This is a genomic window from Colwellia sp. MB02u-14 (genome assembly GCF_014076915.1).
Classification (GTDB): domain Bacteria; phylum Pseudomonadota; class Gammaproteobacteria; order Enterobacterales; family Alteromonadaceae; genus Colwellia_A.
Map to the genome: position 1 here is coordinate 57,672 of NZ_JACGUX010000080.1, position 115,343 is coordinate 173,014.

A 115,343-nucleotide genomic window follows, 5' to 3' on the forward strand; every position below is an offset into this window, starting at 1 on the left:
AAGTAAATCGAAAAAAATGCTTAATTGTACAATAAAAGTCAGTAAAGTGGTTGATGGCTATATGGCCTACCTTACCGTTTCACTTTTAAGTGAAACGAGCAAGAATAAACTTAATTATCAGCAAACTAACTCGCCTCGTAAAATCACGTCGTTAACGTTGTCAACGGATACTCATAAAATATTAAATGGTATAGAAGAAGCCTTTTGGGAATGGAATATTGTCCAAGGAACTATACTTTATTCCGCCCAAGTAATGGCTATGCTGGGTTATGATAAAAAATCATTTTTAGGTCCGCTGTCTTTCTATGAAAAACACTTAAAACCAGAAGACTTAGCCAGCCTTAATCGACAAGCTAAAGCACACCTTATGGGTGAAACACCTTACATTAATCTAACACTGTCAATTACGACTGAGCTTGGAGTGACTAAATGGATCACTATTTTTGGTAAGATTATCGAATATAGTGACGATCGAGCATATAAAATGTTTGGTTCAGTTAAAGACATTTCAGATCAGCACCAATTAGTTGAAAAGCTAAAAGAGAGAAATAATTACTTATTACTTGTGGAACGTTTAAATAAATCAGGACATTGGCACCTAGATTTCCTTAATAAAACGTTATATTGGTCGACAGAACTCTATAAAATACATGGTGTAGATCCCACAAGTTATGTTCCAAATGTAGATACTGTGTTAGATTTTTATCTGGAAGATGAACAAAATAAGGTACGAAATCATTTAGATAAAGCGATGATTGACAAACAAGGGTTTCACTTTAAAAGCGCCATAAAACATAAAAGTGGCAGAAAAGTTAAAGTGGAATGTTTTGGCGAAGTAGAATTGAATATGATGGGGGAGGTGGTCGGTGTCTTTGGGGTGTTTAAAGATATTACTAAATCTGAAGATATTTTTGAAAAGTTAAAATTGTTAGCAATGGTGAACTACACAATAAAAGTGCCTGTTTTCTTTATTGACGACAAAGACAATGTTGTTTATCAAGATCTTACACCAAAAACTGCTCATAGTAGTTCAGTGCTTTTTAATTACATTAATTTCAGCATCACGGATTATATTACTTTTAAGCGTAAAGCGAAAAAGTGTGGTCAATTCAAAGAAACGAATATTAGCTTTGATCAGTACAATACTGTTTTTGACTTATCGGTAACTTATGAGGCTGATGAAGGAATTTTTATTTGGATTGTTGAAAATGTGACAGATCAATTTCGTAAGGACCAGCAACAACTTATTAGTAATCGACTTGCTTTATTGGGTAATACTTTTGGTAATGTTTCCCATGACATTAATAATGTGCTCAGCGTAGCCTTAGGCGCGACCGAAATGTTAGAAATTAAGTTTGCCCAGGGTGAACAAGATATTTCAACGTATATTGAGCGGGTAAAAAATGCAATTGACAAAGGTAAAAGCGTAACAGAGCGCTTATTAGCTTTTACCCGAAAACCAACCATTAAAGTGGTCAAGTTTGACCCCATGCAAGATATTATTGATAACCAGTATCTTTTTAAGCAATTATTACTGTCAACCATTGATTTCAGCATCAATACTCATGAAGTATGCTGTGAAATAAATTTTCCTCAGGGTGAATTTATTAATATCTTACTCAATCTCGTGTTGAACTCTCAAGATGCGATCCGCGAAAAAGGCCTCATTGGGGAAATTAAAATATCTGCGAACATTAATAAGGAGAAACATTTAGAAATTCACGTAGAAGACAGCGGTATAGGTATTGAGCAAAGTAATTTGACAAAGGTATTTGATCCCTTCTACAGCAGTAAATCAGTTAATAAAGGCAACGGTATTGGTTTAGCTAATGTCTACAGTACGATATATAAACATAATGGTCATATTCAAGTTGAAGGGCATGGCCACTTAGGTGGTGCGCACTTCACGTTAATATTTAAGTGCCAAGTATTATCAAACCCACCAATAAAAGCTCCGCTAGCGATTAAAAGCCCATTAGATATGAAGGAAAAAAAAGTTCTAATTTTAGATGATGAAGTTAGTATTGCTGAATTTGTAGCTTTGTACTTAGAAAATGAGGGCGTTAAAACTCAACATACCAGTAATAAAGTGGGTTTAATGAAAATATTATCCAGTGAGCACGTTTTTGATTTTTTTATTACAGATATGATTTTACCCGACATTTCGGGTCGAGAAGCGGTTGATCTTGTGAAAGCTAAGTTCCCCAATATTCGTGTTTTTTCAATCAGTGGTTATATTGCAGAGGAAGATAAACAGTGGCATTATCCGGTACTCAGAAAGCCTTTTAATTCTAAAGAGTTGGTAAGTTTTTTAATTGATAATAGTTAAATTTTATTCTAGCTTATTACTTCTACTCTGCTTTTATTGATGATGCTCACCCCATCGTTTTTAATTATACGCCATGGCGGGGTTTAAAAATGAGTTAATTAAAGCAATGTAAATTTTTTTTTATAATGATATTATTGATTTATTTCATAAATTTATGAGTGTTTAAAGTCGTTGTTAAATGACTATCACCACAATAATACGGTATGTTGAGCCATCGGCTCAAATATAAACGTTACAAAAGCTTTAAGCGCTAAAAGTTAACTAATGAACCTTCACTCTGAGGATAAACAATGAATTTGAAGAAAAAATATAACATTCTCGCTGTGGATGATGCTAAAGATACCCTCATGCTTTTAGAATTTGATTTAGCTGAAGTCGGTTATGAAGTGTTTACCGCAGAATCGGGTGAACTCGCCTTGGCTGTTTTAGAAGAACAAGCCATTGATCTTATTTTATTAGATATGTATATGCCTGGTCTTTCAGGATTAGCCGTGCTGAAGAAAGTAAAGGCTCACCCTTTATTTATGAAAACACCCGTGATCATGCTATCGGCTTCAGATGATGAAGATAAAATTGTTGATGCACTAGAATCTGGCGCTGACGACTACGTAACTAAACCTTATATTCCAAAAGTTTTGTTAGCTAGAATCAAAACGTCTATTCGGCTTTTAGAAAAGACCTTAGAACTAGAGTCTCTTGCTAAAACAGACTTCTTAACGGGGATTAATAATAGATGTGCTTTTGAAAATTTAGCCAGTAAAGCGATTAGCCAAGCAAAGCGTACCAACCTGCCGTATGTTATGGCGATGCTTGATATTGATTTTTTTAAGGCCGTTAATGACAATTATGGTCATGATGCTGGCGATAAAGTATTAATTCAATTTACCCATATTCTTTGTGAATGCTTTCGAGAATACGATATTATTGGCCGAGTTGGTGGTGAAGAATTTGCTGTGTTCATGCCAAATATTACTGTAAAAAATGCTTTTGCTGCCTGTGAACGCTTTAGACTCTCGATACAAAATAATAAAATATCTACTGATGATAACAATGATGAAAAAATATCAGTAACTGTAAGTATTGGTTTATCATTGAGAAAAAACGCTGAAATGAGCTTAGAAGAGTTGTTCAAACAGTCTGATCTTAGCTTATATCAAGCGAAGAAAAATGGGCGTAATCAAACTAAGATTAATGAAGAGATAAAGACTGTAATGCTTGACGATTCTTGTGAAATATTACAAAGTACATCAGAAGATAAATACCCAGGTATAGATTTTCAGGTGGGTGTTGGTAATGTATTGGGTGATGAAGAACTTTTTTCTGAAATATTAGTGATGTTTTATGAAGACCATTTCAATGATGGTGATAAAATTCAACAGGCGATCACCAGTGAAGATCAACCTGCCTGTAAACATTTAGTGCATACTTTAAAAGGGGTTTCATGCTCTTTAGGAGCTATGCGGTTGTTTGAGTTGACCAAAGCATTAGATGGTGCAATAAGTGTGGAAGACAAAGCAAGCTATCAGCAACTTTATCAACCTGTTGCTTTGGAACTAGTTAAAATAGTCGCGGGCATTAAGGTTAAATTAGCGGATAAACTTTAATCTTTGAAACGATAAAAGTACCTGAATTCTCAAATTAAATGTTTCTTGATGAAGGTACCATTGAACATTATTATTCGTCGCTCTTTCAATCACTCAACAATAAGTTTAATATCACTCTTGGGTACGCAGCAACAAGAGAGTACTTCACCTTCACCAATAAAAGCTAATGGCTCGCCCTGAGGGTATGAAATATCGCCTTCAACTAACGTAACTCGACAAGCACCACAAAACCCATCACGACAATGATAATGCACTTCTACATTGGCATTCTCTAAGCATTCAAGCAAACTTTTGTCATTTGCTTGAAATTTAATAGTTTTATTATCGACACTGATATTATAAAGTGTTGTATCTACCGGTTTTTTTTTGTGTGAAGCTAAACAATCATTAGCACTTTTCATTTTTAAAAGACTTAAGCACTCAATGTGCTAATGATGTTATAAGAAAGCATGATAGTAGGTTCTTTATTTAAAGGTTAAAGTCATTAAAGATCGAATCCGTCAAAATCATCACTTGAAACAGAAGAGTCAACCTGACCAACTAAGTAACTTGATATCTCAGTTTCTTGTGGGGCGACCTGAACATTGTCTGATACCAAATATGCATTCATCCATGGCAGTGGGTTGCTCTTAATGTCAAATGGTGCGTCAAAACCAATAGCGGTTAGACGTTGATTACTGATGTATTCAATATATTGATTTAAGATCGCTGCATTTAAGCCAATCATCGAACCATCTTTGAATAGATACTGTGCCCATTCTTTCTCTTGCTCAACCACATCAAGAAATATCTGTAACCCTTGCTCTTTCATTTCTTGTGCAATGACCTGCATTTCAGGGTCATCTCTACCAGATAGCCAGTTGTTTAAAATATGCTGGGTACCAGTTAAATGCAAAGCCTCATCACGGGCAATAAGCTTGATGATTTTAGCATTACCTTCTAATAATTCACGCTCGGCAAAAGCAAATGAACAGGCAAAGCTAACATAAAAGCGAATAGCTTCTAAGGCATTAACCGAACAAACAGCAAGATATAAGCGCTCTTTAAGCTTGCGCGTTGATACTTCAATTATTTCACCATCGACTTCATACGAACCTTCTCCTTGTGACTGAAGTAGCTGTGTGGTGATGATCACGGCATCAAAGTATTTAGAAATACTTGACGCACGCTTTAATATGGCAGGATTAACAACGATGTCATCAAATATTTCACTCGGGTCTGAAAACAGATTCCGTAAAATATGTGTATACGAGCGCGAATGAATCGTCTCACTGAACGCCCATGTTTCTACCCAAGTTTCTACTTCGGGTAAAGAAACAAGAGGTAAAAACATCGCATTCACCGAGCGTGCTGCCATAGAATCAAGTAATGTTTGATATTTTAGGTTTGAAATAAAGATATGTTTTTCTGAAGGCGTTAAACTCTGCCAATCAGAGCGGTCTTTTGAGACATCTATTTCTTCGGGACGCCAAAAAAATGATAACTGTTTTTCAATAAGCTTTTCAAAAGCAATAAAACGTTGCTGATCATATCGTGACACATTGACACTGTTCCCTAAAAACATTGGCTCGAGTAGCGCATTATTAGGAACTTGGTTAAACGTAGTGTAGGACATCTATTTCTCCTTGATAACACGCATGATGGTCGAGGCTTGTTATCGAAATTTACTTTTTAAAATGATTTTTATTACTGAACATGCCAGCAGCTTCATTGCTAAATAAGCAATGAAGCTTGCTTTTTGTGCACGTAACTATATTTTACACGCGCCGCCTTCACAGTCTTCTTCTAATCCAAGCATATCTTCAGAGGCACCATCGCGTGTATTATGGTAATACATGGTTTTAACGCCTAATTTATAAGCGGTCAGTATATCTTTAAGGATTTGCTTAACAGGCACTTTTCCACCTTCAAATCGGGCAGGGTCGTAATTAGTATTTGCAGAAATTGTTTGATCAATAAATTTCTGCATGATGCCTACTAATTGTAAATAGCCTTCATTGCTTGGAATATTCCAAAGTAATTCATAGTTATGCTTTAATCTTTGGTACTCAGGTACCACTTGTTTTAAAACACCATCTTTACTTGCTTTGATGCTGATCAAACCACGTGGTGGTTCAATACCGTTTGTTGCATTTGAAATTTGTGAAGAGGTTTCTGATGGCATTAACGCTGAAACAGTTGAGTTTCTCACGCCATGTTTTTTAATGCTCTCACGTAAACCTTCCCAGTCAAGGTGAAGAGGTTCGCCGGTAATATCGTCGATGGTCTTTTTATAAGTATCAATCGGTAAAATACCTTGCGATAAGCGTGTCTCATTAAACTTAGGACAAGCCCCTTTTTCTTTCGCTAATTCATTTGAAGCTTTCAACAAATTAAATTGTATCGCTTCAAAAGTACGGTGAGTCAAATTGTTTGCACTACCGTTTGAGTAAAAGACGCCATTTTTAGCTAAGTAGTAAGCATAGTTTATTACGCCTATACCTAATGTTCTGCGACCTATAGTGGCATTGTATGCAGCTGGCATTGGATAGTTTTGATAATCAAGTAAACTATCGAGTGCTCGAACCGCTAAATCTGATAATCCTTCTAATTCATCTAAACTTTCTATTGCACCTAAGTTAAAGGCTGACAAGGTACAAAGTGCTATTTCGCCGTTTGGATCATTGATGTCATTCATTGGCTGTGTTGGCAGCGCGATTTCTAAACACAAGTTACTTTGACGAATAGGCGCTTGTTTAGGGTCAAAGGGACTATGCGTATTACAGTGGTCAACATTTTGTAAATAAATTCGACCTGTGCTGGCGCGCTCTTGAGCAAACAAAGTAAATAACTCAATGGCTTTAATACATTTTTTACGAATTGAGTCATCAGCTTCATATTTTACATACAAGGCTTCAAATTTATCTTGGTCTTCAAAAAATGCATCGTAAAGACCAGGAACATCGCTCGGGCTAAAGAGAGTAATAGACTCACCTTTAATTAAACGAGTGTACATAAGCTTATTGAATTGCACACCATAATCTAAATGACGAACACGATTCTCTTCTACACCACGATTATTTTTAAGGACCAGTAAGCTTTCAACTTCTAAGTGCCAAAGTGGGTAGAATAATGTTGCTGCACCACCTCGAACTCCGCCTTGTGAACAACTTTTAACAGCCGTTTGAAAATGTTTGAAAAACGGTATACAACCGGTATGAAATGCTTCACCGTTACGTATTGAACTACCTAAAGCACGAATACGGCCCGCATTAATACCAATACCTGCTCGTTGTGAAACATATTTGACAATAGAGCTAGAAGCCGCGTTTATTGAGTCTAAACTGTCACCACATTCAATTAATACACACGATGAAAATTGACGCGTAGGCGTACGTACCCCAGCCATAATAGGTGTAGGTAGCGATATTTTGAAGGTTGAAATAGCGTTATAAAAACCTTTAACATATTTTAAACGCGTTTCAACAGGGTATTTAGCAAATAAACAAGCGGCCACTAAGATATATAAAAACTGAGCACTTTCGTAAATTTCACCCGTTACCCGGTTTTGAACAAGGTATTTACCTTCTAACTGTTTGACTGCGGCGTAACTAAAGTCTAAATCACGAGGATGAACAAGAAATCTCTCCATTTGTTCAAATTCTGCTTCGTTGTAATCAGTTAGAAGATGTTCATCATATTTACCCTTTTCTACCATATTGACAACATGGGTAAATAATTTAGGCGGTTCAAATTGGCCGTAGGCTTTCTTGCGTAAGTGAAAAATAGCTAAGCGTGCTGATAAATACTGATAATCAGGTGTTTCTTCTGAGATAAGGTCAGCGGCAGCTTTAATAATCGTTTCATGAATATCAGCAGTTTTAATGCCGTCATAGAATTGAATATGAGACTTTAATTCAACCTGTGACACTGACACGTTATCAAGGCCTTCAGCAGCCCAAGTGATAACTTTATGAATTTTTTCTAAATCGATGAGTTCTTTTTTGCCATTACGCTTACTTACAAAAAGATTATTAGTCATGAAAAACCTGTAATTTATTAATTATGCTGGTCGCTTTATTTACCTAACGTTGTTAATTAGAAGCACGTTAAGTGAACACTTATCAGTATTATATTTCCCCTAAAATATAGAACAGCACAAAAATTCGTCTGAACAACAAATACACTATATGTAGGGGTTTTCTAAAAACTGATCACAAGATAATGAGGTTTGGTTGTTTTTGCAAGTGATAAAAAGCAGAGTTTTTAATAACTTTCCTTAGAGTGAAATTTCAGTTAGTAACGACTAACTTAGTAGTGCTTTTTATTTTTGATATTACAAAAACGCAACGTTTATTTTAATTAATTTTTATTGATAAATTTTTTTTAAAATAAATTTCATCTCTGCTCACTACATTTGTAAGATAAAAGTTAATTGTCAACAAAAACAGTGAGTTGCTTTTTTTTGAACAAGAAGGACACTAAATGAACGATATCGCTGCTGTTATGGTTTTTCATCATATTCCCATAACAGGTTGTATAATCTTTACACGTTAATGAATACACCAATAAAAACGTTGAGGTAAAGTTGTTCACCTTTTAGCTACTTTATAATAAAGACAAGTAGGTAAGGTGATATTCTCATTTAGTCAGTGTATTTATTGTTTCTTGGTTTTGTTTTGGCTGGTGAAATATTCTTTTAAAAAATTAAGGAGTAGTCTGAGTTTTTTAGAGTTGGCTGTACCAGGTGGGAATACGCCATAAACATTGATATCGCTGAGCGCATAGTCATCCATTACCGTTTCTAAGGTACCTGCTTTTATTTTTGGCCATGCATCGTAAGTTGGGATACGGCCTAAACCATGTCCTGCCTCAACAAAGGCAGTACGTGCTGCTGCATTATTGGTACTTATACTACCTTTCATGGTAACACTGAACGAACGGCTGCCCTTCGTTAGGGTTAATACCCCAGATGTTAATTTGTAAATTACCCATTGATGGTCACTTAAATCTGCAGGTTTAGTGGGCCGGCCAAATTGAAGGAAGTATTCAGGAGCGCCACAAAGGCAAGTTTCTAATGTTGCAAGCTTACTGGCTTGCAAACCAGAATCAGGTAAGGGTGCACCCCGAATGGCCAAATCGATCCCTTCTTTCATAATATTAACAACTTCATCTGTTAGCATGACATCAAGTGCAATTTTAGGGTAAATTTTCTTAAACTCGTTGAGTGCAGGAACAACTGTTTGTAAACCAACGTTTACTGGGCACGTTATTTTAAGGAGTCCAATGGGTTCATTTTTGAAGTTTTCAATTTGTTGGTTGGCTGCGCTGGCTTGCTCGGCAATAACGCGGCAGCGTTCATAATATGCTTGGCCTGCTTCAGTAAGGTTAATAGAACGTGTAGAGCGATTAAGTAGCTTTACCTCGAGTTGTGCTTCAAGCTTTTTTAGATGATAACTCACTACTGCTCGAGATAACCCTAAATGTTTAGCTGCAGCACTTAGGCTACCTTGCTCTATGACTTGCGCAAAAACAACCATACTTTTAAGCTGTTCAAATGAAATATCCATAATATGACCTAGTAATTAAAAACACATGGCTAATTGCTTACTTAATCATCATTGTATCAATAATTGATACAATGATGTCAATTTTATCTGCATTGTTCATTTTTGTTCTTAGGCATATACTACGGGCATAGAAAATAGAAACACACTCAACTTATACTCACTTACTTATAAATGGATGAATGATAATGACTAAAAAAATATTGATGGTACTTACTTCACACGATGAACTTGGTAACACAGGCCAAAAAACAGGTTTTTGGGTTGAAGAATTTGCAGCCCCGTATTACGCTTTTATCGATGCGGGTGTTGAAGTAACACTGGCGACCCCTAAAGGTGGTCAAGCACCTATTGACCCAACAAGTACACTCGAAGATTTTCAAACCTCGGCTACAGACCGTTATGACGCAGACAATGAAGCGCAAGCTAAAATTGCTGCAACAGTAAAATTGTCTTCAATTAACGAAGCTGACTTTGATGCTGTTTTTTATCCAGGTGGTCATGGTCCATTATGGGATCTTACTGATAATACTGACTCAATCAATTTGATTGAGAGTTTTCTCAAAGCAGATAAAGCCGTTGCTACTGTTTGTCACGCCAGTGCAGCTTTATTGAATGTTAAAGAAGCCTCAGGTGATTTTGCCATAAAAGGTAAAGCAGTGACTGGTTTTACTAACAGCGAAGAAGAAGCTGTTCAATTAACAGAAGTTGTACCTTTCTTACTCGAAGATGAACTCATTAAGCGTGGCGGTGAGTACCAAAAGGCGCAAGACTGGCATGCCTTTGCTGTACAAGATGGCCTTATTATTACCGGTCAAAATCCAGCAAGCTCTGCATTAGCGGCTGAGAAATTACTGGCTCATCTTACTGCATAAATTCGTCGAACAGACAACTCGGTTAGCTAACCTGTTTAGCTAATCGACTTAATTCTTTACGCTTAAGGACATATAAATGTTAAATTTTAATTTTCAAAACCCAACTAAAATTAATTTTGGCCCAGAAGAAATTAAAACAATTTCAAAAGAAATACCATTAGACGCAAGAGTATTGATTGTTTACGGTGGTGGTTCAATCAAAGGCAATGGTGTTTATCAACAAGTCATTGATGCGCTTAAAGAACATACTTACTTTGAATTTTCAGGTATTGAACCTAACCCCACCTACGATACTTTAATGAAAGCGCAAACTATTATTAAAGCTGAAAAAATTGATTATTTACTTGCCGTTGGTGGTGGCTCTGTAGTTGATGGCGCTAAATTTATTGCTGCAGCTGCATTATTTGAGGGTGATGACCCTTGGGACATTCTCGCTAAACAGCAAACGTTCACTAAAGCACTACCTATTGGCGCGGTATTAACCTTACCTGCAACAGGCTCTGAGAGTAATGGCAATTCTGTAGTAACACGTAATGGCAACAAGCTGCCTTTCTCTAGTCCTTTAGTCCGCCCTTTGTTCGCTGTACTCGATCCCGGTGTGACATTGTCATTATCTGATCGTCAAATTGGTAATGGTGTTGTTGACGCTTTTGTTCATACCATTGAGCAATACTTAACTTATAATGTTAATGGCAAAGTGCAAGACCGTTTTAGTGAAGGTTTATTACAAACCTTGATTGAAGAGGGACCCAAAGCACTAGCTCCAGAAACTAAAGATGACCTAGATGTTAGAGCTAATATCATGTGGTCGGCTACTATGGCGTTAAATGGGCTGATCGGCGCGGGTGTTCCACAAGATTGGTCGACACATATGATAGGCCATGAATTAACGGGAGCCTTTGGTATTGACCACGCACGTACCTTGTCTATCGTGTTACCTGCCGTAATGAAAGTCCGTCGTGAGCAAAAACGTGAAAAATTACTTCAATATGCATCACGCGTTTGGCAGATAAATGAAGGCGATGATAATACGCGTATTGATCAAGCTATTCGTTTAACTGAACAGTTTTTTGAGAAAATGCAAGTACCAACGCGTTTATCCGACGTAAACCTTGGTAGCAGTGATCTTGATTTACTGGTTGAACGATTAGCACAACATGGTATGACAGCACTGGGTGAAAAAGGCGATATTACCTTAGACATAAGCCGCGAAATTTTAACTCAAGCACTGTAAGTATAACGGTGCGTTGTTTAATTAAAAATATCCACGCACCGCTTTATCTATCACACAGGCTAACTTCAGATTTAGCCTGTTTTAACCACACTTTCTTTATCGCTTCTTTGCCCCTTTATAATAGGAATTAATATGACTCAAACAACGGATATCAATCGCCAAATGACTTTGGCATCGCGTCCTTTTGGCGCACCTACAGCTGAAAATTTTAGCCTTGTGCGCAGCGAAAAACCTACACCTAACGCAGGTGAAGTATTGCTTCGTACTGTGTTTCTTTCACTTGACCCTTATATGCGCGGGCGAATGAGTGATGCTAAGTCTTATGCAGACCCTGTTGGATTAAATGACGTAATGGTTGGTGGTAGTGTTTGTCGAGTAGAGGAATCAAACCATAACGATTACAAAAAAGGTGATTGGGTTGTCGCTTTTGGTGGTTGGCAAGATTATAGCGTTATAAATGGCAGTGAATTACTTAAACTTGATAACAATATGGCTGAACCTTCACATGCCTTAGGTGTGCTAGGCATGCCAGGGTTAACTGCTTATATGGGCTTACTTGATATTGGTCAGCCAAAAGCAGGTGATACAGTCGTTGTTGCTGCGGCAACAGGTGCTGTTGGCAGTCTAGTGGGCCAAATTTCCAAATTAAAAGGCTGTAAAGTTATAGGCATTGCGGGTGGCGAGACTAAGTGTAAATATGCGGTTGAAACATTAGGCTTTGATGATTGTTTAGATCATAAAAGCGATAACCTAGCCGAGCAATTAGCAACCGCTTGCTCATCAGGCATTGATGTTTACTTTGAAAACGTTGGTGGAAAAGTCTTCGACGCAGTTATGCCACTATTAAATAGTTGTGCACGCGTGCCTGTGTGTGGTTTGATTTCTCAGTACAATGCAACTGAATTACCCAGTGGACCCGACAGACTTTCGTTATTAATGGGCACACTTCTTGTTAAGCGTATTAAGATGCAAGGTTTTATCGTTTTTGATGATTATGGCCATCGTTACAACGAGTTTAGTGAGCAAATGGTGAAATGGTTAATAGCTGGCGAGATAAAGCATAAAGAACACCGAGTTGAAGGCCTTGAAAACACGGTAAGTGCTTTTATTGGCTTATTGAAAGGCGAGAACTTTGGCAAGTTGGTGGTACGTGTTGGTCCAGATCATCTTGATTAACAAACGTTACGCTGCCAAGCTCATTACGTTATCAATACGTTAATGTAGCTGAACCGAATAAAAGCCACTTTAACAGTGGCTTTTTATTAATGTATCGGTAACTCACTTGATAATTTACTGGTTAAACGGTTAATTCCATCGATATGTTATTTAATAAACGATAATACGGCTAATGGCGTTTCAGCATGATAGTCTGCTTGCCAGTTTTTACAATCCTCACCCGCTAAGATATAACCCCACTTTGCGATAACCGTGGTTGTGTTTGCGCTATTTCCTGCTTCAATATCACGTAAAGCGTCACCTACATATAAACACTGTTCGCTGGGAACGCATATTTCTTCACAGGCTTTAAGGATTGGCTCTGGGTGTGGTTTTCTATTGACAAAAGTGTCGCCGCCAATAAGTGATAAGCATTTTTCGAACTCAGGGTAGTGGGGTAATAACTTTCGTGTTAAACCTTCTGGCTTGTTTGTTACAACCCCCCAAGGGATCTTCTGTTCGTTTAGCGTTGAAAGCAATTCAGTAACCCCAGGGTAAAGGCAAGTATGAACAGCAATGTTGTCTTCGTAAAAAGCTAAAAACTCTGCTCGCAACTGCTCGTAATCATAGGCATCTAAATCATCAGCAAAACCCAGTGTTAATAATCCCAAAGCACCATCAGAAGCGATTGGGCGATAAGCTTCACGAGCTACTTCCGCTAAGTTATACTTTCGAAGAACATAGTTAAGTGCTGCGCCTAAATCATTAGCGGTGTCTAGTAATGTTCCATCTAAATCAAATAATACGCCTGAAATTTTATTGTGCATCAACGAATACCTTTACTTAAATTTTTTGACAACAAAGAATGTAATTTACATCAAGAGATGAAATAAGCTTATGGTTTTCTGTAAGCGGGTTGTAATGAATACCCGCGGCATCAATACACTTAAGGTCAAATGATTCAGCCCATCCTATTAATGTAGCAGGGCGAATAAAACTGTTATGGTCGTGTGTACCCTTAGGCACTATCTTAAGTATTTTTTCTGCGGCAACGATAGCAAGCAAATAAGACTTTATTGACTTATTGAGTGTAGAAAAGAAGACATAACCACCTGGTTTTACCATTTGTGCACAAGCGCCAATGATTGAAGCAGGGTCAGGCACATGCTCAAGCATTTCCATACAGGTAACAATATCGTATGTTTGAGGTTGTTGATTCGCTTTTTCTTCAGCAGGAATTTTTTGATAATCAACGTTTAAACCACTTTCCAATGCGTGTAGTCTCGCTATATTTAATGGCTCTTCACCGAGGTCAATCCCAGTAACATCGCCACCAAGTTTGGCTAAACTCTCAACTAAAATACCCCCACCACAACCAACGTCAATGATTTTTTTGCCAAAAATGTCACCAACATGCTGACAAATAAATTGTCGGCGAAGCGGGTTTATTTGATGTAATGGCTTGAAGTCACCCTCAAGCTCCCACCACTGACTGGCGACCTTTTCAAATTTGGCGATTTCTTCTTCATTTACGTTAACAGTTTTATCGTTGATGGTTGTCGACATTACATTTTCATCATTTTAATCAATTATTACATGCAATTCTAAACTAAAGGCTAGGCTACGCCTAGTGCTGAAAGCCTAGTTTTTTGCCCTAGTTAAAAGCGCTTAAGTTATAGGCTTGTGCAGATAACTCAATGCTGAACAAAACAGGACGTACCAATGTTTTATCTATAGGTATTAGCTTAACCATTACGGACTTTTATCAGCTGCAACCACCCTCAATTTAACTGTTTTATACTGAAGCTAAGCTAAAAAAATTATTATCATATATTTTTGTTTTATAATTCATTAATGCTTTTTTTTTGTCTTTTATATTTAACATTTTAATAACCTGCTTGTAATTTATAAAAGCTTGATGTTATGGTCAGACCTGTTGTGATAATGACAATTTATTCTCATTTGAAATTCCCCCCAACAAAATAATAATTAAAATTAACCTAATAGGTAGGAATATAGATGTCGAATAAGATAACAAAGAAATCATTAATATTGACCACTGCTAGCATATTGTCGGTATCAATATCGACAGCACTTTATGCTGCTCAACCGCTTAGCATGCAAAACGCAGATAATGTATTATCTGAAGTAACCAGTTCACCTTTACCTAAACGCTTTATTATCAAATATAAGCAAGCAGCAAATAATCAAGCAGCCAGCAATCAAACAACTAGTTTCATCGGTAGCCAAAGCGCGTTTGTTCGTCTTGCTGGCGTTAAGGAAAAATTAAAGAAATTGCGGGTCAAGGTTAAAGCCGAATTTCCAGATGTTAATATGATCAGTGCTGAGCTATCTACATCACAAGCGATGAATTTAGCGATGGACGATAATGTCGAATACGTAGAAGAAGATTTACCACGTCGCTTTATGGCACAAACAGTGCCTTATGGTATTGGCATGGTTCAAGCTGATCAAGTTGACGATATGATTGCTTCTGCCAACGCTGGCGGTAAGAAAATATGTATTATTGATTCAGGTTTAGACCTACCTCATGAAGACATGGGTGCACAAGGAGGCACAATAACGGGCACAAACAATAGTGGTACAGGTAACTGGTATAATCAAGGTGGTCCACACGGTACTCACGTAGCAGGAACAATTGCCGCGCTTAACAATGGTATTGGCGTTCGCGGTGTTATTGGCACGGATCCTAATTTGCACATAATAAAAGTCTTTAATGCCGCGGGCTGGGGATACTCTTCAACACTTGTTAATGCTATTAACGATTGTGTCAGTAACGGTGCAGACGTTATTAATATGAGCTTAGGTGGTTCTGGTTCAAGTACCAGCGAGCAAAATGGTATTCAAGCAGCCTATGATGCAGGTGTTTTACTTATAGCTGCAGCCGGTAATGATGGTGTTGCTTCAGCAACTACTGATTTAGAAAGCTTTCCGGCTTCTTACGATGCAGTGATGTCAGTTGCTGCTGTTGACAGTGATAAAGCCTTAGCTGACTTTTCACAAAAAAATAGTCAAGTAGAGATATCTGGACCAGGCGTTGATGTTTATTCTATTTACCCTGAAGGTACAGGTTCAGTCGTTGAAGTATCTGTCGCTAATATGGGTTATACCGCTAATGCGATGGAAAACCAGGGTCAAGCAACGGGTTCTCTCTATGACTTTGCCATGGGTGAAACTATAGATACAGGTGCTGCAGGTAATGTTTGTTTAATTCAACGTGGCAATATTTCGTTTTACGATAAAGTTAAAGCTTGTCAAGATAGCGGAGGTGTAGGCGCAATTCTTTATAACAATGCCCCAGGAAGTTTTGGTGGTACATTAGGTGACGCAAACGCAACTTCTATCCCAAGTGTGACCGTATCTGATACGGACGGCGCAGCAATGAAAAATAATATTGGCTTAAGCGCCAGTATAAATATTGGCGCGGGTAATTATGGCAAAATGAGTGGCACTTCAATGGCATCTCCTCATGTTGCTGGTGTTGCTGCTTTGGTGTGGAGTCATCACCCAAGCTGTACTAACGTTGAGATTCGTAACGTATTAAATAGTAGTGCACAAGATTTAGGTGCTGCGGGTCGCGATGTTAAATTTGGTTATGGTTTAGCCCAAACTAAAGATGCGATCGATTACATTACCGCGAATGGATGTGATGGCTCTGGTGGTGACACTGGCGGTGGTGGTGGAACAACACCAGATACTGTCCTTGAAAATGGTCAGGTTAAAACTGAGCTAACGGCTGCAACGGGTAATGATTTAGTTTTCACCATGGAAGTACCTGCTGGCGCAACAGATATTAATTTTGCTATGACAGGTGGTAATGGTGATGCTGATTTATATGTGAAGTTTGGCGCTGAGCCAACCGACAGTGTTTACGATTGTCGCCCTTATAAATCAGGTAATGTTGAATCATGTGCAAGTACGCAAGCAGGTGGCACTTACTACGTAAGACTTAAAGCCTATAGTGATTTTACCGGTGTTAGTTTAACGGGTAGTTACACTGAACCTACGACGGGTGGTGGTAATACGATTAATCCGATTGATACCACAATTAATAATGTTACTGTTGCAAGAAGAACATGGAAACGTTACACCCTTGACTTAGCAGATGGTTATGCCGATCTAACGGTTACACTTTCAGGTGGTTCAGGTGATGCAGATTTATATGTAACACAAGGTAAACAGTCAACAACGTCTGTTTATGATTGTCGTCCTTATAAAAATGGTAACAATGAAGCTTGTAACTTTACCGACCCAGCTAAAGGTGTATGGTATGTCGATGTCTACGGCTATTCAGCAGCTTCAGGTATGACATTAAATCTACAAGCTACACCCAAATAATCTAAAGAAAGGGGCAACCCGTTCACTTTATGTTAATAAATAAAACCCTGCTTCGGCAGGGTTTTTTATTATGAGCAATTGAATCAATAGAACAATATGCGACTTAGCGTAAAATGCGTTGCAATTGTATCTTGATGTTGAGTAGCTATAGGGATAAATTATTGTTTAACAAATACGATGAGATAAATCCTAAGAGGTAATAATGAAATCAGTAATAGAACAACTGTCTAGCTATAAAAGCGTTCACTTAAACAGAAAAAATATTCATACGCACTTTATTGGCGTGCCAATGATCATTTGGTCAATTGCCTTATTACTTGCCAGTGTATCCTTTGAAGTTGAATCGTTATTTATCAATAACTACTTAGGCGTTGCACAAGTTAACTTTACTTTGGCCGCCATACTTTCAATTGCGGTGTTTATTTATTATTTAATATTGTCGTTACCTCTTGCGTTATTGGCGTTCATTTTGTTTGGCCCGTTAATGTGGAGTGTTCATGAAGTTGTAAAAGTAGAACATCACCTTATTATTGCAATAAGTATCTTTATTATTGGCTGGGTGATTCAATTTATTGGTCATCATTACGAAAAAGCAAAACCGGCATTTTTTGATGATCTTAACCAATTATTTATTGGACCATTATTTGTAATTGCGGAAATTTATTTTTTATTAGGACAAGGGAGAATATTAGATAAAACAATCACTGAAAAAGCCATTGAGAAACGCCGTATATTTGAACAAAAAAAAGCACAATAATATCTGTTGAGTTAAAATGGTGAACAATAAATAACCATTTGGAAATTAATGACTTTTCAGTGCTACCATGTTAAGTACTTTTAAGATAATAAAGCGGTATGGCATCTCATTAAAAATATGATAGTATGCTGTGTTAATTAATAATTATAATTTCGAAGAAAACTTTCAAAATTCTTGCTAAGTTAAGGGATACCATCGACTTATGACCGATTTGTCAAACAATGTTGTACCCGTCAATATTGAAGATGAGCTAAAAAATTCTTATCTAGATTACGCCATGAGCGTAATTGTAGGCCGTGCATTACCAGATGTACGAGACGGCTTAAAACCTGTTCATCGCCGCGTATTATTCGCAATGAATGTACTCGGTAATGACTTTAATAAACCTTACAAAAAATCAGCACGTGTTGTTGGTGATGTAATAGGTAAATACCACCCACATGGTGACACTGCTGTTTACGATACTATCGTACGTATGGCACAGCCATTTTCATTACGTTATATGCTCGTTGATGGTCAGGGTAACTTTGGTTCGGTTGACGGTGATTCTGCAGCAGCAATGCGTTATACCGAAATCAGAATGTCTAAAATTGCACACGCTATTTTAGCCGATCTCGATAAAGAAACGGTAGATTTTGTACCTAACTATGATGGTACAGAACATATACCGGTTGTTATGCCAACGCGTATTCCTAATTTATTAGTGAATGGTACTTCGGGTATCGCGGTAGGTATGGCAACAAATATTCCTCCTCACAATTTAACAGAAGTGATAAACGGTTGTTTAGCGCTAATTGAAAATAGTGATTTGACCTTTGAAGAAATCTTAGAATACATACCTGGTCCTGATTTTCCTACCGCAGGTATTATCAGTGGTCGTGCGGGTATTGAAGAAGCTTACCGCACTGGCCGTGGCAAAATTAAAATTCGCGCCCGTGCCGATATTGAAGTTCATGAAACTACCGGTAAAGAAACCATTGTTGTTCATGAATTACCTTATCAAGTGAACAAAGCTCGTTTAATTGAAAAAATGGCCGAGCTAGTAAAAGAGAAGCGCCTTGAAGGTATTTCAGCCCTTCGCGACGAGTCTGATAAAGACGGTATGCGTATGGTTATTGAAATCAAACGTGGTGAAGTGGGCGAAGTTGTTTTAAATAACTTGTACAAACTTACCCAAATGCAAGTTTCTTTTGGTTTGAATATGGTGGCGTTAACGAATGGCCAACCAAAACTGTTCAATATTAAAGAGATGCTTGAAGAGTTTATACTTCACCGTCGTGAAGTTGTTACTCGTCGTACTATCTTTGAATTACGTAAAGCACGAGAACGTGCACATTTACTTGAAGGTTTATCGATTGCTTTAGCCAACATTGACCCGATTATCGAGCTTATTAAAAACTCGCCTACACCTAGCGAAGCAAAAGAAAAATTGCTTGCTCGTGGTTGGGATTTGGGTAATGTTGCTGAGATGCTCAGTGCTGCCGGTGATGACGCTGCACGTCCTGAATGGGTTGAAGAAGGTTTTGGTATACAAGACGGTCAATACTTCTTAACCATGCAACAAGCGCAAGCAATATTAGATCTTCGTTTGCATAAGTTAACGGGCTTAGAACACGAAAAAATCTTATCAGAATACAAAGCATTACTCGATATTATTGCTGAGTTATTACATATTCTAGGTTCTCCTGAACGTTTAATGGAAATTATTCGTGAAGAATTAGAAGCTATTCGTGATGAGTTTGGTGATGCACGTCGCACTGAAATTACTAACGCTTCGCATGATTTATCGATGGAAGACTTGATCACAGAAGAAGATGTAGTCGTAACATTATCACATGAAGGTTACGTTAAATATCAAGTGCTAACTGACTATCAAGCACAACGCCGTGGTGGCAAGGGTAAAGCAGCAACTAAGATGAAAGAAGAAGATTTCATTGAACGTTTATTAATTGCTAATACCCACGATACTATTTTGTGTTTCTCAGATCGCGGTAAACTTTATTGGTTGAAGGTTTTTCAATTACCACTCGCAAGTCGAACTGCGCGTGGCCGACCTATTGTTAATATTTTACCACTTGATACGGGTGAACGTATTACGGCAATTTTACCAGTACGTGAATACGAAGAAGACAAGTTTATTATTATGGCAACGGCATCAGGTACTGTGAAGAAAACAGCACTAACGGCCTACAAAAATCAACGTGCTAACGGTATAATAGCCCTTAACTTACGTGATGACGATACCTTAATTGGTGTTGCTATTACCGACGGTTATAATGATATTATGTTGTTTTCAGATGCGGGTAAAGTTGTTCGTTTTAATGAAAAACTTCGTGATAGCGAAACGGGTGAAATCAAGTTAGATCCTGAAACAGGTGAAGAACGCTGGGCATTAAAACCTATCGGGCGAACTGGTACCGGTGTTCGTGGTATTAAGTTAGAAGGCGATCAAAAAGTTGTTTCGCTTATTGTGCCAGTAAACGATGGGCCAATATTAACGATTACTGAAAATGGCTTTGGTAAACGTACTGCGTTAACCGAATACCCAGCGAAAAGTCGCGCCACTAAAGGTGTTGTTTCTATTAAGGTCAGCGACCGAAATGGCCCTGTTGTTGGTGCTGTTCAAGTTGAAGACTTAGATGAAATTATGCTTATTACTGATAACGGTACATTAGTACGTACCCGTGTTAATGAAGTGAGTGTTATTGGTCGTAATACCCAGGGCGTTCGTATTATTCGAACCGTTGAAGATGAGCATGTCGTTGCATTGCAACGTATTGATGAAATTGAAGACGTTCCAGAAGATTTAGATGAAAATGCACAAGAGCTTATAGAGTCAACAGAAACGTTAAGTACTTCGACAGAAGCTGATGATGAAGAGCTCAATGAGGGCGATAACGAATAGTTACTGCTAAAGACTTAGTTTAAAGGGCGGTTAATTACCGCCCTTTTTATGTTCAGGACGAACGGTATTAAGCAAATGCAGGAGCATATTTGCTGTTATGTTCAGGATGAACGGTATTAAGCAAATGCAGGAGCATATTTCCATTTGATGAGCGTTCTTATTTTACCCAAGAGAATGCTGACCGAATTGATGTTACCAATGAAAATAATTAAAACAGTTTGACCAAGTGCATCGACAAGCGTTTTTAAAATTTTGATAGAAGGTGTTGTGTATATGTCCCAAATATTTAACTTTTGTGCTGGTCCTGCCATGTTACCTGTAGAGGTTATGAAAAAGGCACAAGCGGAATTTGTCAACTGGCAAGGTACGGGTAGTTCTGTCATGGAGCTCAGTCATCGTAGTAAAGAGTTTATGGCGGTGGCAATAAAAGCCGAAGCTGACTTACGCGATCTAATGGCAATACCGGAAAATTATAGTGTACTGTTTTGTCACGGTGGCGGTAGAGGTCAATTTTCTGCGGTCCCTTTTAATTTATTACCTGAAGGTAAGTCAGCTGATTATATTATTTCTGGTTCTTGGTCGAAGTCTGCGGCTACAGAAGCTGAACACTATGGTGACATAAAGCGTATTGATGTTGTGAGTCAAGTTAATGGCGAAACGCATGTTTTATCTAGTGATAAATGGGGTTTAAATCCCAACGCTGCCTTTGTACATTATTGTCCAAATGAAACCGTTGACGGTATCGAAATGTTTGATATACCTGAAACTCATGGGGTGCCACTGATTGCTGATATGTCATCAACCATTTTATCTCATGACGTTGATGTTAAAAAATTCGGTCTTATCTATGCAGGCGCGCAAAAAAACATTGGTCCATCAGGTCTAACTATCGTTATTGTTCGTAATGATTTATTAGGCAATGCTCGATTAACAACCCCGTCGATCATGAATTATCAGGTGTTAGCAAAGAACGATTCAATGTATAATACGCCGCCAACCTATGCATGGTATTTAGCCGGTTTAGTGTTTGAATGGTTAAAAGAGCGTGGCGGTGTTAAAGAAATTTCAAAGATAAACAAACAAAAAGCTGATCTTCTCTATAGTTACATCGATAATAGTGATTTTTATCAAAATCATATTGAAACAGAATTTCGCAGTTTGATGAATGTGCCGTTTTGGTTAACGGATGAAACGTTAAATAGTGAGTTTCTTAAGCAAGCTGAAGCACAAGGATTAATGGCATTAAAAGGCCATCGTATAGTAGGTGGTATGCGTGCGAGTATTTACAACGCTATGCCGCTAGCGGGTATAATAGCCTTGGTTGCTTTTATGAAAGATTTTTCTGCTAAAAATAGCAAGTAATAATAAGTAAGGTTATGTCCTTACCCATAAAACAAAATTAATTTAATGGAAAAAAAATGTTACAAGCAAAAAAAACATTAACTATCACCACAGGCCTTGCCGGAAAAGTATCTGGAGATATCATTGTACCGGGTGACAAGTCATGTTCGCATCGCTCTATTATGTTCGGCTCTTTAGCTGAAGGTATCACGCATGTTTCAGGTTTTTTACCTGGAGATGATTGTTTAGCGACGATGAATGCATTTAAAGCAATGGGCATAAAAATTGAAGGTCCTGACGAAAATCAAAATGTTGTCATTCATGGTAAAGGTTTACATGGTTTAACTGCGCCAAATGAAGCGTTAAATATTGGTAATTCAGGTACCACAATACGACTAATGTCTGGGTTGCTTGCCGGGCAAAGCTTTGCTTGGCAAATGTCGGGTGACAGCTCCTTAAATAAACGTCCAATGGGGCGTGTGGTCGATCCATTAAAATTAATGGGGGCTAATATTTCAGCGGCTGAAAATGGTACACCACCAGTTATTTCTCAAGGTATTGGTGAAGAACAAACCTTAGAGGCAATTCATTACGACTTACCCATGGCTAGTGCACAAGTCAAGTCATGCGTACTTCTTGCTGGTATTTATGCTGACGGTATCACATCTGTAACAGAGCCAGGTATTACGCGTGATCATACTGAACGTATGTTGAACGCCTTTTGTTATCCAGTGACGGTTGAAGATACGGCTATAGGTAAAAAAGTCTCTATTGAAGGCGGCCATAAATTAACGGCTTGTGATATTCAAGTGCCTGGTGACATCTCATCGGCAACCTTTTTTATGGTTGCGGGCTTAATCGCTAAAGAAGGGCAGTTAACTATTCGCAATGTCGGTATGAATCCAACTCGCATAGGTGCTATTAATATTTTGCAACAAATGAATGGTGATTTGAGTATCATCAATCAACGTATGGCTGGCGGAGAGCCTGTCGCCGATGTTGTGGTTAAATCATCACAATTAAAAGGCATTGATATTAATGAACGCGATGTTCCTCTTGCTATCGATGAGTTTCCTGCAATATTTATTGCTGCAGCCTGTGCCAAAGGTACTACACGTTTACGTGGCGCAGAAGAGTTAAGAGTAAAAGAAAGCGATCGTATCCAAGCAATGGCTGATGGTTTAAAAGAATTAGATATTGACTGTACCGTTTTTGATGATGGTATAGATATTGTTGGTGGGCAATTAACATCAGGGACTATTCATAGCCATGATGACCACCGTATTGCCATGTCTTTCGCTATTAGCTCATTACGAGCTACTGGCGAAATTAAAATTCTAGAGTGTGACAACGTAGCGACTTCGTTCCCTAATTTTGTCACCTTAGCAAACCAAGTGGGACTAACACTCAATCAAGCGTAAATTAAGTTACTCACTTAATTTTAACTTGCTTTAATGTAGATAAAAATATGATAGAACAAATACCGGTAATAACTATAGATGGACCTAGTGGTGCAGGTAAGGGAACAGTTGCACGATTGGTTGCAGAGCAACTTGGCTGGCACTTACTTGACAGCGGAGCTATTTATCGCGTGCTTGCAGTAGCAACTTTGCATCATCATTTAACGCTTGATGACGAAGAGTCATTGATCCCTATTGCTGCTCATTTAGATGTGCAATTTGAAATAACCAGTAAAGGTGATGGAAAAGTAATTTTAGAAGGCGAAAATGTCAGTAACAGCATACGCACAGAAGAAGTTGGCGCTATTGCTTCAAAAATAGCCGCTTTTCCACGCGTTCGTGAAGCGCTTTTACGTCGTCAACGTGCTTTTAAAGTCTCTCCTGGGCTTGTCGCTGACGGGCGAGACATGGGCACGGTTGTATTTAGCAATGCGCCAGTCAAAGTGTTTTTAACTGCTTCTGCAGAAGAACGCGCACAACGACGATTTAATCAGTTGAAAGACAAAGGCTTTGATGTTAAAATCGGGCGCCTTCTGGATGACATACGTCAGCGTGATGAGCGTGATGAGACCCGTACGGTCGCTCCACTTATCGCAGCAGAAGGTGCGTTAATTGTTGATTCTACTGACCTTTCTATTGATGAAGTGGTTACTAAAATTTTAACATTTGCCAATGGTAAGTTAACGTAAACGAAGCTTGTTAGCTTCAAAATTAACCTATAGCCTACTGTAAGGATGCACTGGGCAACTATTTAATAACCCCATGAAACAATGATGTTGACTGGATTAATAACTGAGTTTATATGCAAGTTATGACTGAAAATTTCGCACAACTATTTGAAGAAAGTTTAAAAGAAATCGAAACACGCCCTGGTTCAATCATCAAGGGTACTATCGTAGCCATAAACAAAGACAATGTAATTGTTGATGCTGGCCTTAAATCTGAAAGTGTTATTGACATTAACCAGTTTAAAAACAACGCTGGCGAAGTTGATGTTAACGTTGGCGATGAAGTTGACGTTTCTCTTAAAGCTACAGATGACGGTTTCGGTGAAACGATTCTTTCTCGTGATGACGCAAAACGTCACGAAGCATGGCAAGTGCTTGAAAAAGCATACGAAGAAAAAGAAACTGTTATCGGTGTTATCAACGGTAAAGTTAAAGGTGGTTTCACGGTTGAAGTTAGCGATATTCGTGCTTTCTTACCGGGTTCATTAGTAGATGTTCGCCCAATTCGCGATACAACTCACCTTGAAGGCAAAGAATTAGAATTTAAAGTTATTAAGCTTGATCAAAAGCGTAATAACGTAGTTGTTTCTCGTCGTGCCGTTATCGAATCTGAAAGCAGCGTAGAACGCGATGCATTGTTAGAGTCATTAGCTGAAGGCCTAGAAGTTAAAGGTATCGTTAAGAACCTTACTGACTACGGCGCATTCGTAGACTTAGGCGGCATTGATGGTTTGCTACACATTACAGATATGGCTTGGAAGCGTGTTAAGCACCCAAGTGAAATCGTAAATGTTGGTGATGAAATACAAGTTAAAGTATTGAAATTTGACCGTGAGCGTACTCGTGTATCTCTAGGCATGAAGCAGTTAGGTGAAGATCCATGGGTAGCAATCGCTAAGCGTTACCCTGAAGGCGCTAAACTTACTGGTCGTGTAACCAACTTAACTGACTACGGTTGTTTTGTTGAAATTCAAGAAGGCGTTGAAGGTTTAGTTCACGTTTCTGAAATGGATTGGACTAACAAAAATATCCACCCATCTAAAGTTGTTAATTTAGGTGATACGGTTGAAGTGATGGTATTAGAAATTGACGAAGAACGTCGTCGTATTTCTTTAGGCCTTAAACAGTGTATCGCTAACCCTTGGGAAGAGTTTGCTAAGAACTTCAACAAAGGCGACAAAGTATCAGGTAAGATCAAGTCAATTACAGACTTTGGTATCTTCATTGGTCTTGACGGCGGTATTGATGGTCTTGTTCACTTATCTGATATCTCATGGGCTGGCGGCGAAGAAGCTGTTCGTGAATATAAGAAAGGCGATGAAATCTCAGCTGTTGTATTACAAGTTGACCCAGAGCGTGAACGTATTTCTTTAGGTGTTAAACAAACTGAAGATGATCCGTTTAATCAGTACCTTGCAGATACTAAGAAAGGTGCTATTGTTACAGGTAAGGTTATCGAAGTAGATGCTAAAGGCGCTAAAATTGAATTAGCTGAAGGCGTTGAAGGATACTTACGTGTATCTGATATTTCTAGTGAGCGTATCGAAGATGCGTCAACTGAACTATCAGTTGGTGATAGTGTTGAAACTAAGTTTATGGGTGTGGATCGTAAGAACCGTGCTATTAGCTTATCAATCAAAGCTAAAGACCAAGCAGAAGAACGTGAAGCTATGGATAACCTAAATCAAGTTGAAGAAACTGGTTTAAGTGCAATGGCTGCAGCGTTTAAAAACGCTAAGAACTAATTTAGTCACTTGAAGGTGAGAAGTTTTTGAAATATATCACTTCTCTTCGTTTAAAATCCATTGGTAAGAAAGTATTTCAAACCAGTGAACACAGGAGGTCAAATGACCAAGTCTGAACTTATTGAAAGATTAGCCGATAAATTAAGTCATTTATCAGCGAAAGATGTTGAACAATCTATTAAAGAAATCTTAGAAATGATGGCGCAAACCTTGTCAAAAGGTGAACGTATTGAAATTCGTGGTTTTGGTAGTTTTTCATTGCATTTTCGTGCTCCTCGTGTTGGACGTAACCCTAAAACTGGCGAATCTGTCGAGTTGGAAGGTAAATACGTTCCTCATTTTAAACCCGGTAAAGAGTTACGTGAAAGAGTAAACCTTTCAATCGCGTAATTGATAAATTATCAATAAAACGGCATGCTGTAATGGTATGCCGTTTTTTTTAATTTAATTTTCATCATAGGTAACTTATTGTGCGTATTTATATTACAGCGTTTTTACTTTTCATCTTATTAGTCATCACTTTTATTTTTGGCAGTCAAAATGAGCAGACGTTAACGTTGAATTATCTTATCGCCCGAACTGAATTATCAGTTGCTACAGCTGTAAGTTTATTTACCACTTTAGGCTTTTTACTTGGATTACTCTTTGCTTTATTATGGAAGTTTGTTCGAATGATAAAACCTAAAAAGTCATCTTCTAAAGAATCAGTGTAAAATTATATGTTAGAACTATTGTTCTTATTACTTCCTGTTGCAATGGGCTATGGCTGGTTCATGGGCCGTAATAGTGTTAAGCAAAATGATCATTCAGCTAAGCAAGCTTTATCGATAAAATACTCTACAGGTTTAAATTACTTATTATCAAATCAACAAGATAAAGCTATCGATTATTTACTCGAAGCGCTTAACGTTGAGGATGATACCGTTGAAGCACATTTTGCTATGGCCAATTTATTTCGCCGTCGTGGTGAGCTCGACCGTGCTTTAAAAGTGCATGAGCACTTAGTCAGACAAAAACATTTACCCGCTAAAGATAAACAACAGGCAGCTTATGAGTTAGGTAAAGATTTTTTTAGTGCCGGTTTATACGATCGCGCTGAAACCATGTTTGAAAAACTCCTTAAATCGAAACATTATGGCTTAAAATCCCTTGATTATTTAATGCGAATTTATCAATCAACGAAAGATTGGACAAAAGGTATTAGTCATAAAAAAGCGATAGTAAAAACAAAAGATAAAAAACTTCTCCATAATTTGGCTAATTTTTATTGTGAATTGGCGACAATAGCTTTAGAAGAAGATAACTTTATTGAGGTGATTGAGCTATTAGAACTGGCTTTAGCTTATGATGCTAATTCTTGTCGTGCAAATTGGTTATTAGCTCGAATTTACGAAAAGCATCAACAATATAATGAAGCCTGTCGATGCTATCAAGACATCTACCTTCAAGACAAGGAATTCTTTCCTGATGTTATTAATGAAATGCAACACTGTTATCATCAGTTAGATGCAGACGATGAATATTTTAAATTTATTAGAAAAGTTTATGATGAAACAGGTAGTTCTAGTGCATTAATTAAATACTTGAGTCATATTGAAGCTAAGTACGGTAATGAAAAAGCAAAAGAATTTATTTTATTAGCGCTAAAAAAACGTCCAACCATTAAAGGTTTTAAGCACTTTATCAAAATGCAAATGGTTAACTCTACCGAAAAAGATAATACTGAAAATTTAGATATGATTAAAGAATTAATCGCCGCCTATTTGAATTTAAAGCCTCGATATAGTTGCAGAACCTGTGGCTTTAATAGCAGTAAACATTACTGGGCTTGTCCCTCATGTCATGACTGGGAACAATTAAAACCAGTGCGGGGCCTTGAAGGAGAATAATTACCGATTTCTTCGCCCAAGACTCAATAGCGTCTTCAAAAGTACTCACTGACTTTCGTCAGCTCCGTGCTTTTTCTTTGCTCTTGAACCTTAGGATTTTGAACTCAAAAATTATTAAAGAATTAAGAATTAAGAATTAAGAATTAAGGAATGAGTATGAATGACGCAAAAGTAGTTGTTGCCCTAGATTTTGATAATAAAGAAGATGCATTAGCATTTGTTGATAAAATTAATCCAAGCGACTGTCGGTTGAAAGTAGGCAAAGAGATGTTTACTCATTTTGGACCTGCGTTTGTTAAAGAATTAACGGGTCGTGGCTTTGATGTCTTTTTAGATTTAAAGTTTCATGATATTCCTAACACCGTAGCAAAAGCGGTAACCGCTGCTGCAGAGATGGGGGTGTGGATGGTTAATGTTCATGCTAGCGGTGGTCTTGAAATGATGAGTAAAGCTAAACAAGCATTAGAAAAATATGGTGAAAAAGCCCCATTACTTATTGCTGTCACTGTTTTAACCAGTATGAGTAAAGAAGACTTACTCGGCTTAGGTATTACGCGAACGCCAGCCGAGCAAGTGATGCTTCTAGCAAAGTTGACAAAAGAAGCTGGCCTTGATGGTGTTGTCTGCTCAGCACAAGAAGCAAAAATTCTTAAATCAGCATTAGGTCAGGATTTTAAACTTGTCACACCAGGAATAAGACCTGTAGGTGCTGCCTCTGATGATCAAAAACGTATTATGACACCAGAGCAAGCGGTTGCTGTTGGCGTTGATTATTTAGTGATTGGCAGACCGATTACTCAAGCTGAGAATCCGCAGCAGGTTTTACAGTCTATAAACGCATCACTGGGTTAGCATAAAGTTTTTACTGTGATTAATTGACAAAACCAAGATTCGATCCTAAAACTATTAACGTCTCATTAATTAAATATTAACTTTTATTTTTCGAGGCGTAATGGAAACGACAACAAAAGGAAAGGATCATGATAAAAATTTCAAAAGTTTTGCTGACCTGCTTAATATTTATTTTTTCTTCATTAAGTGTTGCTGAAAATACGCGTAGTAACGATCTCAGTCTAAATATGAAACAAGTTGATGAGCGTATTGATATCAACCATGCAGATATTGAAACCTTATCTTTATTGAAGGGTATAGGTGTCAAAAAAGCTGAAGCAATCATCAAGTACCGAGATGAAAATGGAAAATTTATGTCAGTAGAAGACTTGTTAAATGTCAGTGGTATTGGCGAACAAATCTTAGTGTTAAATAAAGCAAAACTGACAATATAATTACCTTTAATAAAGGGCAAAAGGCGAGATAATTAATTTTATCTCGCCTTTTTATTTTGGGTAATGCAATATCGTTAGTTTTGCTGAGTTAACTTTTTTTTTGTGCTGTACACACATCATTATGCGGGCAAATAATAGCCCAAACATTTTTATAACCTAAACGTGTTAATTGCTCTGCAGCAAGGCTTGCACGACCACCGGTGGCACAGTGGAGATAAATGTGCTGATTTTCGTCAGTGGTGTGGTTTGTAATACTCATCTCTAGAATACCACGTGGTACATTGATTGAATTTAGAACAGGGCTATCGGTAACTTCTTGGGGTTCACGCACATCAATGAATAAGCTGCTTTTTTGTGGTAATAAATAAGCATCTTTTGCAGTAGTCGTTTGAATACTGCGTCGGACTTCCGATATGAGTTCCGGTATCGTTTTTAACATGTAATCAACCTTAATGATTAAAATAGCCATAATTATGTATTTTTAACATCTGGCCTTGATAATCACCATATTAGGCTTCGCTAATTTAGATGTCAATAATGTAGTACCTGTAGCCAAAATTGATTAAGATAAATTTTAGACATAAAAAAAGAGCCGAAGCTCTTTGATATAAGAATGTAGCGATTAAATTTTCGGTACTCTTATTTTCTTTTCAGGTGATTGGCGATAAATAATTAACGTTTTACCAATAACTTGAACTTTAATCGATGCAGTTTCACGACAAATAGCTTCAACAATTAATGCTTTACTATCGCGATCATCAGTCGGAATTTTAATTTTGATTAATTCATGATGATTTAAAGAATAATCAATTTCGGCAACTACTGCCTCTGTTAAGCCGTTGTTACCCAATAAAACCACTGGTTTCAATGGGTGCGCAAGACCTTTTAAGTACTGTATTTGTTTTTTATTTAGGCTCATTAACAATTTTCGTTACAAGTTAGCTTGAATTAATACTATTTTACCTCCATCTACTCTGTAATACTAATAAAACGTTAAATGGTTTTGCACTATTAACAAATTAATTAAGTTATATTAATGAGTAAAAAGAAATTAAGTAATAGTAGTACCCGTTGGATGCAAGAGCATTTTGATGATGAGTACGTAAAAAAGGCTCAGAAACTTGGAGTGCGCTCTAGGGCATACTTTAAAATTGAAGAAATAAATAATAAAGATAAGTTGATCAAAAAAGGGATGAAAGTTGTCGACTTAGGTGCAGCACCCGGTGGTTGGTCTGAATATGCTGTTAAAGCAGTCGGTGACATTGGACAAATCATCGCTTGTGATATTCTTTCAATGGACCCCATTGCAGGTGTTGATTTTTTGCAAGGTGATTTTAGAGAGGAGCCAGTACTTGATGCATTATTAACACGTATTGGTGGTAAAGATATCGATGTTGTGATGTCTGATATGGCTGCAAACTTTACAGGCAATGACAGTGCTGATGCAGCAAGAAGTATGTATCTTGTTGAATTGGCATTAGATATGTGTAACCAGGTATTAAAGAAAAATGGCGTTTTTGTTGTTAAAGTCTTCCAAGGCGCAGGATTTGAGCAGTTTATACAAGATTTACGAAGTGCATTTAAGACAGTAAAAACTCGCAAGCCAGATTCATCGCGGGCACGTTCGCGAGAAGTTTATTTAGTTGCTACCGGATTTAAATAGCTCCTAGCGATAAATTATAGTAAATTACATCACATCAGCTTAAATTTTTAGGTTGGTTTCAGAACTAACCGTTTATCTGTGCTAGTTAATGGTTAAGTAAAAGTTCATTCAAAGTTACAAGAGGTCATTAAGTTGAGCGATATGGCAAAAAATCTTATTTTATGGTTGGTAATAGCGGTTGTGTTAATGTCGGTATTCCAAGGATTCACTCCAAGTACCAATACAGATCAAAAAGTTGATTATACACGTTTCATTACTGATGTTCGGCAAGGACAGATTCGTGACGCTAAAGTTGATCGTAACGGTGTTATCAAAGGTACAAAACGAAGTGGCGAAGCCTTTGTTACTGTTATTCCTGGCGGCTTCGATCGTGATTTAATTAACGACCTAGTTAAACAAGGTGTTAATGCTTCTGGTGAATTACCTGAAGAAACTAGTTTTCTGACTACTATATTTGTCTCTTGGTTTCCAATGATTTTGTTAATTGGAGTGTGGATATTCTTCATGCGTCAAATGCAAGGTGGTGGCGGCAAAGGTGCGATGTCTTTTGGAAAATCTAAAGCTAAACTATTAAGCGAAGACCAAATTAAAACTACTTTTGCTGATGTCGCAGGTTGTGACGAAGCGAAAGAAGAAGTCTCAGAGCTTGTTGATTATTTGAAAGAACCGACTAAATTTCAGAAACTCGGCGGCCGTATCCCTTCAGGTGTATTACTTGTTGGACAACCGGGTACAGGTAAAACTTTATTAGCTAAAGCTATTGCTGGTGAAGCTAAAGTACCATTTTTTACTATTTCAGGTTCTGATTTTGTTGAAATGTTTGTTGGTGTTGGCGCATCTCGTGTACGTGACATGTTTGAGCAAGCTAAAAAATCAGCACCTTGTATTATCTTTATTGATGAAATTGATGCAGTGGGTCGCCAACGTGGGGCAGGTATGGGTGGCGGTCACGATGAACGTGAACAAACACTTAACCAAATGCTGGTAGAAATGGATGGTTTTGAAGGTAATGAAGGCGTGATTGTGATTGCCGCTACTAACCGTCCTGATGTATTAGATCCTGCATTATTACGTCCTGGGCGTTTTGACCGTCAAGTTACGGTTGGTTTGCCAGATATTCGTGGTCGTGAACAAATACTTAAAGTTCATATGCGTAAAGTTCCATTAGGTGACGATGTTAAAGCATCAGTTATTGCTAGAGGCACACCGGGTATGTCAGGTGCAGATTTAGCTAATTTAGTTAATGAAGCTGCTCTATTTGCTGCACGTTCTGCTCGTCGTACGGTATCAATGGATGAGTTTGAAAAAGCGAAAGACAAAATATTAATGGGTGCTGAACGTCGTTCGATGGTTATGAGCGAAGAAGAAAAAGCCATGACAGCTTACCATGAGGCAGGGCATGCTATTGTTGGTCGTTTAGTACCAGATCATGACCCCGTTTACAAGGTCAGCATTATACCTCGTGGTCGTGCTTTAGGTGTAACGATGTATTTACCAGAGCAAGACAGGTTTAGCCACAGTAAACAGCATTTAGAAAGTAATATTTCATCACTTTACGGTGGTCGTATTGCAGAAGAAATGATTTATGGTTTTGAAAAAGTGTCTACCGGTGCATCGAACGATATCGAACGTGCTACGCAACTTGCTCGTAAAATGGTAACTCAATGGGGTTTCTCACAAAAAATGGGCCCAATGTTATTTGCTGAAGAGGAAGGTGAAGTATTCTTAGGTCGTTCATCATCTAAATCGTTAAATATGTCTGATGAAACGGCACAATCTATTGATATTGAAATTAAAGCATTTGTTGACCGTAATTATCAACGTGCAGAAAAAATATTAAATGAAAACCGTGACATTTTAGAATCAATGAAAGATGCGTTAATGCATTATGAAACAATTGATGCAAAACAAATTGATGACTTGATGGAACGCAGAGAAGTTCGTCCACCGATGGCTGAGTGGGATAATCATTCTAGCTCAAAAAAACCACCAAAAGCCGATAGTAATGCGTCTTCTGATAAAAAAGAAACCACGCCGGATCTAGACAAACCTAGTGACGCCTCTGCTGAATAACACCTACTAAATAAAGCCTCGATTAACGAGGCTTTATTTTATAAAAACTAATTTTCTTTTATTTCAGTCAGTTGTTTTTTATAAAATAAAATTTTGTACAATAAGAATAATAAAGAGCAAAAATTTTGTTGAAAAATCTACGTTGCGGTCAACACCTCCTTGATATAGAAACTCCGCAAGTTATGGGCATTCTAAATTTTACCCCAGACTCGTTTTCTGACGGTGGAAAATTCTCTCGTATCGATCTGGCATTAAATCAAGTTGAACAAATGATAGCTGATGGTGCCGCCATCATCGATATAGGTGGTGAGTCAACTCGCCCAGGGGCTAGAGATGTTACTGAAAAAGACGAGTTAAGTCGCGTTATCCCTGTATTAAAAGCCATTAATAAACGTTTCAATGTTGTTGTTTCTATCGATACGAGTAAATCATCGGTAATGGCAGAAGCAATTGCCCATGGTGCCAGTATTATCAATGATGTTCGAGCATTACAAAACGACGGTTGTCTAGATGTGTTAGCGCAAGATCAAAGTGTGGCTATTTGTTTGATGCATATGCAAGGTTTACCACGAACAATGCAGCATAACCCTCAATATGAGCATTTAATTACAGATATATCAACATTCTTTGAACAACGTATTCTAGCCTGTACACAAGCCGGCATTAGCGCTTCTAGGCTTATTTTAGACCCAGGTTTTGGATTTGGAAAGTCATTAGAACAAAATTATAGTTTATTGGCTAATATGGCTAAATTTCACGCTTTAAGTCTACCGTTATTAGCAGGTTTATCAAGAAAGTCGATGATAGGTTCCTTGCTTAATAGAGACGTTAGTGAACGCTTAGCCGGTAGCTTAGCTACAGCGATTATTGCTGCTCAGCAAGGGGCGAAAATCATTCGTGTTCACGATGTGAAAGAAACAGTAGATGCACTAAAAGTTTTGCATGCGACCCATATAAATAAATAATCATTAAACATACTAATAAAGTAAATATAAAGGACAAATAAAATGTCAGAAAGAAGATATTTTGGAACTGATGGCGTAAGAGGCCTAGTAGGGCAATATCCCATCACCGCAGAATTTGTGATGAAGTTAGGTTATGCCGCTGGTCGTGTACTTGCCGCACAGGGCACTAAAAAAGTATTAATCGGTAAAGACACCCGTATTTCTGGTTATATGCTTGAGTCTGCTTTAGAGGCTGGTTTCTCTGCTGCGGGTATTGATATTGGCTTATTGGGGCCAATGCCAACGCCTGGCATTGCTTATCTTACCAAAACCTTTCGTGCTGAAGCAGGTATTGTTATAAGTGCTTCACACAATCCATTTTACGACAACGGCATTAAATTCTTCTCACAAAATGGTGAGAAGTTACCTGATGATGTAGAACTGGCTATCGAGGCAGAGTTAGATAAAGAAATGGGCTGTGTAGAATCTGCAAAATTAGGTAAAGCAACGCGTATTGAAGATGCAGCGGGTCGTTATATTGAATTTTGTAAAAGTAACTTCCCCAGCCAATATTCATTAAAAAATTACAAGATTGTCGTCGATTGTGCTCACGGGGCAACTTATCATATTGCACCTAATGTTTTTCGTGAACTAGGTGCCCAAGTGATTGAAATTGGCACTTCTCCTAATGGTACTAATATCAATGATCACTGTGGCGCAACGTCAATGGACGCTATCAGTAAGGCTGTTGTTGAGCATCAAGCTGATTTAGGTATTGCTTTAGATGGTGATGGTGATCGTTTGATGATGGTTGACCACACAGGCTATGTACTTGATGGTGATGAGTGTGTCTACGTTATCGCTTCAAACGATTTACAAAGTGGCGTTATTAGTGGTGGTGTTGTAGGTACGCTAATGAGTAATATGGGGCTAGAAATAGCACTAGCCGATATGGGGATACCTTTTGCTCGTAGTAAAGTAGGCGACCGTTATGTTACCGAAATGCTGAACAAAAAAGGCTGGCAATTGGGCGCAGAAAACTCAGGTCACGTTATAAATTTAAAAAACACCTCGACGGGTGATGGCATTATTGCGGCGTTAAACGTATTAACGGCTGTTTGTAGTGGCGATAAAACATTGCATGAACTTCGTCAAGGTATGACAAAACTACCGCAAGTTTTAGTTAATATTAAGTTTACCGGTGATAATGACCCGCTAACTGCACAGAATGTCGTGTCTGCTGTTCATAATGTTAATGAAAAACTTTCTGGTCGTGGGCGCGTTTTATTGCGTAAATCTGGAACAGAGCCCTTGATCCGTGTGATGGTTGAAGGACCTGAATTAACTGAAGTTACCGATCTAGCGAATATCATTGCTGATGCTGTAAAAACCGCTTGTTAGCGAAAATACTACCAAGACGGTTGAATAATAAGCAAATGAACAAGATATTACGTTAAACACTTGTATCTTGTTCCTAGGTTAGTTAATATCTCGCCGCTTTAATTAGGAAAGATAAATGAAAAGACAAGCAATAGTCGCAGCAAACTGGAAAATGAACGGAAGTTTACCGCTCATAAAAGAAATGATTTCAGGATTAAATAGTGTCAAACTAGCTGAAAATGTTAATGTTGTTGTTTGTCCGTCTACGCCTTTTTTATCAGCGTTCGCATTGAATGCTAAAAATGAAAATTTACAAGCTAACATCCACTTGGGTGCACAAAATGTAAGCGAACACAAAAGCGGTGCATATACTGGTGAAGTATCAACAGATATGCTCAATGAAGTTTTTGTAAACTATGTTATTGTAGGTCACTCTGAACGTAGAAGTATCTACAAAGAGACAAGTACGCAAGTCGCTCATAAAGTTAAAGCGGTTCTTAACGCTGGTTTAACACCTATTTTATGTATCGGTGAAAGCGAGAACGAAAGAACATCTGAACAAACTGATACGGTACTGGCTTCACAATTACAGCCAGTTATTGATGTAATAGGTATCGAAAAATTTATTGATGTTGTTATTGCTTACGAGCCTGTCTGGGCTATCGGTACTGGCAAAACAGCATCACCTGAAATGGCACAAGCTACACACTTATTTATCCGCCAATTTTTAGCAAATGCTAATGAATTAATCGCGAATAAAGTGCCATTATTATACGGTGGCAGCGTAAATGCTGCTAACTGTGAAGAATTATTTGCACAAACTGATATTGACGGTGGTCTTATTGGTGGTGCTAGTTTAAAAGTCGACGAATTCAAAATAATTTGCTCGTCAGCCAAAGGATCTTAAAATGTTGTATCAATCGTTAATTATTGCTTATTTAATTGTTTCAATTTGTTTAATTGGTTTAGTGTTAATCCAACAAGGTAAAGGCGCCGATATGGGCGCATCTTTTGGTGCCGGCTCTTCAGCAACAATATTCGGTTCAAGTGGTTCAGGTAACTTCCTCACTAAAGCGACAACATGGCTAGCAATCGCATTCTTTGTTATCAGCTTAGTGTTAGGTAACTTAACAGCAAACAGAATTAAATCTACCGATGAGTGGAACAACTTAAATTCTCCTGTTGAGCAAACTATCCCAGGTGATGATTCAATACCTAGTGAAAGTATAGAGCCAAGTAGATCTGTAGAAAATACAGATGTACCTACAGCATCAAAAAAATCGAGTGACAGCGACATACCACAATAAAACTTTAAAATTAGAAATGGCCTAATTGGTAGGCACGCTAGGTTGAGATTTTTTATTCTCAAAAAGTTAATAAAGCTAATTATCCTCAATATTAGTAAGTTAACTGATAAGAAAAGATAGTATAAATTTAGTATTGCGCGGTTGTGGCGGAATTGGTAGACGCGCCAGCTTGAGGGGCTGGTGACTTAGGTCGTGGGGGTTCAAGTCCCCCCAACCGCACCACTAAACTTATACAAATAGATATTTAAAGGCTGATTCATGATGAATCAGCCTTTTTTCGTTTGCTTGCTAATTATTCCTGGGATTGTTAGTGAACTCGATTATTGTTTTCCTGACATTGACCTCATATTTGTATTGAAGTCCGGTACAATATATATCTTTAATCTGATATGCCATTCAATCCCGCGACTTCCAACCAAATAACCACCAAACCATTAAATAAATGTACTTAAGCATAAATAATGCACGTTAGATATCAATGTTCGAGGAAGTAGCTAAGAATCGTTGTTAAGAGTGTTCTGATGGGAAGGACTTAGTTATCTTTTTGTATTATTTAAAATGCCACTTTTGAGCGCATCGTGACGTTACTGGTTGAAAAGATTAAGGTCTTCTTTAGGAACAGCAAACGGCTTTTAAGTTTATTGTACTTTCCATGACCGTGTTAATAAAGGTTATATAGTACTTAAGTGGCTTTCCTACCATCTATAATGCTCCAAAGGAATTTTTTTGTTAGGGTATTTGTCGATTAACTTATTAATCACGCAAAAAAACAACTACGAGATGGATTTTAAATGTATATTCGAAACGTCCAAATAGAAAATTACCGAGCCTTCAAAAAATTCGAAATTAAGTGAAATAGCATAGTCAATTTGGCCACCTATTTAGAGGTGTTATAATGCATCTTATCAAACGTTAAGTAATACAAATTACAAAGAAAAAAGTCCCAATTTTAGTCCTGAATTTCGGTTAGAAACAGTTCAATTAGTTGTTGATAATGGTTATACCCATGAAGATTCAGCGAAAGCGAAGGGTGCTGGTTTTTCCACCGTTAGCAAATGGGTTAAACAGTTAAAAGAAAAGCGAAAAGGTAAACAACCTAAAGCGACTCCGATTACCCCTGATCAATTGAAAATACGTGAACTTGAAAAAAGATTGAACGTATTGAATTAGAAAAGGATATTTTAAAAAGGCTATCGCTCTGTTGATGTCAGATTCCCCAAACAATTATTACTAATTGAGAAACTCAATCAGAGCAATAAAAACCATACTCTATTAGTAAGTTATACGATGTATTTGAAGTACATCACAGCAGTTATTGATATTGGGTAAGCTGGGATAATAATTTAAGCTCCTCAGAAATTAAATTAAGGGCTGATGTTAAAGGCTTTCATAGACTTAGTGGTGGCTCTGCGGGTGCTAGAAGTATTGTTGACATGGTGACTAATGAAGATTATCCATTAAGTCGTTATCGGGCAGGAAGCTTAATGAATGAGTTAGATTTAGTGAGTTAACGATGCAAGCATTAATAATGGAATATGAAAGCATAGGCAAACCCAAAGGTGTCATATTTCACTCAGGCCAAGGAGCGCATTACACCAGCCGAAAGTTTATGCACGACTGTGGCGTTATCAAATCACATAAAGCATGAGTCGCCGTGGAAATTGTTGGGATAATGCACCAATGGAGCGATATTTCAGAAGTTTGAAAACGGGATGGATACCTTTGATAGGATATAAGAATTTTAATGAGGCTAAGCAAGCGATCATTATATACATCATGGATTATTATAACCAGATGAGACCACATAGGTATAACGGCGGGTTAAGCCCAAATGACTCAGAAAGAAGATATGAGTCAAGCTACAAAACTGTGGTCAATATTACTTGACCACTTCAGACCAAAAAATCTTGAACCACTGTTACCATGGAATATTGAGCGCAGCTAGGTTCCATTCCCTATACGCTTAAGGTATACGTAAATATTTTAAGTGTTAATTTCGTTTGTTACTTGGACATATTGCACAATGATGGAATTATAAAGCTCAATAGAAAAATGACTAGATACAAAGGTAAACTCTAATAAAAGGAATAGTTCAGTAGAACACAGTAGTGATTAAATAAATTATATCTCTGGTTGAATTAAGCCGTTCTTTATGATTTTAGCAACCGCATGTTGACGATTTGAAGCGCCAAGTTTTTTAACCGAGTTATTTAAATGGAATATAATGGTTCTTTCCGTAATATTAATAATCTGAGATATTTCCCAAGACGTTTTTCCTTCACAAGCCCAAAGCATACATTGAGTTTCACGCTTAGTCAGTTTTTTTCTATTTTTAATGTGTTCTATTTTGGCTTGAATTGCTACGTATTGCTCAAATAAGTGTGTGGAAAAGGTATGGGAAAAGAGTAGAGCGTCATCTAAAATTTTTCTTCCTTCTTCATGCGAAATATCAGTTACAATGCTAAATACTGCAATTTCACCGGATACTGAACGTAAAGGAACACTTAACCCATTGATTAAACCATGCTCTCTCGCTTGTTGCATAAATACTTGAATTTCAGCGGTGTTAAATTGATCTAATGATAAAAGTTCCTCCCAAAGAATAGGTCTGTTTTTTGTCAACATGTAGGAGACAACAGGATCTATTCTTTGCTTATTAAGTTCTAAATAATAATCCAGCCAGCTTTGCGGATAATTGCTCATAATACTTATTTTGGGTGCATAAAGTGAATGTTTAGAGATAACACCTAATAAATAGAAACTTGTTTTAGTTAATTCACAAAATTTCAAACAGATAGCTTTCAACTCATCATTATTCTCAGCTTGCCCTATTTCGCTTATTAATTCATAAAAATTAGATATATTCATTGTTATTTCATGGTTATTTTATTGTTATTTTATTGTTATTTTTATAAGTTATCATAAATAAAATATATGATCTATATATATTATTATCAGAGAATAAAAGTGATGAACGCTATTTTTTGATAACCAAATACTCATAGGTTGGATCTTAAGGAATAAAACAATACTGAGTTAAACAAAATAACGAAAGTGCTCACGATTTTAATATTAACGAAATAGGTAAGCACCGTGACAGGTGCATATTATTATGCATCGCGATCACTATAATGGTTTAATGAAACTGGAAAGATTACAAAGCGGTGACCGCTGATTTAAAGCGCATATATCAATCAGTGACAGAAGAGCACTACTTGAACTCGATAATTTCTGCTCACGTTGGGATGATAAATACCCACAAATCAGCCGTTCTTGGCGAGCACATTGGACGAACTTAAATACACTATTCAAATACCCTCAAGAAATTCGCAAAGCCATCTACACGACGAATGCAATAGAATCACTAAACAGTGTTATTCGAAAAGCGATTAAGAAACGTAAGTAATTTCCGTCTGATGATTCAGCGAGGAAAGTAGTTTATCTTGCGATAGATGCAGCATCCAAGAAATGGACGATGCCGATAAGAAACTGGAAAACGGCCTTGAATCGATTTATGATTGAATTCGAAGACCGTTTAAAGGACTTTATCTAAAACTGACAGTTACAAAAATCTGTTACAGGGTCCTAAAGTTTTCTCTCGGATATTAATTCTGCTAACTTTAAGTTAGCTTACTTACATCAATTCCACTATTTATGGAATTGATGTGATTCAGCCAAAAATGATCATTTTCGAAGCAATGCTGACGGCGTTAAGTAAGATATTTTAAACGCAGGAACAATACTGGCAATTAACGCGATTGCAAACAATACGAATATAGTGAGAACAAAACCCCCAATACTAATAACATCAACCCCGAATACAATACCTTCCATAAGCCTAGAAACATAAATGGTACAAATAATGCCTAATACGATTCCAATACTACTCATAATTAAACCTTGTTTGATGACGAGCCAAATAAGGTTTTTTGGTTCAGCACCAATGGAAGATCGAATTCCTAGCTCTACTTGTCTTTGCTGTGCAGAGTAAGCAATAATTCCGGCAATGCCTGATATTGTTAAAATAATGGCGAAGCCACCAAATATAGACAGTAAAAAGGTAATCAGGCGAGGAGATGCACTATTAGATTCTAAAATAGCCTGCATAGACTTTATGCTTGTAACAGGTTGCTTTGAATCTATTTTATAGACTATTTCACGCAGTGTTTTTGCTATCGCTTTCGGTTTTCCCTGCTTTTTAATCAATAATTGAATAGTATTATTAGGCACTTGTGCATAAGGTAAGTAGACAGCATGCGGAGTAACTTTATCTAAACCATGCTGCTTTACATTGTCGACAATGCCAACAATAGTATGCCACGACTCACCATCATCTAATGATAATTTTATTTGCATTGGTTCACTATCAGCCCAGAGAGACTCAGCCATTGATCTATTGATAACCGCTACGGGAGAAGATAATGCATCATCATTTTTTGAAAACATTCTACCTTTTAATAAAGTAATGTCTAACAAATTGAAATAGTGCTGATCTACAGCTCGATAATCAACAACAGGAAGGTTGTCCTGTTCAAGCGTAGCTCTATCGTTCAGTAATAACTTAGCTTTTTTGATCCCGTTTGCACTCATTGGATAGGTGCTTGAAATAGACGAATAACTCACAAAAGGTAAATTATTTGCGTTTATTAATAATTGATTTGCAAAGCTATTGATTTGATCACCTTTAGAATATTTGGCCCAGTTTAGTTCTATTTGCATAATAGAAACATTTTTAGAGTTGAAACCTGGATCAACATTTTTAATATTATTTAAGCTTTTAAGCATTAAAATTGCTGAATACAATAAAATAAAAGAAATTATAAATTGGGTAACAATAAGACAGGCACGAATTAAATTGCTTTTGCCACTTCCACTTGCGTGATGGCCGCTTTCTTTCATGACTATTGCCAGCTTCTTTTTTGAAAGCGCAGGGAGTAACCCACTGATAATGCCGCCAATAACAGATATAGCAAAAGTAAATAACAGTACCGTTGAATCAAGCGATATGTCTGAGGCTCTTGTGGTTAATGTCGCTGAGTAGCTTATTAGTGCATCAAAACTAATTATCGCTATAAATAGACCTAAAACTCCGCCGATGAGAAATAGCAGAATACTTTCTGTTAGTAGTTGACGAATAAGACGTTCTTTTGTTGCGCCAACGGCTTCACGTACTGCGAGTTCTTTTTGTCTGACACTTTGCTGGGCCAATATAAGATTTGTGACATTAGAGCAGGAAATTAACAGAACCAGAAAGGTAATTGACATCATTATATAAAGTGAAGGTTTAATATCTTTTGTCAATACTTCTATAAGTTTGTCGGCTAGAATGATAAATCCATAATTTTCAGGATAATATGCAGGGTTAGCTTTGTGTATACGGTTTGCTATTGTTTTTAATTCTGTGCGTGCTTGATTAATTGATACATTATCCTTTACTTTACCAAAGACATGCATCATACGTTTGTTCCTATTATGGATAACATTTTCGCTTGATCGGGTCGGGCAAACAGACACTGGAATGTAAATATCATTTACTCTGGGATATTCTGGAAAAGCAGGCATAACACCTATGATGCGGTGAATTTTATCGTTCATCTCAACCGTTCGATTAATAACATTAATGTCGCTATTAAATTTTCGTTGCCAAAATTGATATGATAATATGATGATAGGCTCTGAGCCTAATTCGTCATCAGCAAGTTGGAGAGAACGACCTAATATAGGATTAATCCCCAAAAGGTTAAAGTAGTTAGCTGAAACAACACCAGCATTAATCTGCGTAGGCTCACCATTTTCGTGCATTGTGAATTTCATCGAATGATATTCAGATAGTTGCGCTAACGTCTCTGATTGATCTCGATAGTCATTTATTTCAGGTACCGAAAAAAAAATATTTTCTTTGTCAGGCGCTGCCATAATTGATTGCTTTATTACAATGAGGTCTTCACCTTTTTCAAAAGGTAAATCTTTAAGCAGTACGCCATTAACGATAGAAAATATTGCAGTGTTAGAACCTATCCCTATGGCAATAGTGAGAATGATCGTTAATGTTGACCATTTTTGAGCTAGCATGCGTCTATAAGCATAACCAATATCAATGAGTAGCTTTTCCATATTATGCGACCTCAGCCGACAATAAATTGCTCGTGTCTAAATCAACAATTTTACCATCTAGCAAGGTGAGCATTGTTTTGGTGGCATTAGCATGCTCTTTATCGTGCGTTACCATACAAATTGTAACACCTTCATCATTGAGATCTTTCAATAACTGCATTACAATCACGCCATTTTTCGAGTCTAAATTTCCTGTTGGTTCATCGGCTAATAAAACTGAAGGCTCACCCACTAATGCTCTTGCAATAGCTGCCCGTTGTTGTTGTCCGCCCGATAATTGAGATGGATTATGCTGAAGTTTTGAAGACATACCAACACGCTCAGCCCATTTTTCTACCATTTCCTTTCGAATAGATTTTTTGATCCCACGATAGGTTAAAGGTAGTTCTATATTTTCGAATACGGTTAAATCTCCAATCAGATTAAAGTCCTGGAATATAAATCCTATTTCTTGATTTCGAATTTTCGCCAATGACGATAATCCAAATTGACTAACATCAATACCATTTAACCAAAATTCTCCGTTTGAAGGGGTATCTAATAAACCAAGCATTGAAAGCAGGGTAGACTTCCCGCAACCAGATGGACCGGTAATCGAAATATAGTCACCTTTATTTATCTCAAGGTTGATATTGGATAATGCATGTGTTTCTATTCGATCAATATGAAATATTTTATCTATATTAACCAACTTCATAAGTACTGTATTTTTCATAATATCGCTTCCTGTTCAAATTTTAATGACTATTTAAGCTAGTTAATTCTCAGTTTATCAATAGCTTCCCACTCAGATATGTCAGATAAAATGATTTGATCATCGGTAGACAATCCACTGATGACTTCGATATAAGAAGCAGAAGCCCGGCCGAATTTAACTGATATTTTTTCAGCAAAATCATCTTCAGATATTTTAAAAATAGACACAGTGTTATTCGGTGATACGTTTGTGGGTTTGCTGATATAGTGAATATTTTGAATGTTACCTATTTCTATCGTGCCATCAATTCTTAAGTCAGTTCGTACCCCTTCGGGTAGAAGACCAATTAAAGTTACATCTATGTTTACGGTGCTATTTTGAACAGAGGGGTCAATGCGTGCAACCTTGCCCTGAATGATGCCATTGCGTGTATCAATCTTAACATTTTGACCAATTTTAATGTCTTTAACCTGTGATTCTTGAACTCTCAATTGTGCTTTTAAATCATTATGTTTTGCTGTTCTAGCTATTAGTGTTCCTTCAGTAACTAATTGTCCTACTTGAACCACAATATCCTGTAGTACGCCGGCCGAAGAGGTTCTTATGTTCAAGGCATTAACTAGTTCTTGAAAATGAAGTTTGATTCGTTTCAACTGTTGTAATTTTATATCTTCTACATTAATTTTTGACACGTTCAGCGCGGGTAAGCCGCTGTAAATAGCCTTCTGCAGTTTTAGTTTTATTTCTGTTTGTTCAAGTTTAATGCGGGTTTGTGCAACTAGTATTTTTGAAACAATATTTTTATTTTCGAGACTACGTTGAGCCTGATATAAAATTTGAGTTTGTTTGAAATCAGACTCAGCATCAGCTATTGCTAAATCAGTTTTTAAACGTTCAAGTTTAAGGTTTTCCTTAAGGATATTGTAATTTAAAACTCCCATCTGAAGTTTTAGCTCGGCATCTTCTAACTGTTGTTCTAGTTTTGGATTACTCAATACCATTATTACGGTGTCTTTTTCCAAAATATCACCGGGTTGCTGCAATCTTTGATCTACATGACCGGATACCAATGAGGAAATCCAATGGTTTTCAATCGGAATGAGTGTACCTGGAGCATTGACGTCAATAACGATATTGCCGTATTTAACAATACCTAAGTATATATCATCTTTTGCAATAGTCGGTAACGAAGGACCGCTAAAGAAAGTAAAATATAGGGATATGAAAAATAATAAGCCCCCTGCTACGATCCACTGATTTCGATTACTATTTGTTTTTTTTTGATTGAGCTTGTTAACAATATCCAAGTTTCAATTCCTATTTTCCATCAATAATTTATATGTGAAGGATATTACAAATGAAGGTGGAACTTGTAAATGCTGGGAGAAAAACATAAGTAAAAAATAATATTTTTGTTATTAGACAGTTAAAAGTCTCAGAAGAAAAATGTTAGTTAAAATATTAAGTCGAGTGTTCCTGCATATCCACATCTATAAATTGTGCTGAACACCAAACCAGCGCGTCTTTTTGGTATTGTTAATTTTTTTGATGAATAACCATATCCCTTTATAAGTCCTCCCTTTTTTAATGACAAAACAAAATAATAAGCTAGAAATAATAATTTAAAAACTACTTTATGTTTAGGGAGATATAAATTGTGATCAGATTCCACATTTGATCCACGTTAAAAAATGGATCACTCCGGAAGTTTTTGTCTACTGATTCAACGAACGTAAGTTATTAAATAAAAAAAGGTAAATCTTTTAATGAATGGATTAAATAATATTCTACAGTGTACTGAGGGTTTTCATGTTGGCATTAATAAAGCGACGCAGTTTCTCAGGTCGAACACTAACTTGACTGAAGATCCTGAACTTAACTTTGATGTTTTAAATCGATTAGTAAATCACTTAGAACATAAAATATTTCAAGCAACAGAAGTAGATGAATCAAACTATTATAAAAATATTGATTTAGTCGAAAAAAAACTAATACATAATGCTTATTGTGCTTGGGAAACAGCTTTAGAGAATCAGTTTGTTACTGATTTAAATAGCGGAAAAGCTTTTTGTTATCAGCAATATATATTGAATAAACGTTTTGAACGTTTGCTGTGTCGTGAAACTTCTATGCTTAAAGGCAAGAATATTAAAAAGGCACTTTTCATTGGTTCAGGGCCTGTACCAATTAGCGCCATCTGGTTAAATCACTATTTACAAGTACCAGTTGATGGCATCGATATTTGCAGTAAATCAATTGATTTCTCAACTAAATTGATAAACCAACTTGATTTGTCAGACCAAATAAATCTGATGCATCAGCCGAATGGAAATTACGATGTATCAGAATATGACGTCATTATCATTGCATTATTAGCAAAACCAAAATCTCTCATCTTAGATAATATCTATAAAACCATGAATGAAAACTGCGAAATTATTTGCCGTACATCCTTTGGTTTACGTCATATTTTATATGAAGCCACTTCAGTTAGCCTTGATTTACACGATAAATTTTCAATTGATGATACGCGTGTAGTTATCGGTAAAGGTGAAGATACTATTTCTTCACTTTTGCTTGGTAAAACAGATGATTAATAATATTTTAAGATAGGGTTTCTATGTCAAAAATAAAAAAGCTTCAGACCTTAAATTGGCCTGACATGCTATCGGAAGAAGTAAAAATAGAAATATTGAATTTAATGAACTCAGTATTAGAGGACGACACAATCATTGGATTTCCGGAGGTGCTCGATGATGAGACCGGATTAAAAATTATTGACGAACTTGACGAAGATATTCGTCTTAAGAAAAAGCATGTGTTGCTAGCAACAAGTGAAAACAAAAGGGTTATAGGAATGGTGATCCTCAATGAAAAGCAATTGCCGAACTGTAAGCATATTGTTGAGTTGACAAGGGGGATTATTCACCCGTCATCACGAGGAACCGAACTCCTTAATCACTCGTTGTATCGAATAGCTGAACGATGTATTAAGTTGGGCAAGGACATAATAATTCTTGACGTTCGGGAAAACACACGATCTGAGAAAGTATGGTTGCATTGCGGTTTTCGCCAATATGGTCGATTACCCGATTACGCTCGTGTAGACGAAGAGGTATTTTCAGGTATTTACATGTATCAAACCGCGGTAGATCTAAAAGAAAAGTTTGCAACATTTGCCCCAAAAACAGTTAAGGAATAAGTAAAAATGTTATCAAAAGAAGAGTTTAAAATTAAATTACGTGAAGCGTTGAATAGTCACCTGACAGTAGATCATCCTATATTGGCAGAGCTGATGAAAGAGCAAGAAAATTGGCCATTATTGACCGATATCACATTGCAAGGATATCAGTTAACCAAGAACTTTCTTGAGTATATTGAAAATATCTTCTTCCATTGTCCTATGCCTAAGCACAAGCGTCGTCTTCTTCACAATATGTACGAAGAAGAAACGGGACGACTTTCAAACACCAAAAATCATGTGGAATTAATGCAGGACTTTATACGTGCTATTGGTATTACTGATGAAGAGCGTGATCAAGCTGTTGCACGCGCTGAAACTAAAGAATTAATTGATTTTCGGATGGAAGCTGTAAAAAGTCCTTCCCGTTATCACATTGGCGCAGCCGCAGTATTGATCGCAAGTGAAGGTCAAAACCTTGAAGAACGAGCTGGCGAGGCGAGGCATTCAATATTAGGTAAGTTTTACGGTATTGAGGAAAAGGATCTTTTGTTTTTCTCAGTACATCAAAAAGAAGATGTTGGTCATGTTCGTCAGGGTATTGAACTGGTAGTAGATCTTTGTATTAGTGCAGAAATGCAAGCAGAAGCACTAGAAACTGTTCATCATACTTGTCGATTATTTTATGGCATGTATGAAGGAACTGCTAAACACTACTATGCACAAAAAACAGCATAGATATTCAGTATATTCACCTTAACTCAAAGCAAAAATCGAGAGTATCTTTTTGCTCCCGTATTCAAAGAGTATAAACAAATAGATTGTAATTATTAAGCAAGGAAATTAGACGTATGTACAAGTTGGTTAATATGTTGAAAAAGTTATCAACATTCGGCGAATCAATAATAAGTTTCTACGAAAAAGAAGTTGATAAACGATACAAGTTTTCTAAATTAAGTGATGATGTAAATCTATATGTTAATTATTTGAAGGCTATTGGTGTTAATTCAGGTAGTCGAGTTGGCGTTGCTGCAAACAATTGTTATGAATGGCTAATGGCAGATATTGCGTTAATTGAAATTGGCGCAGTTTCCGTTATATTTCAAGAAAATCATCAAATTAATGATGTTGAACAATTTATAGCTGAGTATGAGTTGGATGTACTTTTACTTGCACCTGAACGTTGGAATCAACTTAACGGTGAAGAGCACAGTAATGTACTTATTATTGGATCTAACCATCGAGAAGTTAAAATAAAGCCGTGTGAGAAAACAAGGTATATTGACAATAGTGATGATCATAGCTTTGTTTTTTCTTCAGGTACGGGCGGTACATTTAAAGGAATGGTTATTGATCGAAATGGGGTTGAACTACAAATTGAATCCTTAGTGGACGCGTTTAATATTACGGCTGCTGATTCGGTTTATGTTTTTATGCCGTTTTCGAATTTTCAGCAAAGGTTATTTTACTATGCGGCTTTATTTGTTGGTGCATCTATGTATGTTGTGCCACAAGAGCAAATATTTGCTGGATTACCTCGTTTAAAACCGACAATTTTGGTTGCTCCACCGATTCTTTATGAATCAATCGCAGCTCAATATGGTCAACTGGAGGGGGCGGCAATAAAGCAAATATTTGGCGGGAATATTCGTTTTATGATCACGGGTATGGCTAAAATTGGTTTGCCAACATTAGAATTATATAAAAGTAAAAATATACCTTTGTTTGAAGTTTATGGTTTAACGGAAAGTGGCGTTGTTTGTGTTAATACGCCAAATAGTAATGTGATTGGGTCAACAGGAAAACCGTTACCTAATACTACAATAGAGATCGTAGAAGATGGGGAAGTGATCGTTATTAAAGAACGGCCTTTGACTAGTCGTTTCTTTGATTATCAGCAGGAAGAAAACGATACCCGTATAGAAGGGAATAAAATATATACTGGTGACTTGGGGTATCTTGACGAAGCTGGGCATCTTTTTTTGATCGGACGAAAAAAAGCAACAATTATCACGGGTGATGGTAAGAAGATCCAACCTGAACCTATAGAAAAACACTTAGAAGAACACTCTCTGATCCAACATTGTGTCTTGTTTCCTTATAAAGATACCAGCGGATTAATGGCTGTTGTGCAAGTACATTTACCTTTAGAAAAAATAGATGTTGTTGAACTTGAACAGCACCTCAATGGATTGTTACAGAAAGAATTTTCTCATATAAGTCTTGCTAAATGGGTCTTTACAGATGTTAGATTTTCAACTGAGAATGGCTTATTAACAAGAAATTTGAAAATAGCCCGTAAGAATATAGCGCAGCATTTTCAAAGTGAACTAAACGAAATTATAACCGATGAATACACTGAGCCAAGCACTGAAATAGAGTCAAAACTTTGTGAAATTTGGCAGTCGGTTATTCGTCTTGAACGGGTTGGGATTTTTGATAATTTCTTTGAAATTGGCGGTGATTCTATTTTGTCTATTCAAGTTGTTGCACAGGCCAATAAACAAGGACTTAGTTTTACCCAAAGACAGCTTTTTGAGCATCAGACCATAAACCAGCTCGCTAAGGTTGTCGGAACAAAAGCAATCGTTGAAGCGCTTCAGGACACAGTTACCGGTAACATGGAATTGTTACCAATTCAGGATTATTTCCTAAACGGCGACCAAACGGATCTTAATTATTTTATTCAACATATAAGTGTTTCAGTTCCTGATGGACTTGATAACGTTCAGTTAGACCAGATCATAAGGGCGCTGTATCAACGACATGATGCGTTAAATCTTAGGTTCTACCAGGAAGCAGGGAGTTGGCAGTCACATTTCATTGCAGACAGTGATTGTGTTCATAAAACACTGAGTGTTGTGAATCTGTCGAATGAAGACCCTAGTGACATTTCTGGCATCATTGAAGCAGTGACATTACAAACGCAGAAAAGCATTAGTTTGAATGATGGCAATATTTTCAAAGCTGTTTATTTTAATTGTGCTGACAATGCCAGTCGTTTATTGCTGGTTATGCATCACTTAGTTGTTGATGGTATTTCCTGGCGCATTTTATTAAAAGATATCAATCAAGGTTATAAACAATTACTAGCTGGGCAGAAAATTTCTTTAGCGCCTAAAACGTCTTCATTCCAACAATGGTCGAGTGCCTTACAATATTATAGTCAAAGTGATAATTTGGTGAAAGAACTGAATTATTGGCAGGAGATTGAAAATAGTGTCGTAACGCCATTGCCTGTTGATGAGCTGAAGGGATCGGATAGCACTTATAGCACTGAAACAACAGAAACTGCCGTTATCGAATTGACCGAAGCTGATAGTACGGCTTTATTAAAAAACTGTAATAATGCCTACAGCACACAAATTAATGAATTATTGCTAGTTGCTCTTTTTATGACTTTTGGTCAATGGAAAGGTCAGTCTGAGAGTGAAACTCAGTTAAAATTACACATTGAAGGTCATGGTAGAGAATTACTGTTTGATGAGCTGGATATCAGCGAAACATTAGGTTGGTTTACTAGCCTGTATCCACTGGTATTAAACTCATCAGAGTTATTTGATGTTGGCAGTATTATTAAAACAGTCAAAGAAAAATTTCGTGCAATTCCTAATAAAGGTATTGGTTACGGTATTTTAAAATACTTACGCAAAAGTCCTGAGCTTAACAATTTTTCTGAAATTAATAATCTTTCAGAGGTTAATCAAAGGTCAAATACACCAGAGATTTTGTTTAATTACCTTGGACAGATATCCCAATCGACAGATGAGGACTTAGACTTTAACCTTATCAACAATAGCGTTGGACTTGCTGAAAGTCCGTTAAGACCAAGAAGTCATCAACTAGGTTTTAATTGCTTAGTCATTGACTCCAAACTAACAATAAAGCTTGATTATAGTCAACAGCAATTTTCATCGGATACGATTGACAATCTTTATCAGAGTTTAAGCGAAAATCTGCAAAAAGTTATTATTCATTGTTTAGCACAATCAGAAAAAATTTATACGCCTTCGGATTTTCCTTTAGCAAAAGTGACCAGTGATACTTTGGCATTATGGCAAAAAGCATATCCGTCATTAAGTAATGTTTATCCGGCAACTCCTACTCAGCAAGGTATGGTATTTCATAGCTTATTAGATCCACAAGCCTATACCACACAGGTATCTCTTACACTGAAAGGGAAATTAGACACTAAATTGTTTAAATCTGCATGGGAAGCCGTAATAAACCGGCACGAAGCTTTACGTACCGCGCTACCAGATGTTGACAATGAAATCATGCATCAGTTAGTTGTATCCGACTATGAACTAAATTGGCAGCAAATTGATTTTCGTCAGTTAAGTGCTGATGAACAGCAAAGTGAAATTAAACATTTCATTGAAAATGACCGCAAGCAAGGCTTTTCGTTCGCTCAATCTCCTTTAATGCGCTTTACATTTTGGCGTAATAGCGACGAAAACTATCAACTATTGTGGTCGCACCATCATGTATTGCTTGATGGTTGGTGTTTACCTCTTATTTTCAGTGAAGTTATGAGTTGCTATCAGGCGAGTTTAGAAGGTAAAACCTTAACACTGGCTGCACCAGTTTCTTATGAAAATTATATTGAATGGCTGAGTTTGCAAGACGAAGATAGCGCGATATATTACTGGCAGCAATCCTTGCAGGGTATTGAGTCAAGAACTGTACTTGCTATCGAAAATATGGCGAACGAGCAGACAGAAACCGGATTGAAAGAAATTGATTTTTCAATTGATGAAGCAACAACAAAACGATTAAACAAATATGCAAAAGAGTCATCAACAACGCTAAATGCAATTGTTCAAGGTATTTGGGCTTATATTTTACAACAATACAGTGGTAACGATAGTGTATTGTTTGGCACAACAGTTTCGGGACGACCAGCAGATTTAATTGATGTTGATTCAATGATCGGCCTATTTATTAATACCTTACCTGTACGAGTTGACGTTGACAGCGAGCAACCCATTAAAGATTGGCTTAAAACTCTGCATAAGAATCAAGTGTACCGGGAAGAAAATGCATTCTTGCCACTTCATGTCATCCAAAAAAATACCGGTATTGCAAACGGTGAAAGCTTATTTGACAGTTTAATCGTTTTTGAAAATTATCCTGTTGATGCGGCACTGAAGCAGCTGGCTGCATCATCTGACTTGCAGATTGAAAACGTCGAAGCGATGGAAAAAACCAATTACGGTCTGCAATTAGTGGTTGAGCCGGGCGACCAGCTGGCGTTTAAATTCAGATACCAATCAGAACGTTATAGCTCAGGTTCTGTACAAGCTTTTATCAAACATATTCATTTATTAATTGAACAGATAACTACAGGTAAAGAGTTAACTGTCGGTGATTTATCGCTACTTAAAATGGAAGATAAAAATCAGCTGTTAAATAAATGGAATGACACTGATGTGGGTTCACCCAGTAATAAATGTATCCATCAACTTATTGAAGCTCAGGTTGAAATTTCACCGGATGCGATTGCGACAGAATATGAAGGTGAAGTTCTGTCTTATCGTGAATTAAATGATCGTTCAAATCAACTGGCCAGATTACTGCTCTCAGAAGGTGTGAAAAGCGACATGATTGTCGGTTTATGCATGGAACGTTCTACAGAGATGGTGATAAGTATTTTTGGCATATTAAAAGCCGGCGCGGCTTATATGCCAATGGATCCTGAAAACCCGTCAAATCGCTTAAATTATATTTTGAATGACTCGAAGGTTGATATTATATTATCTCAGTTACATTTAGCTGACCGTCTCCCTGTAGAGCATCAAACTCTATTGTGTCTTGATTCACCAGAGATACTGCAGCGTATAGATCAGCAAGAAATAGCAAACCCTGTGGATCTGAGTGATGTGAATCAATCCAATCTAGCTTATGTTATTTATACTTCGGGGTCGACAGGCCAACCCAAGGGTGTAATGGTAGAGCATGCGGCATTAGTTAATCGTATTAACTGGATGCAAAGTGCTTACCCTATTGATGAAGCTGATTGTGTTTTACAAAAAACACCTTACAACTTTGATGTATCGGTATGGGAATTTTTATGGCCGCTGATGACAGGTGCCAAAATGGTACTTGCGAAACCAGGAGGTCATAAAAATCCTGAATATCTAGTAGATTTGATCCGTTCAAGCAAAGTCACCACACTTCATTTTGTGCCTTCAATGTTAAGCATAATGCTTAGCGGTGCGAACTGGGAAAGTTGCAAGGAAGTCAAACAGGTTTTTAGTAGTGGAGAAGCTTTACCTTATGAATTACAAAAACGATTTTTTGACTCTGGCTCTCAGGCCGCACTCATTAACCTTTATGGTCCAACCGAAGCGGCAATAGATGTATCGTATTGGAATTGTAATAAAAAATCTAACTTAGGCATAGTTCCTATCGGAAAGCCTATTGATAATATTCAGTTATATGTTTTAGATTCCAAGCTTAATCCTTTGCCTGTAGGTGTGTTTGGTGAGTTGCATATTGGTGGTGTTGGGTTAGCTCGTGGTTATCTAAATAACCCTGATTTAACAGACGAAAAATTTATTGAAAATCCGTTTGATAATATAGCTTCAAACAGGCTTCCTTCAAATAAATCTCCTTCAAGAAAATTATACAAAACCGGTGACCTTGCCCGTTGGTTACCCAACGGAAATATCGAGTATTTATCTCGTTTAGACGGGCAGATTAAAATCCGGGGCCAACGTATTGAGCTTGGTGAAATTGAAAGTACACTTCTTGCTTGCACTGAGCTTGCAGGCAAAGAACTTAATATTAAAGTGCTTAAATATTGCTCAGTAGACGTTCGGGAAGAGCATCCGGGAGTAAAACGTTTGGTTGCCTATATTGTTGCGAATGACGAAAATACCAACAATGTAGACGAAACAGTGCTTATAGAATCGCTACGAGATATCGTTAAAACAAACTTGCCTGAGTATATGGTTCCATCGGCTTTTATTTTACTGGATGAATTACCCGTTACCAGTAACGGTAAGTTAGACAGAAAAGCGCTGGCTAAGTTGAAAATAACGACACAAGTAACTAATAAATATGTAGCGCCAGTAACTGAAGTAGAGCGAGCGATAGCATTGATATGGGGCAACATATTAGCGGTAGAAAAAGTAGGGTTAACAGATAATTTCTTTGACCTTGGTGGTGATTCTATTATTGCTATACAAATAATAGCACGAATGAAAGCAAGTGGTCTTAAGGTCACTATGCAGCAATTTTTTGAAATGAAAACTATCGTAAAACTTGCGCTTGTTACAGAAGAATCTGTTAGCCAAATTAGTCAGGCTCCAGTTGAAGGAGATGTGATGTTAACACCAATACAGAGCTGGTTCTTTGACGGAGAGCATAAGGAATTCTCATATTGGAATCAATCGGTACTGTTTACATTAGGCAAACAGGTGCAATCAGCGTTAATTGTTGAAACCCTTGAATATTTAGTTGCTCACCATGATGGCTTACGAAGTCAGTTTGTTCAAAGTGAGGAAGGTTGGCAACAAAAAGTATTATCTGAGCAGCAATTTAATGGTGCTAATGTGTTTGAACAGCATGATATCTTTGATGAAATTAAAGCGCTTGGTAATATATCTGTCGCCATTGAAGCGAAAATTAATAAACTGCAAGGCAGTCTTTCATTAAAAGATGGCCCTCTTTGGAAAGTGGTTCGCCTGAGTATTGATAATACTGAAAGTGACCGACTCATTTTTATATTTCACCACTTGATTATTGATGGCATGTCGTGGCGTATTTTACTTGAAGACTTTGTCAGTACTTTTGAACAACTTGCAACAGGTAAATTGACAAAAAATCCCCCTCCGACTTTACCTATGAAAACAACTTCTTTCAAAGCGTGGGCTGAGCAGCTTGAGCTTTACAGTCAATCGAAAGCGGTTAACGATGCATTACCTTATTGGCAAGAAAATGCGGCACAGGAAATACTTGCTTTGCCGACTGACAAGAACACCGGACCGAATCTTGAAGGTTCTGCGCGAGAAGTTAAAGTAAGACTTAATGAAACTGATACACATACTTTATTAAAAGAAGTGAATGTAGCTTATAGAAGTCAGATCAACGATGTATTATTAACAGCATTAACACGTGTTATTAGTAACTTTTCTGGTGATCCTCGTTGTGTTATTAGCATAGAGGGGCATGGCCGTGAAATGATAGACTCTGACATTGATTTAAGCAGAACTTTGGGCTGGTTTACCACTATGTTTCCTGTGCAATTACGTTGGGACAGTGATGAATGGGGTGAAGGCTTATTATCAATCAAAGACCAACTTAATCAGATTCCGCATAAAGGCTTGAGTTACGGTTTATTAAAACATATTAGAAAAAATGAATTGTTAAATGTTAAGCCAGCACAAGTAGCGTTTAATTATCTCGGACAATTTGATGGTGTGTTAGGTAACAAGATTGGTTTAGAGCTGGCAGATGAATCTACAGGACTTAATCGTCACCCAGCATCGCCTCGTGATCCTTTAATTGAAGTAGAGGGGCTGATAATTAATGGCGAATTAGAAATTCGTTGGTTATATAGCAGTCATCACTATGAAGAAAATACCATCACTGATCTGGCTAATGAATATGTAGAATCATTACAAAGTTTAATTGCTTATTGTTTAAAACCAGAGCATGGCGGCGCATGTGCAACTGATTTCAAAAATAATTTGCTGTCTACCAGCCAAATGCGTAGTTTAATCGCGCCTGAACAGTGGCGTAATTTGCAAGATATGTATCCACTGTCACCGCTGCAAAATGGCATATTGTTTCATGAACTTCTTGAAAAGTATGAGCTAAGTTCAACGAATGAACAGATTTATTTAAATCAGATGTCATGTGATTTTACCGGTTCGTTAGCCGTAGATATGTTTAAACAAGCATGGCAAACGGTTGTCGAACGTCACGAAATACTGCGTACTGCAATTATCTCTGGCGGAGCACATGATCCGGTACAACTGGTAATGAAATCAGTTAAATTAAATGTAGATACACAAAACTGGTGTCATTTAAGTACTGAGCAACAATCTTCACAGCTTAGTGAATTTAAAGATCAGGATCGACAAAATGGTTTTGATTTTAGTCAAAGTCCATTAATGCGATTAACATTGATCCAGCTGGCGGGCAATAAACATGTGTTTGTTTGGAGTCGTCATCATCTGATACTCGATGGTTGGAGTACATCTAAGTTACTTGAAGAAGCATTGCAATGTTATCAATCTATGGTTGATGGAGTTGAAAATGAAATACGTTTGTCGGCCTCTTATGGTGATTACATTCATTGGTTATACGCGCAAGATGAACAGGCTGCCAAAAAATACTGGCAAGAACGACTAGCTGGTTTTTCTACAGTGTCTGCTTTACCTAAAACGCTAGATAAAGGTATTGATAAAGAAAGACAAGGTTATGATACCTGTTCATTAACACTAGATAATGACAAAGTGGGAAATTTACAGGCTATTGCCCAGTCTTATCAAGTAACGTTAAGCACTTTGATTCAAGGGCTCTGGTCTTTAGTTTTAGCGCGTTACAGTGATCAGAATGATGTCATTTATGGTTTAACTACGTCAGGTCGTCCGAGTGAGTTACCGGGTGTTGAATCTATGCTGGGCATGTTCATCAATAGCTTGCCTGTGCGGGTGAAAATTGATGAAAAATCAACTATAGCTCAATGGCTACAAACACTGCAAGCCAATAACATGGCAGCAACTAACTATGAATTTGCGTCACTGGCGGATATTCAACAATATGCTGAAGTAGATCAAGGCACAGCATTATTTGATAGTTTACTGGTATTTGAAAACTATCCGCTTGGCAATTTGGAAAGTGAATTAAATCAACAGTTGCACATTGATAATGTGCAAGTGAATGAGCAGACCAGCTATCCGCTAACGTTGACGGTAGAAATGCAGCAAACTGTGACATTTATTTTTAATTACCAGCGAGCATTATTTGATGATCAATTTATCCTCAAACTATCAGCCTTTTTCCATGAGCTGCTGAATGACTTGATTGATAAACGTCCTGAATGTATTGGTGATTTTTCATCACAGTCTAATAAAGACGCATTGCAAATAAAGCAATGGAATGCAACAGCGCGAGATTATGATACTGAACAGTTATTGCATCAAATGTTTGAAATGCAGGCTGAAAATAATCCAGATGCAATTGCTTTGGCGATGGAAGGGGAAACATCAACCTATCAAGCGCTTAACCAAAGCGCTAATAATCTGGCTCATTACCTTAAAGCTCAAGGTGTTGGAACTGATAGCTGTGTCGGTATTTGTTTAGAGCGTTCTTTTGATATGGTGATCAGTTATTTGGCGGTATTAAAAGCCGGTGGTGCTTATATTCCGCTGGATGCACAACTACCAACGAGCCGACTAGCTTATATGCTTGATAATGCAAACGCAGCTATCTTGATATCTGCGTCAAGTATCAGTTTTTCTGAAATAGAGCGTCAAAGGATAGCCACGCAATCTATTGAAAGAAAAATAGTTAATGTTGACGATAATTCTTTCAAACAACAGTTATCAGTGCAACCAACCAGTAACCTTGGTGATGTAAAGCAATCGAGTAATAATTTGGCTTATGTTCTTTATACTTCAGGAACAACGGGGCAGCCAAAAGGTGTAATGATATCGCATGATGCTATTTGTAATCACATGCATTGGATGCAGGAAATCATTCCTATGGATGCATCAAGTCGATTATTGCAAAAAACATCTTGTAGTTTTGATGCATCAGTTTGGGAATTTTATGCACCTCTTTTACAGGGGGGACAATTGCATCTGGCTAAGCCTGACGGTCATAAAGATACTCAATATTTACTTAAAACCATTAAACAAGAAAATATTTCGGTACTTCAGGTTGTTCCTACGTTATTGCGTTTTCTATTGGAAGGCGGATTAGAACAATGCTCGTCGTTAACTCATGTAGGTTGTGGTGGTGAGGCATTGTCTCGTCAAATGGTGAATGATTTTTATCAGCGTTCAAACGCGCAATTAATTAACTTATATGGTCCTACGGAAGCTTGTATTCATGGTGCTTATTGGCTTTGTGAGTCAGGCGCTAACAATGCACCTGTACCGATTGGACAACCTATCAGCAATGGTCAGTGTTTCGTTTTGGGACGTGATTTTAAACAAGTACCAATAGGTGTTGCAGGAGAATTATATATCGCGGGTAAAGGACTGGCTAAGGGATATATAGGCCAAGATGAAATGACAGCGCGAAAGTTTATTACCGCAACAATTGATGGTTATTCAACTCAATTAGTTTACAAAACAGGTGACAAGGTTCGGTGGCTACCTGATGGTCAATTAGAATACTTAGGCCGTTTTGATAATCAGGTGAAAGTAAGAGGACATCGAATAGAACTTGAAGAAATTGAAATTAATTTACAATCATTTGAGCACGTTTATGAGTGTGCCGTAATTGTCAAACAGCTAGAAGAAGATGCGCTGCTGTTCGCTTATGTCAAGCTTCATGACAATGCAGAAAATAATGTAACCGACAAGATTAAGGCACACTTAATGGCTTTATTGCCTGAATATATGGTGCCAGTACACTTTGTATACGAAGACGATTTACCTTTAATGAATAATGGCAAAATAAATCGTCAGGTTTTAGCACAAAGAGCCTTGTTGTTTGACAATACAGACTTTACATTTGTTGCGCCTACATCACCGCAAGAACAGATTATCGCTGGTATTTTTTGTGACGTATTGAAATGTGAACAGATCAGTATTCATGATAGATTTTTTGATATTGGAGGTCATTCACTTCATGCAACACAGGTAGTGTCTCGGATCCGTGAAAGGTTAAATGTTGAATTGCCGTTGCGTGAGTTTATGATCTGTCAAACGGTTCATGCCTTGACAAAATATATCGCTGGTCAAAGCGATACCATAGTGATGCAATTACCACTAGTGCCGATTGAACGAGGCGATCAAGGCATGTTGTTATCACAAAATCAGGAACGTTTATGGTTTGTTGAGCAAATGTCTCAACACAGCATATTAAATAATGTTGCAGCTGCATTGAAAGCTGTTGGTAATATTGAAATCGACAGGTTAAAGCTAAGTATTGAACAATTGGTGCAGCGTCATGAAGCGTTGCGAAGTCGATTTGTTATCACTGATGCCGGCCCACGGGTATTTTTCAGAGAGCAACCCGCGCTAGATTTTGAATATTTGGATATTCGTCAGAGTTTGCAAAGTAACAGTGATGACAGAGCTAAACAATTAAATCAGCAGATTGATGAGTTGGCATGGCAACCGTTTGATCTTACAAAAGACTCATTACTGCGGATCAAGTTATTCCATATTGCCGACGAAGAATATGTGCTGATGATGGCAATGCACCATATTATTAGTGACGGTTGGTCAATGGGTATTTTAATTGATGACTTAGTCGCGCTATATCATGCAAAATCTCAGCAAGCACTTTCGCCTTTACCAGCGTTAACCTTGCAACATGCCGACTATGTTAATTGGCAAAATGAGTATTTAGATGCAGGTGAAAGCGATCGTCAATTGCAATATTGGCAGCAAAAATTAACAGGTGTAGCGCCTTTATTGTCTTTACCATACGACAGACCAAGACCAGAAATACAAACGTATAACGGTAAAGCTGTTAACTTTCTATTACCACAAAGTCTTTCTGATAAGTTGAGTCAGTTGAGTAAAGAAGAAAATGTGACCTTGTTTATGACGCTAATGTCGGTTTTCGAAATTCTGCTCTACAGACATTCAGGGCAAACAGATTTTGCAATAGGTACACCAATTGCGAATAGAACGAGACCAGAACTTGAATCAATTGTCGGGCTGTTTATTAATACATTAGTTATACGTTCTGATATTGAAACAGGAATACGTTTTAATGAATTATTAGCAAAGGTTGCCAAGACAACATTAGATGCTTATGGGTACCAGGATATTTCTTTAGCTCAATTGGTTAATGCGATAAAGCCTGAACGAAATAGCAGTTATTCCCCATTTTTCCAAACCTGGTTTGTATTACAAAATGCACCATCAGTACCGTTATCGCTTGATGGTACTACTTTTGAACCTATGGAATTAGATATACCAATTGCTAGATTTGACTTAGTCATGAGCTTGCAGGAAACCCCACAGGGTTTAACCGGGGTCTTACAATATAATACAGATTTGTTTGACCGTTCAACAATCGATGGACTTATCGATTCTTATAAAACGTTGTTAGAGGCTGTTGCCAATTCACCAGATAAGTTATTGCAAGACTTGCCACTTATTTCTGATGAAGCAAAAGCCAAGAAAATAGCCCAGCAACAAGTAAATAAACAGACAAGCTTAAGTCGCTTAAAGCGAATTAAGCGTAGATCATAAAATACAAAGGTGATAACAATGAATCAGTTAAACAGTCAACCGAATGCCGGAATTTCACGCCTTCGTAATATCAGGCGTAAACCTGTAGCTTCAAGTAATGAGGTTACAAGAGGGCAAATCGATGGTCATACGTTGCCATTAGTCTATAAATCTGAAAATAGTTCGCTTAGCCTAAGTGATTGGATCAATAAAAATAAAGTGCAACTGGAAACAGAACTATTACAACATGGTGCACTTTTATTTAGGGGGTTTTCAATCGAAGGTGAAAAGGGTTTTGAAAACTTAATTCAAAGCATTTCGGATAAACCGATGTTGGAATACACTAACCGCTCGACACCAAGATCTAGTGTTCGTGGAAATGTTTATACGTCAACAGAGTATCCGGCAGATCAGGAAATAGCATTGCACAACGAAAATGCTTATACCACTTCATGGCCATCAACGTTGTATTTCTATAGTCATACCGCTGCAGAGCAAGGTGGATCAACGCATATAGGAGATAGTCGTAAAGTATTTCAACAAATTGATCCGGCAATAAGAAAACGTTTTGCTGAAAAGGGTGTGCGTTATGTCAGAAACTACGGAGAATTAGATCTTCCGTGGGAAGAGGTTTTTCAAACAACGGATAAGTTAAATGTTGAAAGTCAATGTAAGGAAAGAGACATTAATATTGAATGGTTAAATAATGGTGAAAGATTACGTACATGGCAAAATTGTCAAGGCGTTGCCCAGCATCCAGTCACCAAAGAAGATGTATGGTTTAATCAGGCACATTTATTTCATGTGTCAAATTTACCTCAAGAGATAAAGGAATCTTTACAGTTAATTTATGCTGAGGAAGAACTGCCTCGTCATGCTTTTTATGGTGACGGTTCTTCACTGGAAGAAAGTGTACTTGAAGAAATTCGCGGTATTTATAAAGAGAACGAAGTAGTTTTTCCATGGCAACAGAATGATTTGATGATAGTTGATAACATGCTAGCTGTTCATGGTCGTAAACCATTTAAAGGTAAACGCAGAATATTAGTTGGCATGACCTAAAGCAAAACATACCTGAGAAGTTTGGGTATAAGTACATGTTTAAAATTCAGCAGTTAAAACTCAGCAGTTAAATCACGAGAAATAGCGATACCCATTAGAATTTGTATTTAGTTGGGTTATCATTATTTCCGTGTTGTCGATCTCTGAATTTAAGATAAAAATAATATATTCGTAATGAAACCCAAAAGAAAACTCGATCTCATCCTTCTATAGTTCCATTCTGTATTTTTTAGATCTTCAAGATATAGACACTAATTTAGCGACTTGTTTAGTTAAAAATTTAATTTAACAATGAAGTTCGCCACTTATTAAAATTGATGTCGTACCTAATTAAAGCTAATAAATAATTAAAAAATAAGAATTTCTTTTAGTTTCGTTTTTGAGACCTATTTTATAAAAACGAGATAATTTATTAATGACGGATTGAATTGGTAGCGAAATAATGAACAATATAATTAAAGACGGATTTCGAGTTTCCCCTTATCAGACACGAGTATGGACACTAAGTAGTAATTTAGATGATGCATTTAATTGTCACTTATTACTTGAATTAACGTCAGCCATAACATCTGACTTATTGATTTCTGCAATTAAAAATGTTGTCGATAAACATGAACTACTACGTACCTCAGTACGTTGTCCTGATGGTCATATAATACCGTTGCAATATATAGAAGACGCAGTTGAAATAAAAATAGAACGCCTGTCAATTGAGTCAAAGTCTTGTTCAGAAGAACAGTTGAAAACACTGATAGAAAGTGAATTTGATTGTAATAGCCAAAGTCAAAAATCTCCGCTGGAAGTTACATTGCTCGAACAGGGCGAAGATCTTACGCAGATTTTGTTAAGAATACCGTCAATTTACGGTGATGGACAAACATTGATCAATATCTGGAATGAATGTTTAGCTTATTATTATAAATTGGAAACAACAGAAGACCCTTTTCAGTACGCTGATGTAGCCGAGTGGCTTCATGAAGGGATGGAAACAGAAGAAGCTGTAGAGGGTAAAAAATTCTGGAATGATAGAAACGTTGTTGCAGAGCAGAAAATTCATTTATTAAAAGAACCTCAAGACCAAGGTGATAGCTGGTCACCTAAAGCATTACCATTAACGCTTAGCGGCAAAACAAAAATTAATATCAAGCATTTAGCTGACAATCATCAGATCCCAGCTTCTCAATTGTTGTTAAGCTGCTGGGCTGCTTATTGGTCTATTCAAAATGATGTCTCCAACACAAGAATCGGCACACTTTTTTCTTCAAGAACCTATGATGAGTTGATGGATGTATGTGGTGGTTTAGCTAATTATTTGCCGTTACAAACGACGATAACAGACGAAGATTCTATTGAAACGTTTAGCAAAAAAATGCAATCAGACGTAGCAGAAATGCAAAACTGGTTACATTATTATTCAAGTCATCAGGAAGTGGCTGAACAGTCTTATTACTCGCTTGGTTGTAATATTCAAGAATGCGACTTCATCGAATCACCTTGTGGTTTTGCGGTTAATTCGTGGGCTGTAAACAACGAAAGGTTTGATATTCAGTTAACGGGTTATATTCATAACGACGCGTATCAACTTGAACTTGCTTTTAATGAAGCTTTGTTGTCGACAGTAAAAGCTGAGCGTGTTGCAAAGCAGTTTGAGGCATTTATTGAGCAAGCATTAACGAATAAGCAAGCACCGTTAAAATCAATTAATTTCCTTAGCCAGGAAGAAAAATCATTATTATTGACGGGTGGTTTTCAAGGTGAAAAACAAGATTTTAGCGCTAATTTTAGCAATAATTTCAATAATAGCTCCAACAACAGCTTGATCCATGAAATGGTGGAATATTATGCCGCCAATTCACCAGAGGCTATTGCTGTACGTAATAAGGAGCTTACTTTAACTTATGGCGAACTTAATGCCCGAGCTAACCAAGTCGCTAATTATTTGATTGCCGAGGGCATTGGTGAAAATGCACGGGTTGGATTATTGTTACGTCGTTCAGAATTATTTCTTGTTGGCATATTAGGTGTGCTGAAAACAGGTGCAGCTTATGTTCCCGTTGATCCTGAATTTCCACAAGTACGTATTGAACATATGATCAGTGATGCACAAGTATCATTTATTCTTACACAAGCTAATGTCGTTGAAGGTCAGACGGCAATTTTTACGTCGGATTCTATTAAAAATATTAGCTTAGACAGTGAGTGGTCTTCAATTGAGGGATGTGATACCCAAAACGTAAAATCATCGGTTACAGGCGATAGTGCCGCTTACTTAATTTATACCTCAGGTTCTACAGGTAATCCTAAAGGGGTAGTGATATCTCACGCCTCTTTAACAAATTATGTTAATGGTGTTGAGCAAAGATTAGCATTAGCGGCTGACGACACCCTGGCTGCTTTATCAACTATAGCTGCTGACTTAGGGCATACCGCCATATTTGGTGCAATATGTACAGGCAGAACATTAAGTTTACTGCCTGAAGAAATGAATCTTGATGCGGAATTATTAGCTGCTTACCTTGAAGAAAGCCCGATAGATTGTCTTAAAATTGTACCGTCTCATTTAAGTGCTTTATTAAGTTCTGAATCGGCATTGAATTTATTACCTAAAAAACTATTAGTCTTCGGTGGTGAAGCCTTAGATTATTCGCTGGTACAACGAGTTCGTGCGCTTGCTCCTTCGCTTAGAATTATTAACCATTATGGTCCTTCTGAAACCACAGTGGGTGTACTTAGCTTTGAAGTAGCATTTGAAAATACTCCTGCAACAGGACCTGTGGTTATAGGTCGCCCAATGGCGAACAGTGAAATTTATGTATTAGATCAGCATCAGCAACCACTTGCTATCGGATTAGCGGGTGAGCTTTATGTTGGTGGAGCAGGATTGGCTATCGGCTACTGGGATCAAAAAGCACTGACAAATGAAAAGTTCATCAGTCCTGTTTGTGAAGCTATCACGGCTAAACGTCTTTATGCGACAGGAGATAGAGTACGCTTTTTAGCTGATGGCAGTATCGAATATTTAGGCCGTACAGATGATCAAATAAAGGTCCGTGGTCACCGTATTGAAGTGGGTGAAATTGAACGTGCTATTTTAAAAAGTGAGTCAGTAACCGCGGTTACGGTTAAAGCATTTACAATATCAGATGATGATAAACAATTAGCTGCTTATGTTGTTGCACCCACTTTAAAAGATGATCAATTAGCATCGTTGTGTGACGCCCTAAAAGCATTAATACCTGATACGATGATCCCGTCACAGTGGATTATTCTAGGTCAACTTCCCCTGAACAAAAACGGTAAAGTGGACAAGAAAGCGTTACCAGAGCCTGATTGGACGAAAAGTAATAATAAAACGATTTATGTAGCTCCAAGTAGTGAAACAGAGAAACTTTTAGCGACGATTTGGCAGGATATTTTAAATGTTGAAATAATCGGTATCAATGATGATTTTTTCGAAGTGGGTGGGCATTCATTACTAGCAACCCGAGTTGTTACACGAGTACGCAAAGAACTTAATTTCAAATTAGAAGTACGCGACTTCTTTGCTAACCCAACCATTAATGCACTAAGTCAATTAATAAAACAAACTACAAATACCAGCCATAAGCTGGAGATCCCGAGCAGACTTTCGCCGTTGCCTTTGTCTTATGCTCAAAAAAGTTTATGGGTGACTACACAGTTAAGTGGTGGTGCCAGTGCTTACAATATTTGTAGCCCGGTAGAATTAAAAGGGGCCTTAGACAGCGAAGCGTTGCAAAAAAGTTTACAAGCCATTGTTGACCGTCATGAAGTATTGCGGACCAATATGGTTGAACAAAATGACGAGGTAGTGCAACTAATACACGCGTCTATGGAATTACCATTTACCGTTACTTCACTAGAGCAAACAGACGCTGAGCAACTTGATGAAACAATCAAGCAAGCGATAGCCAAAATTGGACAACGTAAGTTTGATTTAGCAAATGATCCACTGATAGAAGCGAGTTTATTTGTAATCTCTCCTGAACGTCATGTTTTGGTGCTTAATGTTCACCATATTGTTACCGATGGCTGGTCATTCGACATAATCATTCGTGAATTTGTACAATTTTATCAACATTATACTGCGGGTCTTAATTTAGACAATATAGCGCCTTTACCGATGCAATACGGCGACTATACAATGTGGCAATTAAGTCAGGCGAATGACGATTCAATTTTACAACAATTAGATTATTGGCAACAACAGCTTGCTGACTTATCACCAACACTGGATTTACCGTTGGATTTTCCTCGTCCGTCAATGCCAACTTTTAACGGTGCACGAGAGCATTTTCAGTTTGATAGCGAAGTAGACCAACGCGTTAAGTCGTTGTGTTTAAAAGAAGGCGCTTCATTATTTATGACTACTTTGGCTGCTTTTCAATTAGTGCTGAGTCGTTTTACCGGTCAATCAGATATTACGATAGGCTCACCAATCGCTAACCGTACTGAAAGTGAATTTGAGTCATTAATTGGATTTTTTGTTAATACATTGGTATTGCGTGGAAAAGTAGACAGCTCGTTAAGTTTTAGCCAATTTTTACAACAGATTAAAGAAACAACGTTGGCAGCTTATGAAAATCAAGACGTGCCATTTGATCAAGTTTCTAACTTAGTTAATAAAGATAAAAGTGCAGGAAGTACAGCAAAAGCACCTTTGTATCAAGTACGTATGGTGATGCGTAATCAGCCGATGAATAGCATTGACGTTGAAGGTGTTCAGGTAACGCCGTTAATGCAAGATTTCAGTACAGCAAAATTTGATTTATTACTTATTTTAGAAGAAGGGGAGAATGGTCTTCAGGGATCGCTTGAATATAATACTTCACTGTTTCGTTCTGAAACTATCAATCGAATTGTTAATGGTTTTAAACAAACTCTGGATGTTCTTTCAAATAACCCTGAGGTTGCGCTAGCTGATATTGAAGAATTGTTCACGGAAAAAGAAGTTAATACAGCGCTTGAGCTAATGCAACGTGAGCAACCTCAAGCAATGCAAACAGAGTTAACAAATGTTGAAGCTTCAAAGACTGTTGCACAGGTTTTTGAAAAACAGGTAAATGCATTTGGTGAACAAGATGCGATTGTTTTTAATAAAATTCGCCTTACGTATGCAGAATTTAATGCAAAGGCCAATTGTCTGGCGAATACTTTAATCGAACAGGGAATAAAACCTCAGTCAAAAGTTGCTATTTTATTGCCTAGAAATGAGTACTATCCACTGTCGATGTTTGCTTGTCTTAAAGCAGGCGCGATATTTATTCCAGTAGATAATGAATGGCCGATTGAAAGAATTGAAAGCATCGTTCAGGAAGCAAAATGTGAATTAGTGATCAGCCAGAGTGATTACAATTTCGGATCAAATATCACCAGCATTAATTTAGCATTAACAACTTTGAGTGATGATGCGAATAACCCTAATATTGAAGTTGATAGTAATCAAGCTGCCTATATTTTGTATACGTCAGGCTCAACAGGTGTACCTAAAGGTGTTGAAGTTAGTCACAGAAATTTACTGAGTTATTTGCAAAGTATTCATCTGGAATTGAAACTACCAGAAAATGCTCAAATGCTGGCGATGTCTACCATGGCGGCAGATTTAGGTTATACCGCATTGTTTGGTGCATTATGCAGTGGTCGTTGCTTCCGTTTTTTCCCTGTTGAATTTAACTTGGATGCCAATCAATTGGCTGATGCATTGCAGCAGGAACCTGTGACTTGTATGAAGATCACGCCTTCTCATTTAGAAGGGTTGCTGACATTATCTGATCCGGCAGGTATTTTACCAACCGAATGTTTGTTACTTGGTGGCGAGCGCTTAATGCCGGGTTTAGTGAGCAAAGTGCTCGAACTTAACCCTGACTGCAGAATCATCAACCATTATGGGCCGACAGAAAGTACCATTGGGGCACTGAGTTATGACGTTTCTAAAGGTGCTGCACTAGATGGAAGCCGCTCTGTTCCTATTGGCAAGCCATTAGCAAACAGCTACGTATATATCTTAGACAATGATTTAAAATTAGTGCCTCAAGGTGTTGCCGGTGAATTATACATTGGTGGTGAAGGGGTATCTTTGGGTTACTTTAATCGTGATGAATTAACTGAGGTCAGTTTTTTGAATGACCCGTTTAGCCATAGCCGATTAAATACTCAAACAAGTGGTAAAATTTACCGTACCGGTGATCGCGTTCGTCAATTAATTGATGGCAATATTGAATTTGTTGGTCGTATGGACGAACAAGTAAAAATTAGAGGTTATCGGGTAGAGCCGGGTGAAATTGCAACAATCATCAGCAATCTGGCAGATGTGGTGGACGTTTGTGTACTTCCGGTTGAACATCCTGTTACGTCAGAACTAGTATTAGCTGCTTACATCGTTGGACCGCAAGACATAGCTTCAACTGTTATTGACCAGCTTAGTCTTAAATTACCACAATATATGGTTCCTAGCCTGATTGAAGTGCTTGATAAATTACCATTAACGGCAAATGGTAAAGTTGATCATAAAGCCTTGCCAGAACCTTCTGCGCATAAATCAACTGATAAACTTCAAGCGCCGAGAGATGAAGTTGAAGAAGCGCTTGTTTCTATCTGGCAATCAGTATTAGGTTTAGAAAAAGTTTCTGTGAACGCCAATTTCTATCAAATGGGCGGTGATTCGATTAAAGCATTACAAATTATTGCACAGGCGCGTAAAATTAATTTGGTGTTTACCCCACAACAACTTTTCAATGTGTTGACGATTAGTCAGGTAGCTGACTTAATTGAAACACCATATTCATCTACTGAACAAGCGTTATTAGCGATTGCTCGCGAAGTGTTGAATAACGATGCTATTACTCGTCACGATTTATTTTTGAAGTTAGGTGGCGATTCTATAAAAGCGTTGCAAATTATAGCGTGTGCAAGACAAAATAATATTGTGTTTACCCCCTCACAATTATTGGAATATCAATCTATTGCGGTATTGTCACGTGCAATTGTTAGTCATCAACAAGATGATGTGCGTCCGCAGGCCGGAGTTTCTTTTGACGTTGCTCCTTTTGAACTGGCTGAAATGACCGCTGAAAAACTTGAAGAGTTACGTCAAGATCCTAAAGTAGCCGATGTCTATCCTGCATCTCCAGTTCAACAGGGGATGTTGTATCATTGTTTGGCGGCGCCTGAAGAGGGATTATATTTTAATCAGGTGATTGGCAACTTTAGTCAGGGTATTGATATCGATGCTTTCAGTAAAGCGTTTGAAGCAGCAATTAATCGCCATGATATTTTACGAACGTCTTTTTTGTGGGGAGATGTAGCTATTCCACATCAAGTGGTTGCAGCCCAGTTAACTTTGCCGTTAATAGTGCATAACTGGCAGGAAATGGATAAGACAGCACAAAATAAAGCGATTGAAAATTTATTAGAAGAAGATCGTAACCATCATTTCGAGTTAGACAATGCACCATTACTTCGCGTCAATATTATTCATTGTTCTGAACGTGAAGCGCTTGTTGTATGGAGCTATCATCATTTGTTATTGGATGGTTGGTGTTTATCATCTTTCATTAGCGAAATATTAGCAGATTATCAGGCTCGTATTGAAGGTCAGGCTTTAGTTTTAGCAAAGCCGGCAAGTTACCGTAACTATATTGCCTGGTTAGCACAACAGGACGAAGCATCTGCTAAATCTTTCTGGAGCAATCAATTAGCTGGTGTTGAAGGAGCAACAGCGCTTCCTATAGCTAAAAACAAAACGGGAATAACGGGTAACGGTCGCATTGTAGAAACATTGGATCCAATTCTAACGACTGCAGTAAGCCAGTTAGCACAAGCGTGTAATGTAACGCTAAATACTATAATTCAATCTGCCTGGACAATTTTGTTGTCAAAATACAGTGGACAAAAAGATGTTGTTTTTGGTGCTACAGCGGCAGGTCGTCCGGTAGAGTTGGAAGATTCAGATAGCATGCTGGGTTTATTCATCAATACTTTGCCTATTCGCCAGGTGATTGAAGGTAATGCCAATATTGCTGAGTTAACCAAGCAAATTCAAACAACCAATTTAGCAGTGCGAGAATTTGAATATACGCCATTGAAAGAAATTAAGTCTTGGAGTCAAGTTGCACCAAATGCATCATTGTTCGACAGTATCGTTGTATTTGAAAACTATCCTATTGGTAAAGGTAATCAAGAACTACAGGATAAAGTAGGGATCACAATTTATAACGGTGATCAAACTTCAGGTGGCGGCACGGGCTTTCCTTTGACCTTGATGGTTATTCCTGATGAAGAATGCCGATTTGAGCTTATTTATGAGCAGGACAAATTTGAACAAGCTGTTGTTGCCGACATGCTTGCTCACTTTACCGCATTATTGCACAACATGGTTAATAGTGGTGAGCAAGGTAAAGTTAGTCAACTATCGTTAATGACTCCAGTTGTAGAGAGTGCTTATTTAAAAACACTCACTACTTCTGAATGCGCTACTTCTGATTGCAACACTGAACTGAGAGCCGAATTAATTCATCAAACATTTGAAGCAAAAGCAGCACAGTTTGCTACAAAAACAGCGGTTTCATTTGATGACGTACACTTAACTTATGCAGAGCTAAACGCACAAGCCAACCAGTTAGCCAATTTATTGCGTGATAAGGGCGTTAGTGAGGGGGATTTTGTCGGTATCTGTATGGAGCGCAGTCACTTAACTATTTTAGCAATTATTGCCATTTTGAAAGCGGGTGCAGTTTATGTTCCTGTTGAATCGACAGCACCACAAGACCGTATCAGTTATATATTTGATGATGCAAAGGTTAAGTTCGTACTGACAGAATCACAAGTAAACCTACCGTTTTCTGAAACAGATGAATTGATTTATTTGAATGAACTTGATGCAGAATTGGCAGCATTTGATGCTAACAATTTGAATTTGTCACTTAAACCTAATGCGAGTGCTTATGTTATTTATACTTCAGGTACGACAGGTCAACCTAAAGGCGTAGTGGTTAGTCATAATAACGTATCACGACTATTTTCAACATCTCAGCCACTGTTCAACTTCACAGACAAAGATGTTTGGACGTTATTCCACTCATATGCCTTTGATTTTTCAGTATGGGAAATATGGGGAGCCTTGCTTCATGGTGGTCACTTAGTTGTAGTTCCTTATTGGATCAGTCGTTCGTCTGATAGCTTTTATGATTTATTGTTAAAGTATAAAGTAACGGTATTAAACCAAACACCATCTGCCTTTAAGTTATTGAATAACGTTGATGAGAATCATGCAAAACATAATGAACTAGCGTTACGTTACGTAATTTTTGGTGGTGAAGCGCTGGAAAGCAGCATACTTAAATCCTGGACTGAGCGTCATGCCCTTGATGACATCCAATTAATCAACATGTATGGCATTACAGAGACAACGGTTCATGTAACTTATAAATGTTTAAGTGAAAGTGACTTGCTTGTATCTGTCAGTAATATTGGTAAAGCCTTGCCTGATTTGAATGTTTACGTACTTGATGAATATAAAAATGTACTTCCTGCAGGTGTTTGCGGTGAATTGTATGTGGGTGGAACTGGAGTAGCCAAAGGGTATTTGGGTAAAGAAGAACTTACTAAAGAACGTTTTATTGATCATTCCCTTACCACTAGCAGTAAACTTTACCGCAGTGGTGATTTGGCGAAATATAACGTTGATGGTGATTTAGAATACTTGGGGAGAATTGATCAACAAGTAAAAATTCGTGGTTTTAGAATTGAGTTAGGCGAGATTGAAGCTTGCTTACTTGAACATGAAAAAGTAAAACAAGTTGTTGTGGTTGTTAAAGAAAACTCAACTGACAGCAAACAGCTGGTTGCTTATATTGTAGGTGATGTTGAACCTGATTCGTTAAAAGCACATGCCAGTAGCTTTTTACCCGACTATATGGTGCCATCATTAATCTTGAGTTTAGATGCCTTACCATTAACCATTAATGGTAAGGTTGATGTAAAAGCATTGCCAAATCCAATGGATGTAATTGTTCACCATGAAGACGGTGAGCCGCAAAATGAATTACAGAGAAAGATCGCTCAGGTTTGGAAAAACACACTGAATGTAACTCAGGTGGGTATTCACGATAACTTTTTCGAGCTGGGTGGTGATTCAATTGTTAGTTTGCAGATTGTTTCTCGATTAAAGGACGTTGGTCTGGAGATCACACCTAAGCAACTTTTTGAAACTCAGACAATCTTGGCCATGAGTCAAGTGGTTACTGTGACAAGTGTTTCAAAAATAATTGATCAATTAGCCCCTGTTGTCGGGCACGCAAGTATTACTCCGATCCAGCATTGGTTCTTTGGCCTTGAACACGGAAATATGAATCAGTGGAACCAATCTCAGCTGTTCAAGTTGAATGAATCTATTGATCTGGATGTGTTAAAAAGTGCATTAGACGCTATTCAACATCAACATGATAGTTTACGCAGCAAGTTCTCTTCTGTACAGGATAAATGGCAACAAGAGATCCAAGTACAAACTTTTGATGTACTGCAAACTATCTCATTAGAAGAAGCTGTAGCATCTGGTGGCGATGTAGCAGCATTAATCAAGCAAACTACAGATGAAATACAAACCAGTTTATCGATTGAAAATGGTCCTATCTGGCGTGTTGCTTATATCAATTTAGGTGAAAAGCACGGTGAACGTTTGTTTATCACTTGTCATCATTTGGTTATCGATGGTGTTTCGTGGAGAATTTTATTGGATGATTTATTTAGTTTTTACAATCAAGCTAAATCTGGTCAAACAATAGAGTTACAGGCAAAAAGTACTTCGGTTTTAGATTGGAGTCATGGTTTAGCTGAATACGCTATGTCATCCAAAGTTGTACAACAGCTGGGTTATTGGAAAGCCATTGCAAACAACTCTTATGCACCAATTCCACAGGATTTTGAAAATGGCAGCAATACCGTAGATTCGACAGAAAGGTTGTCATTTGAGTTAGATATTGCTGACACTACAGCATTGTTGAAAAAAATTCCTGAAGTGTATCGTACCCGTATTAATGATATTTTATTAACCGCATTGTCGCAGACTTTATGTAATTGGATGGATTCTGAAACATGTTTAATCAGTTTGGAAGGACATGGCCGGGAATTAGTAAATGATTCTTTTGACGTGAGTCGAACAGTGGGCTGGTTTACTAATTTATTTCCAGTGGCACTACCTGCGTGTTCAAATGATATGCGTCAATCGATATTATCAATTAAAGAACACCTGAGAAGTATTCCTAACAACGGTATTGGTTACGGGGCATTACGATATCTTCATTCTGATGATGAAGTGCGTGCCTCTTTAGTGGTTAACCCTGAAATTACATTTAATTATCTGGGACAATTTGATAATTTGGATGCATCAAAAAGCTGGTTGAGTTCTGCGACAGAAGAGAAAGCTCCAAATCAGGATCTAAACGGTAAACGTCATAGTTTAATTGATGTTGGCGGTGCGGTTTTTAATGGTAAATTTCAAATTACATGGAGCTATTCAAACGCTTATTTTGATAGTGCTACTATTGAAAAGTTAGGGAGTGATTATATTCAGGCCTTAAAATCTATTGTGTTACATTGCCAAGAACCTCTAAGTGGCGGAGTATCACCTTCAGATTACCCATTACTTAACATCACACAATCGCAAATAGACACAATTCAAAGTGTTCCACAGTGGCGCTTAACTAAAGATGCTTATCCTTTATCGCCAATGCAGGAAGGTATTCTGTTTCACGAGCGATTATCTCCTGATGAAAGTGTTTATTTCAATCAACTTAGCGGCATTGTTGAAGGCGAACTGGATATTGAACACTTTAAAAATTGTTGGCAAAAACTGATTGAACGTCATGATATATTGCGCACGCGATTTATTTGGGAAGGCATCGACGCACCTGTTCAATTGATAGAAAAATCAGCGGTTATGCCGATCACTATTGAAGACTGGCAAACTTATTCGAGTGAAGAGCAGCAAGAAAAGCTGGAAGAATACCTGACGAAAGACAGAGCAAGTGGCTTTGATTTTCAACAAGCTCCACTTATGCGTGTAGCGCTTATTCAGCTTAGCGAAACGTCTTATTATTTGGTCTGGAGTCGTCATCATTTATTACTTGATGGCTGGTGTACCGGTATATTGATGGGAGAATTATTAGATTGCTACAATAAATCAATCAGTGGTCAAGATTGGAACCCAGGTGTACCTCGTCCTTTTTCTGCTTACATTGAGTGGTTGCAAAATCAAGACATGTCTAAAGCAGAAAGCTTCTGGCGTTCTTCTTTGGCTGGTATTGATGAGCCAACTGCATTGCCTATGCATAACGATAAAAATGATTTTGGTTATAACAAGCAACATTTAACCTTGCCTGTAGATGTGACAGCTCAATTACAAACGTTGGCGAAAAGTTGCCGTGTTACTATGAATACCTTAGTTCAGGCTGCATGGTCGCTTTTACTTGGGGCTTACAGCGGGCAGAAAAAAGTATTGTTTGGCTCTACCACATCAGGACGACCTGCAGATTTAGCCGGTGTTGAGCAAATACTTGGATTATTTATCAATACCTTGCCTGTACCGGTAGCGTTAGGTTTTGACTTGAGTTTGAAAGATTGGTTGCAGGAGATTCAGCAAACCAATTTAAATATGCGAGAATTTGAATATTCACCATTGTCTGATGTTCAGCAGTGGAGTGAAATTGTTAATCAACACGCCTTGTTCCATAGCTTGTTAGTTTTTGAAAACTTCCCGACTAGAACTCAGGAAGGTGCATTAGATTTTACCCGTATTGGTAATAGCGATCGTACCAATTATCCCTTGGCACTTATTGCCGTTGCACAAGAAACATTGTCGGTTGAATTTTGTTATCAAACAGGTCAATTTACATCCGATAAGATTGAGCAAATGATGGGGCATCTTAGTAACATCTTTATCGATATGCTAAACAAGGCTGAAGAGTCTGTGGGTGCTTTGTCTATGCTAAGTAAAGAAGAGAGGGAACAATGTATTCACGAGTGGAATCAAACCTCAACACAATATCCGGAGAATGCTAATTTAGCGAATATTTTTGAACAGCAAGTAGCAAAAGATGGTGATGCTACTGCATTGCATTATGACGAGGCGAAGTTAAGCTATAGTGAATTAAATGAGCAAGCGAATCAGTTAGCCCACTGGTTACACTCAGAAGGTGTTGATGTAGGTGAATTTGTGGGTGTTGCATTACCTTCAAGTATTGATTGGGCTGTTACTGTGTTAGCAATCATTAAATTGGGTGCGACATATGTGCCGCTAGATCCGAGTTATCCGGCTGAACGTTTGCGTTATATTGCCCAAGATGCTGAACTACGTTGGGTGATAGGCAACGATGCACAACTTGAACAGATACCAGCGATAGAAAACGTTATTTTTCTTGCTGCGATAAAACAAGCGTTAGCGCTGCAACCAAACCATAATTTGGAGTGTATAATATCCAGCAATACTTTGGCTTATATTACCTACACTTCAGGCACAACAGGTCAGCCTAAAGGTGTGATGGTGCCGCAAAAAGGCGTGCTGCGTTTAGTTTTGAACACAAATTATGTTAATTTACAGCCACAAGATAATCTTGCACAGTTGTCTAATACGGCATTTGACGCGGTAACTTTTGAGTTATGGGGAGCATTGTTAAACGGTGGTACGCTGGTTGATATTGCCAACGATATTATTTTATCACCGGTTGATTTGGCTGGCGCATTGCGAGAAAAGGAAATCAGCGTGTTATTCATTACCGGAGCATTGTTTAATCAGGTAGTGAAAGAAGTGCCTGATGCATTTTCAACTGTATCGACCGTTATAGTGGGTGGCGAAGCATTAGAACCTGACGCTATCAGAGCTTTATTAGCGTCTGCACCACCCAAGCGTTTGTTAAATGGATATGGACCGACAGAAAATACTACCTTTTCTGTGTGTCATGAAATTAAACAAGTAGATAAGGATCAAAAATCCGTACCGATAGGTCGTCCTATTGCTAACTCAACTGCTTATATATTAGATATTAATCAACAACCTGTTCCTGTTGGTGTGAAAGGTGAATTATACCTTGGCGGTGATGGTTTAGCGCTGGGTTATCTTAATCAGAAAGAATTAACTCAGCAAAAATTTATTAAACATCCATTTAGTCAGGAGCCGTCAGCTAAGCTTTATCGAACAGGGGATTTAGCACAATATTTACCCTCCGGTGATATTGAATATCTTGGCCGTGTTGACCATCAAGTAAAAATTCGTGGATTTAGAATTGAATTAGGCGAGGTAGAATCAGTACTGCAAGAGCATGAGAGCGTTCATCATTGTATTTTGGTTGTGCGAGGCGAAACGTCACACGATAAACAATTGGTAGCATACGCGGTGTCAGAGGAAAGTGGAGATACGTTAAAAGCCTGGTTACAAGATAGATTACCTGAGTATATGGTTCCTACTTTTGTGGTGATTTTGGATACATTACCTTTAACAAGTAATGGTAAGCTTGATCGTGCAGCCCTGCCGGCAATTGATATATCAAGCGCAATATCAGCAAACTATGAAGCGCCAGTTACAAATACTGAAAAAAGTTTGCACACACTTTGGTCAGATATACTTAAGTTAACGCAAGTGAGTGTTACCGCTAACTTCTTTGAATTAGGTGGACACTCGTTATTGGCAACGCGTTTGGTTTCGGCTATTCGCCAAAGCTTATCGGTTGAACTACCGTTAAAAATGCTATTTGAAAAATCTACAATTCGGGCATTAGCCGAGGAAATAGACGAAAAACTAGGCAATGAAGATGTTCAAACTACTGGTTTGGCTGCGATAGAATCAGTATCCAGAACAGAAGACTTGCCATTGTCATTTGCTCAGCAACGTTTATGGTTTATTGACCAAATGGATACAGCATCGGCAAATTACAATATGCCAATGGCTATTCGTTTTCAGGGTAATTTAAACATCGACGCACTACAACGTGCTTTTGATACCATCATTGCTCGCCATGAAAGCTTAAGAACAGTGTTTAAAACTCAGGAAGGACAAGCGGTCCAAGTTATTCTTGAACCTAAAGAAGTGTTAATACCTTTAATCGATTTACCGACCAGTGATAGTAATTTGGAAGCGTTGGTTAATGAACATGCTTTACGTTCTTTTGATTTGTCTACAGACTTGATGTTGCGTGTAACACTTGTACGTGAAAACAGTAATTCACACGTGATCTTGTTTAATATGCATCATATTGCTTCAGATGGCTGGTCAATGAGTGTATTAATCAGCGAGTTTACTCAGCTGTATAAAGCTTATATAGCAGGTGATACTGATCCGTTAACGCCTTTGAATATTCAATATGCTGATTATGCTCATTGGCAGCGTCAGTGGTTGAATGGCTCTGTGCTTGAACAACAATTGTCATATTGGGAGCAGAAACTAAACGGTTTACCCCCTTTACATGATTTACCGTTAGATTACTCAAGGCCTGCAGAAAAGACTTATCATGGCGCTGTTTATAATCACAACATCAGTGGTTCATGTGCTAACGGATTAAATGAACTAAGTAAACGCAGCAGTACAACGTTGTTTATGACATTGCAAGCGGCATTTTCTGTACTATTAAGCCGCTATAGCAATGAAACCGATATTGTTATGGGGACGCCTGTTGCGGGCAGAACTCAGGCTGAAGTAGAATCCTTGATTGGCTTTTTTGTTAATACTTTAGTGCTACGCCTTGATTTAGACAATAACCCGAGTTTTGACGCTGTATTAGCGCAAGCAAGACAAGTTTCACTGGATGCATTTGCTCATCAGCATGTTCCATTTGAAATGTTGGTAGAAAATTTGCAGCCAGAGCGTAGTCTGAGTTATACCCCGCTGTTCCAAATAATGTTTGTTTTGCAAAACAATGAACAGCCTTTAGAGAATATGGAAGACATCAGTTTAAGCAGAGTTAAGCAGGAAAGAACGCTAGCTAAATTTGATCTTACGTTAACAATGAGTGAACAAGCAGATGGACTTAGCGTTAATTGGGAATACAACCGAGATTTATTTGCACAAGAATCAATAGAGCAAATGGCTAAATGTTTCACGGTATTGTTAGATAGCATAATAAAAGATTCAGCTGAAACAATTCTTTGTTTGCCAATGATGAACGATACAGCACGGCAAGTACTGGTATTGGCTGGTCAGCCTAAAGTTGCTCGTGATTTTATTGAGACAAATGAAGGTGAAATAACGATTCATCAGAAATTTGAACAACAAGTACAGCTTAATCCACAGTCAGTAGCGCTTAGCTATGATGGTATAACAACCAGTTACGGTGAGCTTAATGCTCAAGCGAATCAATTAGCGCATAAACTCATTGCTGAAGGTGTTAACCCTGATGATTTAGTTGGTCTGTGTTTTAATCGTTCTGCTGATATGATCATTGGTATGCTGGCGGTACTTAAAGCCGGTGGGGCATATGTACCTCTTGATCCGGCTTACCCGAAAGAACGACTGCATTACATGGTAGAAGATGCGCAATTAAGCATTGTTATTACTGATGCCGGGTTGGTTGAACAAATAGGATTTGAAGAAACCATTTGCTTGTGTACTGATACACTTGCAGCTGAAATTGAACAAGAGTCGAGTGTTAACCCTTTGGTTGCAGTATTAGCATCAAATCTGGCTTATGTTATTTATACATCGGGTTCAACGGGACAGCCAAAAGGCGTTTTAATTGAACACCAAAATGTATTGCGTTTATTTACTTCAAGCAAAAAGCATTTTAATTTCAATGCTGAAGATGCCTGGACATTATTTCATTCATTTTCCTTTGACTTTGCTGTTTGGGAAACATGGGGAGCACTCATTCATGGTGCCCGATTAGTTAACGTTTCTCAGGAAATAAGTCGTTCTCCGGATCAGTTTGTTAATTTACTGATAGAAGAGGGCATTACCGTGTTAAACCAAACACCTTCTGCTTTCTATAATTTACTTGAGCACATTGTGCCTTGCGAACGCCAGTTTAGTTTACGTTATGTTGTTTTTGGTGGTGAAGCTTTAGAGCCAATGAAATTGCTGCCCTGGTTTGAACGCTTTACCGATAATTCGCCAGAAATGATCAACATGTATGGTATTACTGAAACAACAGTACACGTTACTTATCGCCGCATACATGCTGAGCATAGTCAATCATCAATCAGTGATATTGGTGTCGCACTGGAAGACTTAGGTTTATATGTTTGTAATGCGGAAAAACAATTATTACCAATGGGTATGCCGGGCGAACTTTATGTAGGTGGTGCCGGATTAGCACGTGGATATTTAAATCGTCCGGAAATGACGAATGAACGTTTTGTTAAGGACTTTATTACTTCTGAAACAGAAGGACGTTTGTATAGAACGGGTGATTATGTACGCTTAAGTAAAGACGGTGCATTGGAATATCTTGGTCGTACAGATGAACAAGTAAAAGTACGTGGTTTCAGAATTGAATTAGGTGAGATACAAAATCAACTTATCCAACATGAAAACGTGGCGGATGCTGTTGTGGTGGTGCGTAGTACAGCTAATGATAACAAGTTTATTGTTGCTTATATTATTCTTCCAGCCGGAAGCAATGAAGCAAACACTGATAGTTATCAGCAACAGCAGTTAACGTTAACATTGAAACAGGCGTTATTAGCTGCATTACCTGAGTATATGGTGCCAACTGCGTTTGTTTATTTACCTGCATTACCATTGACGCAAAACGGTAAAATTAATCGCCACGCATTACCAGCCCCAGATCTTGCTGAGAATTCTCAGGGAAGCTATGAAGCACCTGTGACTACGTTAGAGCAGGAACTGCATCAGGTGTGGTCTGAATTATTAAATATAGGGACTATTAGTGTAACGGCAAATTTCTTTGAATTGGGAGGACACTCGTTACTGGCTTCACGTCTTGCATCTGCAATCAGAACTGAAATGGCGCAGGATGTTTCGCTAAAAACAATATTCAGTACACCAACTATCAGAGAACTTGCTGCGCAAATGCTGATTGTCGATAAAGATAATGCGTCGTCAGCATTGACGATTCAACCAGTAGACAGGTCTCAATCTTTACCTTTGTCTTTTTCGCAACAGCGTATGTGGTTTATCGAACAAATGTCAGGTACAGGCTCTAGTTATAACATGCCAATGGCCGTTAGGTTTGATGGTCAGTTAAACCTGAATTATGTTAATAAAGCGATTAATGAAATTATAAAAAGGCATGAAATACTCCGGACAACATATCAGGATAACGATGGTGAACTTGAACAAATTGTTCAATCATTCGCTCCGCTAACCATGAAGATTATTGAGTTGAATTATTTAGATGAAAGTGAAAAATCGGTTACCTTGCATGAAGTTATTAATGCGCATGCGACAGAAACTTTTGCTTTAGATGCTGATCTGATGATCCGTGCATTGGTTGTTAAACTGACACAAGATAGTCATGTATTAATGGTTAATATGCATCACATTGCTTCTGATGGCTGGTCAATGAATATTCTGCTTAATGAGTTTGCTAGCTTGTATGAATCTTATGTAACAGGTTCGGAATATCCTTTATTACCTTTAGCCATTCAATATTCTGACTTTGCTTTTGCACAACGCACATGGCTAACATTGGATGCCAGAACAGATCATGTGGATTATTGGGCCAATAAATTAGCGAATTTGCCAAAACTGCATAGTTTGCCTTTAGATAATGTTCGCCCTGCTACTCCTTCTTCTAAAGGACAGCTTTATCATCATCCTATTAGTGCAAGTTGTCGTGATGGTTTGGTTGAATTGAGTCGTAAAGCGAAAACCACCTTGTTTATGACATTGCAAGCGGCCTTTTCAGTATTAATTAGTCGCTACAGTAATGAATCAGATATTGTCATGGGTACACCGATTGCAGGAAGAACGCAAAGCGAAATAGAACCATTGATTGGTTTCTTTATAAATACGCTGGTACTAAGAAATAATTTGAGTGGTGAACCCAGCTTTACCGACTTATTGGCACAAGTGAAAACGACAGCATTAGAAGCTTTTGAACATCAAAGTTTACCTTTTGAAATGTTGGTTGAAACTTTGGATGTAGAGCGCAGTACCAGCCATAGTCCTGTTTTCCAAATAATGTTTGCTTTACAAAACAATGAATCAACTCAGTTACAATTGCCAGATTTAACCATAGCAACGCTCCCACAGGAGCATACAACGGCCAAATTTGATTTGACCCTTAATGTTATTGAGCGTGAATCTGGATTGGAAACCAGTTGGGAATACAATAGTGATCTTTTTGATCATCAAACAATTGAGCGTATGGCTGGTCATTTTGATGTGTTGTTGCAATCTATCATTGCATCGCCTGAGCAAAACATTGAAACATTACCAATGATCACCAGCCAAGAAAAAGAACAACTGGTTTATCAATGGAATGAAACCAGTAGTGATTATCCTTCAGAGGAAAATCTGGCGAGCGTATTTGAACAAATAGCAGTACAAAGATCCGAACATGTTGCTGTTAAATTTGGTAACGACACGCTGACTTATAGTGCTTTAAATAGAAAAGCCAATCAATTAGCCAACTGGTTATTACAACAGGAATACACCATTGGTGAACATGTGGGTCTTTCTTTAAGCGCAGGAGCTGACTGGGTTGTGGCACTGTTGGCAATAATAAAAACAGGTCGTGCTTATGTGCCACTCGATTTGAGTTATCCTGAAGAACGATTGAACTATATTGTGCAAGATGCAAATATTCAAACCATCATAGGTTACGGTGAGGCTTTAACGGTATTTGAAGGTTTATCAGTAAATTGTGTGTGTTTAAAGGCAATTAGCTCTGCGTTAGCACTTGCGTCAGAAAATAATTTAACCATGACTGCACAAGGCACCAGCACTGCTTATATCATTTATACGTCAGGTACCACCGGCAAGCCTAAAGGTGCTGTTATTCCGCATCAGGCTGTTAACCGATTGGTCTTGAACACAGATTATGTTGAGCTTGACGAAAATAGTTGTATCGCTCAATTGTCAAATATTGCTTTTGATGCGGTAACCTTTGAATTATGGGGGGCGTTGTTAAATGGTGGTAAGCTGGTTGGCATGGATAAGAATGTAGTATTATCTCCCGTTAACTTTGCGGCTGCACTGCGAGAAAATGAAATTAGTGCGCTATTTATTACGGGAACACTGTTTGCCCAAGTAGTGAAAGAGGTGCCGGATGCGTTTGTAACCTTATGCTCTGTTTTGGTCGGTGGTGACGTAGTAGACCCTGAAGCGGTTAGATCTTTACAGCGTTCTGATCTGCTTCACAATATATCAAATCTTTATGGGCCGACAGAAAACACCACATTTTCAGTTGGTTATAAAATTAATCAAGTTAGTAACGAGCAGAGATCTATACCGATAGGTCGTCCGATTGCTAATTCAACGGCTTATATTCTTGATAAACATCAACAGCCTGTACCAGTAGGCGTTATCGGTGAATTATATTTAGGTGGTGATGGTCTGGCTAAAGGATATTTGAACCGTGATGACTTGAACGCTACTGTATTTGTTAACAATCCTTTTGTTGAAGATAGTAACGCCAGAATGTATCGAAGTGGAGATTTGGCAAGATTTCAAGGTGATGGCAATATTGATTTTGTTGGTCGAACAGACCACCAGGTGAAAATTCGTGGATTCAGAATAGAATTAGGAGAAATAGAAGCGGTTCTTAATGAGCATTCGCAAATAAAAGATTGTATTGTTGTTGTTTCTGGTGAGAATCCGATGCATAAAAAATTAGTTGCTTACGTTGTTGCTCCAGGTATAGATTGGTCAGAACTAAAAACATGGTTTAAAAAGCAAATGCCTCATTACATGCTTCCTGATCATTTTATTGAAATGGTCAAATTACCATTGAATATTAATGGTAAGGTCGACCGTAAAGCATTGCCTGAGCTTAAAACTGCTAACATTGTTAGCAACGAATTTATTGCGCCACGAACAGAAGTAGAGATGCAATTAGCGATAATATGGCAAGAGGTTTTACAACTTGAAAAAGTGAGTATGACAGATAGTTTCTTTGACTTAGGTGGTCATTCACTTATTGCAAGCCAAGTCGTTGGACGAGTGAGAAAACACTATGATGTAGAGATGACGTTGGAAAATTTCTTTAGCGAACCTTCTATTGAAAATATTGCTAAGTTGGTTGAGTCGCAATTGGAATCTTTTGAATTAGAAGAAGATGAAGAAGAATTCATTTTATAGCGTTTCTTTTTATAATAATAACATCGGCTAATTCGATATATACCAATAGTCAACTATCAAAAATTAAAGCTGTATAAGCGAGGGAAGAATGTTCCTCGTCAGCATTTTAGGAGTATTTATACAATGTTTAACAATATGTTAGGGAAGTACAAAGGTTTGATTGCGCTTTCAGCATTAGCTAGTGCGCTAACGGCATTTGCAGGTGTTTTTTTAATGTTGCAAATAAGAAATGAAGTCACGCTTGAGACTACACAGAGTATTTTAGAACGTGTGCAAATTTATGGTCTAGGTGTGTTGGGTTTGCTTTTTTTTGGTTTGCTATCACAGTATTTACTCGCTCGATTGAGTACATCTATGGTATGTAAGTTGAGAAATTCAATGGTGAACCGGGTATTAGCAACGAGTTATGAGCAGCTAGAGCGCATTGGGGGGCATCGTATTCAAGCGACAATTACTAATGATATTAGCAGTATATCCAGTGCGATGACTTTGGTGCCTATGTTTACCTTTCATTTAACAATGGTAGTGCTGAGCTTCTTCTATTTATTTTATTTATCTCCAGGACATTTTTTCCTTTTGGCGTCTTTTTTAACGGCTGCAATTACGGTTGCCCAGTTTATTATTAATAAAGTTGGTGATAAATATAAAGAGTTGCGTGAGAGTGAAGATGTTCTTTTTGAAAACTTTAAGGCTTTGGTTGATGGCGGCAAGGAATTAAGCTTGAATCAGAGTCGTAAAAATTATTTTTATAAAAACGTAACCATGCCAGCGACAAAAGAAATTCAAAATCAGGATTTAAAAGCACAACTATACTGGAGTCTGAATAATAACTGGACATCAGCCATGTTATTTTTAACTTTAGGTGTTATCGCTTTTTCAGCGAGTATGTTTGAATCTGCAAGCATTGGCGATATTGTTGGATATGTCTTTATTATTACTTATTTAGTCGGACCCATTAATTTTCTGATGAATACCTTTATGCCTATTTCAAAAGGAAAAATAGCGTTTAATAAAATTGAAAGCCTAAACCTTGCACCAGAGTATACCCACGAGGATGGTTCACAAGTTAATGAACCAAGAAACGAAAAACAATGGAATAAGATTGAAGTTAAAGATTTGGAATATAAGTATGAAAGTGAAGATGGTGCTTATGAATTCTCTGTTGGCCCTATAAATTTAAATTTTAACCAAGGTGAAACGGTATTTATTATTGGTGGTAACGGAAGTGGTAAGTCTACATTTGCTAAATTATTTACGAGTTTGTATACCGCAGATAAAGGCTCAATACAGGTTGATGGCAAGGCGCTAACCACTGAAAATAGTCAATGGTATCGTGATTATTTCACCACTATTTTCTCAGATTATTATTTATTTAGTGAAGTGTTAGATTCAAAAGGGGAGTTAGCGGTTGATGAAGATATTCTTAAGCATTTAGAAAATCTTGGATTATCGGATAAAGTTACTGTGTCAGGTGGTGTATTGAAAACAACTAAGCTATCTATGGGACAAAAGAAAAGATTAGCTTTATTATTAGCCTACATGGAAGATTCACCTATTTACCTTTTTGATGAATGGGCTGCTGATCAAGACCCTTACTTCAGACATTATTTTTACACTGAATTACTGGCTGAAATGAAAAGCAATGGTAAAACGGTTATTGCAATCACCCATGACGACAGATATTTTAACCTTGCTGATAAAGTCATTAAGTTTGAAAATGGCCAGGCGGCAGAAGTTGGTAAAACGGATGAACTTTTCGCCGAACCATTGAAGGCGTCAGCGTAACCATTTTACTTTTCCAACTAAGAATAGAAGCTAAAGTGCCATAAAGTTAATAAGTTTGAAAATGGACAGACGATAATATTTTGTATAACGGATGAAGTTTACGCAGTAGCATTGATGTCTGTACAGCCAAATGGAGCATCGCTGCGGTGGCCATTATGTTGTTTATTGTTGTTAGTAAGGCCTGTTCATTTTATATTTTTTGTGGGTTTATTATTAAATTTATTTTCATTATTTCTAATAATATCGTCAAAATATGAGTGAGTGTAAACAGCACATTAATGCATTTTAAGAGGGGGTCAAAGGAACGATAACATTTTAGCTACTTCAGTTTTATCTAAATGAAATAATAATGAAATTGCAATTCGATTTTTTTCCTTGTTCACACAAGTTAATTTCGCGTTGTTATAACACCTGATTGTACTAAATAAATTGTTTAATTGTGTTTTGAAAATTGATATACGCGATCCACTTGAAGATGCTCTTTTCAGGAAATCGGAGCGAATTATAATTAAGGCATATTTTTTGTTAAGAGTTATTCAGGCGAATATGCGCCTGCATTCTCTTCTAGGTTATCTCCATGTAACGTCCTTAAAAACAAAGGTAACGACGAATAGAGTTTGCTCAACCTCCACCTAATGGCTTGTTTATAAAAGTTTTAACCTACGTTATTGATATCGACAATAGAATAACTGTTCTCTTTAATGAATGCCTTGTCTAAGGCCTTTATAATTCTAGATTCATTTTAACTGGGAGAATATTCACAAAGAGTATGTGTTAAAAAGCAAAGTTTTTCTTTATCACTTTTAATGTCAGTAGCTAAGGCATAATATGCTTTTTGGTCTAGTATGGATTCGCCCTAATTAGCTACATTGAAATATAAGTCATTATTATAGAGTTCAAACCTTTGGTCAGGGCCAATATCTTAGGATTTTGTTCTACTACATTATTTCTATGGCATTCAGTTCTATAATTAATACTTTGTCAATTTAGGCAATTATTTTTATTGAATTTTCTATTTCTGTTAGATTGTTAAAAATCTGATTTTGCATCTCTATATATAATAAATCCTTTAAAAGGTTTATTATTATTCCTTATATTCATTAAGCTAAATAAAATATCATGCGCACGAAATATTAAGACTCTCATTCACATTAACCCAAAGTGCTACTGATCTTTCAATACCAATCTGCATTGATTTACCATCGCCCATCCGACGTGTTTCTACTCCCAAACATCTTAAAATTCTTTCACAAGCAACAGTAGTAACTAATACATACGATTTAATGCCTTTTTTTTGAGCAAAATCATAGAACGACTTAACAAGCTGAGCGGTTGAATTACTCACCATACTTTTATCATTGTTAGTGAATGCTTTATCGACTGTGAATCGGCTGATTTCCCATACATTCTCCTCATGAGGAATATTTTCACCTCGCATTAATTCAGGGAAGATGTTACGCAACATGTAAGAACCTTCAGTAGGTAAAGCTCTCCAGCAACCAACAACTTTCTCGTTTTGATCTGTCATAGCAATGTGGGTTACATCTAGTTTATCAAACTCGTCTTTTTCTAAACCGTTTTCACAGTTAACTTCCCAGCTTAATCTGGTTTTAAATGTATCATAGCGTAGGCGATAAACATCGTTAAGAAGATTGTTATTGATCGTACTGTAGTTGTTGTTGTTTGGTTCAATGTAGTGAATATTTGTCATTTTGGTTGTCTATAAATTGTGTAAATTTGATACAACCACTTTAAACGTTAATACAATGTTAATTTAGCTGTCAGAAATGACAGTCCCCTTTGTATCAGGATTGTTGTCGTCTCTATTGATTTTATAAATAAATAGGGGGTGGTAAGGTTAAGTGATTGTATTATAAGATATGTAGCCAATTTAAATAAGCAGTATTAAGTAAACTCAGTCAAAGTGCTTTGTCAGTTATAAAGTTTGCAGTGCAAGAAGGCATAAATATCTCAACCCTGTATATAATTCAAAGTGCAGGATTTCAGCGTAAATTAAAATGACTTTAGTGAAGGAAAATGATTTAAGCATAGTCATTCTATGTGTTGATTAGTTAACGCAGTATCAAGTCACTTTAAATCCATCGACGAAGCGCTTGAGTCATATCGCTTCATCGATGCTGTGATTCATAAGGGAATAACCATTACGTCATCACCGCGCCTTGAGTTGAAATTTCTCAAGCACTCTTGGTAACGGGTATAGTTGTCAAAAGCAATTTAATACCTCAGGTTTAAGTGTGACAAAAGTTAGTTAACCAGATAACTGGTCAAGTAGAAAAAATTTGCGATTGCACAAGAAACCGCTACATTTTAGGCTGTTGAGTTAAGTGAGTATTATCGAGTTAAATGTTTGTATTCTTAGCAAGTTAAAGCATTAAAACTAGTCTGTATTGCTTTAAAAATCTAGTAAGCAGGAAAAAAGACTAAAGACTACGCCATAGCAAAAGTCTGATAAAAGTCGTATTAAGGAATTAGAGCGAGAGCTACGCAGAAAAGAAAAAGCTTTAGCAGAAACGGTCGCATTACTTGCATTAGGAAAAAAGTTAGACGCCATTGGAAGGAAAAAGAGGACAGCTGATTTCGTTGACTGATAGGTAAAAGCATGCACAGTTGGTCAGTACCGTTGTAACGTCAGGTGTGAGCCAAAATAAGGCTAGCAGTAATGAAGTCCGAGCCTGGGAATAAACTAATAAAACAGAAAGGCAAGCCGTAATTGATGTTTGTAACCGCCAAAATTTTGCCTCACTAACGGCAAAAAAAATATTACCGATACTAGCTGACAGAGGTGAATATATCGAATCAAAGTCGAGTTTTTACCGTATATTGCATGCTGCAACACCGAGGTAAAGCGAAGCCGAGAAATATCCTCAAAAAGCCAACAAGTTATACGACTAAAAAAGCGAAAGAAGTACGGCGTTGGGATAACAGTTACAGCCGTAATGTAGTCGGTTGGGAAGTTCAGGCCAATGAAACAGGTGAGCAAGCGGCGGCACTACTAGAGTACAGCGTTTGGGCAGAGAAATGCTAGAAGAAAGACGTCGTGTTGCACTCTGATAATGGATCACTCATGAAGAGCCTTACTTATAGCGAGCTAAGATGTACGATTTAGTTGTTGTTGTTATTGTTATTGTTGTTGTCTCACGCAGTCGACCAAGGGTAAGTACCGTTGATCCATACTCAGAACCACTACTTAGTACGGTAAAGTATCACCCTAGTTGCGCTAGTGAAGGTTTCAAATCGTTAGATGAAGCCTGTAAATGGGTAAAAGCGTTTGTTTATTGAGGGAACAATGAGCATCGTCATAGTAGAATAAATTTGTCACGTCATGGCAGAGACACTATAGTCTTGATGTTCAAATAAGAGTAAAACTGTTAGCCAGTAGGCGCTGTGGAATTAAATTCAGAGTAACACAAAGAAGCTGCTTAATAATTTAGGTGACAACTGTCTTGATAAACACCAGTAGTGGGGCAGAGCGGACTTACGGACCACATTTAAACTGTTTTTTGACAAACTTATTGACGCTAAAATGACAAATACTATTAACTATTTCTATTGTGATAAACTTGTTTTTTAATTTCGACTTTCAGAGGTTATTAATGCATTTCTTCTGTGTTGTCATGTTACTTCTCCAGTAAAGTGCTAGAGATGAAATTATGACTTGCGCAAAAAACAAGTAAATTGATTGATTAAGCGTATACCTTTAATCGTTGTTTGAATTAAGTATCAGCTACGTGCAGATACCACCAATGTTAAAAACATCTGAGCATGACTAATATTTATGAGAAATCAGGTAGAGCTATTATCTGAAGTATTTAAGAACTCAATCATGTCTTGAATACTATTAATAAATTTTTTCATCAGCATGGGTGGCATATTCATCTCTAATTGCACAGTTTGATTATTAGGTTTCTCATGACTACGGTTATTAATGGTAGTTATTTTGAAATTTGTATTTTCTACTAAAGGGAGGAGGGGAACCTTTTCAAGTTTGATTTTTGATCCCTTTTGTAATTGTTTTACATTCTCTGGAAATTCAGGAATGGCCAATAATAAATACCCTCGTTTGGGAATGGTTCTGATGTATTTAGGAAATTTAATATCATCTTCCAAATACTTTCTTATTAAAGAAATCGTTCGATTAATTGAATTATCACTAGCAACGGTATTCGCCCATACATGCTCAGAAAGTTCGTCCCTAGTGACTATTCTATTTGGGTTTTTTGACATATAAGCTAAAATTTCAACAACTTTTGGTTCCACATTAATACAAGTATCACCTTCACATCTGATTAACTGACAAAGAGTAGGCTGAATAACCCATGCACCAATAATAAAACATTTTTCATCCCATTCTTTCATTTCACGTAATCTCTTTTTTAACATCAATGTTTTCTGCTAATTAAGTCATCTTAAATGCAAAGTATTAACTTCTTAGCGCTAAGATACACTTTTTGTCTTTAAATGGTTAACTGCTGGATCTTACAGCTTTTAACTAAAGTTTCGTTTATGGGGACTTTACCCAATATGAAATGGCCGCCTAAAAGAATTAAAAAACAAAGATAATATATTTATCATAAAAACATAAAGTGTCATAAATAAACGCGTGGTAACGTGTGCATCATTCTCGTACCAGTCCCTTATCTTACTCTTAGGTGCTGAAGATGAACTCAATTCAGCAGCTTTCCGATAACAAATATAGCTGTGTGGATTAGTACAAAAATTACCCGTATTGAGGCATGTGTTATGAAGTTACAGTTATTCTTATCCGAATTGAAACAAAAAGGGATCTTACTCTCTATTACAGAAGGTAAGCTCAAAATTAAAGCAAAAAAAGGACTTTTAACACCTGAAATAAAATCCCAGATTCAGTCATTTAAAGAAGACATTATAACTTATCTTAGTCAGGAAAAACTTACTGCACTCGATGATGTGAGTGGTGATATTCCATTATCTTTTGCTCAGCAACGATTGTGGTTTATTGACCATCTTGCCCAAGGTAGCCCTGAATATAACATGCCTATGGCGCTTAAAATAACAGGTAACTTTGATACAGATGCAGCAGAAAAATCGATCCACCGTATTATTGTGCGGCATGCACCTTTGCGAACAGTTTTTGAAGAAAGAGTACCAAGACCTGTTCAAATTATTAATAACGATTTCGAGTTTAAACTCATTCATCATGATCTGACATCAAAAAATGAAAAAACACAGCAACAACAAATACAAAAATTGTTTGAAGAAGATTGCAATAAAACCTTTAATTTAAAGCATGACCTTATGGTCAGGGCATCTTATCTGCACCTTTCCAACCAAGAAAAAACAAGCCAGGGTGTACTGTTATTCAATATGCACCATATTGCTTCAGATGGTTGGTCAATGAAAGTGTTACTGAAAGAATTTGTCATTCAATATCAGTCTATTATTCAGGGTAAACCAGATCCGTTAGCACCTTTAGCAATACAGTATGTCGATTATGCTTATTGGCAAAGACGTTGGTTGGTTGGTGAAGTGCTGGAGACTCAATTAAATTATTGGAGTACACAATTATCAGAACTACCTAGCGTTCATAGCTTACCGCTAGCCTCTCCTAGAAAAAAAAACAGTGCTCGTCAAGGCGCAGTGGTAACAAACAAGTTAGAGACTAACGTATCACAACAGCTATTAAAAATAGCAAAAGATAATCAATTAACGCCTTTTATGTTATTACATGCAGGGATCGCTTTAGTATTATCTCGTCATAGTAATAGCAATGACATTGTACTCGGTACTCCCGTGGCTAACCGCGTACAACCAGAGTTAGAGCCTTTAATTGGTTTTTTTGTAAATACTTTAGTGTTAAGGGCAGATACCGACCATGACATGCTTAGTGATTATCTGGCACATATTCGGACAATTAATTTTCAGGCTCAATCTTATCAGGACATTCCATTTGAGCAACTTGTTGAATATTGTAATACCCCTAGAAGCAACCTGCATTCACCGTTATTTCAAATAATGTTTTCCATGGATACTACAAGTAAAAACAGTAAGTTATCCCTGTCAGGACTTAGCTTTACTTCTCTGGAAAGCGAATCAATCATTGCAAAATTTGAATTGAATATTACCGCTCAAGTATCAGATGATGGTATAGCTTTTTCATGGGTTTATGACACTGCATTGTTTGATCAAACATACGTCCAAATCTTAAGCGAACACTTAACACGTTTATTAAACAGCATAGCTGAAACGCCTGACGCTAAACTTAAAGATTTAGCCATGCTATCAAGACCAGAGATGCACTACCTGACCAATGAATTGAATAACAGTAAAACTGATTACGTTCAAAATAAATGTATCCACGAATTATTCGAAAAACAAGTACAGCAAACGCCCGACAATATCGCGGTGATTTTTGAAGATAAACAGCTAACTTATAGAGAGCTCAACGAAACGTCGAATCAAATTGCTAATTTTTTGCTTTCACAAGGAGTTACATCTGAAACTTTAGTAGGGATTTGTCTTGATCGTTCCTTTGAAATGATTGCTGCTTTATTGGGAATACTGAAATGTGGCGGTGCTTATGTGCCAATTGACCCAAATTATCCTCAAACCAGAATCGACTACATGTTAGAGGATACTATGTTAACGCATTTACTCACTCAATCGACATTAGCAGATAAATTCAATTCGATTAACGATGGTCAGTTAACTGTTTTAGATTCGTTGACTACAGCTGAAAATTTGCAAACATTTTCAACATTAAATCCAGAGAAAAACAAAGAGCAAAATTCCGTAAACACCGCTTATGTGATTTATACTTCAGGTTCAACAGGGATGCCTAAAGGAGTATTAACCCCCCACATTGGCGTTGTCAGGCTTGTTAATAACCCTGAATTTATCACCTTAGATGAATCAACACGATTTATGCAAGCAAGTTCGATTTCATTTGATGCAGCTACGCTTGAAATTTGGGGGCCATTACTGAATGGCGGTTCTTGTGTTTTATATCCTGAACGTCAAATAGATCTAACCGTATTAAATCAAACGTTAGAAAGCAACCAAGTAAACAGCCTATGGCTGACTGCGGGTTTATTTGAACAGTGGAGTCATGTTGCTAAAAATATGAGATCATTACACTGGATATTAGCCGGTGGTGACATACTTGACACAACCAGTGTAAAACGCGTTTTAGATTGCTTACCTGATGTTACGGTTGTTAATGGCTACGGCCCGACAGAAAGCACAACATTTACCACCTGTTATCCTATGTCTTATGGAGACAAATCCCTAATAGAAAACAGCAGACCTTCAATTCCAATTGGCAAACCAATAAACGGTACTTCACTCTATGTATTATCTCCCGAAGGACACCTTGTTCCTCTAGGCTCGGTTGGTGAACTATACATAGGTGGCACAGGCCTGGCCAGAGGCTATTTAAATCAACCTGAAATGACGGCTGAAAAATTTATTTCGAATCCCTTTAGTGATGATCCTGAAGATCGCTTATATAAAAGTGGCGATTTAGTTCGTTATCTTCTTGATGGTAATTTAGAGTTTGCCGGACGAACAGACGATCAGGTTAAGATCCGAGGATTTAGAATTGAATTAGGTGAAATTGAAATTCAATTATCACAGTGTGACAGTGTCGCTTCATGTTTAGTATTGGTTAGAGAAGATGAACCGGGACAAAAACGTATTGTCGCTTACGTCACACCTTCTGTTCGAAAACAAGACCAAGAATCATATGAACAAGCATTAATACCTGAACTAAAAGCACATCTACAACAAAATCTACCTGCTTATATGATGCCTTCTGCTTTCGTTATTTTAGAAGAGTTTCCTTTAACATCAAATGGTAAGGTTGACAAAAAAGCGTTACCAGCACCTGATGACACATTATTACAGGGTGAATACATAGCCGCTGAAACACCAACCGAACAGGCGTTAGTTAATACATGGTCATCTTTACTTAAAATTAAAGCTGACGACATTAGCGTGAACGCTAACTTCTTTGAGTTGGGAGGACATTCTTTACTCGCCATTCGTTTGGTCGCAGAAATCAGAGCTCAATTACAGCAAGAATTACCTATTAAATTTATTTTTGAATCATCGACTATCCGTGCAATGGCTAATTATATTGATGCAGGCAGCACTGCACAATTAAGACCAGAAATAACCGCAAGTTTACGCCAACCGTGGCAAGCCGTTTCAGCTTCATTTGCCCAACAACGTTTATGGTTCATCGACCAGATTCAAAGCGGAAGTTCAGAATACAACATCCCTGTGGCCATTCAAATCGAAGGGGACTTTAATGTAGATATAGCCGAAAAAGCCATTACCCGTATCGTTGCCAGACATGAAAGTTTACGCACCATCTTTAAAGAGGAAGGTGGACAAACCCTACAGTTCATTCAACCTGATTTTGAATTTAACCTTATTCATCATGATTTAACGCAACTGGATGAGAAAATTCAACAGGAAAAAGTAAAAAATTTACTGACAGAAGACAGCCTTAAACACTTTGATCTAAGCAACGACTTAATGGTTAGAGCGGCTTATCTGCAACTTTCAACACAACAAAGCTCAGACACAAGTACAATTACAAAAGGTGTACTGTTATTTAACATGCACCATATTGCTTCTGACGGCTGGTCACTTGGCGTTTTATTGAAAGAGTTTGTTGCTCTGTATCAATCAATTATTCTAGGAAAACCTGACCCGTTAGCACCTTTAGTAATTCAATACGCTGATTACTCCCTTTGGCAAAAAGAATGGCTGGTTGATGAAATATTGGCAGATCAACTAAGTTATTGGACACAAAAACTAGAAGACGTACCTGCCATACATAGTTTACCACTTGATCATCCAAGATCAGAAACACCTAGCCACCAAGGTGGGGTTGTCACAAACAAGTTAAATGCCGACGTAGCACAACAACTACTGCAAATAGCAACCGATTATAAATTAACACCATTTATGTTACTGCATGCGGCATTAGCGCTTGTGATATCACGACATAGCAATAGCCATGATATTGTTATTGGTACACCTGTGGCCAACCGTTTGCAGACAGAACTGGAACCACTCATTGGTTTCTTTGTTAATACATTGGTATTAAGAACCGATGGACGCCACGAAGCACTGGCAGATTACTTAACGCATATACGCACCATTAATCTTGATGCTCAAGCGCATCAGGATATTCCTTTTGAACAGTTAGTTGAACATTGCCAAGTCCCGCGTAACACGCAACATTCTCCATTATTTCAAATTTTATTTACGATGAACACGAATGAGACAAATCAATTATTAATCCCGGGTGTTAACTTCACACCATTATCCAGCGAAACAATTGTTTCCAAATTTGAATTAGATATCAGTGCCCAAATTAACGACAACGGTATGAGTTTTTCCTGGGTTTATAATACAGCATTGTTTGATCAGGCCCACATCGAAACCTTGAGCGAACATTTAACCCACTTGTTAACCAATATTGCAGAAACCCCTGACGCTAAGCTTAAAGATTTAACCATGCTCTCCATATCGGAAATGCATTATCTGACACATGAATTAAATAACATCAAGACGAATTATTCTCAGGAAAAATGTATCCACGAATTATTCGAGATACAAGTTCAAAAAACACCCGACAATGTCGCAGTAGTATTTAAAGATAAACAATTAACTTATAAAGAGCTGAATCAAGCTTCAAATCAAATCGCTCATTACCTTCGTGAACAAGGCGTTAGAACTGAAACTCTGGTGGGTATTTGCCTTGACCGCTCAACTGAAATGATTATCGGTTTATTGGGCATACTTAAATCAGGCGGAGCCTACGCACCCATTGATCCGAATTATCCGCAAACCAGAATTGATTACATACTCAAAGATACCGGATTAACACATTTAGTGACTGAATCTACTTTGTTAGAAAAATTCAGATCAATTAACGATGGTCAGTTAACTGTTTTAGATTCGTCGACTACAGCTGAAAATTTGCAAACATTTTCAACATTAAATCCAGAGAAAAACAAAGAGCAAAATTCCGTAAACACCGCTTACATAATTTATACTTCTGGTTCAACTGGGATGCCTAAAGGAGTATTAACCCCCCACATTGGCGTTGTCAGGCTTGTTAATAACCCTGAATTTATTACCTTAGATGAATCAACACGATTTATGCAAGCAAGTTCGATTTCATTTGATGCAGCTACGCTTGAAATTTGGGGGCCATTACTGAATGGCGGTTCTTGTGTTTTATATCCTGAACGTCAAATAGATCTAACCGTATTAAATCAAACGTTAGAAAGCAACCAAGTAAACAGCCTATGGCTGACTGCGGGTTTATTTGAACAGTGGAGTCATGTTGCTAAAAATATGAGATCATTACACTGGATATTAGCCGGTGGTGACATACTTGACACAACCAGTGTAAAACGCGTTTTAGATTGCTTACCTGATGTTACGGTTGTTAATGGCTACGGCCCGACAGAAAGCACAACATTTACCACCTGTTATCCTATGTCTTATGGAGACAAATCCCTAATAGAAAACAGCAGACCTTCAATTCCAATTGGCAAACCAATAAACGGTACTTCACTCTATGTATTATCTCCCGAAGGACACCTTGTTCCTCTAGGCTCGGTTGGTGAACTATACATAGGTGGCACAGGCCTGGCCAGAGGCTATTTAAATCAACCTGAAATGACGGCTGAAAAATTTATTTCGAATCCCTTTAGTGATGATCCTGAAGATCGCTTATATAAAAGTGGCGATTTAGTTCGTTATCTTCTTGATGGTAATTTAGAGTTTGCCGGACGAACAGACGATCAGGTTAAGATCCGAGGATTTAGAATTGAATTAGGTGAAATTGAAATTCAATTATCACAGTGTGACAGTGTCGCTTCATGTTTAGTATTGGTTAGAGAAGATGAACCGGGACAAAAACGTATTGTCGCTTACGTCACACCTTCTGTTCGAAAACAAGACCAAGAATCATATGAACAAGCATTAATAGCTGAGTTTAAAGCTTATTTACAAGAAGGTTTACCTGCTTACATGATGCCTTCCGCCTTCGTTATTTTAGAAGAGTTTCCTTTAACATCAAACGGTAAAGTTGACAAAAAAGCGTTACCAGCCCCTGATGACACATTATTACAGGGTGAATACATAGCCGCTGAAACACCAACAGAAGAGACATTAGTTAATATCTGGTCAAATTTACTTAAAATTGAAACTGATGCTATTAGTGTCACCGCTAATTTCTTTGACTTAGGTGGACATTCTTTACTTGCAGTTCGCTTAATCTCGGAAATTCGAGCTCAGTTACAGAAAGAACTACCCATTAAATTGATTTTTGAATCATCAACAATTCGCTTGATAGCCGCGCACATTGATTTAGGTACTAATAGGCCTAGGCCGTTAAGAATGTCAGTAACTTCTGTTTCACGTCAAGAAAATCAGCCTATAGTTACCTCTTTCCCTCAGCAACGCTTATGGTTTATAGATCAATTAAGTAATGGTAGCCCAGAATATAATATGCCGATGGCAATGAAAATAATGGGTCAGATAAATCTACCTGCGGTCGAAGACTCAATCAGTGAGATTATTCAGCGCCATGAAGTACTACGAACCGTTTATATCAATACCAAGCAAGGCTCAATGCAACAAATCCAGAATGAATTTGATTTTATCTTACATCGACATGATTTATCACATTTAGCACCAGCCTCACGCCAATCTCAATTATTAGCCTTAATTGAAGCCGATAAACTGACCGCGTTTGATTTAACACAAGACTTAATGGTGAGAGCAAGTTTTATTCAACTTGAACAAAGTGACAAACAAGAAAAATGCAATGGCGTATTATTATTTAACATGCACCATATCGCCTCAGACGGCTGGTCGATGGAAATATTTGAGCACGAATTCCTTCGCTTGTATTCAGCATTCGATCAAGGATTACCTAGTCCATTATCGCCATTATCTATCCAATATGCTGACTATGCACATTGGCAGCGAAATTGGTTACAGGGAGAAGTGTTAGATTCTCAACTGAATTACTGGCAACAGCAGCTAGAGGACTTACCTTCAGTACATAATTTGATGTTGGACTTCCCTAGACCTGAGGTAAAACAATTTTCAGGAAAAGCAGTGTCATCACAATTACTAACAAAAATTGGTGATGCCCTTACGCGGTTAGCAAAACAATATCAAATAACCCCGTTCATGTTATTACACAGTGCACTGGCTCTAGTATTATCACGCCACAGCAACAGTCAGGATATTGTCATCGGCACACCGATTGCCAATAGGATGCAAACGGAACTTGAACCATTAATTGGTTTCTTCGTCAATACATTGGTATTAAGGCTTGATACTAGCCATCAAGAATTATCAGATTATCTGGCCCATGTGCGTCAAGTCCATCTGGATGCTCAGTCAAATCAGGACGTACCGTTTGAGCAATTAGTTGAGCGATTGAACTTGCCCAGAAGTACCGCCCACACCCCATTGTTTCAGGTGATGTTTTCAACCAATACAGATTATGGGCAAGTTGATAAAAAAGACACTGTTCAAGCCATGTCTGGTGTCACATTATCACCTTTATCGTCAGATTCAATCACGGCAAAATTTGATTTGGATATTTCTATTGAATTAAATGATAACGGCGTACGAATAAATTGGATCTATGACCAAGCGATTTTCAGTGAAGCTCATATCTGGGAATTCAACGACCATTTATGTCGATTATTAACCGGATTAGCTAAATTAGAGACAACTCAACTTAAACCGACAATCGCAAATTTACCGATGTTATCTGACAATGAATTAGCAGAAAGGTTAATGACCGCCAATGGTGAGAAAATTAGCTGCCCTGAGTCATCATGTATTCATCGGTTATTTGAAACACAAGCACAAAAGAATCCTGATGCCATTGCCCTGGTTTTTGAAGAAACACAAATAAGTTATGCTGAGTTGAACCATAAAGCAAACCAACTTGCTTTTTATTTAATCGAGCAAGGGATCACTCCAAATACTTTAGTTGGTTTATATCTGGAAAGATCCATTGAAATGGTGATTGGCATATTAGCCATATTAAAAGCGGGCGCGGCTTATTTACCATTAGATCCAGCTTACCCGGATTCACGCATTAACTATATGCTGGAAGATTCGCAGCTAACAACCGTATTGACTCAACGTCATTTGGCAGCGAAATTACCAATTAAAGAGCTGAACATCCTATGTTTAGATGATGAATTGCTACAATCACAGCTTCAAGCTTATCCATCCAATAATCCGACAATTGAAGCACTTACCGTTTCAAATCTGGCTTATGTTATTTATACCTCTGGTTCAACAGGTCAACCTAAAGGAGTAACTATTAGTCACAGTAATGTGAATCATTATGTACTGGCTGCACAGCATTATTACCACATTAGTGAAAAAGATAATGTGCTGCAATTTTCATCTATCAGCTTTGATATTTGCGTAGAAGAAGTATTTACCACACTGAGCTTTGGAGCCAAATTGGTGTTACGAAGTGAAGCTGTACTCGAAGGCGGACAAGGTTTTTGGGATTTCATCAATCAAAATGAAATCAGTGTTATTTCACTTCCAACGGCTTTCTGGCACTTACTATCAGCAAGTCTCGATGGTTCTTATATTGAAATTGCTAAGGAAAACTTACGTTTGTGTATTATTGGAGGTGAAGGTTATCAGGCGAATCAAGTTGAGCACTGGCGTAATAGTGTGAATATACCACTGTTAAATAGCTATGGACCAACAGAAGGAACCGTAGTAGCCACCGTTTATGACCTGCTGGAACAACCTATGGATCATGTAAAACAGCAGCGAATTGGTAAACCACTGGTAAATGCTCAATGTTATGTATTAGACCAACATTGTCAGCTACAACCCAAAAGCGTGGCAGGTGAACTTTATATCGGTGGCTTAAGTGTTGCGCCTGGATATTTGCACCAGGTAGCACTCACCGCAGAACGATTTGTTAACAACCCGTTTTTTAATGCTGAAAACCCCTATAGCAGCAAAAAACTTTATAGAACTGGTGACTTAGTACGTTATCTTTCTGATGGTAATCTGGAATTCATTGGACGAACAGACGATCAGGTTAAGATCCGAGGATTTAGAATTGAATTAGGTGAAATTGAAATTCAATTATCACAGTGTGACAGTGTCGCTTCATGTTTAGTATTGGTTAGAGAAGATGAACCGGGACAAAAACGTATTGTCGCTTACGTCACACCTTCTGTTCGAAAACAAGACCAAGAATCATATGAACAAGCATTAATAGCTGAGTTTAAAGCTTATTTACAAGAAGGTTTACCTGCTTACATGATGCCTTCCGCCTTCGTTATTTTAGAAGAGTTTCCTTTAACATCAAACGGTAAAGTTGACAAAAAAGCGTTACCAGCCCCTGATGACACATTATTACAGGGTGAATACATAGCCGCTGAAACACCAACAGAAGAGACATTAGTTAATATCTGGTCAAATTTACTTAAAATTGAAACTGATGCTATTAGTGTCACCGCTAATTTCTTTGACTTAGGTGGACATTCTTTACTTGCAGTTCGCTTAATCTCGGAAATTGAACAAACCTTTAATAAACCATTGCCGATGACAAAACTTTTTTCAGCGCAAACATTAAATAAACTTGCTTTATGTATTGACGAACTCATTCATGAAAATGACGAGCAGCCACTCAACCCCATAAATAATTACGATATTATGTCGTTTGGAAATAACAATCACTTGACTAAAATATTTATGGCTCCTGCATTAGGTACTATGGCGATCACATACCAATTTTTAGTTTCACGTTTAGACCATTTGTTTGATGTTAAACTGTTAACCACCGCAGCTATTGATGAACAACATGGTTTTACAGAAGATTTATCACTAAACATAGATGAACGGGTTAATCTCTGGTACCTGGCAATTAAATCAGCTCAACCATCGGGAATATACCGATTGGTGGGTCACTCTTTTGGTGGCGATATCATGTTCGAATTAACAAAGCGTTTAGAGTCTGAAGGTGAGAAAGTTGAACTGATATTACTTGATGCCTATCTTGATAGCATGACTTTGACTTCTACAGAAAAAACGTCAAGCAAAGAAACATTGGCAGAAATATTATTAGGTAGCGAAATTATTGATGAAATATTAACGCGTGAAAAACTTACCAATATCACGCAAAGTATTCTGTATTCAAATTTAATTAAGTTACAGCTTTTACCTGAAAATATTTCAGAAAATAAATTTGATATATATTATCAAGCCGCACAACGTCAGCTAGCGTTGGCACAAAGCCACAAAATATCCGGCACGTTAATTGGTAAAGTTACATTAATAATGGCTAATACCGGACTAGCAATATCTGCTGACAAAACCGCGGTTGTAGAACGAATACAATCAGTAAGCAAAGAAAAATTGTCAATAACTACGAGTGAGGGATCTCACTACTCTATGGTGTTCAAATCAGAACTGGCTAACAAAATAGTAGCAACTTTTAGTCAATCAAATCTGACAGTTCAAGAAAAAAAATCAGAAAAGGTTTTAAATTAAAAACAGTAACAAACTAGAACAGTTCCTAATTTACATGCATGGATTGTTCTAGTACTGGTCAAAATAATTCACACTTCAAAAAGCAAAAATAATATATTTATCATAAAAACATAAAGAGACCTCATTACCTGCGTGATAACTTGGCTAGCATATTTGTGCAAGCACCTTATCAGTTATCAATAACATAAATGATGTCTGACAGCATGAACACTATTGTAAAAATAAACGTTTAATACCAGCTGGTTATGCTAATTGGTATCTTGATAAAAATTATTATGTTACTAAGTTATTGATCGGAGAATATAAGATGTCAGATGAAACACTAGAAAATCGAAATATAAGTTCAGAGAGGGGAAAAGCATTCCCTATACGACCATTTGTACCTTTTATCGCCTTTATGCTTATTTTAAGTCTATTTTATGTGATGCTTAAAGGTATGAACCCGCCAACGCCAAATTTACAGGCTGCGCCAAACGAGTTTTCAGCATATCGTGCATTCGATATAGTGAAAAATTTAGTTGCAGACGGACCAAGAAATTCAGGGTCAGTAGGTCACCAAACCGCCCAAACTAAAATAATAGATCAGTTAGAGTATTTAGGTTTTGAAGTTCGCGTACAGAAAACGTTTAATTGTCGCCAGATTACTTGTATGCCAATTACCAATATTATGACCCGAATTGAAGGTACTGAAAGTGGCCCTGCGGTAATGTTAACGGCCCACTACGACACACACCCGGCAACTTTAGGTGTTGGTGATGATACTGCTGGTGTTGCCTCTATTCTAGAAATTGCACGAATAATTAAATTAGAAAAACCGTTTAAAAATCCTGTAGTACTACTTTTTTCTGACGGTGAAGAGCTAGGTTTAATTGGCGCAGATGCTTTTATTAAAGAAGACTCTTGGGTAAAAGATATCGCGGCTGCGATTAATATTGAAGCACGCGGTAACCAAGGACAAAGTTTATTATTTGAAACCAGTGCAAACAATGCGTGGTTAGCCAGTGCTTATGCTGACGCAGATATAAAACACTCAGCATTCTCGTTACTGTATGATATTTACCAAAATATGCCTAACGATACCGATTTAACCCTTTATAAAAAAGAAGGAATGATCAGTTTAAACTTTGGTCTTGCAGAAGGTCGTGGCCACTATCATACCGAACTGGACAATTTAGAAAATTTTTCACTGGGTAGTTTACAACATCATGGCGATAACGCCCTCGCCATGCTTAAAGTATTAGCTAATGCTGATTTAGTTAATCCACCCAAAGGAAATGCTATGTATATGGATTTCTTTGGCGGTTCGATGATTGTCTTATCAGTGGCATTTGCTATACCATTATCATTACTGGCATTCGCTATTTTTATCTGGGCATCTACCCGCTCAATAAAGGCTAAAGACACCAGTAAAAAAGCACTGGTTATTTCGCTTCTTGTCTGGCCATTATTAATAGCAGTGGCGACAATATCAGGTCTGATATTAACAAAGTTAGTTGCAATAGTAGCTGGTGCTTACAACCCTTGGGACGCTTTCCCTACTCCTGCTCGAATAGCTATTATAGTTTTTACTTTACTATCCGTTATTTTCACACTTAAAATTTTTGTAAAACACATTAACGTAACTTCAATGATGTTGAGTAATGGTATTTGGTGGTCAGTAATCGCAACAGTTTGCGCAATGTTTTTACCGTCATCTAGCATAATATTTATATTTCCAGCGTTGATTTCAGCCCTTTTATTCATATTAATCCAGAAAAAATCTAAGTGCTACACAGAAATTTATACCGTAATTTCTACACTTGTAGCGACTTTGTTTTTCCTCAAAGTTGCCCTTTTAATTGAAGTGGCATTCGGTTTCAATTTACCACTAGCCTATAGTTTTTTTTGGGGGCTGATTTTTATTGGCTTAACACCACTGTTTATTGACAAAAGTTACACAAAAGCCAATAAAATCATCAACGTTCTCACTTTTATTATTCTATTGGCATCAATCGGCATTGCTTCTATGGTGCCACCTCATTCAGAATTAAGACCTCAAAAAGTTGTATTAGTGCACTTTGAAGACATGAACGAAAAAACAAGCAATTGGATAATTAGCGATACCAGAAACCCATTACCGAAAAAATATCTGACCGAAGCTAAATTTGAAGAAGAACGTGCCAAAATATATCCTTGGTCAGTTAGTGATCGCTACCAGAAAGCAGATGCAAGCGGTGAATCAGCACCGGAATTTAAACTGTTAAGTTCAGAAAAAACAGCTAAGGGGCGTAAATTAACTGTTGAATTTAGTACATTGCGTCAGGCAGATGTCGGCTGGTTTTTCCTTCCACGTTATCCTGATTTTGAAAAAGTGATTATAAATGGATCTAAAGTGCCACTTGAATACCAAGCGAGCTCTCCCTCTAAAGAATGGGCTGTTAATGTGCATAACCTAAAACAAGCACCTGTTATAATCGAGCTATATGTTAGTTCCTTAGAGCCGTTTGAAGTGATGATAATGGATGATAAGCATATAGTGTCTGACGAAGGTAATATAATTTTTGATGCAAAACCTACAGCTGTCGCGATAGATACATCAGGTAATAAACACCGTATTTTAAAACGTGTAATACTTTGATCTAACTGCTGTTAAGTAGTAAAAATAGCGGCACTCTTTATTTCCAAGTGATTTGGGTATGTAGATACCGCTATTTTTTAACAACTGAATTTAAAAAGTTTAGTGAAGCATATTGATAACAAATTGAAATAAGATGTAATATGAAATAATTTATGAGTGGGATCAACATCAAATGAATATTGGAATTTACATTTACGATAATGCTGAAGTACTCGACTTTTCTGGCCCGTTTGAAGTTTTTACAACGGCTTCTCGTGTATGCGAAGGGAGTGAGCCTTTCAATGTTTTCTTAATTAGTCAATCAGGCGATACGGTTTTAGCAAGGGCTGGATATAAGGTTATTCCTGATTACAGCTTCCATAACCATCCTGAAATTGATGTTTTAATCGTTGTGGGTGGCAATCATTCTGATGAAATAAACAAAACTGATGTACTAAGCTGGATTTATTCACAATCAATAAAATCATCAATAGTCGCTTCTGTATGTACAGGTGCCTTTTTATTGGCACAGGCTAAAGTACTCAAGACAGATAAAGTAACAACCCACTGGGAAGACATTACTGATTTAAGACAAATGTTTCCTAAACTAGATGTAGTAGAAGATGTTCGATGGGTCGATGAGGGTAGACTGATCACCTCTGGTGGTATATCAGCAGGAATAGAGATGAGCCTTCAACTAGTTAACAAACTACACAGCAAGACATTAGCTGAAAAAACAGCTAAACAAATGGATTTTTTGTGGGGCGTTGTTGATTAAATAATCGAACCTTTCATCAAAGTGATGATCAGATCATTTACTATAAAACTAAAAAGCACTATCTGATGGGAAAGGCAAAGAACAAAATCACTAATTGGTATCAATACAACCGAGCATTAACTCAGCGTGGCGCTATTACTTGCTCGATTGATGATTCTTCCATAGACGCATAGCACTTTAGTAAAAGAGCAAAAAACGTCAAGATCACCTAATGCATTAAACGGTGTTTTTCAAGGCAGTTGGTTCTAAATTAGTAATATTAAATTACCTATTCATATATTTTATCGTCACTTGAACAATCTATATTAGAAATCATTTTTTGAATAATGATATTTACTTTTTGGATAACAATATTTTTGTTGTGATTAATAAAAAAGTGATATCGAGGAATTAGTGGATATCTGCTGCCGGTTAGAAAAATTCCTCCCTACTTTGCAAATTAGAATAAGTTATATCATTATCTCTCCCACCAAATATTGATATTGGGCAGCTAAATATAGTTTTTAAAGAGTAACAATAGGTATCAGCTAATGTAAAGTCTGATCTAAGGAGCGGCAGTAATTTCTCATTAACTATTTATTGTCAATTATTTTTTTAGGGGTCCATTAATTCCTTCAATTTCAGCAATGAATTCTTTTTCAGGTAGCTTATAAATGGGTTTTCTTCTTGAAGGTATATGTGGACCTGAACTACCAGAAGCAATAAAGTGTGAAGGTAACCTAAGTCCAAATTCCATCTCTAAATAGCTGCTTTCAAACAAAAGATTTGCTCGAGCTGGCGACTTTACAGCAACCAGCTCTACTTCTTCTGGTAACCAATTGCTCTATGAAAAATAAGTCGGCGCATTTCCTCCAGCATAAGGAAAATAAATTACTTTTAATTTTGCATCTGCTTTACGTTGGGTATAACAAACCATTTTGATTCAGGACTTAATATTGTGTTTTGTTTAATAAATATTTGAATGAAGACTATCATTTTATTTTTATAATAAAAGAAATTTTTCTCCAATTAGGTTCGTAAAGTGCGCATTTAACCCTAGATTCTAACAAGGCTGAACATAATCATCATCAAGCCCTACCATATTCATACTAACTACTAACTACTAACTACTGACTTATTGTATTGTAATTGTCTATGAAACTACAAAAATTTATTAGATCATTACACATATCAGAAACTAAACCTAAATGACTAAGGACTTTGGTTGAATACGATGCCATTCTTTTTTATTACTTAAATATAAGAATGGGGATGAATCTGTAATTAAAAATTATGTGAATAACCTGATACCTACTCCCCTTTGGGGGGGATTCATATTAACTTCGCTATTAATTTACTGTCTAATGAGGCAGTGGCGAGATTTCATATGAATATCTATAATTAGGATCCTAATTTAAAGAAATATAAAAACATTATGGTATCCAGTAAACAAGGTCAAGACAAACTTCCGATGGCTATGGTTTCGACCATAGACAAAGCTTTAAACTTATCTAATCGTTCTGGGGTGGCTTGGCTTATATACGATATAAATAATATAGTGACTACGGGAGCTAGCATGGTTGGCTATCCGCAAACATCGTTAAAAAACGACTTAGCTAAAGTGGAAAATGCACATGCACTTTATTTATCTTGTCCGCCATATCCATTATTTATTGAACCAGAGGAGTTATATGAACTGATTGAGGTAAATGGAATAAAACAGCTGCATATACCAAAGATCAAGGCTGATTGGTGGTCAGAATTAGTAAGTAATAACAGTATTGAAGAATTAACAAACTGTCATGTTATAGAGTATCCAATAAATAATATTGGGCAACAAATTTACCACGGGCCATATACAATTCTCACCAAGAACAGACCATGGGTGAAGTGTGTTACTGTAGCCTCAATGGACGGTATAGATATAAATTTAAGTAAGTCAGGATCTTACAAATGTATAAAGTCAATAATAAATTCAATAATAGAAAAAAATCATGCTGTAGCTATTGAATCTGGAACTTACGAAAAAGATAGCATAATACTAGTAAATAAAGCTAAAGCGGAAATAGCCACATATGAAATAAGTAGTGTTAAGGACTTCAAAAAAACATTAAAATTTCAAAATTTATTACAACAACCCACCTTAACTTTAATTGCTGGCACAAATATAATGAAGGAGCTATTGGCATTAGACTTGATTGATGAGGTTGTATATTTCTTTTTATTTTTGAACATAGAGACCATAGACAGACAAGAAGAAACGCGATCGGTTATGCCAAAACTCACAGGTTGGAATATTACAGACACGGAGTCTTTCAAACAGGGGGTTAAGATAAGTTTTTCACGAACTTTATTTTAATTTAGGTGTAAATTGAATAACAATTTAACTGCCTATATCGTGCTGATAATTACCATCAACATGAATGCTAGTCAATACAACGCCTAAGCGCAAGCGTTAATAACGCTAACCATTGGTAAGGCTAACGTCAGCTTGCCAAGTACAACTTCCGCTGCCTATTTAAGCCAATTGTTACGAGCATTAGTTTTATGAAATGCGCCAAGCCGTGATGCATAGTAAGCGGGCTTTATTCGTTTTAGCAAAAATGCTTAGAAAAACAAAAATTCAAATGGCCGAGTAATATCAACCACACTGAATTTTTATTAACAGATGAGTAACTCAGCTGATTCTTATCAGGGTATGATATCCTTGGTCACCAAGAATTACATTATCATTCGATGATCTAATTTCCTGGTCTTACGCTTTTTTTGCAGTCAACGATCATTGACAAAATTCCTTGTAATCATTGACGCTATAAGCAGTATTAGCTTGAATGTTTTATTAACATCATCCGATGAAATTTAATGCGAATTCACTCCCTAATGACCCTGAACAATTTAAGTAAATACTGCTTGAATTACAGCAACGTCTGGACTATGAGTTAGCGCAGAAAGACAATGAATTGGCAAATAAAGATGTCGCTTATCAACAATTGCTTGCGCGCTATAATCTCAAGCTTGCCAACAAATACGGTAAAAAGTCAGAGAAAATGCTTGGTGCTAATGAAGTATTCAGTGAAGTAGAATTAGTGCTTGATGAACACGACAAAAATTTTCTGGCCGTTCGTCACGCTGAGGCGTGTCGATGTGATTGTAGATATCAATGAAAGCGATAAAGTCTTTGATTGCTACCAAAGCCCGTTGCATAAAGTGGGGGAAGCAGAAGTGAAACCTTATAATTTGTACTGCTCATATTAAAGTCATTAAAACCATCCGTCCTAAATATACTTGTCGCCAATGTGAACGTAACGGCATTGAAAGTGTAGTAAAAACCGTATTAATGCCAGCAAAACCGAGACCAAAATGTATTGCAACGCCAAGCTTACTCAGCCTAATCATCTCGTGTAAATACCAGTTCGGCTTACCGTCATACCGCCAAAAAACGATGTTTAGCGATATTATATTCGAATTAAGTCGTCAAATCATGTCGAGTTGGATGATGCGCAGTACTCAATTACTTGAGCCGCTTTATATATGCTTGAAAGAGAGTTTATTGGCAGAGCCAGCCATCTTTGCAGATGAAACGCCCTTGAAAGTCATCAAGGTAGAAAAAACGACCAGTTATGTGTGGGTGTATTGTTGTGGCAGTGATAGGTTAAGTGAAAAAACCAATGCTTTTTTATACGATTATCACAACAGTCGCGCGGCACAATGCGCGATTGACTTTGTTGATGGCTATCAAGGTTATCTACATGTTGACGGCTATAAAGCTTTTGAGCTTACAGAGGCCAAGTTAGTCGTCTGCCTTGCACATATTCGTCGTAAGTTTGTTGATGCGAAAATGATACAAGCCAAATCGAGAACGGGTAAAGTTGATTTAGCCTTGAATTTAATAGGTAAGCTTTATGGGGTAGAGGCGAATTAAAGAAAAGTCGATAGAAGATAAGTTCGACATTCGGCAGTCACACGCTAAGCCAATCGTAAATGAACTCCATCACTGACTGATGAAGCAGAAAGATAAAATCCCGCCCAAAAGCAAATTGGGTGAGGTTATAAATTACAGCCTTTATCAGTTTGATAAATTCCAGTGCTACCTTGCAGGTTATCTATTGATAACAATAGAGCCAAACGCGCAAAAACCGTTTGTTATCGGCAGTGTTGAGCATTGAAATTTTAAACATAGCATTTTCAAATGCCATTTACTTTCCATATTGTGGCAAATCTTCTCAGCTGGCATTCTCTTATGATTTTTACCTATATATAACAATGGCTTAGTATTGTAAAGTTTAAACTGTGCTGCTGAGCCATAACCATTGGCGTAGATTAAAGCGAAGAAACGTCTGTGCCCTGTTAAGATCTGATACTGACATCATTAATAGGGTAGGTGCCTGAATTAATTCTGAAACTGAAATATAATTATCTAGTTCCATAATCGACTCTATACTCTAATTGGCTTTCGCCACTCAAATGAACCGTATTTTAAATAATTAATCATTCACGATTGACCTATAAGTACATGATCTTCAAGGACCAATTGCTGTTTAGTTACTCTTCTATTAACTAACAGTTTTGCACCATTATTTTCAATAAAAATAGCAGGCATAAAACTGGTGTTTGTGCTACGAGGAAGGACCGAACTTAAAAATATAGATTGATAAGAGAACGAGTCACTATGCAAGTTTTCTTTATTATTAATACTGCTGAGAATTAGCTGTTAATGCTCTAGGACACTCATTGACAAAATTTAGAAGTTAAAACATACAAGTATAATACATGACAAGTTAAGTATTGCGCTGATATGACTAGATTAATTTTTATAGATATTGTCATTAGGAAAAAAAGTATTGTTTTTTAATATGTTATTGTTTATTGTCAAATACTTCATCATGTAAATGGAATTTATTATGGTTAAAATATAGAAATCATAATGTGAGCGTTTTCAAAAGGCTATCGGTTAGGTCATTCTGATAATAAAGAAGGTATTCATATTGATTTCTATGAGGCCGAAAAATATTTTTAAGTGAGTTAAGTGAATACCATATTCTAAAAAACAACAAAATGTGTATTGTTGTATAAATGGCATCATTTAACCTTGAGAACTCCAAATATAATATGTGAGATGAATACTACATGGAAGATGTTATTGGATACTCAGTTAAGACCAATAATGCGCTCTATATTGTGAAAAATTAGTTTCGATAATCTGGTTTTTTATAAGTTAGGCTACTTTCGAGCAATGTCTTTTATAGGGATTAGAAAGCCTTTTCTGGAATAGTCGCTTAACACGGCTATAAGTCTAAATTTTAAAGTTAAACAGTTTTATTAAAATTTAAATAACACATATTGAAAAATTACTTTCAAAGAAGATCATAATGAATAATAAATGGTTTGTTATACCAAAACCCAATATCAATGCAGATTTGAAACTTATATGCTTTCCTTATGCAGGTGGCAGTGCTTCAACTTTTCTCCCTTGGGTAAAGAATCTGCCAAATAATGTTGAGCTCATTATAATCCAAGCCCCTGGGCGAGGTTCTAGGATGGGCGAGCAGACATATTCTGATATGCAGGCCTTAATCGGAGATTTGATTAAAATCATCCCTAGTGTATTAAATAAACCCTATATTTTATTTGGTCATAGTTTAGGAAGTCGAATTGCCTTTGAGCTTATGGACAATCTAAAAAGGTTAAATCATGCATTGCCGCTACATTTTATCGCATCAGGTAGTAGGGGACCGCATCATAAATGTATGAAAGAGCCAATATATGATTTACCCCAGGATGAATTCATCGAAGAATTAAAAAATTTAAATGGTACCCCTAAAGCCGTACTTGAAAATAAAGAACTTATGGAGCTATTCTTACCTTTACTCAAAGCTGATTTTGAAATAGCAGACAGATATTGTTACACAGGAAAAGAGCACTTTGACTGTCTTCTTTCTGTTTTTGGCGGCGAAGACGATGTTGATATCTGCTTGTCTAAACTAAATAGTTGGGGAGATTTTTTTGAAACTGACGCAAATATACATTTATTTCCTGAAAATCATTTTTTTATTGATAGTCAAAGTAAGCTAGTACAACAAAAAGTTAATGACATTATTAAAGATTGTTTAACTAAATTAACATTACAGCCCATAGTGTCAAACGCATAGGTAGCAGTCGATTCAAGTTATTTATTAACGTTTGGTAATAGTACACAAAATGTTAATTATAAAGCAGGAGTGCAAAAACTGAATATTGTAAATATCTATGTACCTGCGGTATATAACACTCAGTTTTTAAACGAGTTTAATTTATTTATACCGGGAGCTGAGCATTTAACATTAACCTCATATCACTACAATGTTGTAAATTACAACAGGAGTTTATTTGACCAGTTTAAGATTTATTTTCCGGAAGAAATTAAATCTTCGGTGATAAAACGTCAGGCGGAGTACCTTGCTGGGCGTTATGCTGCACGTTGTGCTTTACACGATTTAGGTTTTGAAGTAAAAAATATTACCACCGGAAAACATAGAAGCCCAGTTTGGCCTACAGGGATCTCAGCTTCAATCACACATACTGATAGTATAGCTATATGTGCTGCCAGCTATAAATATGATTGTGAATATTTAGGAATAGATCTTGAAAAACGACTCAATTTAAAATGTATTACTGATATTAAAAGCAGTATTATTAATTTACAGGAGGAAAATTTATTATTCCAAACTGAGTTAAGCTTTGAAGACGCGTTTACACTTACTTTTTCAGCTAAAGAAAGTTTATTTAAAGCGTTATATCCTCGTGTGGGTAGATATTTTGATTTTTCTGCAGCTCAAATTATTGATATTTGTTGCAGTACAAATAAATTCACCATGATTTTACTAGAAGATCTCACACAGGAAGTTATAGCAGGTAAAAAATTTACTGGTTATTTCAGTTTTGATGAAACTTATGTTTTTACTCTTATATCGCAGTCCTCCTAGCACCGTTACAACTATATCTGGTATTAAATCTTTTTTTCAATAAAATAGGCTGACTTTTTATTGTCAATTAACATATTGAAAACCTTATATAACTTAATTTGATTCGTTAGTATCATCTTTTTCAGCAAATTTTTCTAATCGTTATACTATTACACAGGTCATTTTTTAGTTTAATCTAAAATAAATTAAGCCCTAACTTCGAGTTTTATTCCGCTTTATTATGCAAAATGTCTGGATTATGTTGTCCTTACTGCATTGGCTAAGCAATCACTATGTATGTGACAGTTCATATAATCTTTGGTCAGATGCCCCCCTTTGGCTATGGATGTATTGTACATTTAATAGTGAACGTTCTTTTACTGAGATCAGACTTTTCTCCTCTTGTTATACCTGCCACACGTAGGCTAGATTACATCAACACTCAGCGATAAATATGAAGCTCCCTGAGCTGGAAAGCCATTGTATCAAGTTGAAAACGAGCTCAAAGCTTTCATCTGTTTTTGTAAAAAATACTACCAAGATACGATAAACCTTATCGAGGGTATTAAGTAATATAAACTAAAGCTATAAAATGAAAATAGTTTAATAATAAGAAAAACTTTTGAATATTTTGGTTGCTAATTCAGATGTAAGCTATTGATATCAAATGACTGGTACTGCTACTATTTTAAAGCTAATAGAACATGGTTTTGTTTGTAAGCTTTTGTATTTATGGTGAATGCATTGTTTTAGTGAGCATTCTTGAGGGGCTGGTGACTTAGGTCGTGGTGGTTCAAGTCCCCCCAACCGCACCACTAAAATTATACAAAGAAGTCCAGTAATGACCGGCTAGCCCTTTAATATCAAGGTCTTCCGGTTTTTTTATGTCCAGAGCTATCCAACTAAACCCGGTTAAATCCACGATTTTATGTAACACATGATGTAACACAAGTATCAACCTAGAGTAGACCGTGTTACATAAATACTATAACTTGATGATATTCAATGTGAATACTAAAAATACTGGTATTACATGGCTAAAATAACCAAACCTCATGGCTCCAAGTTTTGGCTCTTTACCTATTTAAGACCTATCTCCAAAAAACGAGCGAATCTCAGTTTAGGTAAATATCCTGCGTTATCTTTAGCTGATGCTAGAAGGTTACGTGAAGAGGCTCGTTCATTATTAGCTAATGACATAGATCCCAAAGAAGAAAAAGATAAGCAGCAAAGAGAAAAGCTATTAGCTATAAACTCAACGTTGAGAGTAGTTGTTGCACAATGGTTTGCTATTAAAAAACGAAGATAGGTGAAGTAACCGCTACTAGCATTATTCGTAATTTTGAAAACCATATATTTCCCAAGTTATCGAACAAGCCTATCGATCAAATTAATGCGCCTGAAACTATTGCAGTATTAAGGCCACTAGCCGCTAAAGGCAGTTTATAAACAACGAATAAGATAATAGGTCATTTGAATGAAGTGATAACTCATGCGGTTAATACTGGCACTATTCATTATAACCCTTTAACTAGTATTAAAGCGGCTTTTGAAACACCTAAGTCACAAGACATGCTTACCTTAAAACCAGAAGAGCTACCTGAGCTTATGAATGCTTTATTCTATGCAAGTATTAAAGTAACCACACGTTGTCTAATAAAATGGCAGCTATATACTATGGTGCGACTAAGTGAGGCCGCTTCCGCGAAGTGGGATGAAATAGACTTCGAAAATAAGATATGGGTAATTGATGGTCGATAAAACTTATATCTTTAATCTGATATGCCACTCAATTGTTCGACTTTCAAATACCCATTAAACCTCCAAATTAATACACTTAATCTGAATAATGCATTATGGTTCTAAATGTTTCGGGAAGTATCTAAAAATCGTTGTTTAGGGGGTCTGATGGAGAAGGACTTAGTTACCTGTTTATATTATTACGAATTCTAATTTGTACGTAAAGCGGAATAAGCTCCGTCAAAATATCAAATGTTAACTTTCTGACCATACAGCAGACATAAAATTTAATCATTCTATGGCAGAAAGAGGCACAAAGCGTATATGGACTCCACGTATTTTACAATTAACAATTTCACATTAAACAGATTAAGATGCGGTCGTATATACGGCTTTTGTTGAGAGAGCTACCCTCTAGCCTATGATGTTTGCGCACCTATTATCCTTTTCGCCATAACAGTCTTGATGACTTTCGCTAAGGTCAGGTTTTTAATAGGTTGGTCTTACCGTTTATGCTTTATCATTATTGTAAAAATTCTGCTTGTTGTTATTACTCGTGTTTCTATATTGCTAATCATGGCCTTTGTTCATATTTATTTTCATGCCGTAACATTGCCCATGCGGTTCTAACCGTTTTATTGGCTAACGCAATACAGGATCGTTTAATACCCGCTCGCTGAACTAACTTTATCAGCCATGCTTGTTTTGCTGTTTTAGGCTCATCCGGTAAGTTGCAGATATAAGAAAGCGCACCTTGGTACAAGGCTGACCTCAGCTCTTTAATTCCACCAGCTCTATCAATGCCAGTCATGAACACTTTACCTCCTGAGCTATGTTGTTTAGGTGTTAGCCCAACAAATGCTGATGCCTCCCGGCCATTTTTGAATTGCTTTCCATCACCTATTGATGAATACAACAAGCCAGCACACACTTCTGCTACTCCTTCTAAATCCATTAGCTTTTTGCACGGTTGCAATTGACGAATAAGTGCGTTTTTTGTTTTTATTAGTTGAGCTAACTCTTTTCTTAAATGTAAATAGGTTAACCAGAGTTGATTAACAGTTGAGCGTAAACATTCTGGAATTGAATTCGCGTCATTGAGTGTATCCTGGATGACTGTCGTTAATGCTTTAACGCCTCTAGCACTCACAATGCCGTACTCGTAAAGCATGGCTCGTAGGTGGTTACTTAAAGAAGTAATACTACGAGATAAATGAAAGCGACTTGTTTCTAATGTTTGTATCGTTTGTTGTTGTTCAGTTTTGGGTTTACTAGATTTCAGCCCTATTTGTAACGACGCATTGGCAATGGCCAGCGCATCATTGGCATCTGTTTTATGTCCTTGGAGAAAGCCTTTTACTTTTTTAGGGCTAATGATCCGAACGTCATGATCAAAGCTCTGAGCATATCTGCCCCAATAATGACTGCTCCCACAACCTTCAATAGCCACAACAGCTGGTTTGGCTTTTGCCAATAGCTCTTTAAGTTTTTGGCGGGTAACGGCTTTGTTGCTAACTAACTCACCATGTTTGCTAATATCACAAACCTGAATAATATTCTTAGCTAAATCAATTCCAAAGATAGTAGAGTTCAACATAATATGGTCTCCTTAATAGTTTCTGTAACTCTAGACTAGTTGCTAGGGTTGTGGAGTCCATACATCGTCATAGAGTATATAATAAATGGAAAAGCACCTAAGCTGTTAGCGGGATATGGGTTTGAAAAGATGACATTGTCAATGGATAGGCAGAGTTTAATTGTTGGCGCTTTCCAAATAGCCTATATATCGCTTTAAATGATTAATGTTGATAGTATGAGAGGAAAGTCACGTACCTTCTAACCTCTCTTTTACTTCTTTTGTTGAAAATTGATATTCAAACATAATGAATGTTTTTACAAGCTAATATGCAATGGCTATAAATATATTCCAGTTTTAATTAGACCTTTTTGTTTTCTATGGCGTACATGCGCCATAGCTTTATAAATCAGTCAATAAAAGGTAAAAACTTATTTAGCTGAATTTGTTAAGATTAATAGAGGTTGTAAAAATAAGGTTCATCAATATTAACTGTGATGAACCTTGCCAATATTACTCCATTTCTTCTAAACGCACTCCGCGAGTTTCTTTAATATATTTAATCACAAAGAAAATACTGATAAATGCAGATATTGTATACAAACCATAAGCACCAGCTAAACCAATTGAGCCTAATATAATAGGGAAGGTCATCGTAATAGCAAAGTTAGCTATCCATTGAGCGCTAGCCGCTATTGCTAAAGCAGCACCACGTATGCGGTTATTAAACATTTCACCTAATAATACCCAAACAACAGGTCCCCAACTCAAACCAAAAAATACAACAAATAAGTTAGCCATAATTAAAGCGAAAGTTCCCATCGTTTCAGATAACGCTATTTTTCCTACTTCATCAAAACCAGCGGTACCAAAAATAAAACTCAGTACGCCTAAGCTAATAAACATACCAACACTTCCAACTAACAATAGAGGTTTACGGCCCACTTTATCGATTAAGGCAATAGCAATAAATGTTGATACAATATTGGTTGTTCCGGTTAATACATTGATTAATAAAGATTGTGATTCGTCAAACCCTGCCGCTTGCCAAAGTTCTGCGCCATAATAAAAAACAACGTTAATACCAACAAATTGTTGAAATACAGATAGGGCAATACCTACCCAAATTATAGGGTGTATTTGCTTTTTCCCTTCAATGAATAAATCTAAAATATTAGATCTCTTATTACCATGTAATGATTTTTTTACTTCATCAATAAGTTCGTTTTCAATACCTACTGAAATCTTTTTAAATACACCACGTGCTTTTTCTATATTGCCTTTTGCTACTAGAAAACGCGGCGATTCTGGAATAAATAACACTCCAATTAAAAATAATGTTGCAGGGATTAATTCAACCCAAAACATCCAGCGCCATGCTGACATGTCGAGTAAAAATGAATTTTCAGCGCTACCTGCTGATGAAGCGATGATATAATTGCTTAGAAATGCAGCAAATAAACCTAGCACTATCGCGAGTTGTTGCAGCGTCGCTAGTCGACCTCGTATTGCAGCGGGGGCAACTTCTGCGATATATGCAGGCGCTAGAACTGATGCAGCGCCAATCCCTAAACCACCAATTAACCGGTAAAAAATAAACTCGACAGAAGAGTCTGATATACCTGAGCCAAAAGCACTTATAGCAAATATGAGCGCTGTAATAATCATGATGGGTTTACGTCCAAAATGGTTAGAAATGGGGCCTGCCATCAAGGCGCCAACGGCACAACCTAATAAAACAGAGGCCACGTTAAATCCTGTGGCAACATCATTTGATTGAAAAGCATTACCTAATGCGGTGACTGTGCCATTAATGACCCCTGAATCGAAACCAAAAAGAAATCCTCCTAAAGCAGCGACAGAAGAAATAAATAATACATATAAAACAGAGGTATTGGCCTCTTCTATTTTTTCTGAGGGGATATTTAAATCAGCTAAATGCGTTTTTTCGGTCATACTGTTTCCTTTTTAGTTTTTGTTATTAGTTTTATTAAAGCGGCTAAAATAAAAAAACCATTACTTAATGTAATGGTAAATCGAAAGAACCGACTTAAGGGAAGAACTCCAAGGCTTAATATGAGTAATCAAGTC

The 115,343-nt window shown here is 37.2% G+C and carries 58 protein-coding genes, 1 tRNA gene and 5 pseudogenes (1 of these 64 only partly in view); 47 read left to right on the top strand and 17 right to left on the bottom strand.

Annotation, left to right across the window (positions count from 1 at the left end; genetic code table 11):
- Both H4J52_RS13380 and H4J52_RS13385 read left to right on the top strand, forming a co-directional pair.
- Positions 1 to 2,329, top strand: partial view of a PAS domain S-box protein gene (locus tag H4J52_RS13380; RefSeq protein ID WP_182181366.1) — the 3' portion only. It extends 254 nt beyond the left edge of the window; 2,329 of the gene's 2,583 nt are visible here — the last part of the coding sequence; the start codon falls outside the window, past its left edge; the stop codon is at positions 2,327 to 2,329.
- 290 nt (positions 2,330 to 2,619) lie between these two features.
- Positions 2,620 to 3,933, top strand: a complete 1,314-nt coding sequence (locus H4J52_RS13385; RefSeq protein WP_182224918.1) for a diguanylate cyclase — start codon at positions 2,620 to 2,622, stop codon at positions 3,931 to 3,933.
- Between the two features lie 89 nt (positions 3,934 to 4,022).
- Here H4J52_RS13385 and yfaE read toward each other — a convergent pair whose 3' ends face one another.
- From yfaE to H4J52_RS13405, 4 genes are all read right to left on the bottom strand, one after another.
- A complete protein-coding gene (gene yfaE / locus H4J52_RS13390; protein WP_182181364.1) occupies positions 4,023 to 4,334 on the bottom strand; it encodes a class I ribonucleotide reductase maintenance protein YfaE in 312 nt (103 codons plus the stop codon).
- An 83-nt stretch (positions 4,335 to 4,417) separates the two neighbouring features.
- Positions 4,418 to 5,548 carry a class Ia ribonucleoside-diphosphate reductase subunit beta gene (gene nrdB / locus H4J52_RS13395; RefSeq protein WP_182181363.1) on the bottom strand — a complete coding sequence of 377 codons (1,131 nt, stop codon included), beginning with the start codon at positions 5,546 to 5,548 and terminating at the stop codon, positions 4,418 to 4,420.
- 135 nt (positions 5,549 to 5,683) lie between these two features.
- Positions 5,684 to 7,954: a class 1a ribonucleoside-diphosphate reductase subunit alpha gene (gene nrdA / locus H4J52_RS13400; RefSeq protein WP_182181362.1), complete on the bottom strand. Its 2,271-nt coding sequence runs from the start codon at positions 7,952 to 7,954 to the stop codon at positions 5,684 to 5,686.
- 616 nt (positions 7,955 to 8,570) lie between these two features.
- On the bottom strand, positions 8,571 to 9,482 hold the full coding sequence (locus H4J52_RS13405; RefSeq protein WP_182181361.1) for a LysR family transcriptional regulator: 912 nt from the start codon (positions 9,480 to 9,482) through the stop codon (positions 8,571 to 8,573).
- A 185-nt stretch (positions 9,483 to 9,667) separates the two neighbouring features.
- Between H4J52_RS13405 and H4J52_RS13410 the strand changes: the two genes are divergently transcribed.
- The 3 genes from H4J52_RS13410 (at position 9,668) to H4J52_RS13420 (ending at position 12,764) form a co-directional block, all read left to right on the top strand.
- The gene (locus H4J52_RS13410) at positions 9,668 to 10,354 is read left to right on the top strand and encodes a type 1 glutamine amidotransferase domain-containing protein (RefSeq protein WP_182223807.1); all 687 of its coding nucleotides are present in this window, start codon (positions 9,668 to 9,670) and stop codon (positions 10,352 to 10,354) included.
- 76 nt (positions 10,355 to 10,430) lie between these two features.
- Complete coding sequence (locus tag H4J52_RS13415) at positions 10,431 to 11,588, top strand: iron-containing alcohol dehydrogenase (RefSeq protein ID WP_182181359.1); 1,158 nt, start codon at positions 10,431 to 10,433, stop codon at positions 11,586 to 11,588.
- A gap of 132 nt (positions 11,589 to 11,720) precedes the next feature.
- A complete protein-coding gene (locus tag H4J52_RS13420) occupies positions 11,721 to 12,764 on the top strand; it encodes an NADP-dependent oxidoreductase (RefSeq protein WP_182181358.1) in 1,044 nt (347 codons plus the stop codon).
- A 146-nt stretch (positions 12,765 to 12,910) separates the two neighbouring features.
- Here H4J52_RS13420 and H4J52_RS13425 read toward each other — a convergent pair whose 3' ends face one another.
- Positions 12,911 to 13,570, bottom strand: coding sequence for an HAD family hydrolase (locus H4J52_RS13425; RefSeq protein ID WP_182181357.1), 660 nt, complete (start codon positions 13,568 to 13,570; stop codon positions 12,911 to 12,913).
- 16 nt (positions 13,571 to 13,586) lie between these two features.
- Positions 13,587 to 14,309, bottom strand: a complete 723-nt coding sequence (ubiG, locus tag H4J52_RS13430) for a bifunctional 2-polyprenyl-6-hydroxyphenol methylase/3-demethylubiquinol 3-O-methyltransferase UbiG (protein WP_182181356.1) — start codon at positions 14,307 to 14,309, stop codon at positions 13,587 to 13,589.
- 453 nt (positions 14,310 to 14,762) lie between these two features.
- On the opposite strand from ubiG, the gene H4J52_RS13435 reads away from it, so the two are divergent.
- The 12 genes from H4J52_RS13435 to H4J52_RS13490 all read left to right on the top strand — a co-directional run bounded on the left by H4J52_RS13435 (position 14,763) and on the right by H4J52_RS13490 (position 29,213).
- The gene (locus H4J52_RS13435; protein WP_182181355.1) at positions 14,763 to 17,102 is read left to right on the top strand and encodes a S8 family serine peptidase; all 2,340 of its coding nucleotides are present in this window, start codon (positions 14,763 to 14,765) and stop codon (positions 17,100 to 17,102) included.
- 202 nt (positions 17,103 to 17,304) lie between these two features.
- Positions 17,305 to 17,859, top strand: coding sequence for a DUF962 domain-containing protein (locus H4J52_RS13440; protein ID WP_182181354.1), 555 nt, complete (start codon positions 17,305 to 17,307; stop codon positions 17,857 to 17,859).
- Between the two features lie 202 nt (positions 17,860 to 18,061).
- Positions 18,062 to 20,764, top strand: a complete 2,703-nt coding sequence (gyrA, locus tag H4J52_RS13445; RefSeq protein ID WP_182181353.1) for a DNA topoisomerase (ATP-hydrolyzing) subunit A — start codon at positions 18,062 to 18,064, stop codon at positions 20,762 to 20,764.
- 273 nt (positions 20,765 to 21,037) lie between these two features.
- Entirely contained in the window at positions 21,038 to 22,126 is a 1,089-nt protein-coding gene (gene serC, locus H4J52_RS13450) for a 3-phosphoserine/phosphohydroxythreonine transaminase (RefSeq protein WP_182181352.1), read from the top strand.
- 56 nt (positions 22,127 to 22,182) lie between these two features.
- Positions 22,183 to 23,526, top strand: coding sequence for a 3-phosphoshikimate 1-carboxyvinyltransferase (aroA, locus tag H4J52_RS13455; RefSeq protein WP_182224920.1), 1,344 nt, complete (start codon positions 22,183 to 22,185; stop codon positions 23,524 to 23,526).
- A 47-nt stretch (positions 23,527 to 23,573) separates the two neighbouring features.
- Entirely contained in the window at positions 23,574 to 24,254 is a 681-nt protein-coding gene (cmk, locus tag H4J52_RS13460; RefSeq protein ID WP_182181350.1) for a (d)CMP kinase, read from the top strand.
- Positions 24,255 to 24,376: 122 nt separating this feature from the next.
- Positions 24,377 to 26,038, top strand: coding sequence for a 30S ribosomal protein S1 (rpsA, locus tag H4J52_RS13465; RefSeq protein WP_182181349.1), 1,662 nt, complete (start codon positions 24,377 to 24,379; stop codon positions 26,036 to 26,038).
- Between the two features lie 84 nt (positions 26,039 to 26,122).
- Positions 26,123 to 26,428, top strand: a complete 306-nt coding sequence (gene ihfB / locus H4J52_RS13470; RefSeq protein WP_310649663.1) for an integration host factor subunit beta — start codon at positions 26,123 to 26,125, stop codon at positions 26,426 to 26,428.
- A gap of 80 nt (positions 26,429 to 26,508) precedes the next feature.
- Positions 26,509 to 26,751, top strand: coding sequence for a lipopolysaccharide assembly protein LapA domain-containing protein (locus H4J52_RS13475; protein ID WP_182181347.1), 243 nt, complete (start codon positions 26,509 to 26,511; stop codon positions 26,749 to 26,751).
- A gap of 6 nt (positions 26,752 to 26,757) precedes the next feature.
- A complete protein-coding gene (lapB, locus tag H4J52_RS13480) occupies positions 26,758 to 27,927 on the top strand; it encodes a lipopolysaccharide assembly protein LapB (RefSeq protein ID WP_182181346.1) in 1,170 nt (389 codons plus the stop codon).
- A gap of 150 nt (positions 27,928 to 28,077) precedes the next feature.
- Positions 28,078 to 28,779, top strand: coding sequence for an orotidine-5'-phosphate decarboxylase (pyrF, locus tag H4J52_RS13485; protein ID WP_182181345.1), 702 nt, complete (start codon positions 28,078 to 28,080; stop codon positions 28,777 to 28,779).
- 128 nt (positions 28,780 to 28,907) lie between these two features.
- Positions 28,908 to 29,213 (top strand): helix-hairpin-helix domain-containing protein, encoded by a 306-nt coding sequence (locus H4J52_RS13490; protein ID WP_182181344.1) that lies wholly within the window; start codon positions 28,908 to 28,910, stop codon positions 29,211 to 29,213.
- Positions 29,214 to 29,301: 88 nt separating this feature from the next.
- On the opposite strand, the gene H4J52_RS13495 is transcribed toward H4J52_RS13490, so the two are convergent.
- Positions 29,302 to 29,652: a rhodanese-like domain-containing protein gene (locus H4J52_RS13495; RefSeq protein WP_182181343.1), complete on the bottom strand. Its 351-nt coding sequence runs from the start codon at positions 29,650 to 29,652 to the stop codon at positions 29,302 to 29,304.
- A gap of 183 nt (positions 29,653 to 29,835) precedes the next feature.
- Entirely contained in the window at positions 29,836 to 30,132 is a 297-nt protein-coding gene (gene yhbY, locus H4J52_RS13500) for a ribosome assembly RNA-binding protein YhbY (protein ID WP_182181342.1), read from the bottom strand.
- 117 nt (positions 30,133 to 30,249) lie between these two features.
- Here yhbY and rlmE point away from each other — a divergent pair, with 117 nt between their 5' ends.
- The 9 genes and pseudogenes from rlmE to H4J52_RS20525 all read left to right on the top strand — a co-directional run.
- A complete protein-coding gene (gene rlmE, locus H4J52_RS13505) occupies positions 30,250 to 30,876 on the top strand; it encodes a 23S rRNA (uridine(2552)-2'-O)-methyltransferase RlmE (protein WP_182181341.1) in 627 nt (208 codons plus the stop codon).
- Positions 30,877 to 31,008: 132 nt separating this feature from the next.
- Positions 31,009 to 32,949, top strand: coding sequence for an ATP-dependent zinc metalloprotease FtsH (ftsH, locus tag H4J52_RS13510; protein WP_182181340.1), 1,941 nt, complete (start codon positions 31,009 to 31,011; stop codon positions 32,947 to 32,949).
- Positions 32,950 to 33,131: 182 nt separating this feature from the next.
- On the top strand, positions 33,132 to 33,914 hold the full coding sequence (gene folP, locus H4J52_RS13515; protein WP_182224975.1) for a dihydropteroate synthase: 783 nt from the start codon (positions 33,132 to 33,134) through the stop codon (positions 33,912 to 33,914).
- Positions 33,915 to 33,956: 42 nt separating this feature from the next.
- A complete protein-coding gene (glmM, locus tag H4J52_RS13520) occupies positions 33,957 to 35,294 on the top strand; it encodes a phosphoglucosamine mutase (protein ID WP_182223803.1) in 1,338 nt (445 codons plus the stop codon).
- Positions 35,295 to 35,409: 115 nt separating this feature from the next.
- Positions 35,410 to 36,180 (top strand): triose-phosphate isomerase, encoded by a 771-nt coding sequence (gene tpiA, locus H4J52_RS13525; protein WP_182181338.1) that lies wholly within the window; start codon positions 35,410 to 35,412, stop codon positions 36,178 to 36,180.
- Positions 36,181 to 36,184: 4 nt separating this feature from the next.
- On the top strand, positions 36,185 to 36,580 hold the full coding sequence (gene secG / locus H4J52_RS13530; protein ID WP_182181447.1) for a preprotein translocase subunit SecG: 396 nt from the start codon (positions 36,185 to 36,187) through the stop codon (positions 36,578 to 36,580).
- 137 nt (positions 36,581 to 36,717) lie between these two features.
- Positions 36,718 to 36,802: transfer RNA gene (locus H4J52_RS13535), tRNA-Leu, on the top strand.
- Positions 36,803 to 37,537: 735 nt separating this feature from the next.
- Positions 37,538 to 37,750 (top strand): annotated as a pseudogene (locus tag H4J52_RS20520) (transposase); the annotation flags it as partial.
- Positions 37,751 to 37,944: 194 nt separating this feature from the next.
- Positions 37,945 to 38,467: pseudogene (locus H4J52_RS20525) on the top strand (integrase core domain-containing protein); the annotation flags it as partial.
- A 234-nt stretch (positions 38,468 to 38,701) separates the two neighbouring features.
- On the opposite strand, the gene H4J52_RS13545 reads toward H4J52_RS20525, so the two are convergent.
- On the bottom strand, positions 38,702 to 39,448 hold the full coding sequence (locus H4J52_RS13545) for a LuxR family transcriptional regulator (protein WP_182223802.1): 747 nt from the start codon (positions 39,446 to 39,448) through the stop codon (positions 38,702 to 38,704).
- Positions 39,449 to 39,723: 275 nt separating this feature from the next.
- Here H4J52_RS13545 and H4J52_RS13550 point away from each other — a divergent pair.
- Positions 39,724 to 40,133 (top strand): annotated as a pseudogene (locus tag H4J52_RS13550) (transposase); the annotation flags it as partial.
- Positions 40,134 to 40,264: 131 nt separating this feature from the next.
- On the opposite strand, the gene H4J52_RS13555 reads toward H4J52_RS13550, so the two are convergent.
- Genes H4J52_RS13555 through H4J52_RS13565 form a run of 3 tightly spaced genes read right to left on the bottom strand, consistent with a single transcriptional unit; the run spans position 40,265 to position 44,698 of the window.
- Complete coding sequence (locus H4J52_RS13555) at positions 40,265 to 42,694, bottom strand: ABC transporter permease (protein ID WP_182223801.1); 2,430 nt, start codon at positions 42,692 to 42,694, stop codon at positions 40,265 to 40,267.
- A gap of 1 nt (position 42,695) precedes the next feature.
- Positions 42,696 to 43,409: an ABC transporter ATP-binding protein gene (locus H4J52_RS13560; RefSeq protein ID WP_182223800.1), complete on the bottom strand. Its 714-nt coding sequence runs from the start codon at positions 43,407 to 43,409 to the stop codon at positions 42,696 to 42,698.
- A 38-nt stretch (positions 43,410 to 43,447) separates the two neighbouring features.
- Positions 43,448 to 44,698: an efflux RND transporter periplasmic adaptor subunit gene (locus tag H4J52_RS13565; RefSeq protein ID WP_182223799.1), complete on the bottom strand. Its 1,251-nt coding sequence runs from the start codon at positions 44,696 to 44,698 to the stop codon at positions 43,448 to 43,450.
- A gap of 549 nt (positions 44,699 to 45,247) precedes the next feature.
- Here H4J52_RS13565 and H4J52_RS13570 point away from each other — a divergent pair.
- The 7 genes from H4J52_RS13570 to H4J52_RS13600 all read left to right on the top strand — a co-directional run bounded on the left by H4J52_RS13570 (position 45,248) and on the right by H4J52_RS13600 (position 84,057).
- On the top strand, positions 45,248 to 45,988 hold the full coding sequence (locus H4J52_RS13570) for a nicotianamine synthase family protein (RefSeq protein WP_182223798.1): 741 nt from the start codon (positions 45,248 to 45,250) through the stop codon (positions 45,986 to 45,988).
- A 23-nt stretch (positions 45,989 to 46,011) separates the two neighbouring features.
- The gene (locus tag H4J52_RS13575; RefSeq protein ID WP_182223797.1) at positions 46,012 to 46,593 is read left to right on the top strand and encodes a GNAT family N-acetyltransferase; all 582 of its coding nucleotides are present in this window, start codon (positions 46,012 to 46,014) and stop codon (positions 46,591 to 46,593) included.
- Positions 46,594 to 46,641: 48 nt separating this feature from the next.
- Positions 46,642 to 47,310, top strand: coding sequence for a TenA family transcriptional regulator (locus H4J52_RS13580; RefSeq protein WP_220460655.1), 669 nt, complete (start codon positions 46,642 to 46,644; stop codon positions 47,308 to 47,310).
- A 113-nt stretch (positions 47,311 to 47,423) separates the two neighbouring features.
- Positions 47,424 to 59,966 (top strand): non-ribosomal peptide synthetase, encoded by a 12,543-nt coding sequence (locus H4J52_RS13585; protein WP_182224922.1) that lies wholly within the window; start codon positions 47,424 to 47,426, stop codon positions 59,964 to 59,966.
- 18 nt (positions 59,967 to 59,984) lie between these two features.
- Positions 59,985 to 61,007, top strand: a complete 1,023-nt coding sequence (locus H4J52_RS13590; RefSeq protein WP_182224924.1) for a TauD/TfdA family dioxygenase — start codon at positions 59,985 to 59,987, stop codon at positions 61,005 to 61,007.
- Between the two features lie 442 nt (positions 61,008 to 61,449).
- Positions 61,450 to 82,272 carry a non-ribosomal peptide synthase/polyketide synthase gene (locus tag H4J52_RS13595; RefSeq protein ID WP_182224925.1) on the top strand — a complete coding sequence of 6,941 codons (20,823 nt, stop codon included), beginning with the start codon at positions 61,450 to 61,452 and terminating at the stop codon, positions 82,270 to 82,272.
- 123 nt (positions 82,273 to 82,395) lie between these two features.
- On the top strand, positions 82,396 to 84,057 hold the full coding sequence (locus H4J52_RS13600) for a cyclic peptide export ABC transporter (protein ID WP_182223792.1): 1,662 nt from the start codon (positions 82,396 to 82,398) through the stop codon (positions 84,055 to 84,057).
- Between the two features lie 1,117 nt (positions 84,058 to 85,174).
- Here H4J52_RS13600 and H4J52_RS13605 read toward each other — a convergent pair.
- Entirely contained in the window at positions 85,175 to 85,768 is a 594-nt protein-coding gene (locus H4J52_RS13605) for an acyl-homoserine-lactone synthase (RefSeq protein ID WP_182223791.1), read from the bottom strand.
- A 505-nt stretch (positions 85,769 to 86,273) separates the two neighbouring features.
- On the opposite strand from H4J52_RS13605, the pseudogene H4J52_RS20530 reads away from it, so the two are divergent.
- Positions 86,274 to 87,443 (top strand): annotated as a pseudogene (locus H4J52_RS20530) (IS3 family transposase); the annotation flags it as partial.
- Positions 87,444 to 87,861: 418 nt separating this feature from the next.
- Here H4J52_RS20530 and H4J52_RS13620 read toward each other — a convergent pair.
- On the bottom strand, positions 87,862 to 88,434 hold the full coding sequence (locus H4J52_RS13620; RefSeq protein ID WP_182223788.1) for a winged helix-turn-helix domain-containing protein: 573 nt from the start codon (positions 88,432 to 88,434) through the stop codon (positions 87,862 to 87,864).
- Between the two features lie 384 nt (positions 88,435 to 88,818).
- Here H4J52_RS13620 and H4J52_RS13625 point away from each other — a divergent pair, with 384 nt between their 5' ends.
- The 4 genes and pseudogenes from H4J52_RS13625 to H4J52_RS20055 all read left to right on the top strand — a co-directional run.
- A complete protein-coding gene (locus H4J52_RS13625; protein ID WP_182223787.1) occupies positions 88,819 to 99,642 on the top strand; it encodes a non-ribosomal peptide synthetase in 10,824 nt (3,607 codons plus the stop codon).
- A gap of 307 nt (positions 99,643 to 99,949) precedes the next feature.
- Positions 99,950 to 102,259 carry a M28 family peptidase gene (locus H4J52_RS13630; RefSeq protein WP_182223786.1) on the top strand — a complete coding sequence of 770 codons (2,310 nt, stop codon included), beginning with the start codon at positions 99,950 to 99,952 and terminating at the stop codon, positions 102,257 to 102,259.
- A gap of 172 nt (positions 102,260 to 102,431) precedes the next feature.
- The gene (locus H4J52_RS13635) at positions 102,432 to 103,016 is read left to right on the top strand and encodes a DJ-1/PfpI family protein (RefSeq protein WP_182223785.1); all 585 of its coding nucleotides are present in this window, start codon (positions 102,432 to 102,434) and stop codon (positions 103,014 to 103,016) included.
- A gap of 65 nt (positions 103,017 to 103,081) precedes the next feature.
- Positions 103,082 to 103,186, top strand: a pseudogene (locus H4J52_RS20055) (IS5 family transposase); the annotation flags it as partial.
- Between the two features lie 416 nt (positions 103,187 to 103,602).
- On the opposite strand, the gene H4J52_RS13640 reads toward H4J52_RS20055, so the two are convergent.
- Positions 103,603 to 103,776: a hypothetical protein gene (locus tag H4J52_RS13640; protein WP_182224929.1), complete on the bottom strand. Its 174-nt coding sequence runs from the start codon at positions 103,774 to 103,776 to the stop codon at positions 103,603 to 103,605.
- Positions 103,777 to 104,430: 654 nt separating this feature from the next.
- Here H4J52_RS13640 and H4J52_RS13645 point away from each other — a divergent pair.
- The 8 genes from H4J52_RS13645 (at position 104,431) to H4J52_RS13675 (ending at position 111,697) form a co-directional block, all read left to right on the top strand.
- Positions 104,431 to 105,354, top strand: a complete 924-nt coding sequence (locus H4J52_RS13645) for a hypothetical protein (protein ID WP_182223783.1) — start codon at positions 104,431 to 104,433, stop codon at positions 105,352 to 105,354.
- Positions 105,355 to 105,955: 601 nt separating this feature from the next.
- Positions 105,956 to 106,159 carry a hypothetical protein gene (locus H4J52_RS13650; RefSeq protein WP_182224930.1) on the top strand — a complete coding sequence of 68 codons (204 nt, stop codon included), beginning with the start codon at positions 105,956 to 105,958 and terminating at the stop codon, positions 106,157 to 106,159.
- A 104-nt stretch (positions 106,160 to 106,263) separates the two neighbouring features.
- A complete protein-coding gene (gene tnpC / locus H4J52_RS13655) occupies positions 106,264 to 106,917 on the top strand; it encodes an IS66 family transposase (protein WP_310649986.1) in 654 nt (217 codons plus the stop codon).
- Positions 106,918 to 108,364: 1,447 nt separating this feature from the next.
- Positions 108,365 to 109,144 carry a thioesterase II family protein gene (locus H4J52_RS13660; RefSeq protein ID WP_182223781.1) on the top strand — a complete coding sequence of 260 codons (780 nt, stop codon included), beginning with the start codon at positions 108,365 to 108,367 and terminating at the stop codon, positions 109,142 to 109,144.
- A 69-nt stretch (positions 109,145 to 109,213) separates the two neighbouring features.
- The gene (locus tag H4J52_RS13665; RefSeq protein WP_182223780.1) at positions 109,214 to 109,957 is read left to right on the top strand and encodes a 4'-phosphopantetheinyl transferase superfamily protein; all 744 of its coding nucleotides are present in this window, start codon (positions 109,214 to 109,216) and stop codon (positions 109,955 to 109,957) included.
- A 1,012-nt stretch (positions 109,958 to 110,969) separates the two neighbouring features.
- The gene (locus H4J52_RS13670) at positions 110,970 to 111,245 is read left to right on the top strand and encodes an integrase arm-type DNA-binding domain-containing protein (RefSeq protein WP_182224932.1); all 276 of its coding nucleotides are present in this window, start codon (positions 110,970 to 110,972) and stop codon (positions 111,243 to 111,245) included.
- Positions 111,246 to 111,289: 44 nt separating this feature from the next.
- Positions 111,290 to 111,385 carry a hypothetical protein gene (locus tag H4J52_RS20535; RefSeq protein ID WP_404851986.1) on the top strand — a complete coding sequence of 32 codons (96 nt, stop codon included), beginning with the start codon at positions 111,290 to 111,292 and terminating at the stop codon, positions 111,383 to 111,385.
- A 33-nt stretch (positions 111,386 to 111,418) separates the two neighbouring features.
- Positions 111,419 to 111,697, top strand: coding sequence for a tyrosine-type recombinase/integrase (locus H4J52_RS13675; protein ID WP_310649692.1), 279 nt, complete (start codon positions 111,419 to 111,421; stop codon positions 111,695 to 111,697).
- 553 nt (positions 111,698 to 112,250) lie between these two features.
- Here the strand turns inward: H4J52_RS13675 and H4J52_RS13680 are convergent.
- Positions 112,251 to 113,273, bottom strand: a complete 1,023-nt coding sequence (locus H4J52_RS13680; protein ID WP_182224934.1) for an IS110 family transposase — start codon at positions 113,271 to 113,273, stop codon at positions 112,251 to 112,253.
- Positions 113,274 to 113,765: 492 nt separating this feature from the next.
- Positions 113,766 to 115,208 carry a sugar porter family MFS transporter gene (locus H4J52_RS13685; RefSeq protein ID WP_182181324.1) on the bottom strand — a complete coding sequence of 481 codons (1,443 nt, stop codon included), beginning with the start codon at positions 115,206 to 115,208 and terminating at the stop codon, positions 113,766 to 113,768.
- Positions 115,209 to 115,343 lie beyond the last annotated feature (135 nt).

Coding starts and splice junctions, on each gene's coding strand:
- H4J52_RS13680 (WP_182224934.1), bottom strand. CDS start 113,273: ATGTTGAACTCTACTATCTTTGGAATTGATTTAGCTAAGAATATTATT.
- rlmE (WP_182181341.1), top strand. CDS start 30,250: ATGAGTAAAAAGAAATTAAGTAATAGTAGTACCCGTTGGATGCAAGAG.
- cmk (WP_182181350.1), top strand. CDS start 23,574: ATGATAGAACAAATACCGGTAATAACTATAGATGGACCTAGTGGTGCA.
- H4J52_RS13425 (WP_182181357.1), bottom strand. CDS start 13,570: ATGCACAATAAAATTTCAGGCGTATTATTTGATTTAGATGGAACATTA.
- H4J52_RS13415 (WP_182181359.1), top strand. CDS start 10,431: ATGTTAAATTTTAATTTTCAAAACCCAACTAAAATTAATTTTGGCCCA.
- yfaE (WP_182181364.1), bottom strand. CDS start 4,334: ATGAAAAGTGCTAATGATTGTTTAGCTTCACACAAAAAAAAACCGGTA.
- H4J52_RS13490 (WP_182181344.1), top strand. CDS start 28,908: ATGATAAAAATTTCAAAAGTTTTGCTGACCTGCTTAATATTTATTTTT.
- H4J52_RS13555 (WP_182223801.1), bottom strand. CDS start 42,694: ATGGAAAAGCTACTCATTGATATTGGTTATGCTTATAGACGCATGCTA.
- H4J52_RS13595 (WP_182224925.1), top strand. CDS start 61,450: ATGAACAATATAATTAAAGACGGATTTCGAGTTTCCCCTTATCAGACA.
- H4J52_RS13585 (WP_182224922.1), top strand. CDS start 47,424: ATGTACAAGTTGGTTAATATGTTGAAAAAGTTATCAACATTCGGCGAA.
- lapB (WP_182181346.1), top strand. CDS start 26,758: ATGTTAGAACTATTGTTCTTATTACTTCCTGTTGCAATGGGCTATGGC.
- H4J52_RS13385 (WP_182224918.1), top strand. CDS start 2,620: ATGAATTTGAAGAAAAAATATAACATTCTCGCTGTGGATGATGCTAAA.
- H4J52_RS13625 (WP_182223787.1), top strand. CDS start 88,819: ATGAAGTTACAGTTATTCTTATCCGAATTGAAACAAAAAGGGATCTTA.
- pyrF (WP_182181345.1), top strand. CDS start 28,078: ATGAGTATGAATGACGCAAAAGTAGTTGTTGCCCTAGATTTTGATAAT.
- H4J52_RS13605 (WP_182223791.1), bottom strand. CDS start 85,768: ATGACAAATATTCACTACATTGAACCAAACAACAACAACTACAGTACG.
- tpiA (WP_182181338.1), top strand. CDS start 35,410: ATGAAAAGACAAGCAATAGTCGCAGCAAACTGGAAAATGAACGGAAGT.
- yhbY (WP_182181342.1), bottom strand. CDS start 30,132: ATGAGCCTAAATAAAAAACAAATACAGTACTTAAAAGGTCTTGCGCAC.
- H4J52_RS13670 (WP_182224932.1), top strand. CDS start 110,970: ATGGCTAAAATAACCAAACCTCATGGCTCCAAGTTTTGGCTCTTTACC.
- ubiG (WP_182181356.1), bottom strand. CDS start 14,309: ATGTCGACAACCATCAACGATAAAACTGTTAACGTAAATGAAGAAGAA.
- glmM (WP_182223803.1), top strand. CDS start 33,957: ATGTCAGAAAGAAGATATTTTGGAACTGATGGCGTAAGAGGCCTAGTA.
- H4J52_RS13685 (WP_182181324.1), bottom strand. CDS start 115,208: ATGACCGAAAAAACGCATTTAGCTGATTTAAATATCCCCTCAGAAAAA.
- H4J52_RS13440 (WP_182181354.1), top strand. CDS start 17,305: ATGAAATCAGTAATAGAACAACTGTCTAGCTATAAAAGCGTTCACTTA.
- H4J52_RS13495 (WP_182181343.1), bottom strand. CDS start 29,652: ATGTTAAAAACGATACCGGAACTCATATCGGAAGTCCGACGCAGTATT.
- H4J52_RS13660 (WP_182223781.1), top strand. CDS start 108,365: ATGAATAATAAATGGTTTGTTATACCAAAACCCAATATCAATGCAGAT.
- nrdB (WP_182181363.1), bottom strand. CDS start 5,548: ATGTCCTACACTACGTTTAACCAAGTTCCTAATAATGCGCTACTCGAG.
- H4J52_RS13590 (WP_182224924.1), top strand. CDS start 59,985: ATGAATCAGTTAAACAGTCAACCGAATGCCGGAATTTCACGCCTTCGT.
- H4J52_RS13435 (WP_182181355.1), top strand. CDS start 14,763: ATGTCGAATAAGATAACAAAGAAATCATTAATATTGACCACTGCTAGC.
- folP (WP_182224975.1), top strand. CDS start 33,132: ATGGGCATTCTAAATTTTACCCCAGACTCGTTTTCTGACGGTGGAAAA.
- aroA (WP_182224920.1), top strand. CDS start 22,183: ATGTTACAAGCAAAAAAAACATTAACTATCACCACAGGCCTTGCCGGA.
- gyrA (WP_182181353.1), top strand. CDS start 18,062: ATGACCGATTTGTCAAACAATGTTGTACCCGTCAATATTGAAGATGAG.
- H4J52_RS13560 (WP_182223800.1), bottom strand. CDS start 43,409: ATGAAAAATACAGTACTTATGAAGTTGGTTAATATAGATAAAATATTT.
- rpsA (WP_182181349.1), top strand. CDS start 24,377: ATGACTGAAAATTTCGCACAACTATTTGAAGAAAGTTTAAAAGAAATC.
- H4J52_RS13630 (WP_182223786.1), top strand. CDS start 99,950: ATGTCAGATGAAACACTAGAAAATCGAAATATAAGTTCAGAGAGGGGA.
- H4J52_RS13645 (WP_182223783.1), top strand. CDS start 104,431: ATGGTATCCAGTAAACAAGGTCAAGACAAACTTCCGATGGCTATGGTT.
- H4J52_RS13575 (WP_182223797.1), top strand. CDS start 46,012: ATGTCAAAAATAAAAAAGCTTCAGACCTTAAATTGGCCTGACATGCTA.
- serC (WP_182181352.1), top strand. CDS start 21,038: ATGTCCCAAATATTTAACTTTTGTGCTGGTCCTGCCATGTTACCTGTA.
- nrdA (WP_182181362.1), bottom strand. CDS start 7,954: ATGACTAATAATCTTTTTGTAAGTAAGCGTAATGGCAAAAAAGAACTC.
- H4J52_RS13405 (WP_182181361.1), bottom strand. CDS start 9,482: ATGGATATTTCATTTGAACAGCTTAAAAGTATGGTTGTTTTTGCGCAA.
- H4J52_RS13635 (WP_182223785.1), top strand. CDS start 102,432: ATGAATATTGGAATTTACATTTACGATAATGCTGAAGTACTCGACTTT.
- H4J52_RS13410 (WP_182223807.1), top strand. CDS start 9,668: ATGACTAAAAAAATATTGATGGTACTTACTTCACACGATGAACTTGGT.
- H4J52_RS13620 (WP_182223788.1), bottom strand. CDS start 88,434: ATGAAAGAATGGGATGAAAAATGTTTTATTATTGGTGCATGGGTTATT.
- H4J52_RS13545 (WP_182223802.1), bottom strand. CDS start 39,448: ATGAATATATCTAATTTTTATGAATTAATAAGCGAAATAGGGCAAGCT.
- H4J52_RS13600 (WP_182223792.1), top strand. CDS start 82,396: ATGTTTAACAATATGTTAGGGAAGTACAAAGGTTTGATTGCGCTTTCA.
- H4J52_RS13420 (WP_182181358.1), top strand. CDS start 11,721: ATGACTCAAACAACGGATATCAATCGCCAAATGACTTTGGCATCGCGT.